Source organism: Pantoea sp. X-Soil-TKNS-1279, from assembly GCF_059730565.1.
In genome coordinates this window covers 1-115,343 of the sequence record NZ_AP035949.1, presented here as the reverse complement: position 1 = coordinate 115,343, position 115,343 = coordinate 1, and the positions used below count along the sequence as shown (strand labels likewise).

Below are 115,343 nucleotides of genomic sequence, written 5' to 3'. Positions count from 1 at the left end.
ATAACATGCAAACGGGAAAACGTCGGTGCGGCTGCCACACGCAAGACACCCGATAAGCCTTTTCCCGCCCCACGGGCCGCCATCTCGGCCTCTTCCGCCTGTTGCAACGTGATACGCGCCCGTTCGTAGTAGCGCTGTCCTGCCTCGGTAGGGGTCAGCCCGTGAGTCGTTCGCAGTAGCAAGCGTACTTCGAGATGCTTCTCCAACTGCGCGATGGTTTTTGAAACCGCCGGTTGACCGATGTTCATAATCCGTGCCGCTGCTGAAAACGATCCTGCATCAACCACCTGAACATACATCTGCATCGCCTGAAATCGATCCACCCTATTCCTCCTGGGAATATCCATTATCGTTTTTTGCTGTCTGCCATTACCGGGTGACATTAGCAGATACTTGTCTGCAACGACAACGGGATGCAGTCACCGCATCCTGACCACGGGAGAAAACCGATGTACGAACTCTATGCCTTCGCCACACCTAACAGCATCAAGCCCGCCATTATGCTGGAAGAGATCCAGCAAGCCTGGCAACTTCGCCCGGTCAATGTGCGTCAAGGGGAGCAAAAACAGCAGGACTTTCTGGCCTTAAACCCGAATGCAAAAGTGCCGGTGCTGGTTGATCACAGCAACGCTATGACTCTGAGCGAATCGGCTGCAATTTTGGTTTATCTCGCCGAGAAACATCAACGCTTATTACCCGCTGCGGGTGCGCCACGCGCTCGTGTGTTCGAACAACTGTTTTTCCATGCTTCAGCCGTCAGTCCGGCTTTTGGTCAGGCGGGCTTCTTTAATCGTCTTGCCAGCGAACCCCAACCCCTGGCGCAGCAGCGTTTCAATACCGAAGCCGCGCGTGTCACTGGCCTGCTGGACAACCTGCTCGCTACGCAGCCGTTCCTCGCCGGTGAAGCGTACAGCATCGCCGATATCGCTCATTACGGTTGGCTCTGGCGACGTGAATTTGCTGGCGTAAGCCTCGACGGATTGCCACATCTGGCCCGCTGGTTCGACACCCTTTCTGCTCGCCCTGCCATTCAGCGGGCGACTGAAAAACTTAATGCTCTTATTTAAGTACGCTAACTGAAAAGGAACTATGCCATGTCTCGCTTTGAAAACTATCGCCATGCCTTTGCCAATGCCCACTTAACCCGTTCTGCCAGCGGTGTGCTGGAAGTTAAGTTTCACACGGACGGCGGCGCGTTACTGTTCAACGGCCACACCCACGAAGAATTTGTCGAGTTGTTCCATCAGATTGGTGCCGACCCGGACAACCGCATCGTGATCCTGACGGGCTCAGGTGAGGCGTTTATGGAGAGCATCAGCCCGGAAGGCTTTGATTTCTTCACGCCACGCGGCTACGACAAAATTTACCGCGAAGGGAAGAAAGTCTTGATGAACTTGCTCGATATTGAAGTCCCGGTGATCGCTGCACTGAACGGCCCGGTTCGCCTGCATTCCGAATATGTATTGCTGGCGGATATGGTCCTGGCAACACCGGATACGGTGTTTCAGGATAAGCCGCACTTCGAATTCGGTATCGTTCCCGGCGATGGCGTTAACCTGTTATGGCCAGAAGTTATCGGTAGCGTACGTGGTCGTTATTTCCTGCTCACACGTCAGGAACTGGACGCGACAACTGCGAAGGAATGGGGTGTGATTAATGAAATCGTACCACGCGACCATTTGTTGACGCGCGCACATGAACTGGCGGAGTCGCTGGCGACATTGCCGCCACTGACCACCCGCTACACGCGTATCGCCCTGACGCAAAAATTACGCCGCCTGATCGATGAAGGCGCGGGCTATGGCCTGGCACTGGAAGGCATCAGTGCAGCGGATGTGGCGTTACAGGCCAGTTCCGGCGTCTGATCATCACGCAGATTTTCCCCCACCAGCACAGGCCAACCTGTGCTGGTTTTTACGTTTGCAGGAGTTAAAAACATGAGCCACAAAAGAACATTTCTGATTACCGGTGCCAGTAAAGGTATTGGCTTTGCACTTTCACAGCGTTTGGCGGCCAGTGGACATCAGGTGATTGGCATTGCGCGCAGTGCGCCAGCCCAACCCTTCCCCGGTCACTTTGTCGCCCTGGACCTGGCAGATAGCGCGGGATTCAAACAAGCCCTGGAGGACATCACTGCCCAATTCCCCCTTGATGGCGTCATCAACAATGTCGGCCTGGTTCGCCCGCAATATCTGGCAGACGTCACCCTCGATGCACTGGATGAAGTATTAAAAGTGAATTTACAGCCAGCGTTGCTGGCAACTCAGGCAGCATTACCCGGTATGCAGTCGCGAGGTTTCGGACGGGTAGTTAACATTTCCAGCCTGACGGTACTTGGCGTGCCGCAGCGCACCTCATATGCCGCGGCCAAAGCGGCGCTGGTCAGCTTTACCCGGAGCTGGGCGCTGGAACTGGCAACCCAAGGGATTACCGTAAACGCCGTGGCACCAGGCCCCACCGAAACAGAACTGTTCCGTGCCAGCAATCCCCCAGGCAGTCTGGGAGAACAGCGTTACCTCAGTAGCGTACCGATGAAGCGCTTCGGGCAGCCGGATGAGATCGCCGCAACCATTGCGTTCCTGTTATCTGAAGAGGCGGGATTTATGACGGGGCAGACGTTATATGTCGATGGGGGAGCATCAATTGGGGTAGCGCAGATTTAAAGCCAGCGACAGCCAGTAACGGCGCGATTTATCGCGCCGTTTTCGTTGTTACGATACCCAGGTAGGGAAATCGGTATAACCGCGTGCATCGCCGCCGAAGAAGGTGTCACGATCCCAGGCAGTGAACGGGTGCCCCTGACGAATACGTTCTGGCAGGTCCGGGTTAGCGGTAAATAAGCGACCGAACGCAATCAGGTCAGCGTCCCCGTTTACCAGCATCGCCTCTGCCGCCTCCGGTTTAAATCCGCCAGCCGCAATGATCATTCCGCTAAAGAACGGGCGCAGTTCACGACTGGCGACCGGTTCCGCATAGCTGCCGTTCTCGCGATCTTCAGGCCCCACAATCCGTGGTTCGATAATGTGTAGATACGCCAGGGAAAAATCGTTCAATTTTTCCACCAGATAACGAAACGTGGTGGCCGGGTCGCTGTCATGCATATCGCCATAAATGCCACTCGGTGAAATACGTACGCTGACACGCCCACTGCCCCAGACATCTGTCAGCACCGCCACCACGTCAAGTAAAAACCGGGCGCGATTTGCCAGACTTCCTCCCCACTTATCGTTACGCTTGTTGCTGCCATCTAACAGGAACTGTTCCGGTAGATAACCGTTGGCGGCATGCAGCTCCACACCATCAAATCCTGCCGCCAGTGCGCGTTGCGCCGCACGCCGAAATTCGTCGATGATGGCAACGATAGCGTTTTCATCAAGTGCCCGTGGCTCAGGGAATAAGCGGCCCTCATAGTTGCCCTGTGCATCTTTGCCGACGCCATAGGTATCGCGGGCAACCAGGGCAGAAGGCGCAACCGGTGGTCTTCCGGCGGAAAGTTCGGGCAGCGACTGGCGGCCAGGATGCCAAAGCTGCAACACAATCTGGCTCCCTTTAGCGTGCACCGCCTCAACCAACCGTTGCCAACCGGCTTGTTGTTCGTCACTGAAGATACCCGGCGCATCGGCGTAGGCATTCGCAAACGGAGAAATGGCAGTGGCTTCTGCAATCAACAATCCCCCTTCGCTGGCACGCTGGCGATAATACTCCACCATCAGTTCACCGGGAACGCCGCCGACTTCCGTGCGCATCCGTGTTGTTGGTGCCATCACCACACGATGTTGTAGACGAAGTTTTCCAGCGCTAATTGGGGTAAATAAAGTTTTCATTTTTGCTGCTCTCTTTGAGTAAAGAGAGCAGCCTAAAGTGCCTGCACTGATTCAGAAACCGGGCAACAGGCATAACCGCTATTCTCAACTGGAATGTGTATTCTCTGTTCAGCCCTGTGGTCAAACTATGCTGAATCAAAACATTGCAGATATAGTTAATGCACTATGCAGCGCATCGTTAACTTCAGGGAAATGACGAAATGAGCTGGTTTACCCCGTGGCCGCAGTTATATCGTGTGTTGATTCTCCTTGCCTGCCTGACCCTGATTTTGTTCGGGCTTCATCTGTCGGCGCACCTTATCAATCAGGTGCTGCTGGCGTTGCTGCTTTCTATCATGCTGGACCCGCTGGTGAGTTGGCTGGAGCATAAACGGATTCCGCGTATCCTCTCTTCGCTGGCGATCATTCTGGTGCTGCTGCTGGTGATTGTTGTCACCATTATCAAGCTCACAGTACTGACGCCGGACCTGATTCTGCTGAGCCGTCAGACGCCCCTGTTGTTAACCACCCGCTTGCAAGAGATCACCCAGGCGCTGGACCAGGTGGGCATTGCGCTGGCACCGGATGAGATGCTGGCTTTTATTGATGTTGGCGCGGTGGTGAAATGGATCACCGCTTTCCTCACCCAGATTCCCGGCGTGCTGTCGTGGTGGGTGATGGTGTTTCTGATGTTGTTGTTTATGTTGTATGAACTGCCACTGCTGAAAAATGCGCTGGATAAACGCGCCCACGGCAAATCGGCGGCGCTCTACCGTGCGTTGGATGATGGCATCCAGAGCGTGATTGTCTATGCGCGGGTCAAAACCCTGACCGGCATCTTTGGCGGCATCATCGTCTGGGGGGGTGCACAACTGCTGGGGTTGAAATTTGCCTTCTTCTGGGGTGTGTTGATGTTTGTGTTCAATTACATCCCGGTGCTGGGTTCATTTATGGCGGCGATTCCGCCGGTGGTGCAGAGCTATATCGCTTTTGATCTGGAAGTGGCGCTGGCGATAGCCGGTTTTTTTGTTCTGTTAAATCTGACGCTCAGTTCGGTGCTGGAACCGCTGATGATTGGTAAACGTCTCGACATGGCGTTGACCAGCCAGTTGCTGGCCTTTCTGTTCTGGCAAGCGTTGCTTGGCATCACCGGTGCTATCCTCGCCATTCCGCTGACTTATCTGATCAAAAAAGTCCTGCTGGCCAGCTATCGGCAACAGCAGGACTCGGTGTTATCAGATCAATGACTGCGTTTTAACGCCACGCCAGGAGCGCGTCAGACGTTTTTCTATTTCCACGATGATGAAGATAGCGATACTGACGATTAACGAGATAAACCAGTAATTAATTGGCAACGGACGGGTACCGAACAGCGTGTTCATCAGCGGTACATAGATGATGATGGCTTGCAGGACGATCAGCACCAGCGTCACCATCCAGATACCTTTGTTTTTGACCAGGCCGCCGTCAAGGGAGAAGCCTTCTGAGTTACGGCAGTTAATCATATAGGCCCATTGCGCTGTCACCAGCATTTGCAGCAACACGGTGCGGATAAATTCCTCACTGTAGCCGCGCGGCTGGAGCCAGGCTTCCAGCACGAAGGCGCTGATGGAGATCAACAAACCAACAAACACGACACGCCAGATGGCGTAACCATCCATCACATGCGCTTTGACATTACGCGGTGGGCGGCGCATCGCATTGGCTTCTGCCGGTTCAAACGCCAGGCCAAATGACAGGGTGGCGGAGGTTGCCATGTTCATCCAGAGAATCTGTACCGGGGTGAGCGGCAGCAGGTTACCCATCAGGATGGCGATGATAATCAACAAGCCTTGCGCCAGGTTGGTCGGCATAATAAACAGGATGGTTTTCTTCAGGTTGTCGTAAACCCGCCGTCCCTCTTTCACCGCCGCCGCAATGGTAGCGAAGTTGTCATCAGCCAGAATCATATCTGCCGACTCTTTCGTCACCTCGGTTCCTTTGATACCCATCGCAATACCGACGTTGGCCTGCTTCAGTGCCGGGGCATCATTCACCCCGTCACCGGTCATCCCGACAATTTCACCGCTGGATTCCAGCGCCTTCACCAACCGCAATTTATGTTCGGGACTGGTGCGCGCAAAGATGTCATAGGTTTTTGCCGCCTGCGCCAGCTCGGCATCATTCATATGCTCCAGCTCGTATCCGGTCACCGCAGAGTTGCTGTTGCCAATACCCAGCATCTGCCCGATCGCCATAGCGGTTTCCTGATGGTCGCCGGTGATCATCTTGACGCGAATCCCTGCCTGCTGGCATTCGTGAATCGCCGAGATGGCTTCCGGACGCGGTGGATCCATCATGCATCCCAGGCCCAACAGCACCATGCCGTTTTTCAGTTCGTCGTGGTCGAGCGTGGTCACTGGCGCTGACGTTGGTTTCCACGCCGCCGCAACGGTACGCAGCCCTTCACTGGCATAGGTGGTGATGGCCGCTTCCCAATACGCCAGATCGAGCGGCTCAACCCCCTGCGGAGTTTGTTGTTGCTGGCACAGTTTCAGCAACACATCCGGTGCGCCGGTCAGCAAAATATACGACTGGCCGTCAGCGACACAGCTCACCGACATGTATTTATACAGGGAATCGAAAGGTAATTTACTGACCACCTCAACCGATTGTTTTTGCGTGATGCCCTTCGCCGCCAGCACTTTCATTGCGCCTTCGGTCGGACCGCCAACAATCACCCAATGACCATTGGCATCCTGCTGCAACTGGCTTTCATTACAGGTATCTACCGCGCGTAAAAATTGCTGGAACAAGGGATCGGTCGCCGAATTTAATCCGCTACCACCTTCCGCAACAATTTCGCCTTTCGGTTCATAGCTGTTGCCGCTCACACGCCATTTGCTTTTTGCCAGCACCACCGCTTTGACCGTCATTTCATTCATGGTCAGGGTGCCGGTTTTGTCAGAGCAAATCACCGACATCGCCCCAAGGGTTTCCACCGTCGGCAATTTACGGATGATGGCCTGTACGCGTGCCATCGACTGCACGCCAAGGGAGAGGATAATCGAGATAATCGCCGGTAAACCCTCCGGCACCGCCGCCACCGCCAGGCTGATAACCGACAGCGCCAGCTCAGGGAACGGAATGTCACGCAGCAACCAGGCAAAAATAAACAGCGCTACCATCATCAAGACAATGATGAAGAAAATGGCTTTACCGAGTTTGTCGATCTGCACCAGCAGCGGCGTTTTGACCTCTTTCACTGAGCTGATCATCTCATTGATATGACCCAACTCCGTATCGCCGCCACTGGCGACCACCACGCCTGATGCGGTGCCTGAACTGACCGTGGTGCCAGAAAATGCAAGGTTGAGACGATCGCCAAGCGATTTTTCTCCCTCCAGCGATGCCACGCTTTTTGACACCACCGTGGATTCGCCAGTAAGAATTGCCTCCTCAACGCGCAGGTTATGCACATCAAATAAGCGCAAATCTGCCGGAATTTTATCGCCAGGACGCAACATCACCACATCCCCCGGCACAATATCCTGGGTGGATATGGTGGTTTGTTTGCCATCGCGCACCAGAATTGCTTCACTGGCTAACATATTCTGAATGCTTTTCAGTGACTTCTCAGCGTTACTTTCCTGAACAAAGCCAATTAAGGCATTGATCACCGCCACACCAATAATGACAAAGGTATCAACCCAATGTGCCATGACGGCGGTAATAAGCGCGGCGGCAAAGAGGATATAAATTAACACGTCTTTAAAATGTGCGATAAATTTCAATAACGCTGACTTCTCCGCTTTTTGCGGCAGCGCATTAGGACCGTATTTCTTTAAACGATCACTGGCGTCAGTTGATGATAAGCCAGCCGGTGAACTTGCTAAGTTCTGGAAAGTTTCCTCTGTGGAGTACTGATACCAGGGTTGTGCACCCTTATCCTGACCTTGAACATTTTCCATATTGACCCCTAGCTACTAAGCTATTGTTAAAATGAGTTTTTATAAAAAAACACACATAATCTGAGGTAATTAGATTTGTAAGACACCTGCTGACATCATTATCCGAGAAAGCGATCTGACTAATGATTTGAATGAGATAAATTAAATCTAATCTATATTATCAGAATGGCAATGTTACTTTGCCTGCACCATCAGCTTCCGGCTGGATGCGTGCCCTTCCAGGATCATTGGATAAAAAAATAAAGGTAAACAGTAATGGAAATACAAACAGTTAAGTTGGTTTGTGGATTCGTTATCATGGCCGTTGTTGCCACCACGCTGGTCGGTTTGCTGACCTATGTTGTGGTATCGCATATTTCATGAAGATCGTTTGTTTAATCCTTGCGAGCTGTTTAATTCATGGCGTGGTATTTACGGGATGAGGGAAAATAATGATAAAATACAAGGCTATACTTTTACTTGCCTGTACATTGCTAATTGCGGGTTGCGATGAAAAAAAAGAACCGCCGCCTCCCCAACCCCGCGTCGTTAAAGCGTTTACCATCACCTCCGGCAGCGCCAGCAATGTGCGCGTCTTCCCGGCGCGTATCCAGGCGGGTGATAACACCGAACTGGCGTTTAAACGCGCAGGCCGTATTGAACAACTCGATTTACGTGACGGGATGGTGGTAAAAGCGAACCAGACCCTCGCCCGATTAAATGACACCGATGCACGTTTACGCGTGAAAGACCGGCAAAATAGTTTCCAACTGGCCGATCGGCAATATCAGCGTTTCCGTACCCTTTCCAATCGCAGCGCGGTGTCGCAAGCGGATATGGATGTACAGAAATCCAATCGCGATGCAGCAGCCACCGCGCTGAAAGTGGCTCAGGAAGAGTTGCAATTCCTCACCCTCAGCGCGCCGTTTGATGGCGTGATTGCCCGCGTCAATGTGCGTAATCATCAGGTGGTTGCCGCCGGACAACCCATCGCCTTGCTGACCCGCGCCGACGTGTTGGATGTGATTTTCACTGTACCGGAGAGTTTATTCACCGCCCTCGATATCCAGAACGCCAGTTATCAACCTGAAGTGCAATTCAATGCCCTACCCGACAGAACGTTCACTGCCAGCTACAAAGAACACAGCACGCAAACCGATGCCGCGACGCTCACCTGGCAGGTGGTGCTGACCATGCCCCGTCCGGCCGATTTACCGAATGTGGCCGGGCTAAGTGGCACCGTGCGTATTCAGTTGCACAACCTGCCGAACGCACCACAGCAATCGCAGGTGGTGGTACCCGCTGCGGCAGTATTCAATCCGGATCGAAGCCCAACCAATCAGCCACATGTCTGGCTGATTGTTGGTGAAGGCGACAATTTACACGTCAAAGATCAACAAGTTGAAGTGGGCAACATCAGTGCCGAAGGCATTGAAATTATCAGCGGCTTGAAAACAGGCGACCGCGTGGTGTCTGCCGGAACAGGCGAGCTGCGTGAGGGTGAAGCGATCCGTATCTGGACCCGTGAGCGGGGGTTATAATGCGGATTATTGACAACTTTATTAATAAACCTGTCCGTATCTGGATGGTGATTTTGCTGCTGGGCGTCGGCGGGATTTACGCCCTGCTAAACATAGGTCGTCTTGAAGACCCGTTGTTCACCATCAAGGCGGCGGTGATCGTCACGCAATATCCAGGTGCGTCGGCGCAGCAGGTGGAAGAAGAGGTCACGCTCCCGTTGGAAAATGCCTTGCAACGCTTGCCTTCACTCGACAACGTTAGCTCGATCTCCAGCAATGGTCTGTCGCAGATCACCGTCTCAATTCACACCAGTTATCTTGCCAACCAACTGCCACAAATCTGGGATGAACTCCGGCGACGGGTGGGTGACGCGGCGCGCCAGTTCCCACCTGGTGTCAATGAACCCTTCGTCAATGACGATTTTGGCGATGTCTATGGCTACTTCTTTGTTATTTATGGCAAAGACTTCAGCAACGACGAACTGCGCAATTATGCCGACCAGTTGCGGCGCGATCTGGTGTTGGTACCCGGGGTCGCGAAAGTTGCCGTCGCCGGGGTGCAACAGGAACAAATTCGCATCGCCCTCTCCAGCACCAAAATGAGCAGCTACGGCATCACGCCCGCGCGCGTGGCCGACTTACTCAGCCGCAGCAATGTGGTGTCTAACGCCGGGAGTATCCGTCTTGAGGGAGAATCGATCCGTTTCAACCCCACCGGGGAGTTTCAGTCTCTGGAGGATTTAGCCAACCTGCCGATATCCCGTCCTGGCACCACGCAAACGCTCCATCTGCATGACATTGCCACCCTGTCACACGATGTCACCGACACGCCGGATAACCTCTACCATGCCGACGGTCATGATGCGCTGGCGATTGGTGTCTCTTTCGCCCCCGGCGTTAACGTGATTAACGTGGGCGATGCGTTGACACAAAAGCTTCAGGATTATCAACAGGACAAACCCGCTGGCATCTCGCTGAAAGTGTTTTATAACCAGGCACATGAAGTGAAGCAGTCGGTGGATGGCTTTATCCTTAACTTCCTGATGGCGCTGGCGATTGTAGTCGGTACGCTGCTGATTTTTATGGGACTGCGCAGCGGTATTGTCATCGCTGCCTCGCTTACCTTTAACGTGTTGGGCACGCTGCTGGTGATGTACCTGTTTGGGCTGGAACTCCAGCGCATCTCGCTGGGGGCGCTGATTATCTCCCTCAGTATGCTGGTGGATAACGCCATTGTGGTGGTGGAAGGCATCAAGATCGACCAACAACGCGGTAAACCGTTACAACAGGCCACCACGCAGATGGTCAAGCGCACGGCACTGCCACTGTTAGGAGCCACGGTGATTGCCATCATTGCGTTTGCACCGATCGGCCTGTCACAAGACTCAACCGGGGAGTACTGTAAATCGCTGTTCCAGGTGCTGCTGATTTCTCTGCTGCTCAGTTGGATCACGGCGCTGACGCTAACGCCGGTGTTTATTAAATGGAGTGAAGCGCGCCGTAAAGAATTGCAGTTACCACCACAGGATGATCAATCTCCCTATCAGGGTGTGGTGTTTCGCATTTATCGCAGCACGCTGGTGAGCTTAATTCGGCTACGCTGGCTGACCATCACCGTGATGGTGGCCTGCCTCGCTGCCTCTCTTTATGGTTTCACCTTTGTAAAACAAAACTTTTTCCCCTCCTCCAACACGCCGATTTTTTTCACCGATCTCTGGTTGCCCTATGGCACGGATATCAATTTTACCGCCGCGACGGCGGCTGAAATCGAGCGTTTTATTAATCAGGAACCAGGCGTCGATGCCACCGTCACCACCATCGGTCAGGGTGCGATGCGCTTTACCCTGACCTATGACGCAACCCGGCAGTACAGCAATTACGCTCAGATTATGGTGCGGGTCAAAGATGGCCGCCAACTGGAGCGGATTGCCTTAGCCACCGAACATTACATTCAGCAGCAATATCCGCAGGTGAATGAGCGTATCAAACGCATTCAGTTCGGCAGCGCCAGTGACAGTGCCATTGCGCTGCGTGTCATCGGTCCCGATCCGGATGTACTGCGTCGTATCGGCAGCCAGATTGATGGCATTTTCCAGGCAGATGGCACCACCTTCCCGGTGCGCAATGACTGGCAGGAGCGTAGCAAGGTGATCCGACCGCAATACTCAGCGTTACGCGGTCAGGAACTGGGTATCGACAAGCGCGACATTGACCAGGCGCTGCGCATGAATTTCAGTGGCGATGCGGTGGGGATTTTCCGGGATGGCTCACGGCTGATTCCGATCATGCTCTTCCCGGCGCCGGAGGAGCGGCAGAATATTGATCATATCGCCAACATCCAGCTCTGGAGCGCCTCGCTGCAACATTTTGTCCCGCTCAGTAACGTGATTTCTGATTTCCGCCTGGAGTGGGAAGACCCGCTGATTATGCGACGCGACCGGATGCGCGTATTGACGGTACAAACCGATCCCGACCCGGCGCAAGGATTAACCGCGGCCCAGGTGGTGGCGCGCGTCCAGCCGCAAATTGAACAACTCCAACTGCCTCCCGGCTATCGGCTGGAATGGGGCGGAGAACTGGAAAGTTCACGCGAAGCCCAAAGCGGCCTGTTAAGCTCGCTGCCAATCGGGTTTCTCGTGATGTTTATCATCACCATTCTGATGTTCAATTCTTTGCGAGATGCGGTGGCGATATGGATCACCGTGCCGCTGGCTTTGATTGGTGTCACCTGCGGCTTTTTACTCACCGGCATTCCGTTTGGTTTTATGGCGTTGATTGGTTTGCTGAGTTTGTCCGGCATGCTGATCCGCAACGGCATCGTGTTACTGGAGGAGACGCGTCAGTTCCGACAGCAAAAAGCGTTGCAGGAGGCGATTCTCGATGCCGCCACATCGCGTTTACGCCCCATTTTGCTGACCGCGTTCACCACCGTGCTGGGTCTGCTGCCGCTGTTGCGCGATGTGTTTTTCCAGAGCATGGCGGTCGTGATCATTTTCGGGCTGGGTTTTGCGACGGTACTGACGCTGCTGGTGTTGCCGGTGCTGTATCGTTGTTTCCATGCCAGGGACGCTGATGATGAATAATATCGGGTTGAATTTGTTGAAAACCCTGGCATGTATGACGGCGGTCTCCTTTTTCACGATGTATCAGAGCTACGACCGCTACAATTATAATTACAGCCTCGCGCTGAATATCCTGAGTTTTATCTCCACCATCGCCACGCCGCTCTACTTTTTGTTGAGCGGCTATCTCGATGCCGGACAGAAGCACAGTCCAAACTGGCAGTTGGAGAAGATCCGGCGCATTTTGCTGATCTTTCTCTTTTGGTTTAGTTTTTTCTGGTTTGCCGGGGTGCAAAATAAAGGCTATCTGATTCAACCGTGGTTTGTGATTTCCCTGATTTTGATTTATGTCTCGCAACCGGTGATTGACCGCCTGCTTCTTTTCCCTGGCAAAATGGCGTCGATTATTTTTGTGCTGCTGTTGGCCGCTTTCCTGTATGACATTTTGGCCGTGCTCTACCCGAATACACGCGCTTTCTCGCTGTTACCGCAATATCGTATCTGGACCTGGGTGTTGTATTACTTATCTGGTCGTCTGATGGCATTGCCAGACGTGGTACAACTGCTGCAATCGATACGGGTGGTACGGCTCAGTTTATTATTACTGCCTGTGGTGTATCTGTTTACCTGGCTTTATGAACGTTATTATTTTATCGCGCGCTTTATCACTACCGGCAATGATTTCGTACTGACCGGCTCCCAGGTCTATTTCCTGGTGATTCTGATGGCGATTAGCGTCAACGGGATAACCGTGCCTGCGCACTGGAAAAAGGTGCCCGCGCTGTTCGCCACCCTCGGTAAAACTATGACCGGGGTTTATATCCTGCATTACCTGGTGTTCAACATCCTCGCATGGTCGATTTCCATCCGTTCGCTGGCCGATAAGATCATGGTGATTTGCCTGACTGTGGTGGTATCAATGATGATTTCGTTGCTGTTGTTACAGATTCCCGGAGTGAAAAAACTGATTAGCTTGTGAGTGAGGTGGCTGGCGGCACGCCGCACAGCCATCAACCCGCTCATTCATCAAGAATGGGTGAGAAACCACCGTAAATCATGCGTTTGCCATCAAATGGCATCGTCTCGCCCATCTCTTTCATGCGCGGATCGGCCATCAGTTTTTCATTAGCGGCATCACGTACCTCTTTGGAAGGATATTCAATCCAGCTAAACACCACCGTTTCTTCCTCTTCAGCTTTGACCGCCATACGGAAGTCGGTGAGTTTGCCGTCTGGTACATCATCCGCCCAGCATTCAACAATACGGGTCGCGCCGAATTCCTTAAACAAAGGCGCGGCCTTAGCCGCCATTGCCAGATAGGCCTCTTTTTTATCCAGCGGGACCGGCACAACAAATCCATCAACATAAGGCATAGGAATTCCTCCGTCGTTAATGACGCGGCCAGTGGTGGCCGCGAAGATTAAGTGTACGAAAAATAGACCAGTGGGGTTTGCGTGACGGGCGGCAAAATGACAGGTTGACAGCATCCAGGCTTGTTACGCTGATTTACGATACACTCGCCTTCATCCTCGTTAGTCAATACGGAATTTTATGCGCATTATCATTGATCAGGCTGACCAGCCCTTTATCCAGAGCTTATTTGGCGAGAAAGTTGAGAGCATCGAAACAGAGTCTCCCCAGTCGAAACAACTGCATCAGGCCCTTCAGGTTGCTCGCCAGCAGGTAAATACCGAGGCAGAACTGGACTGGAAACGCAGCGCCTTATTCCTCGCGCTGTTTGTGTTCCTCTATGCGGGACTGGGTGCGTCGCTGACCTTAGATCTCACAGCCAACAGCTCAAGCCATAAAAGCATTGCTTATGCGCTGGAAGCAGTGCCGGTATTGATTGCCTTTTCCGGGTTTTTCCTTTCTCTGCTGTTCCTGTTTTTTACCCGCAGTAGTGCACGCCGGGTACGTAACTGGGAACGCGGCATTCTGTTGCTGGAAAAGTACACCGCCTGCAACCTGAGCCATCAAATCAATGTGATGGGCGCGCGCACCACGCATTATTCTCAGCCAACGATCACCATCTCACTGGCGTTATTTATCAGCGTGACCTGGGTGGTGATGTATAACTTTTTCACTTTTACCACCAGCGGCGTAATTGGTAGCGTGATCTCCTTGTTTATCAGCACTATGACTTATGTGATCCTCGATCTTCAGTTACTTAAGTCCGGCCAGCAGAGCGAAATTGATGAACCGTTGATCCCCGCTGATGACGAAAAAGAGAAAGATTAAATCTGGTGTAGCGGCGCGATAAATCGCGCCGCTACGATTCCGCCTCCGATAGCACTTCTACCAGTATCAGCGGGCACTTTCTTACCCGACACGCTTGTGAGTATGCCAGCGAGCACACTGAACACAGATCCCGTACGTCTGATTGGTATTCATATTCGGTGAAATAACGAAACTGGCCACGCTCCGGCTCGGTTCGCCAGAAACGTTGTGGCTCGAGAATTTCATCAAGTTGCCTGAAAGTCAGGGCCGACGGGTTATGAAACCCGACTCTTACACGATAAATAGTCATGATTTGATTATTCGTCTCCAACCTGACATCAGCCAGACGTTATTAGTTTTCAATGCGATAGATCTCACTTATCACTCAGGATGACAGGCCGGATGTTCAGGGTTAAAGTGCTTCTTTTGTCTGATTTTACGAGGGAAAATGAAACGTTTATTTGTCTACGGCACGTTGTGTCCGGGTCGTTCCAACGCGCATATTTTAGAAAATATCGGCGGAGAATGGCTGGCCGGGCATGTGACAGGGACTTTTTATGAACGCGGCTGGGGAGCAGCGGCGGATTTTCCCGGCATTGTGCTGGATAAAAACGGCCCTCGCGTAGACGGTTATCTGTTTTTATCCAACAACCTGGAACCTCACTGGCCGATGCTGGATGAGTTTGAAGAGGGTTATGACCGGGTCGAGGTGGATGTGACCACCATCGAAGGTCAACGGATCACGGCATGGATCTACCAATTGCAACCGCGCATTGCCTGATGAGCATCGGCGGTCACGGCGATAATGTCCGTGGCCGCCAGTCAGCAATGCTGATCAAAACAACCAAAACCGTCGTAGTCTGTTTTAAAAGGAAAACTTTCCCTCATGAAATTACCATGAGGGAAACAGGGTATAATATTGAAATTAGTTTCTCCCTATTTTTCAACCCTCCCACTTATATTAACATCGATAAAAATTAAACATTAAATCCCCCACGTTATTTACATAAAAAAATACGCAAATATTTTGATCCATTTTCAACCTACGAAACTAAAGGAAAATCATGCCTGGCATTACCCTCAACGCGTCAGCATCCACTGCTGCACTATCCATTCCTGATAGCGTAAGCGAACCCAAAACCACACTGATCTTTCCCGGTGATAGTCAGATTGTCACAGGCAGATTCAAGGACGATGTATTAATCTATAAAAAACCAGAGCGCCCGGTCGAAATAAGAAAAGCAACCGCCAGTGAGATTGCACAGGGGAAATATCCAACATATATACGCCAGGATGGCTTAAAGAAGCTGGAATCGAACGTTGATCTCACTGCTGAATCTATTATTATAAAAAAACCCGATCTTATTTCTGCTAACGGAAGCGTTGATGAGAAAGGCATTATTACCATCGGCGAACTCACATTCTATAATGAATGGGTAGTAAAAAACATCAATAAAGCCGATGAGTTATATGATTTCAATCCAAATACATTAAGCACCTCCCCTCTCCGTTGTATCTCGAAAGAGAAACATGTAGAAGTGATAGAAATTGACAAGATAGTTTTAGAGTCACTGGGTGCAAAAGTTGGTGATAAAACCGTAGAGATTTCCGTTCCCTCATGGGGCCCTGATGGAAAGCAAAGAATAGTGGAAGGTGGATTACTGGTCCGAATTTGGCTGGGAAATACCGACAAAGGTGAGCCAGTGTATGAATACTATGGCCTCAGCCTGCTGGATCGAGAGGATTATATTCCTGAGTTTATCGTTCCTCCTGATTTTTCGATAGATCGCTAATCTTCGCACGGTTCGTACACCTATTTAGCCGCAGGCGGCAAAGCCTGCGGCTCATCCTCTGACTGCGAGCCACTGCGTGTTACCGATCCTCCATGCCACACTGCCCGACAATGCGCTCCCCAATGTAGTTGCAGGTTTCATGCAACCGCCCCGTCACGCAGGTATAAGTCGTCTCGCCATCCGATCCCGGTGAGATCCGCACTTTTCCACCCCCTGATTTGCAGCAACTTTTAAACTTCGATGCGGTAGCAAAAGTACATTGACGCCCGGAACTTTGACCTCCGGCAGCACTGGTTAACGCCGTCTGTATTGACTGCATCTGCTCAGGATCATCAGAGGTCGCAATCGCCACGTTATTAAGTTGCACACCCGTGGCCTGCATCACATCCTGACCGGTTGATGCGGCGACAGCAATGCCGGTCGCCGCCCCGACCAGTGAAGACACCAATTGCTGATTTTTAGCCTCATTCTCGGCTTCAATCCGTTGGTTATCGATTTGCGCTTGCGCATTGCTGGCGTCCAGCGCGGCCATATATTGTGACTGTGCAACATATCTGCCTGCGATATCCGCTGAGGTCTTACCTAATCCGGTGAAACCTTTTTCGTTCATCACGTCAGCAATCAGCTTATAACGATTGGCCTGAGTATCGTTATAATCACTTTGTCCACCGAAAGGATAAGCCGCCTCCGCTTTACGTTGCGAGGCTTGCAGCAGCGTATATTGTTGTTGTAACTGCTGGTATGATTTTGCGTAGTCTTTGTTATTCGCCATAAAATCCAGCAACGGACGATAATCGTTCGCTTTGGCATCTGGCATGGTATTCAACGAAACCGCATAATCATTAATGGTTTTCGCGCTGGTATCACCGTTCTTCATCATTGCCTGATAGGCGGGAATATCCAGCGTCGCCATATCATTCACAAACAGAAAATTCCCTCGCGAGTCAATAATATTGACATACTCTTTGTAGACATCAACCGGGCGGCTATTTTTCTTCGCCCTACCATCGTAAAGTTTAAAAAGATTACCGTAGGTCGAGACGGCCAGGTTCGATCCCCCGATTGATTTATCGAAAGGAGGAATAGCCGACAGCAGTTGATTAAATTGTTTGATTCCTTTCTCATAATCACCGCTTCTGCTAGCGTTTTCTATGATGATACTTTCCAGTTCAAACGTTGTGACTCCCTGAACGTCTTTGTATTCCTGTATATTACAACTGGCAAGAAAATGACTGTAGGCAGCATCGAACTCACTGGCATTACTCCTTAACGAGGGAGAATGTAATGCTTTCTCCATATCGGAACATTTGGAGTATTGACCTGCTGAGCAACCAGAAAGTATGAAAGTGATGAGTAGAAAAAATATTTTCATATTGACACCTTATTAATTTTATTGGCGTCCTTTTTTCATCGCGAGCAAGGGCGTTTTAATTACCCACGTCACGCGACCGCTGAGTTCCTTTAAGAGGTAGTTTCATCCCGAAACCAAAAGCTAATCTACGGCAACAGCTATAGTGTGTGAAGTGAAGATTAACAAGGGTAAAATTAGCGAGATAATCATTAGTAGATTATTGTTTTTTGAGTTGAGATAGTTCCAGTTATATCCTGCGTTTCTTCTTTTATCTTCGTGGTTGGCGGCGTTCTTTTAACCGGAGGTTGATGAATGACTGATAAAATTGGCCTGAATGCGCTATTGCGCCAGCGCGATGGGCACCATGCCCGCGTCACCTGGGAAGAACTGTTTTTCGATCTGGTTTACGTTTTTGCCGTAACGCAACTCAGTCATACCCTGCTGCATGACCTTAGCGCCAGTGGGATGTTGCAAACGCTGATTCTGTGGTTTGCGGTCTGGCTTGGTTGGCAGTACACCTGCTGGGTAACCAACTGGTTCAGTCCCGATACGCCACAGATCCGGGCGTTGCTATTTGGCGTGATGGCGGCTGCGCTGGTGATGGCCGCCGCGCTACCAGAAGCATTCGGTGAGCGGGTGTGGTTCTTCGTTATCGCTTACATCATCATTCAGGTGGGCCGTACCGCATGGATTGTCTGTATCCTAGGCCCGCAGCATGCCCTGACAGCGAATTACCGCCGGATGCTGGTATGGCTGGTGATCTCAGCGCTGATCTGGTGTGCCGGAGCACTGAGCAGCGGCGGTTTACGCACCGCCCTCTGGGCCTTAGCGGTGCTGTGTGAATATCTCTCGCCAATGACCGGTTTTGCCTTTCCCGGGATGGGACGATCCGCCACACGCGACTGGACTATTGAAGGCGCTCATCTCACCGAGCGTTGCCAGCTGTTCGTCATCGTCGCGTTAGGGGAAACCCTGCTGGCCACCGGTGGCAGCCTTGCGGAGAGCGAGGCATGGACCTTCCCGGTGCTATCAGCCATGTGCGCTACTTTTCTTTCAGCGCTTGCGGTGTGGTGGCTTTACTTTGGCACCTCCGGCGAGCAGGCAACGCAAGCCATCACCCATTCTCCTGATCCCGGTCGCATGGGCGCACGTTTTCACTATATTCACGTCATTTTGGTGGGTGGCATTATCGTGATGGCGGTAGGGAATGACCTCATCCAGGAAGGCCCGGAACATCATGTAACGCTGCTGCATGGCGCGGTGATTAGCGCCGGGTCGGTCATCTTCCTGGTGGGTAGCGCCATCTACAAACGCGTGGTGTACGGCGCCATCCCGATTACCCATATTCTTGGCGCACTGGCGCTGTGTCTGGCCGTGGCGCTGATGCCGGTCCTTACGCTGGAACAGGCCGGTTGGCTGACCACCCTTATCATGCTGATCACCGCCCTGGCGGAATCACGGGTGCATCAGCGCCGCATGATTAAAATGAAAGGTGTATGATAACCATCATCTTCATTTTTAAGTCTTTATCCATGAAACTCAATTTCGACAATGATCTGACGGTACGCAAACTTTTCATTTTCTGCACTTACATGGAAAGCGAAAATCTGGCGCGTACCGCAGAAACCCTCGGTATCAGTACCGTCAGCGTGCACCGCGCGCTGCATACGCTGGAAGAGAGTCTGCGTTGCCCGTTGTTTACCCATAAGGGACGCAATCTGGTGGCGCTGCCCGCCGCATGGACACTGCTGGAGTACAGCCGTGAAGCGTTACAAACCCTGAGTCAGGGGCTGGAGGAGACGCTCCGCACCGCAGGTATTGGGCTGGGGCATCTGCGCATCGGCACTTTGTATTCGCTGTCGCTGGAAACCGTGCCGCGTCTGATTATGAATATGAAGTTGCGCCGACCGGAGCTGGAGTTAAACCTGACGATGGGTTCGAATCAGGTACTGACGGGGATGCTGCAAAATAATCAACTGGACGCCATCATCATCTCGGTGACGGAAACGGAAATCGATCAGAAGGTGTTTGAGCAGGTCGGATTGTTTCAGGACGACATCTATCTGGCGGTGCCTGGCGCTGAACCCCGCGATGCCACAGAAGATGTCGATCTGCGTGAGTACAGTGACAAACCTTTCGTCTCGCTCGATGAAGGATTCGCTACCTTCACTGGCTTTCAGGAAGCGTGCCATGTCGCGGGGTTTGAACCCAATATCGTTACCCGCGTCAATGATATTTTTTCGATGCTCAGTCTGGTGCAGGCCGGTATGGGATATTCACTGGTACCGGGCCGCATGCGTAAACAATACGAACACGATTTGCAGTTCCGCAAGCTGGCCGAACCGTATCAGATGCGTCAGCAGATCGCCATCGTCTTCGCCCGCAATCGCGAACATGACCCCAATCTGCTGGCGTTAGTTGCGGAGGGCCGGATGTACGCGCTGAGTTTACAGGATAAGGCTCAGCCCCGGGCGTAGAGATGTTGCACCAGTTCCACGCTGCTGCGTTCCAGCGCCAGACACTCGCCCTGCGGCTGTGTACTGCGCGTCAGTCCGGTCAGCACCCCACCTGGCGGCATCTCAAGCACCAGCCGCACCTCACGTTCTTCTGCGGCTACCATCGCCTCATGCCAGCGTACCTGGCGCGCCATATTCATCGCCAGATCATCAGCAATGCGCTCCGGTTGCCACAACACCCTGGCGCTGTTACCGCTGAGGTAAGCACAACGTGGCCGTTGCAGCGACAGCTGTTGCATGTGCTGCGCCAGTATCCGCGCCGGTTCATTTAGTAACGCGCAATGGGATGGCACACTGATCGCCAACCGTCGTACACAGTTTGCGCCCTGCGCTCGGGCTTTATCACCGACGGCTTGCATCGCCGCCTCACTTCCCGCAATGACGATCTGCGCTTCTGAGTTAATGTTGGCGATAAAACTGTGCTGGTTATCCACCAGCGGCTCCACCTGTTGCAGCGGCAAGCCGTTGATGGCGGTAAGGCCATAACCGTGCGGATAGGCGCCTTCCATCAGATCACCACGCCGCGCCACCAGCCGTAACGCATCGGCGAAGTCCAGCGCACCGGCAATCACCGCCGCCGGATACGCGCCAATCGACAACCCACACACCATATCCGGTTGTACACCCTGCGCCATCAAGCCACGCGCCGCAGAAACCCCGGCAATCAGGAGCGCCAGTTGTACCGCACGGGTATGCTGTAACGCCTCATGGCTATCCAGCCGCGACAGTTCATCACCTAATACCTGTTGCGCCTGTTGCCAGGTGTCATCACGCGGCAGGTCACTGAGCATCCCCGGTCGCTGAGCGCCCTGGCCGGGAAATGTAAACAAGGTTTTCATGGCGTCTCCTCTGCCCAGGGGTTGTCCGTTAAACGCGGTCCGGTTGCGGTTTTTAGCAGCACGCGCCCACTGCGCAGCCACTCATTTAAGGCAAAACCGCCCTGCGGTGTCTCGATTTGGCTGTCGGCGCGACAGGGTAGCGTCGACAATACCTGTTGCCAGTGGGCCATATCAGCGGGTCGCAACGGGTTGGGCGCGCGGATCAGCAAATCCAGATCGCTGTCCTGATGCAGCACCGGCAGGCCGGTAGCCAGTGCAAATCCGGTGCTGCCGGTCACGCCCCACTCCCACGGCCAGTGATGCTGACGCAGCACCACCAACGCCTGCACCGTTGGATGGTGGTTTAACTGCCTCGGCACCACCAGCATTTCCGGTGACACTACCCGAACCACTTCAGTCGGGGCCACCCATCCTGCCGCCCGTTGATGGCGTGCCTGACCACGCACGCCAACCGGAATCAATCCCTGTTTCATCACATCACGTCGCACCACCACCGGTTGCTGACAATGCCACAGCTCAGCTACCCAGGGGTCTGTCACCCCGAGCAGCGCCGTATCATGGCGCAGCCAGAGCAAGTCATGGGGACGTGCGGTGATGTTCATCATCAGATTCCTGCGGTTAAGGAGATAAACAGCGGCAGCGAGAGAATCGACAGCAGTGAACTTAACAGCAACACCGCTTCCGCATCCGGCGACTGCACGCCAAAACGGTTACCGAATACCACACCAAAGAAACCGGCGGAGAGCGCGATCATCAGAATCGCGGTGATCGCCACGGTGCCATGTAAACCAAACACCAGTACGATACCCCAGGCCAGCGCCGGTTGAATCAATAACTTGGTCACGGTGGAGCTGATCACCATGCTGTTGATTTTCAGTTTGCGTGCCGAGAGGATCACCCCGGTCAGGAACAACGCCGCCGCAGTGGCCGCCAGTCCGAGCGGTTTAATCGATGCCAGCAACAGATCCGGCATCTTCACGCCAAACGCCGACAGCACCACCCCAAGCAACGGTCCCCAGACGATAGGTTTTTTCACCGAACGCCACATCAGCACCGGCAACATTGCCAGGGTGGAGCGTTGAGTTTCACCGGCAGCGCGCGCTTTTTCCCGTTCGAGGATCAGCAGGCAAAACGGCGTCATCAGCACCGAACCACAGGCGATGGACACCGCCACCGAGAGTGATGTCGCCGAACCTTCACCAACCACACTGCCCAGAATCGGCAGCCCCAGCGCGGCATAGTTCGGCAGTGCCACTGTCAGCGTCAGCACCGCGGCATCCTGTGGCGACTTTTTGAATACGCCAGTGGCGATGAAATACAGCGCTGCATAGGCAATCCACATCGCCAGAGTCAACACGGCAATCAGTGGCATCTGCGCCACGATACCGCTCCACGGCGTTTGCACCGTGGCGCTGAACAACGCGGCGGGTAAAGCAAAATCCATAACAAAAATATTCAGTAGCGAGACGTTCTTGTTATCGACCATCCCGGCTTTGCCCGCCCAGAAACCCAGCAGCATGATGACAAAAATGGGCGCGAGGGCATGAAGAATCACGTAAGTCATAAATCACCTGTTATTAGAAGAGTGAATACTGACGCGATGGTGTTTATTTAACAGACGCTACAGTTAGCCGGGTGTACCAACACACCCGGCCCTGTCGCTATCCGGCAGGTTTATTGTTTTTTATTTTTAACTACCAACTGGCGCGCATACGCGCGCGGACATCTGCCGAAGCCTGTCGATTGACAGCGACTTCACCGGAACCACGACGTGGATCCTTGCGGGCATCCTCGATCGCCGCCACTAAGGTATCGCGAACGCGTTGTACATCAGACGCGCCAGGCGCATCGGGGTCGGCGATATTCAGCAGCGAGGACAGCAAACCCAGTGTGGCGTAATTGCTGATGTCATAAGCCATCGGCGGTACGGTGGCCGCCAGTTTTTCCAGCGCTTCCACGGTGCGCAGCGTAATACGTGCGGCGGATTCTTTACCCATGGCATGAACCAATACGCCCGCGTCATTGAAGGCGATCAGGCGATTGGCCTGATAACCGTGCGCCAGAAACGCCCCGGACATCGCCTTACCGACAATCAAGCCGATCACCGGGTGACCTGCCAGACGTGCCTGGGCATACGCCCCTGCCGCACCCGCCAATGCCTGGTGGATACCAAACGCCTCTTCACGACGACCATAGGCCTGGCTCGGCACATCAATCACCGCCACAATCGGACGTTTGATGGCGCTGTTAGCATCGGCCGCGAGGGTTTCCTGTACCACTTTCGCCAGCGTCCATCCTTCCAGTAACCCCACCTCACCTTTGGCAGCGCGCGGATAGCGGTTATGTGCATCCGGGACGACCGCAATGTAACGGACACCGTCGGCGTCAGCGGCCAGTACCGATGGACACAACCCCTGAATCCGCTCTGCACCGCCGGTCAGTTGGTTAAACCACCGTTCACCACGGCTGTTATTTGTGCTCATTTTTTCACCTCCGGGGCAAAGACCTGATGAATCACAGCCGTATTGGCCTGCTGTTGGGTGTCGAAACGCGTCAGGCGATCAAGGTAAAAGGCGTAGTTTTCGCTACGATGCTGCACCGGAACGCCCTGAGCGACGGCGGCATCGACGGCGGTTTGCACCGCATTCACGCCATCGCCAACCAGCGCATCGACCAGCCCGCTTTGATAACGGATTTCGCCGCCGGTCATGCTCCAGATAAAGGGACGATCGCGGGAGTCGTACTCTGTTATCCCGGCTTCCTGTTCAATGACCTGTGGACCATTCAGGCCCAGACGCGCTTCACGGGTGACAATCAGATAGCTACATAACGCCGCCGCAATCGACATCCCGCCAAAGCACCCGACCGTACCGGCGACAATGCCGATGACCGGGGTATAACGGCGCAGATCCACAATCGCCGCGTGAATATCGGCAATCGCCGCCAGACCGAGGTTGGCTTCCTGTAGCCGCACCCCACCGGTTTCCAGACAAAGAATGGCCTGCGTCGGGATACCGTTACGGTTGTCCTCCGCCGCCAGCTCCAGCGCGGCGGCCATTTTGGCCCCGGACACTTCACCCATACTGCCGCCCTGGAAGGTGCCTTCGATTGCCACCACCACCGTCGGTTTGCCGTGGCGGCTGCCTTTCATCACCACCATGCCGTCATCGGCCTGCGGCACGATGCCCTGCTGTGGCAACCAGGGCGACATCACACCGGCGAACGGGTCGAGCAATTCGCGTGCGCTACCGGCATCCAGTAGCGCCAGCGCCCGTTGCCGCGCCCGTAACTCAATAAAGCTGCTGTCGTTACGCATGAGCGACCTCCTCAAACACCTGTTCAATGCGGATACGCGCCACACCCGGTGTCGCACCGAAGTCATGAATAACCAGTTGGCCCGCAGGCAAGTCGGTGAGCTGCGCCAGGCGATTGAACAATGCTTCCCAACGCGCGTGACTGTTATTGACTGACGTGGTGATAGCGATGTTCAGAACGTGGCTATCATCCGCCGTGAACAGCACCTCCATATCCCCCGATCCCACCACGCCCGCCAGCGCCTTGCCGCTGAGCGTACGGCTGGACGGGTATGACAACGTTATGTGTTCCATAGCTACCTCTTAATCATTAAATGTTGCTGCCTGAGCGCCGGTGATGCGGTCAAGAAACAGCGTGGCGGCCAGTAAATCGGCGGCCCCACCCGGCGAGGCATTGAACCTCAACATCGCGTTATCCAATTTTTCCAGCGCCTTGCGCCCTGCCGCCCCGGCATAGCCCCCGGCCGCCAGTACCTGGCGCGCACCCTCCTGCATGGCGCGCAGCGCCGGTAAACCTGCCCGGTGCAGTACGCAGGTGTCGGTTAGCGAGGTCAGGATGGCCATCAGCGCATCAATGCGTGCTGCCGTTTCATCGGCTCCGGCACGGCGACTGGCATGGAGTTGCGGCAGCGCCAGCCGGGTAATATGGGGAAAACCTTGCTGCGCCTCTTCACGCGCACCCGGTACACGAAAACGATGTACCACCCGTAACCCTTTGCTGAAGGTTTTCGGGGACGCGCGATCCGGCAAACGGGCAAGCTGGGCGGCAACCTCACAGACGCGTTGGCTGTCGCCAGTCCCCGCCAGCATCGCGCCAGCGCTGACCAGCAAGCCAAGCGCCCAGATAGCACCGCGATGGGTGTTAACCCCGGCAGTGGCGGCCATCATTTGCCTCTCACCTTCACGTCCCAGTTGTCCGATGGTTTCCCGCAGCGCAATATCCGCCGGTCGTTGCCAGCTTTGTTGTGCCAGTGCATAGAAGGTAGGCGTCAGGCTACGCGCAGAGCGCTCCATCAGCGCCAGCGTGAGGTCGTGATGCGCCCCACTGCCACGGCGATCCACCAGCCCAGGTTTGGGCGTGAGGTTCACTTCTTCGATCAGACACGCGGTCGCCATCTGCGCCAGTTGATGCAGATGATGTTCAACCGGTGTGGGTGAGAGTCGTTTCATTACCAGCTCCGGAATTTAGCGGGCGGGTTGTAGAGGCCGTCTGACCACTCGACCAGGTCAGCGACGCTACCGGCAGCCAGCAGTGAACGGGTGGCATCTGAACGACGAATGCCGATATCTTCCGGGAACACCACTTTGCCGCTGCGACGTAATTCAGCCACGCGTTTAGCATCCACACCCAGACCGATATCGGTGATACCCGCCACCGCAGCCACCATCGCCCGACGTTCTTCCAGGCTGGTCGCCCGGTAGAGGTAGGCAATACCCTCTTCGGTCAGAACGTGGGTCACATCGTCGCCGTAGATCATTACCGGGGCCAACGGCATACCGGCGCTTTTCGCCACTTCAACGGCATCGAGGGTTTCCACAAAGGTCGGTTTGACGCCCGCCTGGAAGGTTTCCACCATCTGTACCACCAGCTTGCGCCCACGTTGCAACGGATCTGGCTCGTTGATCATTGCCAGCCAGGCGGGTGTGGCATGACGGCGTCCGTGTGGGTCATGGCCCATATTTGGCGCGCCACCAAAGCCCGCCAGACGACCACGGGTGACGGTGGAGGAGTTGCCGAGGCCGTCAACCTGCAAGGTCGAACCGATGAACATGTCCACCGCGTATTGACCGGCAAGTTGACACATCGCGCGGTTTGAACGCATTGAACCGTCGGCACCGGTAAAGAAAATATCGGGACGCGCGCGGATGTACTCTTCCATCCCCAGTTCACCACCGAAGCAGTGCACACTCTCCACCCAGCCACTTTCGATGGCCGGGATCAGGGTCGGATGCGGGTTAAGGGTCCAGTGCTTGCAGATTTTGCCTTTCAGGCCGAGTTGCTCACCGTAAGTCGGCAGCAGCAATTCAATCGCCGCGGTGTTAAAACCGATACCGTGGTTAAGTGATTGCACCTGATGTTCGGCGTAGATGCCTTTGATGGCGAGCATCGCCATCAGGATATGTTCCTGTTTAATCAGGCGCGGATCGCGGGTAAACAGCGGTTCAATAAAGAACGGTTTATCCGCCACCACCACAAAATCAATCCAGGAGCCGGGAATATCGACACGCGGCAGATCGCACTCGTCATCCACCAGTTCATTGACCTGGGCGATCACGATGCCATCATGGAAGGCAGCCGCTTCCACCAGCGCCGGGGTGTCTTCGGTACTCGGCCCGGTGTACAGGTTGCCTTTTCGGTCGGCTTTGTAACCAGCGATCAGCGCCACGTTGGGTGCCAGATCGACATACAGGCGCGAATACAACTCGATATAGGTATGGATAGCACCGATTTCGAGGATGTTATCCTCCAGCAGCTGCGAAATACGCAGGCTCTGCGTACCGGCGAAGGAGAAATCGAGTTTACGGGCGATGCCTTTTTCGAAGATATCGAGGTGCTCGCTGCGCCCGACGCTCGGCATGATCATATGCAGATTATTAACTTTGGCGGGATTGACCTGCGCCAACATGCGCGAGAGAAAATCGGCTTGTTTCTGGTTGTTGCCTTCCAGCACCACCCGGTCACCCGAGGAGATCAACCGTTCAAGCATCTCTGCCATTTGATCGCTCGGTAGCACTTTCCCTGCCACCTTCACTTCTGCCAGTCTCCGCTGTTTTTCGATGCGCCGCGTATTCCAGACGCGCGGCGAATGCTGTCCTGATGACATGACTAACCTCCTGAATTCGCGAATCTCAATGATTGCTTCAACTGGATTCAGTCTGGCGTCAGGGGGCGGTTCCATCAATCAAGCAGCGGAGCAGATCATTAGCCTGAGAGTAATGATTGGATATTCAGAAGTTTGATGGGGATCAACGACGTTGGCGTAGCGGCGCGATTTATCGCGCAATTCTGTGCGCGTTGCCGGACAAATCCGCGCGATAAATCGCGCCGCTACGGTTTACTTAACGTTTCTGCCAGAACGACTGTTGCAGCGCAAAGGTTTCCTCATCCAATGCAGCCACCGGGCCGACTAAACGGATAGGTTTCTGCCCGTGAGCAAAAACCGCTGCTGCCGACAGGCTCATGGTTGGGTTTTCCTCATGGCTGCCGGTGCATTCCAGTAAGCGCGTTTCACTCATGCCAAATACCACCCGTCCGATATTGGCCCAGTAAATGGTTCCGGCGCACATGCAGCAGGGTTCAACGGCGGTATAAAGCGTACATTGCCACAAATATTCCGCTGGGAAGTTGCTGGCGGCGATGCGCGCCAGGGTCGATTCCGCATGGTTCACCGTGTCGATATTGCATTGCGTCAGCAAAACGGTTTGATTGTCCGGTGCCACCAGCACTGCGCCAAACGGATGTTTGCCTAATGCGATAGCGCGTCTGCCGACCTCATTTGATAAACGCAGAAAGTGGATATCCTGGTCATTAATCATGTGCGTGCCCCATAACCATTCAGGATGGCGTTCAATACCACGGCGGTGAAACCGCCCAGGAAGATACCGCTGTCAAAAATCAGTTTTAAGGAGGGCGGCAGGACATGGAAAATTGCCGGAAAGGCCATCGGAACAATCCCCACGGCAACCGAGACAGAGATGATCAGGATGTTCTTTTCATTATTGAAATCGGTATTTTTCAGCTCCTGAATACCCGCGCTGATGGTCATACCAAACATCAGAATACCGACGCCACCCAACACCGGGCTGGGAATGGCGGCAATGATCGCGCCTAATTTCGGGAACACGCCTAAGCCCACCAGAATCGCTCCCGCAGCAATCAGCACCAGTCGACTGGTCACTTTCGTCAACATTATCAAACCGGCATTCTGCGAAAATGCATTGTACGGAAAGCTGTTCAGGCAGCCGCCGAGCATGGTGGAGAGTCCATCGGCCCGAATGGCATCCGCCAGGCGGCGGGAGGTGGTGGGCTGGCCGATCAGTTTGTCGATCAACAACACGTTGCCGGTGGTTTCTGTCATCACAATCAGCATGGAGAGACACATCACCACAATGGGTGCGATATGAAACTCCGGCATGCCAAAGGCAAATGGCAGGCTAAAACCCACCCAACCGGCAGTGGTGACCGCAGAGAAATCTGTCATTCCTGCCAGGTATGCCAGTGCCGAACCACAAAACAAGCCAAAAAGAATACTGAAGTTACGCAACACGCCACGGGTCGCGCAGTAGAAAATCAGCGTGATGATTAAGGTTCCGGCCCCCAACAGCAGTTTATCTACGCTGGCAAAATCAGGCGCATCCGGGTTGCCACCACCCAGCCAGATAGCGGCCGCGGGCATCAGCGAGATACCGATTAACGTAATCACACAGCCAATCACCACCGGCGGAAAAAAGCGCACCAGTTGGCTGAAAATCGGGGCCACCAGCAGGGTGAATAACCCGCAGGCAATCGCCGCACCAAACACTGAGGTCAGACCAAACTCATGCCCGACCATTAACATCGGCCCCAGCACCACGAAAGAGCAGCCCTGAATCAACGGCAAACGCGCCCCAAAACGCCCTATTCCCCACGACTGTAAAAGGGTGGCTAATCCCGAGGTCAGTAAACAGGCATTGATCAGCACGATAGTTTCACTGGCTGAGAGTTTCAGCGCTGATGCCAGAATCAGCGGAACCGTTACGGTGCCGGCATACATCACCAACACATGCTGGAATCCCAGCGACAGAATACGTCGGACGGTGAGCGGATTTTCCGCCTGCTCGCTGTTTAACACGCTTTCCATACAGCCCCCTGAAAATGAACCATTGAATGATTGACCGCCCAACTATATGTAATTAAAAATGGCAACCAATAATTAGCTGCTTTCAATAAAACTGAAAGGTAGGGTGTCAGGTGAAGTATTCATTGGATCAACTTATGACCTTTGAGCAGGTTGCCCGCTCAGGATCATTTTCCGCTGCCGCACGGTTGATGAAGCGTTCACAATCCTCGGTGAATATGGCGATGAGCAACCTTGAGGACGAATTTAACCTCAACCTGTTTGTGCGCACCCCACGCCAAATCAGCCTTACCCCGCAAGGCCAGACTCTGCGGGAATATGTCAAAACCATTCTGGAGCAATGCAACGCGCTGGAGCAGCGGGTCAGTGCCTTCAATATCCAAACCGAGGCACACGTTAGCCTGGCGATTGAAGTCCCCTACACCACCGTCGCCGCCGTACTATACGAATTTGCTATGCATTTCCCGGAAGTGGATATCCATGTGCGTGAACCCTTTCAGGGTGACGTGGAGGCAATGGTAAGAAGAAATGAAGTGGATGTCGGTATCTCCATGTCTCGCCCGGTTGACAGCGATGCCATTGAGTTCGCGCAGTTAGGCAAACTGATCATGGTGCATGTGGTCAGCTCACAACACCCGTTAGCACAACGTCTGCCGGTGTCATTTGCCGATCTCCATCGCTGGCGACATATCACCTTCGGTGAGCAGCAGAAAACCATCTCCACCACGGAATATCTCGGCAGCCCGATGACCTGGCGGGTGGAGAGTTACAACGCGATGATTGATGCCGCGCTTGCCGGACTTGGCTGGGCTTCCCTGCCCCGCATTTTTGTGCAGCGAGAGCTGGAACAAGGTGTGCTGACGGAATTGCGCCAGCAGGAATACCCGCATACCGATTGGGTTGTCGGCGTGGACCTGCTATGGTCGCGCAAGAAACAGCCAGGCCGTGCATTAAGCTGGCTGATTGACCGGCTGATTAAAAATAAAATTTTTGAACGAGATGCGGCGGGAAATAGCACGACACTTTGAAAAACGTGGCTCGCCATTTTTTTTATTTTGCTCCCGAGATGTTATTCACGGTGATTATCATCATGAATGTAAATCCATAAACATATATTTACTGCCATCTGATTAATTAATAATACTTTTTTATATCTGGAAAACTTCTGTCTGGCAGAATAATTCACTGGGATTAAAAATCTAATCATCACGGTCAATTTAATTCGCCGATCATTTTCTGTACACCGCCACGCTCGTTGCTATTATAGCAACGCAAAGCACACACACAGCAACGTGCTGCGTACGAGAATTTTCCTGAATTAAATGTGCAGCATTTTAACCCGCTCCGTGCGGGTTTTTCTTTTCAATGGTTCTCCATTACCGTCTTGCAGACGTAAAGAGTGCGTTAAGACAAATAAAAATGACAAAATCTGGCGACAAGCCTATGATAATCAACTTAAAAAAAACGACCTGTCACTGTCGGAATAAACGGCTTACCAGGTTTACATAATTCGTTTTCATTTTAATTTTCGCATCTGAATCAGGGTCAGGGCGGAGGAATAATGTACATAAACGACAGTAGCGAAGATGGCTGCCAGCGTCTCGCGTTGCAGGTACTGCGGGACCCGGATGAAAGCCGGGATGATGTACTGAGAAAATTTACCAGCCTGGTCAGTAAAACCTTGGGTATCCCAAGTAGTTTTATCTCGGTAATGGACGATGACCACCAATATATAAAAGTCGCACACAACTTTTTGGTGGGGAAAACCGCCAGGGTTGATTCGATGTGCCAGTATGTGGTTGACGGTGAGGGTGCCATGATCGTCCATGACACCTGGCAGGATCCCCGTTTCGCAAACAATCCCTTTGTCGTGGGTGAACCTTTTGTTCGTTTCTATGCCGGGGTGCCGCTAACAAACCGGGAAGGTATGGTACTTGGCAGTCTGTGCGTGGTTGACCGCCAATCCCATCCATTCAACCCGGACCAGGTGAATACCCTTAAGTTACTGGCTGAACTGGTGATGTCATTTCTTGAAGCATGGCATGCGGTGGGTTACACCGACCCGGTAACGGGTCTGCCTAACCGCCAACGCCTGATACGCGATCTTCAATCTCTCGCATCTTCCGGTGATAACACGCCGCGACGCCTGGTGTTGATCGATTGTATTGATATGCCCAGAGCCTATGAGCTGGCACGTTCTCTGGGGATGGCTCCGGTTGAGGGGCTGCTTAAAGATGTGGCTACGCTGCTGCCCTTACGCCTGCGCCCCGGTAATGATGCGTTGCTGTATACCATCGCGACGGGACGTTTTGCGGTATTAACCAAACAAGACGGTCGTTTAAGCGCCGCCTGGGTTGCCACAAGGCTTGAGGGTATCAGTGCCGATATGGGAGAAGGTTTGTCGGTCGATCTGACCACCCACACCGGAGAGACGGACTTTATCCCCTCGCGACTTTCCGCACATGAGATTTTGCGACGTGCCGTCAGTGCCCTGCATGAAGCCATCTGTCGTGGTGTCCCCGCTATGAGCTTCAGCCTGGCGTCCGATGAACGCCGGACAGAAGATTTCACCCTGGTCAATGATCTGGCCTCGGCGCTCAAACATGACCGCGAGCTTTACCTGGTTTATCAGCCGAAAATTTGCCTGCAAAGCGGTGAACCGCTCGGTCTTGAAGCGCTGATCCGCTGGGCGCATCCCATCAGGGGAGAATTGGCACCCGCAGAATTCATTCCCCTCGCGGAGCCGACCACGTTAATAGAAGAACTGACGGTATGGGTAGTCACCCATGCGATAGATCGTCTGAAACGCCTCAAGCATAGTGCGATTCAGCTCCCGATTACCGTGAACGTTAGCGTCCGTGACTTCAGCAAAAAGGGCTTTGCCGACTGGCTCGAAAAGCTGATGATTGACGCCCGCTTGCCAACCTCGTTGCTCGGTATTGAATGTCTGGAAACCGAACGAATTATTGAAAGCCCGGCTGCCATTGATGGCCTGGAGATGCTGAAACTTCGGGGATTTGGCATCTCACTGGACGACTTCGGCACCGGTTATAGCAACATCAGCTATCTGCGCCGCATGCCGCTGGATGTCATCAAGCTGGATCGCTCAATCATTAATGGCCTGTCCACCGACACCGCTTCACGTATCATCACCAAAAGCATCATCTCCATGCTGAAGGAATTGGATTATATGGTGCTGGCTGAAGGAGTGGAGAATATGGAAACCCTTGAGGCATTGAAGGAATTTGGCTGTGACCAGGCGCAGGGTTATTTCTACTCCCACCCTTTGCGGGAGGAGGAGTTGGATAACTGGCTGGCCTGGAAACTGCGTAATGTTACTTGTCAGCGTTAGCTGATTATCAGGCACCAAACGCACCGTCAATGGTGTGCATGGCCCCGGTCACAAAACTGGCTTCCGGTCCGGCCAGCCATGCCACCATTCCGGCACCTCTTCCGGCCGACCCTGACGCTTAATCGCCATAACGCCGTGCATCAATTCTTTCAATGGCCCCTCAGCCGGATTCGCATCAGGTTACCGCACAACTACGTCAGATAGTCCAGATCAGGACCAGCTAAATGCTAAGCTCCGACTATCAACCTCCCCGGCGTAGTCTATATATAGACTCTGTATGCAATCACGATTTGAATGGATTCCATTAGTATCTACAATATTAAATCTGCTAATCTAATGATGAGATGTAAAATATTAATCGTCTGACCAGGCGGTGATTGGAGTTAATCATGTTACGTGAAAAGTTGAAAAGTCGCGAAGGTTTCCGATTTATTATCTGTGTTTCAACTATCTTCCTGGTGGCACTGGCAGTTCTTCTGCGTGCGACAATTGGTGGAGTGATAGAGGAATATAATCTGCCTTTGTCACAATGGAGTACTGGCATGTACTTCCTGCAAGGTGCTATGGTGTTACTTTACACCCTCATTATAACTGTCTTCTTCTCGCTACCATTGGCAATATTTTTCTTCGGTAAGAAGGATAATGAATAAAGAATTATCTTATCTATACCGATTCGTATCTCAATGACATCAATCTTCTCTGCTTTTAAGATGTGAACTCTTGTTTATGACAATGCCTGCGTTGCAGGCCATCTCTACCTCTGTCTCACTATTGGTAACACTAAATGTTAAAGGAAAGAAAAATGAAATTGTCCAGAATGAGCGTTTTGGCGCTTGCTCTCTCAGGTTTTATGCTCGCTCAACAGGCGCAGGCACATGCTCATCTAAAAAATTCACAACCCGCCGCGAAAAGTGAGGTCTCCGTATCACCCACTCAGTTAACCCTGAATTTTACGGAAGATCTTGAAGCAAAATTCAGTGGTGTTGAATTAAAAGATAGCAAAGGTAGCGTAATTAAAACTGATAAGGCAACACTCTCTCCTGATAGCAAAGCCGAACTCATCATAAAACTTGATTCACCATTAAAAACAGGAAGTTATGAGGTTGACTGGCATGCACTTTCCGTGGATGGCCATAAAACTCAAGGTTCCTATAATTTCAGCGTAAAATAATAACCACTAATCACAATGACATCCTGTTCTTACAGGATGTCATTTTTGGAATTAACGATTGATTTAAAGCCAGCACAGAAAAGTTAAAATAATGTTAATTGCTGCGGGTTTCTTTACCCAGAAATAAAATGATAGAATTTGATTAACCACTCGCAGCCATTTCCTTACACTATCGCATCTGAATTAACTTAGCTGGATGCACAGACGTGTTTTCTCTCATTCGACTCTCCCGGAAGAAACTGCCAGCAGTTATCGCAATTTTTGCGATTCTGATGCTGTTTGTTGCGCCGGAAGTATCGAAGACGCTGGAACACCGGCGTATGGAGAACCGTGAAGAACACAGGGTTGCTGCAGATCATGCCATGCCTCATTCACAAGCCGGGATGATGGATAACATGGACATGTCCACGTACCATGCCTCGTCAATGCAGAATATGTCAATGATGATGCATGGTGACATGATGGACGATATTGCCTGATGCTGATCCATATTCCATTAATGGTTTGGGTTTTCGCTGCTATTATCTGGCTGACCCTGCGTGTGAGCTGCGCGCCGCCGCCACGCATCACTATTCCGCTCTTTACCCCGTATTTTCCTGGCATTTCCCAACCTCGCGCCCCACCGGTTAAGTCATTCTGATCCACATTAGCCTTAATTGTCGCTAATGGTGTTCTCATTCTTTATTAAATAATGCACTCCGTGCAGGATGACTGACGTCTTTTAAAATCAGAGCAGCGAAGTCAATAAATTTCGACTTTCGGAACTGGCGCGTGAATTTATTCCTCGAATAACGCATGTGATCTGTCTCTGCATTTAATTTCGTCAACTACGCCCGGAGCCGTAATGTCTTCTGCTTTTGCAGCGGACAGGAATTGTGCACGTCAAAAATCAGAGATAAATATGTTTAAGAATAACCTTCCTCTGCGGGCGATTAGCTTATCGGTAGCCGTAGGTATTGTGATGCCAGGAATCGTTTTTGCTGATGAAACGCATGCAGTTCATGAAGAGAAAAAATCGAATAAAACGTCGGATCCGGTGATCACCGTGACGACTCCGGAAGTCTCTCCACTCACGGTTGTCACCAATCTGAAAACACCGCGTCAGCCAGTGCCCGCCAGTGATGGCTCCGATTATCTAAAAACCATTCCGGGTTTTTCGCAGATTCGTAATGGTGGCACCAATGGCGATCCGGTATTTCGCGGCATGTTTGGTTCACGTCTGCGTATTCTCACCAATAACAGTGAGATGCTCGGGGCCTGTCCGGCACGTATGGATGCACCGAGTTCCTACATCTCACCGGAAAGCTATGACACCCTTACTCTGATTAAGGGGCCGGAAACGGTGCTCTGGGGCCCAGGAAACTCGGCCGGAACCTTACGCTTTGATCGCGAACCACCACAGTTTGATAAACCCGGCATTCAAGGGAGCGCCAGTCTGCTGGCGGCCTCTAACCGCCGGTTTGATGAAAATGCCGATCTCAGCCTTGGCAGTGAAGTAGGCTACATCCGCCTGACCGGCAATAAGTCCCGTTCGAACGATTACAAAGATGGCGACGGTAATCGGGTTCCCTCTAAATGGGATAAATGGAATGCGGACGTGGCCATTGGCTGGACACCTGATAAAGATACGCTGCTGGAGTTCACGGCAGGTAAAGGGGACGGGGAGGCGCGCTACGCCGGTCGCAGTATGGACGGTTCGCAGTTCGAGCGTGAAAGTCTGGGGATGCGATTCGAAAAGTCCAACATCGGTGAGGTGTTCGATAAATTTGAAGCCAGCGCGTATTACAACTACGCCAACCATATCATGGATAACTACACGCTGCGCTCCCCCGCCGCATCTTCTATGGGTACGATGGACATGAGTAGCGCGATGGCCATGCAACTCGACCGGCGTACCGTGGGTGGCCGCATGATGGGCACCTGGCTGTGGGAGGATTTCCAGTTACAAAGTGGAGCGGACACGCAACTCAATACGCATCGCAGTCTCGATGATAGCGGCTGGGTAAAAGATGCCCGCTTCCATGATTACGGCATCTTCAGTGAACTGACCTGGTATGCGACGTCGCAAAGCAAAGTTATTGGTGGTGCTCGCCTCGATCGGGCCATCGTGGATAACTTTACCGACACCGGATCAGGGAGCCGCACGGATACGCTGCCTGCCGGATTTTTACGTTTTGAACACACGCTCGACAGCATGCCATTGATGCTGTACGCCGGGCTGGGTTATACCGAACGTTTTCCTGACTACTGGGAACTGTTCTCACCGACCTACGGTCCCGGTGGCAGCGCCAGCGCTTTTGATAATGTAAAAACGGAAAAAACCACTCAGCTGGACATTGGCGCACAATACAGTGGCGATCGCCTGAACGCCTGGGTTTCGGCTTATCTGGGGCGCGTGAACGATTTCATTCTGTCCCGTTACGATCCAGACGACACGTCAGTCAGCGAGGCCGACAACGTCGATGCCAATATCATGGGTGCCGAAACCGGTTTCAGCTATCAGCTAAGCGAAAGCTGGAAAACTGACGCCAGCCTGGCATATTCCTGGGCAGAAAACGCCTCTGACCATACCCCTCTCCCGCAAATCCCTCCTCTGGAAGCGCGTCTTGGTTTGAACTGGGAATCCGGCAACTGGAGCAGTGGCGGTCTGTTACGCCTGGTGAGCAGCCAGCATCGTGTTGCCGTCAATGAAGGCAACGTCGTGGGTAAAGATTTTGGTAGCAGTGCCGGATTTGCCATCTTCTCTGCCAACGTCGCTTATAAAGCCACGAATAACGTCAAGCTCAGCGCGGGTATCGACAACCTGTTCAATACCGACTACAGCGAACACCTTAACCTCGCGGGCAACAGCGCGTTCGGCTACTCCGCCAATACTCCGGTCAATGAGCCGGGCCGTACCTGGTGGGCAAAAGTTAACGTCACGTTCTGATCTTCTTCGCCGTGGAAATAGCGCGCACATCAGCGCGCTATTGTTGCACGCACCCTTATAACACCTGCCAGCAGGGAAAAGAGTTATGCGTAAATGTAGTCGTCTTTGCCAGATTGCTGTCGCCATCAGTAGCGTGCTGTCTGGAGCGACCATTGAGAATCAGGTCAGTACACTGGCGCTGAAACACTGGTTTAATGATGATATCGCCTTAAACGTTACGGGCCGCTATTACGACAGCAAGGTGCGTGATTACGGCAGCTTTATTACTGACGCGCCTGATGCGCTCGACGGGCTGGGCGGCAGCCATGAACTGATGGTGGGCGTGAATTACGATTACACCACCTTCAACTCAGCGGTGTCGGGTACTATCCCGATTGGTGAATTAGATCTGGCTCATCCTGACTACAATCTCGCGTATGGTTCAACGCCGGAAACGCTGGTGACGCAGATTCAGTTGCGCCAGGCTGAACAGAATGTGGATACCACCTCACACCGCGTTACTCACCGTATTGGCCTGAGTTATGACCTGACGGACAACCTCACCGCTTACACCGCCTATTCTACCGGGTTTCGTGGTGCCTTTAATTTTGTCGGTATGGAAACACCCAAACCCGAGACCTCGCGTAATAACGAGGTGGGTTTAAAGCTGGATCAGAAAAACCTGGGGTTGTCCGGCACCCTGGCGCTCTTTCAGCAGACGCGTCGAAACGTGGCCACCGCCGACCCGAATCCCGATCTTGCGCTCTACGGATACACCGTGCAAACCGCGTCACAGTGGACGCATTGCGGCACGTTATCGCATCCTGGATGGCATGGTGAAAGGCCTGGGTTTTGGTGCCGGGATCACCGCTGTCAGCGCGCGAGCTTACCCTACCTAATACCGTCTCTGTTCCCGGCTATGCGATGGTCGATGCGCAAGCCTCCTACGATTTTGACCGCTATACCATCCGCTGTCCGCTGTGAACCTGACCGGTGCCAGGGCATGGGACAGTTACGAGTATCTGGGGCTACCGGTGGTGATCCCGGTTCAGCCACGCTCTGTTTATCTGTCTCTGTCTGCTCACTTTTAAGGAAATTCAACATGATTGATAACGATATGCCCGCTATGCCGGATCATGTGATGCCTGATATGGGTCCTGAAATGAACAGCGTACCCTGGATGGGTAATGAAGAAATTGCGATGCTGGTGTATCCGGGGATGACCGTGATGGATCTTGTCGGCCCGCATTGTATGTTTGGTTCGATGATGGGGCAAAGATTCATATTGTGGCGAAAACGCTTGAACCGGTTACCAGTGATGCCGGTTTGATTGTGGTGCCAACTGCCACTTTTGACACCTGCCCGAAAGACCTTACCGTACTGTTCACGCCTGGTGGAACCGAGGGAACGCTGACTGGGTTTGGCGCTATTCCCACCGACGAAAGGATGATACGCGATCGTAACCGCATCACGGGTGCGGGTGTCACGGCCGGGCTCGATTTTGGTCTGCTGATGGTAGCGGAACTGCGCAATAAAATTTATGCGGAATGTTCGCAACTGATGAGTGAATACGATCCTCATCCACCATTCAATGCCGGATCGATGCACACAGCCCCGGCAGAGGTGAAAAAAGCGATGACTGAACTGGTTGCCGATTTTTCTAAACAGGCAGAGGTATTGTCAGCCCGGTACCATGAGCAGCACTTGAGTTAAGCCGCCGTTTGTAAACCCTACACGAAGAGGCCGTTATGCCTCTTCGTTATCGATGCCGTAATACAGTTTTCCCAGTTGAATCAACGGACGTCCCTGTGATTTACGGTGAAGGTTGGTGTCACGTAAAGAATAGACACAGCCGCAATATTCCTGCTGGTAAAACTGCTCACGTTTGCTGATTTCAATCATCCGAGCTGAACCACCCTGCTTGCGCCAGTTATAATCCCAGTAAGCCATGCCGGGATAGTGGCTTGCCGCCCGATGACCACAGTCATTGATCTGCTGCATATTTTTCCAACGTGAAATGCCCAAAGAACTACTGATCACATTAAAACCATTTTCGGCGGCATGCAGCGCGGTGCGTTCAAAGCGCATATCAAAGCACATGGTGCAGCGCACGCCGCGTTCAGGTTCTTTTTCCATGCCTTTGGCGCGTTCAAACCAGTTGTCGGTGTCATAATCCGCGTCAACAAAAGGCACACCATGCTGCTCAGCGAAGCGAATGTTTTCCTCTTTGCGCAACAAATATTCTTTCTGTGGATGAATATTCGGATTGTAGAAATAAATGGTGTACTCAATGCCTGAAGCCTGAATTGCTTCCATCACTTCCCCTGAACATGGAGCACAGCAGGAGTGCAGGAGAAGTTTATTTTCACCGTTGGGTAGGAGCAATTTCGGGCGCTTAAAATCACTTTGGCTCATTACAGGCTCAACAGTCAGTTCTTAAAGGCGTAGTAAACCTGTTTCTGTCGGTGATGAGGAAATGTGATGACAGGGTGGCATAATTTTTCCACCCCAGAGAGACTTACATCTGAGCACGCAACATAGTACAAAATGGGCAATTACAACCCATGACCGGCACCAGTTTAGTGACACCATTCACCACCGTTTCAGAAGGGATCGCGTGGGCGTCATAGCTACCATTTTCAACGTTAATATGTTGAGCTGATGGCGCTGAAGACTGTGCAACGAAAGCTGCCGCATGGAAAGATGTAGCGAGCAATGATGCACCGACTATTGCAAGAATTTTCATTTGGCTATCCCTCAGGAAAAGTAACCACTACAAGCTAAAACTCAGTGGTCAAAATATCTACTGAACTCACACAAGAAATCCGTATCAATTTGTTTCCTCATCCTGTGCCACTCATTATCTGTGTGATTGCTGGTGATGACGTATGGTTCGCATATCTTTATCCAGCTGAATGCGCAGTGTTCGCATGAACTCTCGGGCATTTTCGGACAGAGGCTTGCCTGGACGGAATATCATCAGCCCGGCAAAATTGATCGCGCTGCTAAAGGGGCGAATCACCAGGTCAGTATCCATAAAGTCATAGGCTACGATCGGGTTAACCAGCCCAACGCCCAGCCCGAGACGAGCCATTTCACAGATGGTCAGGGAATAGGGTGTTTCAACCCGCACCTGTAATGAAAAACCGAGATGTTCCATCAAACGGTTAAGTTGCTGCTGACTGCTGTCTTCAGGGCTTAGCGCCAAAAAGTCCGTTTGCGCCAGGTCCGCCGGGTGAATAATTTCTCTTCCGGCCAGCGGATGATTTTTCGCCATCACCACCACGCCTTCAGCCTGAAGAAAGGGGGAATGTTCCAGGCCGCCAGGGGGGATCTCATCTGCCATCAGACCAAAGTCTACCTGACCAGCCATAACCTGCTGGTACACATCCCGCGAACTCAGGACCTTGAGCGAAATCTGGATATTACGCTGTTCAACATTGAAGCTGGCAATTGCCCGGGGCAAAAACATATTGCCCACTGCCGGGTACGCTGCAATTGCCAGTCTGTCCAACCCCAGTTCACTCAAAGATCGCAGCCGGTGGGCGATCGCCTCCATACCTATAAAATGTTGATCCACATCGACCATCAGAGCCGTGGCTTCCTGCGTGGGGAGTAAACGGCCTCTCATGCGGGCAAACAGCTTTAATCCGGCATTCTCTTCCAGTTTGCGGATGGCCTGACTCACCGCAGGCTGCGAAATATCCAGCTTCTCCGCGGCCCGACTGGTGCTGCCTGTCAACATCACGGCACGAAAAATCTCAATCTCACGATACATGGCAACCTATAACCTGTGCTTATAAGGTAAATAATTGTCTGTATTGCTGTAATCATAACCATCACCGAGAATCAATGTCAGCACCAATACCAGTGGAACCTAAAAAAATGCAATTTATTGACCCTGCTAATCAGAAATTTGCCAGCTTGTCCCCTGCCGTGTGGCGTGCTTCTACGGTGGTTTTTGATACCTTTGAAGAGTTCGCTGCCCGTAAAGCACGCCAGCCTGACGGCTACAGTTATGGCATTACCGGGACACCGACCGCGCGCGAACTGGAACGTCGGGTTGCTGCGCTGGAAAATGCGCAGCACTGTGTGGTTGTGCCTTCCGGCCAGGCGGCCCTGATGGTTTCCGTGATGGCTTTTAAGTCTGTGTTGCTGGAATGCATAGACCTGAAATTTTTTCTTTGCATATCACCGTCTCAGGCGTAGCCTATATATAAAACATATACGTTTCATATAGGCTAAGGTGATGGGAATCGTAAAAATCTCCGATCTGATGCATGAGAACCTGCGCGTGGCGAGCACGGCGTTAAGTCGCTCCATTAACGCGCAGGCAGAACACTGGATGAAAATCGGCATGCTGGCCGAGCTTTACCCGCAGCTTAGTCATCAGGAGTTAACACGCCTGTTGATGCGCGTGGAAATTGATGGCGGCTCCGATCTGGCGCAGCTGCTGAACACCTCTTTACCCACTACGCAGGGAATTGCGCAATGAACAACATCAAACTGCACTCCGCGCAGGAAATCGAACTGGCGCGTGCAGCAGGCCACGACGCTGCCAAAGTGCTGGCGATGATCACGCCTTACGTGAAACCGGGAGTGACCACCGACGAATTGGATCGCATCTGTCACGATTTCATCGTCAATGAACTAAAGGTCATTCCCGCCAATATCGGCTATCACGGCTATACCCGCACCGTCTGCACCTCAATCAACCATGTGGTGTGCCACGGCATTCCCGGCGAGAAAAAACTCAAAGACGGCGACATCGTCAATATCGATGTGGCAATCATTAAAGACGGCTGGTACGGCGATACCAGCCGGATGTATTTCGTCGGCACGCCATCGGTACGAGCCAAACGTCTGGTGGAGATCACTTATCAGTCGATGGTGGCCGGGATTCGCGTAGTTAAACCGGGTGCCACCCTGGGGGATATTGGTGCCGCGATTCAGCAGGTGGCGGAAAAAGCCGGTTTCTCGGTGGTGCGTGAATATTGCGGTCATGGTGTGGGTGAAATCTATCATGGTGAACCGCAAATTCTGCATTACGGTACGCCGGGCACCGGTCTGGCGCTGGAAGCTGGCATGATTTTCACCATTGAACCGATGATCAATGCCGGTAAAGCGGGCACCAGCGTGTTGTCCGATGGCTGGACGGTGGTGACCAAGGATCGTTCTCTGTCAGCCCAGTGGGAACACACGGTGGCGGTGACGGAAACCGGGTTTGATCTGCTGACGCCGTGGCCGGATGGTACGGGCGAATACGAAGCGATTTGATTGTCGCGGCGCGATAAATCAATCGCGCTGCTACGGGTAAACCATTTATCTCAGGATCAGGATGTAAGTGTGAAACAAGAAAGCGCAATTTTTGCCGGTGGCTGCTTCTGGTGTACCGAAGCGATTTTCCAATCCATTGATGGCGTGATTTCGGTAGAAAGTGGCTATATCGGCGGCCATGTCGTCGCGCCCACTTATGACCAGGTGTACAGCGATACCACCGGTCATGCCGAAGCGGTCCGCATCGTTTTCGATGCTGATACCGTCAGCTACGACGACCTGCTGGATATTCACTTCGCCACTCACGATGCCACTCAGCCCAATATCAAAGATGGCGTCGAGCGTTCCCGTTACCGTTCCGCGCTGTTCCCGACCTCGGCAGCACAACGCCTCGCCGCTGAGCGGGGTATCACGCGTGCAGCAGAGGAATTCGGCCTGCCGCTGGTGACGCAGCTGGAACCGCTAAGCGAATGGTATCCGGCAGAAGATTACCATCAGAACTTCTGGGAGAAAGAGGGCCAGGAAAACGCCTTTTGTATGATGAATATCCCGGCCAAACTTCAAAAGCTGCGGAAGAAATTTCCCAAACAAGCCCGCTAGCGCCGCTGCGGCATCATCTCCTCAATCACCGCAGTGATGCGTTGAATCACCTGCTGTGCCGCACGCGACAACTGACGGGAGGGTGCGGTACACAGCGCCAGTGTCAACGGGCGTAGCACGCTATTTTTCAGCGGTACGAAACACAGCTGTTGCTCTTCCACCTCACTCATCACATCCAGCAGACTGAGGACACAGATGCCGGTGCCCTGCGCCACCAGGCTGCGGATCAGACGGATATCATTGCAGGCGATGATATTATCCGGTGCCATACCCTGCTTGCGATACAGCGCCGCGACACGTTCGTGCACCACCAGCGACTCGCCGGGAATGATATGTCGTTCGCCACTTAACTCGCTCAGCGATAACGCGTTGCGGCCACTCAGCGCGTGTTGCGGCGGCAGGACCACCCCCATCTCCAGCTCGGCAAAGGCCAGTACATCCAGACCGCTCTGCCCGGCCGGGTCGAGAATCAAGCCAAAATCAATTTCCGACTGGCGGATCCGCTGGCTGATGGCATGGCTGTTGTCGACCGTCAGCTCCAGCCGCAGCCATTGATGCTGGCGGGCAATATCCGCCAGCGCATCGGCCACCTTGCCTTTGGTCAATGACTGCACCAGCCCGGCACTGACATTGCCGCGTTTCAGGCCCTGGATATCGTCAAAACGCTGGCGGGTAACGCGAAACTCACGTTGCCAGCGCATCACATCGTCATACAACAGTTCTCCAGCCGTCGTCATGCGCAAGCCGTCGGGCAGGCGTTCAAACAATGCCGTGCCGAAGCTCTCCTCAGCCTGCAAAATTTGCCGGTTAATGGCGGATGCCGAGACGTGCAGCTTCTCCGCCGCCTTACGCAAACTGCCGCTACGCGCCACCTCAGCAAAATAAACGGCAAATCGGGAAAATGGACTCATGGCTCACCTGTACAGTTTTTTGCAACACATAATTGAATTAATGCTGATGGATTTGTACAGGCCTGATTATTCACAATGACCAGACAAAAATGAAGAGTTTATTGTGAGCTACTGACAGGACATCGCTATGAATACCCTCACCCCACCCGCCCACTGTACATTTGAACCCGATGACTGGTTGCGCCTGGCTCGCCAGTGGCACCCGGTTGCCCGCTCCTGCGACGTTACCGGTGCCCCCACCAAAGCGGTGCTGTTGGATGAGCAATTGGTGGTCTATCGCATCAAAGGCCAGGCCGTGGTGGCGCGCGATGTGTGTCCACACCGTGGCGTCCCCTTAACCCTCGGTTTTCATGACGAAGAGGGGGTGGTTTGTCCTTATCACGGCCTGCGGTTTGGTGAAGGTGGCAAATGCAACCGTATTCCCTCCAGTCCTGGCCAGCCCATCCCCGCCAAACTGAATCTGATCAACTATCAGGTGGAGGAGCGTTATGGTCTGATTTGGGTATGTATGGCACCGGATGCTGGCAACCCATCACCTTTGCCGGTAATGCCGCACTGGGACGATGCCGGATTCCAGCAAATCAACTGTCCAGGCTTTGATGTGAACGGTTTCGCCGGCCGCCAGGTGGAAGGGTTTCTCGACGTCGCCCATTTCGCCTGGGTCCACACCGAGACTTTCGCCGATGCCACTAATCAGGTCGTACCGCCCTACAATCCGGTTGAAACCGCTTACGGTTTCGCGGTGGATTACTGGAGTTCGGTCAGTAATTTCGCCGCCGACAGCGGCCAGCAGGCACCGGAAGGGTTTGAATGGCTGCGCCATTTTGAGATGCACCTGCCCTTTACCGCCACGCTGACCATTCATTTCCCTGGCGACGCCCGACTGGTGATCATGAACGCGGCATCACCGGTTTCGGCACGTAAAACCCGGATGTTTGCTCCCATCGCCCGCAACTTTGATCTGCATATCCCGGTAGAAGATGTGCATGCCTTTAACCAGCGGGTGTTTGAGGAAGACCGGTTGATGGTGGAAACCCAGATGCCGGAGCGCCTGCCACTCGACCTGGCGCTCGAAGCCCATATCCCGGCTGACCGCAGTTCCATCGCCTATCGTCGTGGCCTGAAACGTATGGGCTTCGGTGAATTTTTCCTGGTGTAACGGAGGCAACGATGAGCACAACATTACAGGTGGTGGTGGACGGGATGTTCCGCCAGGGCCGGCACAACCTCGCCGTTAACCTGGTCGCGGAAAATGGTCAGCCGTTACCGTGCTGGCAACCCGGCGCGCATATCGATGTTCATCTGCGCGAGGGATTGGTGCGGCAATATTCCCTTACCGGACAGAGTGACAACACCCGTCATTATCAGATTTGTATTGCGCGCGATCAGCAGTCACGCGGTGGATCGCGTTATGTCCATGAGATGCTGCGCCCCGGTCAGGTCCTCCGCATCTCGCCGCCGCGCAATCTGTTTCCCATGCAACCCGCCGGAAAAGTGATCCTGATGGCAGCCGGTATTGGCATTACGCCGTTGTATGCGATGGCAGAAGCGCTGGAAGGCGCGGGGGTGCCCTTCGTGCTGCATTATTATGTGAAACAACGTGGCGACGAGGCGTTTCTGCCCGAGCTATCCAAACCCTTCCAACATGGTTTTTGTGAAATCTGGCACAGCAGCGAAGGCCGCAGCCCACGCAGCCATGCGCCGGCAGAGTTGCTGGATCCGGCAGAAGATACCCATCTTTATCTGTGCGGCCCGGCGGGTTTTATGAGCCATATCCGCGCCACCGCAATCCGTCACGGTTGGCAAGAGCAGCATATTCACACTGAAGCCTTTAAGCCGCTGACGGCTGTCGCTGCACAGGGTGAAGCAGGTTTCACCGTCACCCTCGCCTCTACCGGGCAGCAATGGCCGGTCGCACCCGGACAGACCATCGCCACGGTGCTACTGGAAAACGGCGTCGATGTACCGCTTTCCTGCGAGATGGGCATGTGCGGAGCTTGTCTGACCCGTGTCACTGAAGGCGAGATCGATCATCGCGATACCGTGCAATCCGCGGCAGAAAAAACTGCGCCGGAACAATATATCGCATTGTGCTGCTCACGCAGTTTGTCGCGCAATCTGGTGATCGAACTTTAAAACAGTTCGCGCAGGTTATACCCCGCCCCCACCAGCACCATCAGCAGCAGCAGCAGCAGCAGCAGGTATTGGGAAACCATTGCCAATTGATGCTGCTGAATGCCATTGACCCAGCGCCGCACCGCGAGGATATAACAGGCCATGACGCAGAAATCGAAGGCTATCCACAGCAGCGAGAACAGCAGCAGGCTGGTGCTGAGGTGTGGCGTAACGGCAATGAACTGGGGAAACAAGGCAGCAATGCGCAAGCTCAGCTGACTGATGGTGAAACCCAACCAGCATCAAGACTGCCAGCGCAATCAACACCAGCGACGCACCGTGGGTGCCTGGCACCGTGTTAAACGCGCGTCGGCTACCGTGACGGGCGGCGACGGTGCTGCACGTCACTCCGGGCGCTATCAGTCGACATATCCGCACGCTGGAAACGTTGTTTGGCTGCGAACTGTTTATTCGTCGGGGACCTAAAGTGGAGGTCAGCGCCGCAGGCCGCGTGCTGGCGACACAACTACAATCAGGATTCGACAGCCTCGAACGCGCCTGTGGCGCCTTTAGCCAACAAAGTAAAAATCTGCGCCTGAAAGCCCCCTCGACCTTGACCATGCGCTGGTTGCTGGATGTGTTACAGGCATTTCGTGAGAAAAACTCAACACCTGAAGTGGCAATCTCCAGCGTCTGGATGGCAACAGACAGTGTCGATTTCAGTCGTGAACCTTTTGACTGCGCGATTTTGTTGGGTAACGGCGATTTTGGCCCCGGCACCGAGAGTCACCTGTTATTTAAAGAGTGGCTGATTCCTGTCTGTTCCCCCGCTCTGAAACCGCAGGCACAGCAGGATCTCGCAAGCTGCGAACTGATTCACCCCACCGCTGACCGGCGGGACTGGCAGCGCTGGTTAAGGGGCGTCGGGCAGACACCGGGCGCGAACCTTTGGCAGGGCAAAGTCTTCGACACGCTGGAGCAAGGCAATATGGCCGCAATCAGTGGTCACGGTATTTCGGTTGAGGATCTGTTGCTGAGTCTGAATGCGCTGCGCGACGGACTGCTGAGGCTACCTTTTCCCCAGGCGGTGGCAACCGGTGACGGTTATTATTTTGTCTGGCCGGCCAACGCCCCGTTTAGTGCCGCACGCGACACGCTACTGAGCTGGTTGCGTGATCATCTTCCCGCCCTGCCAACAACCGGAATCGATGGGTTAATACTGATGAAATAACCGACTCCTGGATGGGATATAACAGCACATGCCCTATTTTTCACAATGAAAATAGATAGCAACCTAACGAATATAAATAATCCTGAGTCGTCGCATTAATTATTTATTTCTTACAAGAACAAAACAGCAAAAATGCCAACTTAGGATTATTCTTAGTTTGCCTTAATTAAAATCACCGCTACAGTTATTCTTGCTTCCTGATGTGAGATGAAGCGCGTTCTGTTAATCGGCAAATACATCGAAGAGGAATAAATAATGACGCAACGTCGTGGTGGTTCAGGTAACTTTGCAGAAGATAAGCAACGCGCGGCTGAAGCGGGTCGCAAAGGTGGTCAGATGAGTGGTGGGAATTTCCGTAATGACCCGGAGCGTGCCATCGAAGCCGGTCGAAAAGGAGGAAAAATCAGTCGCCGCAAGTAAAGCAAACGCCCAGATATTCCATATTCAATCTCTTTTTGCGGAAACGCATATCCTGACCATCGCCTGTTCGACGTCGGGAGGTGTTTTATGACCCGCAAACACCAGGCTATTTCCCCACCATCTTATACAATCAGTCGATTTAATTTGTACAGGGTTATATTTCTTGTACAAATTAAATCTGCGCTATATATATTTATTCCGGCATTCTGGAATATCCGCTGAATACCCTAACTTAATAATAAATCATGATTTATTGCATCTTTGATGCTACTTTATGTTGCAAGCCCCAGGTGTCTGCGCCCTGGTGATTGCAGAAGATCTATACAATGCGCGATAAATCGCCCCGCCTCATAAAAGGAGCAGCACGATGGCAGCACGGGAACATCATTATCAGGTGACGGTTCGCTGGACCGGCAATCGCGGTGACGGCACCGCCAGCTATACCGCTTATGATCGCAATGGCGAATTGCTGGCAAACGGCAAACCCACCTTTCCCCTCAGCGCCGATCCCGCGTTTCGTGGTGATGCCAGCCGCTGGAACCCGGAAGAGTTGCTGCTCGCCGCCACGTCTGCGTGTCATAAGTTGTGGTATCTGCATCTGTGCGCCGATGCCGGGATTAACGTGGAAAGTTACGAAGATGCCGCTGAAGGCACTATGGTGGAAGGTGTGCGCGGTCGGTTTACGCAAATCACCCTGAAACCGCGCATCACCTTGCGCAACCCGGCAGATGCCGAGCGCGCAAGAGAACTGCATCATCAGGCGCATGAGGCCTGTTATATCGCTAACTCACTTAACTTTCCGGTAAGCTGCGAACCCCGCTTCGCATAAACGTCAGGCCGCGCCGGCCAGTTCGGGTTGCCACAACCGCACTCCGTTACGTCCGGCGCGTTTCACTTCATACAGAGCTTCATCAGCATGACGCAGCCAGTAGCCAAGTGACTCCGCACCGGCTGCTGCTGCGATGCCAATACTCACCGAACAACTGAAATCCGGCGAGGCCGGCAAACGCAGTTGCGCAATTTTCTCTTTCAACCGTTCCGCCAGCAGCACCACGGATTCATCACAGGAATGATGCACAATCACCCCCAACTCATCGCCGCCAAAGCGGGCGGGGATATCCTGGATGCCGACATAGTTGCGCAATAACGCGGAGATCTCCGCCAGCAAAAAATCGCCCGCTTCATGGCCCCAGGTGTCGTTAACCGCTTTGAAATTATCGACATCAATCAGCAACAGATATGCGCTGCTGTCACCACGACGGGTGCTGAGAAATTCACTCTCCAGCCGCCGTTCAAACAGACGCCGGTTGGGGATTTCCAGCCCAGGATCCATCAGCGCGATACGTTCCAGTTCGCGATTGCGTTTGCGCAACTGCCAGGTGAGGTTGTACGACGCAACGCTGAGCGCCAGCATATAAATCGTTGCCAGCGGCAGCGTCAGCCAGACAGTTTGCGTGCTGAAGGTGGGCCGGAAGCCAGTGCCATCCACCAGCCAGACCATCATAAAGGTACAAAAGAAGGCCTGAAGCGCGGCAATCAGTTGCGCACTGCCTCCCGCCGCATAACGATCCGAGGCCAGCACCGCCATAATAATAAACGAGGGCATGGGGCTGAGCCCCATCAGCGCGACCCAGGCCCCGCCAAAGGCCGCGTCCAGTGTCAAATTACGCCGCTCGGTGGCGGTGGAATCTACAGCGTGCAACGCCAGACGATACGCGATCCACGGCCAGATAAATGCGTTGGTAAACAGCAGACCGCACAGCTCAAGGCTACGGTTCATTTCCATCAACACGGAAAGAATAGGGAAGAAACACAAGATCGTGCCGAGCTGGCGCATCAAAAACATGCGGCGAACGAAGCGCACCGAACGACGCTTCAGGTGATTATCATCAGGTGAGTAGTAATTCATTCACGGGCAATATCAGACCGACAAGACATGCAGTTTATCGGAAAAGCGTTAAACCGCGTGTACTTTTTCAGATTTTTTCCCTTGAATAGACACGACAGCACAATTTTTTTCCATTATGGGGAAAATAAGCACTGACCCCATTGGTCGCAACGCGATTTATCGTGCGGTTTTCCCAAAAAAAACAGCGCGATAAATCGCGCTGTTCCTGAATGGTGCTCCGGTGCTTGTTAGCTTGCTGTACCTTGCAGACGGAATTGTGCCACCAGACGTTCCAGCATCAGTGCCTGTTCTTCCAGTGAATTTGCGGAGACAGACGAGGCGCTGACCAGCGAGGCGTTCTGCTGAGTGGTGGTGTCCAGTTCACCCACGGCACGGGCAATTTGTTCAATACCACGGCTCTGTTCATCCGACGCTGCCGAAATTTCTTCCATGATCTCATTCACGCGCGCAATGCTGCCGAGAATTTGATCCATAGTTTCACCGGCACGCGCCACCTGCTGATGACCGTTGCTGATACGGCTGACCGATTCGCTGATCAGCTGTTCAATATCTTTTGCTGCCTGCGAGCTGCGCTGTGACAGGTTACGCACTTCACTTGCCACCACGGCGAAACCACGCCCCTGCTCACCCGCACGCGCAGCTTCCACGGCGGCGTTCAGGGCAAGGATATTGGTCTGGAAAGCGATGCTGTTGATCACCGCGGTAATATCAGCAATTTTCTTCGAGCTATCAGAAATTTCACCCATAGTGCTGACCACATCGCGTACCGCGACACCGCCCTGATTAGCATTGCGTGTGGCTTCTGCGGCGATTTGGCTGGCCTGACGCGCATTCTCGGCATTATTTTTCACCGTAGCGGTCAACTGCTCCATGCTGGCGGCAGTCTCAACCACCGCCGCCGCCTGCTGTTCCGTGCGTGAGGACAGGTCGAGGTTACCCTGATTGATCGCGCTGGCTGCCTGCGACACGCTGTTGACGCTACTTAACACGTCGCCAATCATGCTGCGCAGCCGTTCATTCATTCTGCCCATCGCTGAGGTCAGCTTGCCTAACTCATCACGACGATCGGTGGCAAACTGCGAACTGAGATCACCGCTGGCAATGCGCTCCGCCAGTTCGAGGTTATGGAATACCGGCTGGGTAATTTGACGGATGATGTACCAGGCCACCAGCACGCCCAACAGGATCGCCAGCCCGCCAATCAACAGCGACAGGGTGGAAGAACCGTTAGCCAGTTCATCGTTGCGTGTTTTAACAATGGTGATGACTGTCTTGATGGCCGCGCTGCTTTTATCACCCGCCACTTTCACGCCGTCTTCCGCGCTGCGCAGTTGCGCATAAGCCTGAGCCGCTTGCAGGCTCAGGTCTTTAAAGCGTTCGGTATCCTGCCATAGCGCGGTAAAGCCCCCCTGCTGTTCTGGCGGCAGTTGCGCCAGTAACGCTTTCATCCCCTGATCGGCGCTACGGAAGTGGGCTTCCAGCGCGTTACGCAACGGTTCGCTGACGTTGAAGCGCAGCGCCAGCGCCTCTTCCCGCACATTGCTGATAGCAAACAGTTGATCGTAAATCTGGTTGGTCAATTCCGGCGTGGCTACCGGGGTGCGGATCAGTTGGGTATAACGGGAGGTAGTGTCCTGCTGGCTGATGTTATCGAGTTGGGCACGCAGGCTATTCAGTTGCTGGGTGGCCTGCGTCATCGCGCCGATACGTTGCTGGAAATCGGTGAGATGGCTGCCGATCTCGTCGATAATTGGTGCGGCATCGTCTGACCAGTTGAGTTTTTTGGCCTCCCCGGTCAGTTGCTGCGCATGGGTGACATATTTCGCCATCACCGCGCCAGACTGATCATCGCCATAAAGGTACTTCAGGCGGTTAATTTTTGCCTGGAACACTTCAATATTGATGTCATAAATCAGATTCGTTTTTTGATAGATATTATGAATTTCGTTGAAACGCTGTACGCTCAGCCCGGTAGCAAGCGCTACCAGCAACAGCACAATACCGAATCCTGCCGACAGTTTTCGGGTTATGCGCACGTTTCGCAATCGCGATACCAATCCCATGTTTCCCACTCCTGCGTTTATCATTTTTGTAAGGGTTACTGAGAGGGTTATCGGAGGGATTAGGGAATTGTTTATTGTCGGAAGCATAAAAAAAGCGCGATAAATCGCGCCGCAACGCTTGAATGGGATCCGTAGCGGCGCATTTATCGCGCAAGGGGTATTACTGCGGGGCCAACTGACTGATAAACAGCCCCGCCGCGCTGACCGCATCAACGGCGATACCGCCCAATTGCGCGCGGATACTATCGCCCAACGCGATGGTCGAGAAGCCGGTGCAGGAGAAGGCAATCACCTCAATCCCTTCGCGATACAAACCCTCGGCACAGGCCAAAGCACTGGCGCGGCCTTCCGTCGTCAGCAGATCGGTGGTGTTGCGAATCCCTTCTGGCCGCGCATAACGCACTGGCTCACCCAGTAACTGGCGGAACGGTGCCGGTGCGGTGGCACCTATCCCCATCACCGCCACCGGTCTTTTTAACATGCGGGCGATACTGGCCGCTGCACTGCCCGCGCTAATTACCGGTACCGTCACCGCCGCACGTAACTCAGACAGCCCCGGGTCGGCGGCACAGCTCAGAAACAGCGCATTGCAGCCCTCCGCTTCCAGTTGCTGGCCCAACGTCACAATTTTGGGCACTGCCAGCGCCTCGCTGGCATCGTCAAAAATACCTTTAGGTTGATCGGGAATCGCCCGGCTCACCGATGCAATGCCATACTCCTGGTGAATTAACCGCCCGTGTTCTTCAACAAAGTGCTGATCCGGGTGGGTCAAAACACGAATAATCCCCAGCATGTCCAAACTCCTGCATAATGTTGTCGTTATTTTGCTGACGCCGCTACGCCTGCCAGCGGCGGAAAATCAGGCTAGCATTGACGCCGCCAAAACCAAAACCATTCGACAACACATATTCCATCGGCATCGGGCGCGCGGTTAACGCCACCAAATCCAACCCCTCCGCCGCCACATCGGGTTGATGCAGGTTCAGCGTCGGTGGTGCCAACTGGTCACGCAATGCCAGAATGCTGAAGATGGCTTCAACACCCCCCGCCGCACCTAACAAATGGCCGGTGGCCGATTTGGTTGAGGTGATCGCCACCGGGCTGTCGGCAAACAGCGCGCGGATCGCCGCCAGCTCCCCTTTATCGCCCACCTGGGTTGAGGTGGCGTGTGCATTGATATGTTGAATTTGCGTCGGAGTAATCCCGGCCTGGCGTATGGCGGTTTGCATGGCCCGACGCGCACCGCTGCCATCTTCCGGCCCGGCGGTGAGATGGTAAGCATCGGCGCTGGTGCCGTATCCCACCACTTCCGCCAACGGGCTCGCGCCGCGCGCCTGGGCATGCTCCAGCGATTCAATCACCAGCAACCCCGCTCCCTCGCCCATGACAAAACCGTCGCGCTGTTGATCGAAAGGTCGCGAAGCGCTGGCAGGCTGGTGGTTAAATCCGCTGGACAGCGCTTTCGCCGCGGCAAATCCGCCGAGGCTGACACGATGAATCGCCGCTTCGCTACCGCCGCACAAGGCGATATCCGCCTCTCCACTTCGGATCAGGCGTACCGCATCGCCAATCGCCTGCGCACCGGCAGCACAGGCTGTCACCGGCGCACCAATCGGCCCACGAAAGCCGTGCGCAATCGAGACGTGACCCGCCGCCAGATTGGCAAGAAAGGAAGGTACGGTAAAAGGTGACAGGCGACGTGGACCACGGTTATGGGTGGTTTCTACCGCCGCCGCGATTTCATTAAAGCCGCCGATGCCGGTGGCAATGATGGTCGCGGTTCGCTCGCGCAACGCTTCTAACTGAGGAAACCAGTTCGCCTGGGTGAGCGCCTCATGAGCAGCAACCAGCGCAAACTCAATAAAGCGGTCCATTTTTTTGCGCTCCTTGGCCGGGATAACCGCCAGCGGATCAAAGCCATGCTGCGGGTCCTGTTCTACCGAGGGCACCTGACCGGCGATTTTGCAGGGGATATCCTGCACGATGGCTTCGGGCAACGGGCTGATCCCGGATTGCCCCTGCACCAGGGCGCGCCAGACATGTTCCACGCCGCACCCCAGTGGGCTGACGATCCCCATGCCGGTAACGACGATGCGTTTTAATGAGATATCCATATGATCTCCAGTTGTGATGATTAGGTTTTTGGCACTTTCATAAACGGCACCAGCAATGCGGCGATGAAGAATCCGATCATGATCAGCCAGAACGCGTCGGCAAAAGCCTGAGTTTTGGCTTCACGCAGCGTCAGTGCCGCAAGGTTTTTCAGCGCGGCAGTCTGTGCAGCATCGGGGCTGAAACCCTGCTGGATCAGCGCAGCGGTGGAAGTGTGCATAAATTCGCCCAGCGTCAGGCTGGCACTGTTGAGATGGTCTGCGAGACGGCTGTAATGCAGATTGGTGCGATCGTTAAGTATAGTGCCGCACAGGGCGATGCCGATGGCCCCACCCAGATTACGCATCAGGTTAAACAGCCCGGATGCCAGTTTGAGGCGCGGCGGTGGCAGGCTACCCAGCGTCAGTGTCACTGTCGGTGCGACGGCAAATTGCTGCGCCATACCACGAAACGCCTGTGGCAGCAGCAGCTGATCTGCACCCCAGTCGTGAGTAATCGGCACAAAACTGTACATCGATACGCCAAAAGCAATCAGCCCGGCCGCCAGCAGCCAGCGCAGATCGACCCGATTAGCCAGCCACGAGTACAGTGGAATCGACAGCACCTGGAACAGGCCGGTAGAGAAGATCGCCAGACCAATTTCCAGCGCGCTGTAACCCCGCACCGTGCCGAGAAAAAGAGGCGTGAGATAGATAGTGGCAAAAATGCCAACCCCCGCCATAAACGAAAAATAGCAACCGAGGGTAAAGGTACGATCTTTTAGCGCGCGTAAATCCATCACCGGTTGCGCGTGGCGCAGCGTACGGATGATAAACATCACGCCACATACCAGCGCCAGCCAGCCGGTGATGGTCAGGGTGCTGTCGTCAAACCATCCCCAGCGCGGCCCCTCTTCCAGCGTATATTCAAGACAGCCCAGCGATACGGCCAGCAAGACGATACTGAGATAATCAGCGCCGCGTAACAACGAGGTATCCGGCGTATCGATTTTTACCAGCGCAGGCACCGCCAGCGTGATGTATATGCCCGGCACGATATTGATGAAGAACAACCAGTGCCAGTTGAAATTCTCTGTGATCCACCCGCCGACAGTGGGGCCAAGTGTCGGGGCCAGCGATGCCAGCCCACCAATCGTGGCGGCGGCAATCACCCGTTGCTTACCCTGGAAAAAGGCAAAGGCGGTGGTAAACACCAGCGGGATCATCGAACCCCCAGCCAGCCCCTGCAAAGCGCGAAACGCAATCATGCTCTGGATATTCCACGCCCAACCACACAACACGCTCATCAGGGTGAAACCGGCCGCCGAGGCGGCGAACAACCAACGCGTTGACATGACCCGCGCCAACCAACCGGAAAGCGGGATAATGATGATTTCGGCAATCAGATAGCTGGTCTGCACCCAGACGGTTTCGTCATCCCCCGCCGACAGACCACCACCGATGTCACGCAATGAGGCCGAAACAATCTGGATATCCAGCAGCGCAATAAACATGCCGAGACACATAGTGGCAAAGGCAATGACTTTTTTGCTGACCGGCATCTCTAATGCCGGTGCAGCAGGCAAGGCCGTCTGGCTGCTCATGGCGCAGGTTTCTCATCAACCGTTACCGTAACCGACAGCCCCGGACGCAACAGCCCCAGCTTTGCCGCTTCGCCATCCAGCGCAATACGTACCGGGACACGTTGCACGATTTTGGTGAAGTTACCGGTGGCATTCTCCGCTGGCAGGATGCTAAAGCGTGAACCGGTGGCAGGCGACAGACTGACGACATGGCCAGTAAAGGTACGGCCCGGCAACACATCAGCGACAATCTGCGCCTGTTGTCCGGCCTGTAAATGCGCCAGTTGGTTCTCTTTAAAATTGGCATCTACCCACAACCCCTGTGCAGGCACCAGCGACAGCAATTGCGTACCGCTGCTGACGTAAGCCCCGGACCAGGCGCGGCGATTACCGATCACCCCATCAAAAGGGGCACGAATTTCGGTATAGCCAAGATTGAGTTTTGCCATTTCCAGACCCGCCTGCGCCTGTACCAGCGCCGCTTGCGTCTGTTTCTCACGCGCATCCAACACCTGTAACTGGCGCTCCGCAACGCTTTTATCGGCGCGGGCTTTGCTCTCCTGCGCCACCGCCTGACGGTAATCCGCCTGCGCGTAGTCACGGGTTTGCGCAGAGACCGTCTGCACCAACGCCCCATAACGTCGGTTGTCGCCTGCGGTTTTTTCCGTCATCGCCTGTGCGGCATTCACTGCCGCTACTGAACCGGCGATGGTGGCGAGTTGTAACTCACGCGTGGCGGCGATATCCGCCAGCGCAGCCTGCTGAGCCTCGACTTCTCCACTGGCTTTCATCAGTGCTGCCTGATAATCACGCGCATCAAGCCGCACCAACAGATCACCTTTTTTCACCCGCATGTTGTCCTGCACGGCGATTTCCTGCACGTAGCCCGCCACTTTGGCGGAGATGGTGCTGATATCGCCGCCGACATACGCATCATCGGTCGATTCAACAAAACGGCCGGACTGCCACCACCACAGGCCATAACCCGCAGCCAGTACCACGGCGGCAACCGCCACTAACGGGAGCACTTTGCGCCTCTTCATGGCTTATCCACCTGTTTCGCCGGTGGGACAAATTTCAGCGCTGGCTCACCCGCACGTTTTTTCTGGATGTATTCGTGACGATAGCGAATCACCGGCGCGGCTACCGGACCGGGCACGATCGAATACTTATCCGCGGTCAGCGGCTCACGCGTTTCGCTATCCACCATAATCGCCTGCACCGGACGTTGGGTGGCGGTTTCCACCAATTGCACCTGACGACCTTCCGGCGAGAAGTGGCGGCTACCCCACTCCACCAACGCCAGAATAACAGGACGAAAATCACGTCCGATCTCGGTGAGGTGATATTCGTAGCGCGGCGGGGTGCTGCTGTAGCACACCTTCTCCAGCAGCCCATCCTCCACCAGCTCCTTCAGGCGTCGGGAAAGGATGTTCGGGGCGATGTCGGCATTCTTTTGAAATTCATCAAAGCGGGTAAAACCTGCCAAGGCATCACGCAGAATAATCATGCTCCAGCTATCACCAATGCGTCCGAGGCTGCGGGCAATGGGACAAGGGGCGTGGCAAAGCGGTTCGTTTTTCATCTTGCTGGCTCGGGTTGGTTCGCAATGCGCTCAGATTTCCACAGTCACTATCAAAATGCAAGTCACTCTGATTGACAGGAACCGTCGCGGCGCGATTTATCGCGCGGTTTCGTGCACGCTGAAGGAAAAATCTGCGCGATAAATCGCGCCGCGACGGGTGAACAGGTGTGTGTTGTGTGAATGCATCCAGTCCGACCTTTCAGGAGAGACAGAACACAACTTCAGGATACAAAAATGTTTTGAACCGCTGTGTGCGCTGAGAATTTTACAGTCGGTTAAGAGCGATGAGTGGGAGTTCAAGTGAATTGATTATTATAATTGTTCAAATGATGCTTAAAATATCTTTCATATTCTTCTGCTGAGCTAATTAAAATCGTAACTTCAATGGACTCTTCACCCATTTCCGCTGAATTATCCACGATAGTTATGAATTCAGTGAGAATATGAAGATTTCCATCACGCTTAAAAAGCGCATATTCAGTCTTTGATTCAAGTTTTTGATAAAAAACAGTGGGTTTAAATGCACCATAAACGAATCCCATCGGAGGATCTCCAAATTCTAATTCAGTGACACCAATTAGCTTGTTTCCTTTTCTAACCTCAAATGTCATTTATGATCTCCTTTACGTGTCATTATATGTGAACTCTTCGCTTAACAAGCCAAAAATCCAGTCATCCTGCCAACGACCATGCAGGAAATAGTTTTGCCTGAGCGTGCCTTCCTGATGAAATCCAGCTTTAAACAAGGTCCTGCGCGAAGCTTCATTTCCCGAAGTCACCGTGGCGGTTAATTTGCGATACCCCAGGGTATTAAATGCGAAACGGACAATATCTTTTAGCGATTCGCTGCCAAAACCCTGACCATGAAATTCGGCGGCGAGGATAAACCCCACTTCCGCAATGCCTTCATCACGTTCGATAAAGCCGGTGACGCCTATCGGTGTATCTGTATTCTTTTGACGCATAACAAGGCATAACCAATGCTCACTGCCTTTATGCCAGGGTTGCAAACGTTTCTCGAAAGACTGGAGTCTGATTTCTTCATCCGTGCGTGAATCGCTAATAAAATGCATGACGTGACGGTCCTGATTTAACGCCTTGAAAAATGGCCAGTCAGCAGGTTCGAGGCAGCGATAATCCAGCCTGACAGAAGAGATTTCCTTGTAATGTTTAACCATATGGCCCCGGCCCGATAGATTCGCGCATGACCAGGCGCGCGGTGAAATTTTTGTTCTGCGCCATATTGCCGCCATCCAGCATCGACACCAGTTGTTCAATGGTCTGCTGGACCATTTCGGTCACCGGAATTTTCATACTCGACAGTGAAGGAATGGTAAACGGGGCCAGCGGGATATCATCAAAACCCACCACCGACACCTGTTCAGGCACGGCAATCTTCGCGGCAGCGAGTTGTTTCATAGCGCCAATCGCCATCTCATCGTTGCTGGCAACAATGGCACTGAAGTGACACCCGCGCGCCAGCAAGGACTCCACCGCCGCCATGCCACTTTGCGCATGCCACTTACCTTCAACAATCAACGCATCCTGCACCGCGATCTGATGCCCGGCCAGCGCCGCTTTATAGCCGGAAAGACGTTCCAGCCCGGTAGGAGAATCCAGCGATCCGGTAATAAAGGCGATATCACGATGGCCCAGCGCAATCAGTTGGTTGACCGCCAGCGCGCTGTTGGCGTGTTGATCGGAATAGATACAGAAACTCTGATGCTGCCGCAGACGGCGGTTAATCACCAGAATCGGTTGTTTATGTTGGGAGATAATGTCGTCCATCTCATCGATGGAGAGAAAACGGGGGTAAATGATGATGCCGTCGCAACGCAAATCCAGCAGAAACTGAATCGCCGCACGCTCTTCGGCTGCGCTGTGTTTGCCATCGGCGAGGATCAGCTGTCGCCCCTGTTGCTCCATCAGGCGCGCCGAGTGAGCCATCAGCTCGCTGAAGTAACTGCCGCTGTAGAGCGTGTTGGTAATCACCAGCCCAATGGTTTGTGTCGATTTCACCGCCAGATTACGTGCCAGCAAGTTGGGGCGGTAATCCGTCTCGGCGATCGCCCGCAGTACCCGTTCGCGTTTTTCCTCGCCCACATAGCCATTCCCCGATAACACGCGGGATACCGTTGCTTTTGACACACCGGCTTTTTTCGCCACTTCGAGAATGGTTGTCATCGTTTTCTCATCGCAATCAAGACGAATCGCAGTTTACCTAACATGCTCATAGATTAGGAAATTTTTCTCCTGACTGCCGCCCTGCCGTCACAGCCATTAAGTGATGAACGTCACAATGTTTTAAATCAAATTTCAAATGTCTTGTCAGGTTAAAAATACAACTTCATTATTTTGTGAAACCGGTTTCTCATGATGAGAAACTGAACATCTGGTTGCCTCTGCCCTACAGCTGATGCACGAACGGCCAGATACGCGACCTATTTTGATAAGAGACGAAAAATCCATGTCGAAGAATTATGCCGAGATCTCCCGCGCCATCGTCCAGGCGCTGGGTGGTGCCGAAAACATTGAAGCCGTCACGCATTGCATGACCCGGCTGAGATTTGTCGTCAAGGACACGGGCCTGGTGGATAACGCCGTGCTGAAAGCAATCCCCGGCGTAATGGGTGTGGTGCACGCCGATACCCAGTGCCAGGTGATTATCGGCAACAACGTTGGACTGGCGTTTCAGGAAGTGCTGAAGCTGGCAACACCGGGTTCAGCACCTGCCGCACAACCTGTACGGCGCAAAATCACCCTGAAACGCATCGGTGCCGGGATTCTTGATGCGCTGGTCGGCACCATGTCACCCCTGATCCCCGCCATTATTGGTGGTTCGATGGTGAAACTACTCGCCATGATCCTCAATATGACCGGCGTGTTCGCAGAAGGCTCCTCAACGCTGGTGATCCTCAACGTCATCGGCGATGGCGCATTTTTCTTCCTGCCGATCATGGTCGCGGCTTCTGCGGCGCTGAAATTTAAAACCAATATGTCGCTGGCGATTGCGATCGCTGGCGTGCTGGTGCATCCCAATTTTATCGACCTGATGGCTAAAGCCGCACAGGGCCAGGCGGTGGAGTTTGCTTATATTCCGGTGACGGCAGTCAAATATACCTACACCGTGATTCCGGCTCTGGTGATGACATGGATCCTGTCGCACATTGAACGCATCATCGATCGTATCACCCCGGCAGTGACCAAAAACTTCCTGAAACCGATGTTGATTGTGTTGGTTGCCGCACCAATCGCCATCGTACTGATTGGCCCGCTGGGTATCTGGATTGGTAGCGGGATTTCCTCGCTGGTGTACACCATCCACGGTTATCTTGGCTGGCTGTCAGTGGCCATTATGGGGGCGCTCTGGCCCCTGCTGGTGATGACCGGTATGCACCGTGTGTTCACCCCCACCATCATCCAGACTATCGCGGAAACCGGCAAAGAAGGCATGGTGATGCCCTCAGAAATTGGAGCCAACCTGTCGCTCGGTGGCTCCTCCCTTGCGGTCGCGTTCAAGACCAAAAACCCGGAACTGCGTCAGACGGCTTTGGCGGCAGCGGCTTCAGCGATTGTTGCCGGGATTTCAGAACCGGCATTGTATGGCGTGGCAGTGCGGCTAAAACGCCCACTGATCGCCAGCCTGATCAGTGGCTTTATCTGCGGCGCGGTGGCCGGTATTGGCGGTCTTGCCAGCCATTCGATGGCCTCGCCAGGCCTGTTCACCAGCGTGCAGTTTTTCGATCCCAATAACCCGATGAGCATCGTCTGGGTCGGTGCAGTGATGGCGCTGTCGGTGGTGCTCTCGTTTGTTTTGACCCTGGTGCTGGGCTTTGAGGATATCCCGGTTGCGGAATCCAGCCCGAAAACACCAGACGCGGTGGTTGACGCCGCAAAACCTGTAAACGCCAATTAATTGAGGTTTTTCATGTCTGAACTGACATTTCCTGCGGGATTCTTATGGGGCGGCGCCCTGGCCGCCAACCAATCGGAAGGGGGGTATCTGGCAGGCGGCAAGGGACTGACAACCGTGGATATGATCCCACATGGCCCACATCGTATGCCTGTCAAGCTGGGGCTGGAGCAGCGTTTCACCCTGCGTGAAGACGAATATTATCCCAGCCATCAGGCCATCGATTTCTACCATCGTTACAAAGAAGATATCGCGTTGATGGCAGAGATGGGCTTTAGCGTATTCCGCACCTCGATTGCCTGGAGTCGTCTCTATCCCAATGGCGATGAGCTGCAACCCAACGCGGAAGGTATCGCTTTTTATCGCGATGTGTTCCGCGAATGTAAAAAGCACGGTATCGAACCGCTGGTGACGCTGTGCCACTTCGATGTGCCAATGCATCTGGTGACGGAATACGGTTCGTGGCGCAATCGTAAAATGATTGAGTTTTTCGCCCGCTATGCCCGCACCTGCTTTGAGGCTTTTGATGGCCTGGTGAAGTATTGGCTGACGTTTAATGAAATCAATATCCTGCTGCACAGCCCGTTCTCTGGCGCAGGTCTGGTGTTTGAAGCTGACGAAAACCCTGAGCAAGTTAAGTATCAGGCGGCACACCATGAGCTGGTTGCCAGCGCGCTGGTGACGCGCATCGCCCATGAGGTCAACCCGCAAAACCAGGTCGGTTGCATGCTGGCGGGCGGTAACTTCTACCCGTGGTCGAGCAAACCAGAAGATGTCTGGGCCGCCCTCGAAAAAGATCGCGAAAACCTGTTTTTTATCGATGTGCAGGCGCGTGGCGCTTATCCCTCATACTCGGCCCGGGTGTTCCGCGAGAAGGGAGTGAAGATTGAGATGGCACCTGAAGATACCGAGATCCTGAAAAACACCGTGGATTTTGTCTCCTTCAGCTACTACGCCTCGCGTTGTGCTTCCGCCGAGATGAACGAACAAAACAGCAGCGCTGCCAACGTGGTGAAATCGCTCACCAATCCGCACATTAAACGCAGCGAGTGGGGCTGGGGCATTGATCCGCTCGGTCTGCGCATCACCATGAACATGATGTATGACCGTTACCAGAAACCGTTGTTCCTGGTGGAGAATGGCCTTGGCGCACGCGATGAGATTAACGCCGACGGTGAAATCCATGATGATTACCGCATCAGCTACCTGCGGGAACACATTCACGCGATGGCGCAAGCGATTGATGATGGCATCCCGGTGATCGGTTACACCACCTGGGGCTGCATTGACCTGGTTGCGGCCTCGACCGGTGAGATGAGTAAGCGCTACGGTTTTGTCTATGTGGATCGCGACGACCACGGACAGGGTTCGCTGAACCGTATGCGTAAAAAATCGTTCTGGTGGTACAAGAAAGTCATTGCCAGTAATGGGCGGGATTTGGCGTAAAGGCTGTCCGGTAACGGCGCGATTTATCACGCCGTTACCGCTTTACCAGCGCGTAGCCTGCATATCAATCACGAAGCGATACTTCACATCGCCGCGCAACATGCGCGCAAACGCGGTTTCGATCTCCTCTCCAGCAATCAGTTCAATATCCGCCGTGATAGCGTGTTGACCACAGAAATCCAGCATGTCCTGGGTTTCTTTGATGCTGCCGATGGACGATCCACTGATGCTGAGACGGCGGTTCACTATCGGGCTGACGTTGGGAGACGGATGCGGCTGCTCGGGAATCCCCACCAGCACCAGTTTGCCGTTGGTTTTTAACGTTGCAAGGTAGGGGTCGAGATCGTGCGGGGCAGAGACACAGTCGAGAATCAGGTCCAGAGAAGCCTGGCAGGCCGCCATCTGCGCGGCATCACGCGAGATGACCACTCGCTTCGCACCTAAGCGCAGCGCATCTTCGCCCTTTTGCGGCGAGGTGGTAAACAAGGTCACTTCGGCACCCAGAGCACTCGCCAGTTTTACGGCCATATGCCCTAAACCACCGAGTCCTACCACGCCGACGCGGTCCCCGGCTTTCACGTTACCATAACGCAGTGGCGACCATACCGTGACGCCCGCACACAACAGCGGCGCGACACCCGCCAGCGGCAGGTTGGTCGGAATCGCCACGACAAAGTGTTGGTCCGCCACCACATGCTGCGCATAACCGCCCCAGGTGCTGCCGCCAGTATATTTATCCGTGCCGTTATAGGTCGCGGTCCATCCGGCTTCACAATATTGTTCTTCCTGCTGCTGGCAAAAATGACACTCGCGGCAGGAATCGACCATGACGCCGACACCCACTAAATCCCCGGCCTGAAAGCGTGAAACGCTTTTGCCCGTTTCCACAACACGTCCAACAATTTCATGTCCCGGCACCAGCGGATAGTTGCTGACGCCCCATTCATTGCGCGCCATATGCAGATCCGAATGGCAAACGCCACAATAAAGGATCTCAATTTTGACATCCTGAGCCTGCACGCTGCGCAGCGCGATCTGACCAGAAGAGAGGGGTTGTGTGGCATGGGGTGCGACTAACGCGTTGATTTTCATTGCGCCTCCGAAAGCTTGTGGCAATGGCTGTGTGAAGGCGGCAGACTATAAAGAACAAGGTTCAGAATTGATAGTAGTCACCATTTGGTGACCATCCGAGGAGATAAGCACATGCCCGCCTGGGTTGACGGTAAATTGATGTTCTTCGCGGATTCCCCCCCGCGTCGCCTGATGGATCTTTTTTCCCTGAAGTGGAGCAGCATGGTGCTGCATGCGTTGTATCACTGGCCGGATCATCGCGCCCGTACTGGCGAACTTCAACGCAGTTTGCAGGGGATTTCGAAGAAGATGCTGTTTCAAACCCTTAAAGAACTGGAACAGCGCGGCCTGATCGCGCGCCACGTTTATGAGGTGATACCGCCAAAGGTAGATTACCGCCTGACGCCACTCGGTATGACCCTTGCCGTACCGATTGAACAGATGTATCAATGGGGACTGGAGAATCAGGCCGCGCTGGACCAGATGGCCGCCAACTACCACGCGGCTACGGACGCGCCATCAAACGCAGCATGCACAGCTGATCCTGCTCCCGACGCGGATTAAATACCACCAGGCTCAGACCGGGTTTTCCCTCGACGGCAAAGGTGCTGTACTCCAGCTCCAGCACCCCTTCGTCCGGTAGCCAGAGTTGTTTAATGCCTTCCCCGTGCTGGCTGACTTCCTGCGATTGCCACAGGTGACGGAAGGTTTCACTCATGGCGCATAACTCCGCCACCAGCGCACGCACATGTTCGCTGGCCCCGGTGCGCGCCACATCGGCGCGGAAGTTCGCCACCAGATCGCGCGTGACCTTCTCCCACTCGGGTAAGCGCTTTTTCATCTGTTCATCACGAAACATCATTAGCAAGATATTGCGCTGCTCAGGTGGCAGTTGCGCATAATCGACAAAAACTTTGGTGGCCGCCCGATTCCACGCCACCACCTGCCATTCGGCGGTTTTCACCAGCGCCGGAGTGCCCGGCATGCTGTCCAGCACCCGTTGCAATGAAGGAGATACGCTCACTCCGCCCTGCCAACTGACGCCAGGCAGACGATTCTGCGCCAGTAAAAACAGGTGATCGCGCTCGGCGGCACTCAACTCCAGTGCCTTCGCTAACCTTTCCAGCACCACTTCAGACGGCGCACCGCCTCTGCCCTGTTCCAGCCAGGTATACCAGGTGGTGCTGACGCAGGCGCGTACCGCCACTTCTTCCCGGCGCAGACCCGGGGTACGACGGCGCTGCATCGGAAAGCCGAGTCGGGCTGCATCCAGCCGCTGGCGGCGTTCACGCAGATAATTGCCCAGCAGATTGTCGTCTTGCATCGTCATGGTGTTTATCCTGTTAGTCCCGATACCCGTATAAGCTCACGACTGTTCACCCGATCGCTGGCTTTTATCATAGTGCCTGTTAACAGCCAGTGAGGAGCACGAATATGCGAATTTTTGTGACCGGGGCGAGCGGCTTTGTTGGCTCAGCCATTGTGAAAAAACTGCACGCGCGTGGTTACGCGGTGCTGGGGCTGGCGCGCAGTGAGGCGTCAGCTGAGAAATTACACCTGCAAGGTGTGACGGTGTTACGCGGTGATCTGGAAGATATAGCCAGCCTTCGCGCCGCCGTGCGCCAGAGCGACGGCGTGATACATGCCGGTTATATTCACGACTTCAGCCGCATGGATCACGCTGCCGCGGTTGATCAGCGGGCGATTCTGGCGATGGGCGAGGAACTGGCCGGTTCCGATCGACCATTGATTGTGACCTCCGGCACCGCCCTGGTGGCACCGGGACGGTTGGCGACTGAGCAGGATCAACCGGTGGCAGGCGCGCATCCGCGTTCTGCTTCCAACGTAGCGGCACTGGCGCTGGCGGAAAAAGGGGTGCGCGTGGCGCTGGTCCGCTTACCGCCCACGGTGCATGGTGCTGGCGATCACGGTTTTGTGCCGATGCTGATTAACCTGGCAAAGGAAAAAGGCGCGGCGTTTTACGTGGAAAGTGGCGAGAACCGCTGGCCTGCGGTCAATCGCTTTGACGCTGCCGAGCTGTTTTGCCTGGCGGCAGAGCAGGCGCAAGCGGGAGCGATTTTGCATGCGGTGCAGGAAGAAGGCATCCCCTTCCGCCAGATTGCGGAAACCATTGCCGCCGGATTAACGCTACCGGTAAAAAGCCTGACGTTGCAGGAGGCACAGGAAGCGCTGGGCTGGATGGCGCGCTTCGCCGCAACCGACAATCCGACCTCCAGCAGTTGGACGCGCCAGGCCTTTAACTGGCAACCAAACGGTCCGGGTTTGTTGCAGGACATGCGCGAGACGGATTATTTTCTCTAGCTATGCTGCATCGTAGCGGCGCGATTTATCGCGTGTTTTTTTAACACCAAAGGTAAAAATCGCGCCGCTACGGTTAGCTGTTATGCGAACGGAAATTCACGCGCCAGCAGACGCGCAATCACATTCAGCGCGCCCTCATCATTGTTGCTTTCGGTTTTATAACGCGACACCGCGCTGACTGGCGTGGCGGCATTCGCCATAGCAAAGCTGTAGCATGCCTGGCGCAGCATTTCGAGGTCGTTGGCACTGTCGCCAATCGCCAGCACCTCACAATCATCAATACCCCATTTCTCCTGCAACAGCGCGATACCATGCGCCTTATGGCAGCCGGGGATAATCAAATCGACAAAGCCAAAGCCACTGGAAACCGGGTGCATGATGTTTTCAATCGCATTCAGTTGCGTGTGCAGACGTTCCAGCAACGCCTCGACGCCTTCATGCGCCAGATTGAGCGAAAACTTGAAGATGGTGTCGTCGATATCATAAAGATTGTCGCGTTTTTCCAGACGATGGTAATGGTTGGCGAGCATCGCCATCACCTCATCCGGCATCGAGGTATGTACATAGGCGCCATTACGTCCACACACCACGGTACTGATCTCCGGCTCTTTTGCCAGAATATCGAGGATCTGATGCACCGCTGCCGGTGCCAGCTCTCCGCAGAATATCTCTTCGTTGCTGTCCGTTACCCAGGCACCGTTTTCAGCCACAAAGGCAATTTCGTTTTTAATTTCAGGAAAATAGCGCAGCAGCTGATAATATTGATTGCCGCTGGCGACCACGAAACGGATGCCCTTCTCTTTCAGCAACGCGTACTGACGCAAAAAGCGTTGTTTGTTGTACTGCTTGTTGTCATCCAGAAATGTGCCATCCATATCCACCGCAATCATTTTCACTGCCATAGTGCTCTCCTGTAACTGTGTGCCGTCAAATCCATCCGGCTTCAAAGGTTTTATTCAGCTTACTCGCGGTGTGGATTAATGAGAATGTGAATTATCAGATTGTTCACCGCTTTCAGAGATTTCCAGACCAATTATTACTGTAATTGGCCGCCTTTTTCCCTGATCCAGCTACAGATTCCGGCGAGGGCGTTGGTATCACACCCTCGCCTGACATCAGGCCGCAGCGCTCTCGCCCCTCAATCCTGCCAGCAGCGTCTGCGAGCCAGCTACCGCACCAAAGATGCCGCCCTGCATATGGATCATGCTTAAAGCAGCCTCATGACGTTTACGTTCCGTTGCGGCAAAACCGGGCACTGGAGTGCGATGCGAAGATCATTCCTTCACCTCTGACTCATAGAAGAAGTTACACAACAACTGCCAGAGATAGCTGGCTGCCGGGGTGAAACGATGATCGACGCTGCGCAGTAAATGACACTGGCTTTCGCGCGCGATACGGTGATCGATGGGTATCGCGCGTAATCCCTGCTCCAGCAAGGCGCGCGGTACCGCCTGTTGGGTCATAAATGCGATCCCTAACCCGGCCTGACACAGCGACAGCGCACTGGAAAACAGGTTGCAGCAGTATGCCGGTGCCAGCACCTGTCCTTCACTTTTGAAGATGGCGCTGAGATAACGTTGCAGACCAAAGGTGTCGCTCATGGTGATCAGCCGGTGCTGCGTCAACTCCGCCACGCTGATTGACGAGTAACGGGCAATCGGGTGGTCCGGCGTCACAATGGCGCAGATTGGCCCGCGCGTAAAACTATGACTTTTTAGCCCTGGCGGCCCGGCAGTACCAAAACCGACCGCCATATCCACCTCACCGCGCATAATCAGGTCAACGGTGGTTTGCATATCCCCCGAACTGATATCGATAAATACGCCCGGCCAGGCAACGGAGAACTCCTGCAAAACATGGTTAACCACCTCTTCCACCATGCCCTGGCCTATGCGCAACGTGACCGATCCACCGCGCATATGCCGCATATCCCGCAGTTGCCGCTCCAGCAGTTTGCGGCGCTGCGTGGTTTGCGCATAATCCTCGGCCAGCAACTTACCGGCCTCCGTGAGCACCACGTTGCGCCCGCGCCGCTCCAGCAGCGGCAATTGCAGGCTCCTTTCGAGCAGCGATAGCTGGCGGCTGACTACCGATGGGTTGATCCCGAGCGCATCTGCGGCACGACGGATACCGCCCTGCATCCCTACTTCATATAAATAACTTATCGCTTTCTCGGGATAAGCGGCATTTGTCATAAGATAAGCCTATCTGTTGCTTTCAGGTCAACAATTCTAGCATTCCCAGTTCATTTTTAACCGCTGACTTTTCTGCGCATACTGCCGTCTGGACTAAGGCAGGAAAACATAAATGAACCATATAAAAAATTACTTACAGCAACACGCCGACGAGATTCTGGGTGATATCAAGCGACTGGTACAGGCGGAATCACCTTCACTCGACAAAGCCGCCGTTGACCGTTGTGGCGAAGTGCTACAGGGTATTTTTCAGCAGCGCCTGGGGATCAGTGCTGAAGTCGAGCATCAACCGAGCTACGGCAACCATCTGCGTTTTGCGCTGGGTGAACATGGCCCGCAAACCACCGTGATCGGCCATTTTGACACCGTCTGGGATCATGGCGAGTTAGCGCTGCGCGAAGAGGATGGCAAATTCTATGGCCCTGGCGTGCTGGATATGAAAGCCGGGCTGGTACAGGCCATTTGGGCGGTGCGCGCGCTGGTGCAACTCAATCTATTGACCGATCAACGCATTGTGTTCCTGTGCAACAGCGATGAAGAAGTGGGTAGCCCCAGCTCCAGCGACTGGATTGGTCGCCACGCGATGGGTTCAGAGCAGGTGCTGGTGGTGGAACCGGCGGAAGTCGGCAGCGGCGCGCTGAAGGTTGCGCGCAAAGGCACCGGACGTTATGACGTGGTGATCACCGGTCTGGCTGCCCATGCGGGCAACAACCCGGAAGAGGGCGTCAGCGCCGTACAGGAGATGGCACATCAAATCCACGCCCTGCACGCCCTGAATGACCCGGCGCGCGGCACCACGGTGAATGTCGGCATCGCCAATGGCGGCAGCCGCATTAACGTGGTGGCTGACCATGCCGAATTGGGTATTGATACGCGTGTCACCAGTGAAGAAGAAGCGCAACGCATTCATGCCGCCATCAGCAACCTGCAAGCGGTGATGCCAGGGATTACCCTGAAAGTGACCGGTGAGCAGGGACGACCGCCAATGCGCCAAACCCCGGCTTCTGGCTTGCTGCTGGAACGGGCACAACGCGTCGCCCTGCAACTCGGATTTGCCGTTGAAGGCAAATCCGTCGGCGGCGGCAGCGATGGCAACTTCACCGCTGCATTGGGGCTGCCGACGCTGGATGGCCTCGGCGCGACTGGCCGGGGTATCCACGCGCGTCATGAACATATCAATATTGCCGATATCGTACCGCGTGCCGCTCTGGTTGCCGGTATTATCCTCAGCGACAGCACAGCAGGTGACGCAGCATGAGTCAGGTAAACATTGCGCCATCCGCCAGCGTGTCGGCAGCCCGTCCTGCGGGACAAAGCCCGTATCTGCTGCTGTTTATTATGCTGGTGGTGGCGGCTGTCGCCACCTGGCTGATCCCGGCTGGCGCATTCGATTACGAAACCCGCGAGGGGATTAAATTTGCGGTGAAAGGCAGCCTGCATGCTGTGCCGCAGTCCGGTGTGTATCCGCTGGAGATCTTCACTGCGATTGCCGATGGCATGGTGAAAGCCGCACCGATTATCTTTTTGATTTTGTTCACCGGTGGTGTGCTGGCGGTGGTGGAGTCAACCGGGGCGATTAAAACCGCACTGAACTCCCTCGCCCGCAGTACCCGCCTGAGCGATACCCGCATCATCCTGATCTTCGGTGTGATTTTCGCCATTCTCGGCACTACGGGTGCGGTGATCAATGCGGTGGTGGCTTTCGTTCCCATCGGTTTGCTGGTGGCGCGTTCGCTGGGATTGTCGCCGATCCTTGGCGCATCGCTGGTGTATCTCTCCTGCGCCGCCGGGTTTAACGTCTCGGTATTAGGTCCGGCCACCACCGGGCTGACGCAGCATCTGGCACAACTGCCGATTTTTTCCGGTATGCTGCTGCGCGGGCTGACTTTTTTGCTGTTTGCGTTTAGCGCGATGGGGTATTTGATCTGGTCAGTACGCAAGGCACGTAAGGCCGGTGAGCTACGTCCCAAACAGACGGAGACGCAGGATGCCACACTGGTGGTGACACCGCGACATAAGTTGATTCTGGTGACCTGTGCGCTGGCGCTGATTATTTTTATCAGCGGTGCCGTCAAACTGCATTGGGGCACCAATGAAATGTCGGCCATGTTTGTCTTGCTGGCGATTGTCGTCGGATTGATTGGTCGTATGTCCGGCACCGATATCGCCAACACCTTCCTTTCCGGCTGCTCTGGTCTGGTTAAGGGTGGGTTTATCGTCGGTCTGGCGGGCGCGGTTTCACTGGTGCTGCAACAGGGCCATGTACTCGATCCTATCGTGGGGTTCCTGACCGATTTGCTGGCCCCGGTGCCGCAAAAGGTCGCGGCCATTGGCATGTTTATCAGCGCAGCATTGATTCACTTTGGTATCTCATCCGGTTCCGGCGAATCGGCGGTGCTGATCCCGATCTTCTCACCGCTGGGCGATAACCTCGGCCTGACCCGCCAGGTCACAGTGCAAACGGTGTTGCTGGGCGAAGGCATCGTGAATTGCATCAGTCCGACGTCGGGCGTGTTGATGGCGGTGCTGGCGACCGCCGGTATCCCGTTCGGCAAGTGGCTACGTTTTATTGCGCCGCTGATTGCGGTGTGGTTTGCCATTTGCGTGGTGATGCTGCTGATCGGTGTCTCAATCAAGTGGGGACCGTTCTGATTTTATAATCCGCAACAAGCGTAACGGCGTGATTTATCACGCCGTTTTTTTTTTGCCCGCGTTGGTGAAAGACGGCGCGATAAATCGCGCCGCTGCGGACTACCCACCTTCTGGCTACCCTCAGATCAACTCACACAACATTTCACTGTTGCGGTTTTGTTATTTTCGCTGCATATTACGAATGAAAGTTAAAAATAATTCATTCGAAACCTCGTACCCGGATCAGGAGTTGCTATGAACATGCCTTTTACAGCGGTAACCCTCCCAGAAGATCACAAGGCGAAAATCCGCCTGATGAAACAACAACTCAGAAAACAAATTGGCGATGTCGAAGGTTTATTCCTTCAAGTGAAAGCCAAAATCAACCAGGCCATTGCGCAGGCGAAGGAAGATGAAGCACAACGCGGCACGGCCTGGCCGGTGGTGAACTGGCGGGATATCGCAGAGAAGAATGTCTCTCAGGAACAAATCGACTTTATCAAACGTCGTGGCTGCGTGGTGGTGGAACAAAACTTTGCCCGCGAGGAAGCACTGGCGTGGGATAAAGCGATGCTCGATTATCTTGAGCTGAACGATTTTGATCGTCAGTATCGTGGTCCGGGTGACAGTTTCTTTGGCAGCCTCGAGGCTTCCAGGCCGGAAATTTATCCCATCTACTGGTCCAAATCGCAGATGGAAGCTCGCCAAAGTGAAGGGATCTCGCTGACACAATCGTTCCTGAACCGGCTGTGGAAATTTCAGTCTGGCGACGTGACCTGGTTTGACCCGGATGTCAGCATCATTTATCCCGACCGCATCCGCCGTCGTCTGCCCGGCACCACCTCCAAAGGGCTAGGTGCCCACACCGATTCCGGTGCGCTGGAGCGTTGGCTGCTGCCTGCTTATCAGCAGGTATTCAGCAAAATCTTCAATAACCAGTTTGCAGACTACGATCCCTGGGATGCCGCCCATCGTACCGACGTCAATGAATATGATGTGGCGAATACCACCAAATGTTCCGCCTTCCGTACGTTCCAGGGCTGGACGGCGCTTTCGGATATGGAAGCCGGTCAGGGATTGCTGCATGTGGTGCCGGTGCCGGAAGCAATGGCGTATGTGCTATTGCGTCCGTTGCTCAGTGATGTACCGGAAGATGAACTGTGCGGCGTGGCACCCGGTAAGGTGTTGCCGATCTCTGAGCGTTGGCATCCCGATTTGATTGAGGGCTTGTGCTCCATTCCGCCGTTGCAGGCAGGTGACTCGGTCTGGTGGCATTGCGATGTGATCCACGCCGTGGCCCCGGTTGAAGACCAACAGGGCTGGGGAAATGTGATGTATATTCCCGCCGCGCCGTTGTGCGATAAGAATCTGCGCTATGCCGAAAAAGTCGCGAATGCGCTGGACTTCGGTATCTCGCCCCCCGATTTCCCGCGCGAAGACTATGAACGCGACTGGCAGCAACGTTTCACCACCGCAGACCTGAACGCCATCGGCAGACGTAGCCTGGGGTTAGCCTGACCGCCATCCGCCCGGTGCTACCGGGCGGGTTTCTGTTACACTGCCGACATTATCCTAACCGTGCCAAAGCCTGATGCGATGAATAGCCGACACCAACAGATTATCCAACTGGTAAATGAAAGGGGCAGCGTCACAGTTAACGAACTTTCGCAGTTAACCGGCGTTTCCGAAGTGACCATCCGCCAGGACCTTAACGCGCTGGAGCGCGAGAATTTCCTGCGCCGCGTTCACGGCTCCGCCGTCGCGCCCGACAGCGATGATGTGGGCGCGCGCATGCGCACCCGTTACAAAATCAAACAGGCGATCGCCGAGCGCGCTGCCTCGCTCGTCAATGAAGGGGAAGCCATTTTCATTGAAGGCGGCAGCACCAACGCCCTGCTGGCGCGCTGCCTGGCTAACCGCAAAGATTTAACCATCATTACCGTTAGCCACTATATCGCCCAGGTGCTACGCGACTCGCAATGCGAGGTGATTATCCTCGGCGGCCAATACCAAAAAAGCAGCGAATCGGTGGTTGGCTCACTGACGCGCTTCTGTATCCAGCACATCAATTTCCATAAAGCTTTTCTTGGCGTCGATGGCTGGCATGCGGAAACCGGTTTTACCGGCCGGGATATGATGCGCTGTGATGTGATCAATGCGGTGATGGCAAAGCAGACCTACACCATCGCCATAACCGACTCCTCTAAATTTGGCGTGATCCATCCCTACCCCAGCTCTCCGGAACACCCGTTTGACGCGGTGATAACCGATGACGGCATTCCTACCGCCGCGCGGGAAAATCTGTCTGAAGCCGGGGTGCGGTTAGAACTGGTGACACAACCTGAGTAATCTGGCAACGCACAAATTGATCGTTGCCCGGCCCTGGGATAAGCGCATCATGTCCTCCTTTGACCTAAAACCAGGATCAACACATGAGCAAATTGTTTAGTCCCATCAAACTGGGTTCACTTGAACTGGATAACCGCATTGTGATTGCCCCAATGTGCCAGTACTCGGCACAAGAAGGCTGTGCCACCGCATGGCATCGTATCCATCTGGGACAACTGGCGTTTTCTGGTGCCGGGTTATTGATCGTCGAAGCCACCGCCGTAGAAGCACAAGGACGCATTTCACCGCAGGACCTCGGTTTGTGGGATGACACAACGGAACAGGCCTTGCAGACGGTAGTGAACGATGTTCGTCAGTACGCCGATATTCGCCTTGGGATTCAGCTCAGTCATGCGGGACGCAAAGCGTCAACCTCCGCGCCCTGGCAGGGCGGTACGCAAATTCCGCTGGAGCAACAAGGCTGGCAAACCGTCGCACCTTCCGCCATCCCGATGCATGAAGGTGAGCACCCACCGACTCCCCTGACCCATTCTGACCTTGCTCGCATTAAACAATCCTTCGTTGCCAGTGCCCTGCGCGCGGTACGCATTGGTTTTGAGCTGATTGAACTTCATGCCGCCCACGGTTATCTGCTGCACCAGTTCCTGTCGCCGCTTGCAAACCAGCGAGAAGATGAATACGGCGGTAGCCTGGAAAATCGTATGCGCTTCCCGCTGGAAGTGCTGGAAGCGGTGCGTGCGGCCGTGCCTGATCATGTGGCCGTCGGCGTCAGGATCTCCGCTACCGACTGGGTCGACGGTGGCTGGGATGTGAAGCAATCCGCTGAGTTCTGTCAGAAAATTGAAGCGCTTGGCTCAGCGTATGTGCATGTTTCCAGCGGAGGTTTGTCAGCACAGCAGAAAATTACCGTATCGGCGGGTTATCAGGTACCGTTTGCCCGTGAGTTGCGCAAAATCACCCGTATGCCGGTGATCGCCGTCGGACTGATCACCGAACCACGCATGGCGGAAGATCTGTTACAGGACGGCGACGCCGACCTGGTGGCCCTGGCGCGTGGCATTCTTTATGATCCGCGCTGGCCGTGGCATGCCGCAGCCGAGTTAGGTGCCAGCGTGCATGTGCCGCCCCAATATCTGCGTTCAGAACCACATGGGGTTAAAGGCAGCATCAAAGCCCGTTAAGCCTCCCCTCTGTCGTCGCGGCGCGATTTATCGCGCGGATTTTTCACGCATCGCGCACGAAATTGCGCGATAAATCGCGCCGCGACGACTGTATTACGTCCTTAAGTACACGATAAATCCGCTCATCGCCGCACTGCGAGACATTAAAGCGTAAAAATCGGTCACAGCTCCCCGACTGGCTAAAGGTGTTGCCGGGCGCGAGTACCACGCCCTGCCTCAGGCAAGCGCGTGAAAACTCGGCGGCATCCAACCCTTCCGGCAGTTCACACCATAAAAACAGCCCGCTTTGTGGCACCAGCCACGGGCGAATACCGACTTCTCCAAGCCGCTGCATTACCTGTCGTCGGCTATCTGCCAGACGTAACTTGATCGCTTCCAAATGGCGTCGATAGCCACTATCTTTGAGCACATTCAGCAACAGATCGGCGGCCAGCCTGCCACTGCTGAAGCCGGTGGCAATTTTCATATCGATAAGTTTTTCCACCCAGGCCGGTTTGGCAGCGATATAACCGCAACGCACCGAGGCTGAAACCGTTTTCGAGAAGCTGCCAATCACCATCACCCGTGCAAAACCATCCAGCGCCGCCAGACGTGGCGCGGTGTGCGTCTCAAGATCGGCAAAAATATCATCTTCGACAATCACCAGATCCGAGTTTTCGGCGATTTTCAGCAGACGATGGGCTGTGGTCGGGGATAGCGTGCCACCCGTTGGGTTATGAATGCCCGAGTTGGTGATATACAGCCGTGGCGCATGCTGCGTTAATGCCTGCTGAAACGCCGCCAAATCCGGCCCCTGAAGTGTCCAGGGAATGCCAACCACCTTCACGCGCTGCGCCCTGAGCAGGGCGTGGAAGTTAAAATAGCAGGGATCATCCACCAGCACGGTATCGCCTGGCTCCAGCAGAAAACGACAGATCAGATCAATGGAGTGTGTACCGGAGTCGGTCAGCAACAGTTGGTCGGGCGTGGCGGAAAGTCCATAGGCTGCCAGACGCCGGGTCAACAGTTGGCGCAGTTCAGCACTACCTGCCGGAACGGCATAGTCAGTCAACAGTGCGCTTTCGCTGCGTGCCGCCTTGCGTAGCGCTCGCCGGATACCCTCTTCATACATCCACTCTGGCGGCATCCAGCCACATCCTGGTTTTGGCCTATCCGGTGCGGCGTCCAACGCCTGACGCGTAATCCACAGCGGATCAACATCGCGCTCTACGGTCGGTGCCAACTGTGCCAAATCGAGCGGCGCAATCGGCCCGGAAACGAAGAAACCTGCACCGGGACGCGAAACAATCACGCTTTCGGCTTCCAGCCGGTCATAAGCCTCCACCACCGTCGAAACGGATATCCCGGCAGATTGGGCACGCGCTCGCACTGAAGGCAGGCGGCTGCCTGGGGTCAAGGCCCTTGAGGCGATCTGCTGACGGATATCGTCCATCAATTGTTCGATACGGGTTTTGTTGCGCAATGTCATCACCCCTCAGCTGTACTGCCCAGTTAACCAGTACAGTTTCTTTAAATTGTACTGGATTGTATCTTTTATCGTCCCGGAAATCAGTGGTTAACTGCGCAATATTAACGAAGGAGGGATCATGAAAATTGCATTAAACGGTTGGCTGAGTGGTTTTATTGGGGTGATGATTTTTGCCGGTTCGCTGCCTGCCACACGCGCCGCCATCGGCGGATTTGAGCCGTTATTTCTTACCTGCGCACGCGCCACTATTGCGGCGTTGTTGGGTGGCGCGTTGTTGATGGTGCTGCGCCAGAAACGTCCTGCTCTGACGGATATCCCAGCTCTGGCGATAATCGCGCTGGGCGTGGTGGTCGGTTTTCCGCTGCTGACCGCATTGGCCGTACAGCATATCTCCTCTGCTCGTTCGATGGTGTTTCTCGGGCTTTTGCCGATGTCGACCGCCATTTTTGCCGTGCTGCGCGGCGGCGAACGGCCACGTCCGGTATTCTGGCTGTTTTCCCTGGCGGGAAGCGCCATTATTGCGGGCTATGCGCTGGGCGGAACGGCGGGAAACATGATGGCCGGTGATGTGCTAATGATTGCCGCCATCATTCTCTGTGGCTTGGGTTATGCCGAAGGGGCAAAACTATCACGACGGCTTGGCGGCTGGCAGGTGATCAGTTGGGCATTGCTGGTGGCCGTTCCAGTGATGTTACCCGCCGCGATTTACACCGCGCCTGCCACCTTTAGCGGCATTGCCATGCCCGCGTGGTTAGGGCTTGCCTGGGTATCGGTATTTAGCATGCTGATAGATTTTATCTTCTGGTATCACGGCCTGGCGAAAGGCGGTATTGCGGCGGTGGGACAACTGCAACTGATACAACCCTTTATGGGTTTTGCGCTGGCGGCTTTGCTGCTACACGAATCGATCAGCTGGGCCATGCTGGCGGTGGCGGGTGCCACCATTATGTGTGTGTTTGGCGCTAAGCGGTATGCGTCATAGCGTAGCGGCGCGATTTATCGTGCGCGGAAACGGGCGATAAATCGTGCCGCTACCTGTCCGTTATTGGTTCTGCGGATAACTCAGGGTTATCGCATCATCCGGCAGTTTGGTGAAGTCTCTGATAAGGGTGTGGAAATCAGCTACCGGATGGAGATCGCTAAACTGTTGCGGATAGAGGTCTTTCGCCAGAATTTCCATGCCAATGATGTTGTAAGGATGGTTATAGAAATGGTGATACACCCCATACACCCGGCCCTGCTTCACTGGCTCGATCTGCGCCAGCCCGGTACGACCCAGCAGTTTTTGGAAGGTCACACCCACATCTTTCGGATCGACACCGTAGCCAAACGGCAGCACGTTAGCGTTCGGGCGTTTGGAACCGGTCATGATGTAGACGTCGGGTTTCATGGCGATAATTTTTTCCAGCGCCACAAAGCCTGAATTGCCCGGCAGCAGCGCAGAGCCGATATTTTTGCCACCGACCGCTTCAACCAAGCCACCCCAACCGTTGTGTCCGTGGGTAAAACAGCAGTTGTCGCTGTTACCGGCGATCGGCTCAATAAACACCTTAGGTTTATTTTTAACGTTATCAATGACTTGTGTCATCTTCTGCATATGCTGCTGGTAGAAATCGGTATAGGCTTTCGCCTCTTTTTCACGGTTCAGAATTTTACCCAGCAACGTCACGCTTGGCGCGGTGTTCTGTGCCGGATGCAGTTCATAATCGACAAAAACGACCGGGATATGCAGGTTATTGAGGGTATCCAGCACACCTGATTGCTTCAACGCCGGTTTTGCACGTAGCTGGGCGATCATCAGATCCGGTTTTTGCGCCAGCACGCTCTCCAGATTGACCTGTCCCTGATCGTTAAAACCCATATCAACGATTTTTGTCGCTTCCGGCCAGCGGCCTTTCAGCATGTCCCAGGTCTGAGTGTCCTGTTTTTTCGGCAGGTTGTTCCAGGCAACCACGCGTTTAAACGGGTCATCACGATCCAGCAACGCCAGCGTCAGGACGTCGCGTCCATCCTGCAAAATAATGTGTTGCGGTTCATGGTTGATGGTCTGGGTGTGACCATCCATATCGGTGACACTCAGCGGATAGGTGGTGGCGCAGGCCGCCGTTGAAGCCAACAACCCGATAGCCAGTAACAGGCGCGTTTTCATCGCAAACTCCGTGATAAAAAGAATAGTTATTATTATCAATAACCTTAACACAACCTTAAGTTGCAAAAATAAACTGCACATCAATAGGTTGTGCCGGAGTACGAGGAAAATGCACCAGACTCAGGTGAAATCCGATAACTTTTGCCCGGAAACGATCAATTCTTTCAACAGCATCTGACGCCGTTCTTCTGGCGTATCGCGACTCACCATAAAGCAGATCGCCGCCACCGCCTGCCCGCTACGCGAACGAATCGGCGCGGCCATACAGCAGGTAAAACTCTCGGATAACCCTTCGGTCAGGCAATAGCCCAACTGTCCGGCACGATGGATATCTTCGAGGAAGGCCTGTTTGTCGAGGATTTGCCCGTTCGCCAGACGGTAGTCCTCTTCCGGGATGAGATTGAGAATGGCGCTATCCGACCAGTTACTGAGCAGCAAACGGCCGGTAGCGGTCCAGGTGATCGGTACCCGCACCCCGATATCAGACGTGATTTTAAATGGGTGGGCGTTGCTTTCCGACAACACCACGGTGTACTTATTCCCCTCCAGCATACAGAGCTGCACCGTTTCACCATGACGGGCGACGATCTCAACCATGAGCTGATGAGCACGACGGATAAGATCGTTATGCGCCATGTAGTCTGCACCGTAATAGTGCATTTCGCGGCCAAAGAACACGGCACCGTCGGCATCCAGCTCCACCAACCCGGCTTCACTCAGCAGGCTGACTAATTCATAGACGCTGGAACGCGGCGCACCGGTGGCGTCGATCAAATCACGCATCGCCATAGGCTGACGGGCGATATGCAACTGGCGAAAAATGTCGATAACCCGGTCAACGCCGCGCGCACGCGATGGCTTTTCGTCCGGCATAAGCAAATTCTCCTGATGCAGTCGGGCGGTCGCGCCAGACAGTAAAAAAGAAAAGCATCATACACCCAGCGCCGACGTTAACCCATCCCCGTTAATTAAAATTTTAATCTCTGACTTTATATTTCTTTGTTCTATTTTGGTGCCTCATTTTAGCGCATGGCAGTCAGATCTTTTTTTTAAATCACGAGAGTGGTCACATTTCCATTTGGAAATCTCCCTCCTCTCTTTTTTATTTTGCGATCGCGACGACATCACAAAAAATTAAATCCCTGGCGACATATTGCAAAAGTAAAAATCCTGTGCAAATCTTGCCCTATCCGATATTGCAGATAGCAGTCCGATATACCAGACAGTTGTCATGCAGTGCAAATTAGCATTCTCAGAACAAAAAGGAGCAGCGTTGCATGACGATCACACGTTATGGCATTGAAGGCGGCACGGGTACCGGTGGGCAAAAACTGCCGTTCGCACGGGCAGTTGAGGCCGATGGCTGGCTGTATATCTCGGGCCAGACACCGATGCGTGAGGGCGAAGTGGTGGAAGGTGGCATCATCGAACAAACTCGTCTGGCCTTTGATAACTGCCTGTCTATTATGCGCGAGGCGGGTTATGCGGTGGAGGATGTGGTACACGTCACGGCGGTGTTAACCGACGCACGTTACTTCAGTTCATTTAATAAAGTTTTCAGCGAGATATTTACCGGAAATCCTCCGGCGCGTATTTGTAGCGTGCAGGATTTAGTCGTCGACTGCAAAGTGGAAGTTGATATGAAATGCTTCCGCGCCGATCGAAAATAATATTATTCACCTGATTATAAACTGCGTTTTTATTTACCCGCCCACACCAGGGCAGTTCGTTAATAACTGATGCTTTTCATGTCGTCTCCATTAAATAAGCGAGCAAAACAATGAATGCAACTTCGTTAAAAATCATCGGCGGAGCGCTGGTCATGCTGGCCGTTGCCGGTTGTACCCCCACGGAAGAGAAAAAAGAGGCGGGAGCAGCACCGCAATCGGCGCTGCAAACCGTATTGCAACGCGGCACGTTGCGCGTGGGTGATTGCCTGAGTTTCGCCCCCTTCGGCTTTTACGATAAAGACGGCAATCCTGATGGTTATGACGTCGATTTGGCGAAAGCCCTGGCAAAAGAGATGGGGGTGAAGCTGGAGATGGTAAACACCACCAGCGCCAACCGCATCCCTAACCTGCAAACCAACAAAGTGGACGTGGTGTTCTGTAACTTCACCCGCAACCTGGAGCGTGCCAAAGAGATCGGCTTCACCAATCCGTATGTGGTGGCGAGCGAAGCGATGCTGGTACGTAAAGAGAGCGGCATCAAGTCGGCGCATGACATGGCCGGTAAAACCATCGCGACGGTGAAAGGATCAACCAACGGTGACGAAGTGCGCAGCATGGGCATTGACGTGAAAATTCAGGAGTACGACTCCTCACAGGCCGCCATTCTGGCGGTGAAGCAGGGTCAGGCCGATGCGATGATCGAGGATAACAACTTCCTCGCTTACCAGGCCAAGCTCGATCCGACGCTGACCGTCACCAACGAAGCGCTGGTGCCGCTGGAGTACAACGCTTTTGGCGTGAAACAGGGTGATCAGGTGTGGTTGAACTACCTCAACGAGTTCCTGTTTGAGATCAACGCCTCCGGTGAGAATGCCACGCTGTACCAAAAATGGTTTGGCGATAAGCCGCGTTACCCACTGAACCCGCAATTCTGATTGCCTGCGGCGCAGCAGCACGGGCTGCGCCGTAAGAAGGAGCCCATCCATGAGTTATCAATGGCTAACCCTGTGGAATTATGGCGAGACTTTTCTGGCCGCCGCCTGGCTGACACTACAGGTCACCCTTCTCGCTTTTATGCTGGCGGTCACACTTGGGTTGCTGGCCGCTCTGGCAAAAGCCACCGCGTTAGCCCCGCTACGCTGGCTGAGTCACTGCTATGTCGAATTCATCCGCAATACGCCAGTGTTGCTGCAAATCTTCATCATCTTTTTCGGTCTGCCTTCACTCGGTATCACTATGAGCGCCTTTACCGCTGGAGTGCTGGCACTGGGGATTAACGTCGGGGCCTATCTGTCGGAAACATTTCGCGCCGGGATACAGTCGGTGCCCAAAGGGCAACTGGAAGCCGCATGGATTTTGGGTATTCCACGCCATCAGGTGTTTTTAAGCGTGGTTTTGCCGCAGGCGGCGCGCGCCGTGTGGCCTGCCATTATCAACAATCTGATTCAGCTATTGCTCGGTACGTCGCTGTTGTCGGCGATTGCGCTGCCGGAGCTAACCGGTACCGCCACGGTGATTAACGCCCGTACCTTGCTGTACATCCAGACCTTCAGTGTGGTGGCGCTGGTGTATCTGCTGTTAAGTAATCTGTTTTCCTGGCTTGGTAACCTGGCGGGACGGCGCATGTTTCATCCGCCGCTGGTGACAAAGGTAAAAAAGTCCGCCTGGTGGTGGGCAAAAAAATGGCTGACTAATCCACTGAAACGGGAGAATGCGCTATGAGCGACTTGATCATCAGCTCGTTGCCGCTGTTGCTGAAGGGGCTGGGTATTACCCTGCTGCTTTCTGTCGCCGCCATTATTGGCAGCACCCTGCTCGGCCTGCTCGCCGCCGTGTTGCGAACCAGTCGTGTGCCGGTCGCCCGACAAATTGCCGTGTTGTACACCGAGCTGTTCCGCGGTACGCCGGTGTTGATCACCCTGATGTTTATCTACTTTGGCGTGGCTTATTTTGGCTATGAAATCAATCTGTTTGCTGCGGGTATTCTCGGTCTGAGTATTTACCAGGGTGCCTATATCGCCGAAGTGTTTCGTGCCGGGATTGAAGCGGTACCCAGGGGGCAATGGGAAGTGTCGTGGATTCTCGGCCTGTCAAAACGCCAGACCTTTCTTAGCGTGATTCTGCCGCAGACACGCGGCATCGTCTTGCCGCCGCTGGTGGGCCAGTATCTGTCCCTGATTAAGGACACCTCGATCGTTAGCATGATCGGCATGTCGGAACTGATGCACCAGGGCCAGGCCATTGTCGATCGTATCGGCCAGCCGGTGGTGATTTATGGTCTGGTGGCCGTGTTGTATTTCGTTGTCTGCTTTCCCCTTTCTCGTTGGGTTCAACATCATCAAACCAGGAGCCAGTTATCATGAGCAAATCCGCCATTACGCTGAGCCGTATCACTAAATCGTTTGGCAGCACGCAGGTGCTGAAAGAGATCAGCCTGGATGTCTCGCCCGGCGAAGTGCTGGTGCTGATTGGCGCGTCCGGTTCGGGCAAAAGCACCGTGTTACGCATCATGAGTGGGCTGGAAACCGCTGACGGCGGTGAAATCTGGGTTAACGATGTGCCGCTGCACGACACTAAACGCAGTCGGGAAATTTGTGGTCATGTTGGCATGGTGTTCCAGCAGTTCAACCTGTTTCCCCACAAAACCGCACTTGGTAACGTGACGCTGGCGCTGATTAAAGCGCAAAAATTGTCCGAAGCCGAAGCCAATAAACGTGGCATGGCGGCCCTGACGCGTGTCGGACTGGCGGAGCGCGCCCATCATTATCCGGCGCAGCTCTCCGGTGGACAGCAGCAACGTGTGGCGATTGCCCGTGCGCTGGCGGTAGAGCCAAAAATTATGTTTTTTGATGAGGCCACTTCGGCGCTCGACCCCGAGTTAGTCGGTGAAGTGATGGAGGTGATGCGCAGTCTGGCGCGTGAAGGCATGACCATGGTGGTGGTCACTCACGAGATGGGCTTTGCGCGCAAAACCGCTGACCGCGTCGTGTTTATGGATCAGGGCGTGATCGCTGAACAGGGATCGCCCGAGCAGATTTTTGTTCATCCGCAAAATCCCCGTACCCAGCAGTTTTTATCACGCGTGCTTGAGCATTGATCGGAGGCGTTATGTCGATTCATTTTCCGTTGGTGGCGGATGGCCTGCTGGATGCGCAACAACCCGCGCCACGCTTTAAATCCGTGGCTGGTCGTGGTGATACGCCGTTGCCGGCTGGCACCCCGGTGTTTGCCAGCGATCAGGTGTTTTCCCCGCTGATGCTGATGAAGCAGTCAGCGCTGGATAATAATTTGCGGCAACTGGCAGATTTTTGTCGCGAGCAGGGCGTGATGCTGGCGGCACACGGCAAAACCTCGATGTCTCCGGCCATCCTGCGCCGAGCGATTACGGAAGGCGGGGCCTGGGGATTAAGCGCCGCAACCCCGGCGCAGGTGCGCGCACTGCGTCAGTTCGGCATTCGTAACGTCTTTCTTGCCAATCAACTGGTCGACCCCGCGGGTATCCGCTGGATTGGCGAGTGGCAAAAGCAACATCCAGACCACGGCTTTCTTTGCTATGTCGATTCAATGCAAGGGGTGCGTTTACTGGAGCAACATCTTGGCGACAGTCGCATCGCCGTGCTGCTGGAGATGTCGGTGAGCGGCGGGCGCACCGGTTGCCGCTCAACATCTGCGGCACTGGAAATCGCCACCGCGATTGCCGCCAGCCCTGCCCTGCAACTGGTGGGTGTCGCGGGCTATGAAGGTGCGCTGGGCGCCGGACGCGATACCGTCGGTATCGCCAGAGTGCACGATTATTGTCAGATGCTGATCGCCACGGCGGCGCTGCTGGCAGAGAAGCAGCTGTTCAGCAGCAACACCATGATTCTCAGCGCCGGTGGTGGTGCCTGGTTTGATGTGGTCAGCACCTGTTTTACCGAAGCCCGGTTGCCGCTACCGGTCACGCCGCTGATTCGCTCGGGTGCCTATATGGCGCACGATAACGGGTTGTATGCCCGCATCACCCCGTTTGCCCAATCGGGCAGCCAGCATCATTTTGCCGCCGCGCTGGAAGTCTGGGGGCGGGTGTTATCGCGTCCTGAGCCTGGCCTGGCATTTGTTGATTTCGGCCGCCGTGATGTGCCATTCGACCAGGACTTGCCGAATCCGCTGTGGGTGCGAGATGTCGATGGCAGCGCGCCTCGCGTGGCTGCTGGCATGCGTATCAGCGAGGTAAATGATCAACATGCTTATTTGTTGTTGCCAGAAGAGGATGCGCTCAAGCCCGGTGACTGGGTGGGCTGTGGCATTTCACATCCCTGCACCGCGTTTGATAAATGGCGGTACTTACCGCTGGTCGATGACGATTATTGCGTCACAGATTCACTGGAAACAGCATTCTGAGTGATTTTTCGCCAACCGCCAGAGCAGATTCTGGCGGTACAGCTCACTTACGATTGATCAGCCCCAGCACGTCAGGAAATGAGATCTGCCACGATACCGCCAACCACTAATCCGATACTGGTCGAAAGACCACCCGCCGCCGCATATAATGAAATCGCGTGTGCACGCGCGTGACACCACCAGCCATTCCGCCGTGGGTGCAAGCCCAATACACAATGAGGAGAGCGTGAAAAGCGCTAACCCTGCCACCAGCAGATGACGACGACCTAAGATGTCACCAGCGCGGGCACACAACAGTAATAATCCGCCAAAGGTCAACGCATAAGCGCTGGATACCCAGGACAACCCGGCTGATGTAAAAGCCAACTGGGTTTTGATTTTGGGTAACCCGGTGATCACCACCGAGTTATCAATGACAATCATGGTATAGCTGACCAGGATAAGATTCGCATAAGAAACTGACGCGGTCGTTGACGGCGAAGCACTATCGCTCATGGTAAATGCTCATTTGTTAGCGAGTTAACGGTGGAGTATTAGCAGAGGTGTGATGTAGAAGAGGGGGAGTAACCGGGCAAACCACTGCCCGGTCAAGCATGGTCAGTTTAATGTGGACATATCGATCACAAATCGATATTTAACATCACCTTTTTCCAGACGTTCAAAAGCTTCATTCACCTGATCGGCCGTAATCATTTCAATGTCGGCGGTGATGTTGTGTTCGGCGCAGAACGCCAGCATTTCCTGGGTTTCATCAATCCCGCCGATATTTGAACCGGCAAAACTTCTGCGTCCTTTAACAACGTTAAATGCGCCGATCTCAACGGGTTCTGGCGGTAAACCGACCAACACCACGGTGCCATCAATCGCTAACTGTTGCAGATACGCATTGATATCGTGTTTGCCTGATACGGTATCGATGATCAGATCGACTTTACCGGCAAATTTTTTCATTTGGTCAGCATCTGACGTCAACACCGCCTCATGTGCCCCTAAGCGTTTAGCATCCGCCACTTTCGCCTGCGATGTGGTATACACCACAACCTGTGCGCCCATCGCACGGGCAATTTTAATTGCCACATGTCCTAATCCACCAATACCCAGCACGCCGACCACTTTTCCCGGACCCGCCTGCCAATGTTTTAAGGGGGAATAGACGGTGATGCCCGCACACAACAAGGGGGCTGCCGCAGCCATATCGTCAAAATGCGGCATTTTTAGGGTGTAACGCTCTTTACACACATAGGTTTGGGCAAAGCCACCCAACGTCATCCCCCCAAGATGTTTATCCGGTGTGTTAAAGGAAAGCGTGGTGCCATGTGCGCAGAATTGTTGCAGATCGCGTTCGCAGGCAGGGCAGGTTCCGCATGAATCGACAATGCAGCCCACGGCAGCAAAATCACCCACGTTGAATTTTTTAACTTCTGAACCTACGGCAGTCACCCGACCCACAATTTCATGTCCGGGCACCATCGGGTAGTGGCTGGCACCGAAATCATTTTTCACCTGATGAAGGTCAGAATGGCAAATTCCGCAGTAGAGGATTTCCATCTCAACATCATCGGGCAACAAGCCGCGACGCTGAATGCTAAACACCTGTAAGGGATGGGTGGATGAATCCGTGCCAATCGCTTTAATGGATTTGATCATGATTTCCCCGATGACAACTTGAGTGATAAGGGATCATACTGGCTGACGCCAGCATGATTAAGCCAGCCAGAGATATTGAGGATATGAATCACATTCATGAAATTCCCCCCTCTCATCCCGGCGTTTGCAGTTTCCCGGCTCGCATCGCCGCAATCACGCCACCATCAATCAACAGATCGCTTCCGGTGACAAACCCGGCATCCGGCCCCAGCAGGAAAGAGGCGGCAATCGCAATTTCCTCCGGAGGTGCCATGCGTTTTACCGCGGAGGCATCCACCATGGCACGATAAATATCACCAATTTCCGAGTTGAGTTCATGCAATGCCAGCGGTGTCACCACCACACCCGGACTGATGGCGTTCACGCGGGCGCCCTTCTCACCCCAACTGACGGCAGATGCCTGAACGCGCAGATGGTTGGCACGCTTCGCCAACATGTAGGCCACAAGCGTGTTCGGGACAGCGTCCTGTTGCAGGAAGGGTAGCGCCAGCAATTCTTCGGTTGGCGTATAGGCTAATGCTTGGTCCTGTTCTGCGGATAGCGCAGGCATCATATGACCGGCCATGCTGGAGATAATCAACCCGGCACCGCCCGCTGCAATGACCGTTTCGAAAACCTCAAACACCAGCGCTGCGCCATAGAGATCCACTTCCAGCACTTTTTCTACCGGTGCCATATTGGGCGACAAGCCTGCCGTATTGATGACCTGCATCACCTTGCCGAGCGAGGAAGCACGGGCCGCCAACTTTTCCACCGACTCACGCGAGGTCACGTCAACATCCTGCGTCTCGACGCTATAACCTGACACATTAAGTTGTTCTGCTGCCTGTTGCAGAGTTTGTGGATTGAAATCAGCCAGCAGCAAGGTTTTGCCAAAACCCTGACGGCGGGCAATCGCCTGACCAATGCCACCAGCGCCAATAATTACCACGATATCTTTCGTCATGTTGACCTCACAATCATTTGAATGGGGTGATCGCCCGACCAGGCGGTTCAATCAATGAGCGAAAGTCTATACGCGGCGGATTCAGGTGATAAGATGCTTAATAGTTAATGAACTTAGATCTGAGATTTATAAATGCTGCGAGATGAGCTGGGTGACCTGGCTGCTTTTTTAGTAGTGGCTGAAGAAATGAGTTTCACGCGTGCCGCCGCGAGGCTCTCAACCTCACAGCCTGCGTTGAGCCAAACTGTCCGACGTCTGGAAGAGAGGTTAGGCGTACGGCTGTTGATTCGTAACACCCGCAATATGGCTGTCACCGAAGCCGGTGAACAGCTGTTGAATACCTTGCGCCCGGCGTTTAGCGATATCGACAATCGTTTGCAATCACTGAGCCAGTTTCGCGATAAACCTGCTGGCACCGTACGCATCACCGCTGGTCAACACGCCGCAGATACCCTGATTTGGCCCGCCATTAATGAGGTGTTGCACACCTACCCCGATATTAAAATCGAGCTATCGCTGGATTCCGCGTTGACGGATATCGTCAGTGAACGCTTTGATGCCGGAATTCGTCTGGGTGAACGGGTAGAACAGGATATGATTGCCGCTCGTATCGGCCCCGAGTTACGTATGGCCGTGGTGGGCACACCTGACTATTTCGCCCGCCATCCAGCCCCTATGTCGCCACACGATTTACCTCAGCATGCCTGCATCAATATCCGCCTCCCCAGTTCCGGTGGCATCTACGCCTGGGAATTCACTCAGGGAGAACGCGAGCTTAACGTTCGCGTCAATGGGCCGTTTATTGTCAACAACCTCAGCGCGGCGCTGAAGGCTGCACAAGCCGGAGTGGGCCTGGCGATGGTGATGGAAGACATGGTGGAAACCCAGTTGGCAGAAGGTCAGTTAGTGCGGGTGTTGGCAGAATGGTGCGCACCTTTCGCCGGTTATCATATTTATTACCCCAGCCGTCGTCTGCTCTCTCCGGCGTTTCAGGTGTTATTACAGACGTTACGTCGGAGAAATGCAGCTGAAGAAAAACCACGCAGGCCGGTTATCGACGGTAATAATCAATAATCCGTTCTCTGTGGCGACGCGCAATATTTAAGCCCTGGGTAAAAATCCCCAGGGCAAGTAACATCATGCCTGCTGGCATGATAAACAGGTATATGAACGCATCGTCCTGAGTCTCTTTGGGCAAAGAGAAGCGAATCAACAAGATTTCAAGACCGATGAGCGAAATGAGCGTAATAATCTTGAATATTCCATGAAGTATCTGTAGCCAATTATTGTCATCATCTGCGGGGGAGTTGATACGTTCTCCAGACATCATCGCCACGTTAATTTGCTGTTTTTCGCCCTGTTGCGTTGCGAGTAATTGCCCCCGTTGCCCATGACGTATCGCCTGCGCCGCCCACTCCAGCATCAGCCACCGATAACCCGGCGTCCAGGTTGCAGCAACCGGTAAACGGTGCCAGTTATGCTCTGGTATGCCACTCAGTGTTTCGTTGAAGGCATCCTTGAGCAAATGCAAACCTTCACCCTGCAAATTCCCGGTCCATACGTGGCGTAAATTGGCTGGCACCACCTGCTTTGCGGCGAATAAGATATCCAGGTATTTCTCGACCTGATGCTGATGGCAGTTGAGGCTGCGAAAACACCACACCGGCATCCGGGTGTCAGGTGATGGGCAGTGATGAGCAAATAACAGCGCCGTGGCGTATTCACAGAATGCGTCGTCATTAGCCCCCTGTAACTCCATGATAATCAGCAAACGGGAATCACAAAAATAGGTCATGATCCATTCTTCCAGCATCGAACATTGTGGCAGCGCCTGGAGCAAATGGAGGGTCGGTTTTTGCAGTAATGTGTGGTTATGTATGATGGCGCTGGCATCCTGCTGGGTTGGTTGATCGGCGTTGCGGATGTATAGCCAGACTTCCGGCCTGTTAAGCGTTGCAATATCGAGTTGGTCTAACAAATGGGTTAAAATCTGTTGCGTGCGACTCAACCCCATGTCTTCATCAACGCCGACACTGAGTTTACGCGGAATATCTTTTAGCGGCGGCATTTCCCCTTCCAGGCGAAGCATTTTAAGAGCCGCATCTTCCACCGGAAAAAGCGAGCTATGTTCAGCCAGTCGGATACCGGCTGAGGCGTGGTTAATCCACCAATTACGCTGCTCAATATAACTTTTTTCCATCATGTCGGCCCAAAACTGACTGACACTGTGAAAAAGCAAGATAAGGGTGTAAATGAAAGCGCCTACAAGGACAGGGATCACCAGTATCCATATGATCTTCAGCTTTGTGGATGCCTCCGGTTCTAACACCAGTGCGCTGATAATCGCAATAATAATTCCCGGCAAAAGAGAGAAGAGCAGGCTGATCAGGCCAGGGGAGCGCAGATCGTCTGGCCAATAAGGTTCAGGGAGGGGTTTCCAGATATTCATGATTCAACAGCCCCTGCGACAGGTAATGAAGAAACGAACGAACAGCCGCATTTAGCCTGGTACGCCTCTGTCACCACATTCCGGCCATTCATGGTCCATCCAGGATGGCCCTCGTTAGCCTTGGTTTTACCATGAATGGTGCAACGGGCGCTGTCGTCCAATAACATGACGGGTTTGCCATCAAACATTTCACCGGTCGCATCAGTCACGCTTCCACCGTGCGATAATTTGTCTCCGAGACGGATAACGCCTTTTATCATGTACTTAATCCTTTAATATCCATTATTTATTGTGCACCGGGTAAATAATCAGAGCCCGGCATTCAGGTCGCATTTCATATGCGTCCAGCCTTGATAGTTTTTAACTTCGGGTATGCGGTCGGGCAGGTTCTGGAAGTTGGTGTAATACTGTTTTACTGAGCGATGTAAAATGCGCGGGTCGATATAGTCCCGGCCCCATAATGATGTATCCAGACCTTCAGCCGGACGTATGGCATAGATATGGTGTGCTATTTTCCTTCCTCTGAACTCCACAACATAATCCACACCTGTTCCGCCAGGTTGCAGACGCGGATCGTCAAAAGGCAGCGACGACATATAAATGCGTCCCTGTTTGGTGAGGAGAAAACCCTGATCGTTAACAACCGTGGCGGAAACAATGTCATCATAAGTAGGTGCATTAGAACCATTATCCTCTTCACCTTTAATTGATGCATTTTGCCAGGTTTTTCCGTAGTCTTTCGAAACCACAAACCCTGCTTCACCCCAGCTAGGAACCGCTATATATCTTTCAGAGGCATTAATATAGGGTTTGGTAAAAATGCGGTAAAACTGAGACCATATTTCGCTCCGAATGCCCCGTTGCTGATCCACAAACCAAAGTTCTCCCTCACAGTTATAACCTTTCAGTTCCAGCCAGCGGTGGTCATCAAACCGGTACACCACCTGTACCGGTTTCTGGCGTGGTTTTAAGAAGTTGTGCTGACACCCGCTAATCATGAACAAAGCAACAACCCATATCGTTGATGTATATCCCTTTAATTTCAGCATCATTAAAACACCATTTTGTGGCCGGTGGCGGGAATATCATAATGACTTGCCGGTTCTGGCATATCCCACTGATGTAATGGAATCTCTTTATGGTGAAATTCTCCAGGCCGAGCCGGATCAATTTTGGTTGCGGGGTGGTATTCATTAACGACGCCAAATTCACCTTGGGGTAAAACATCATTGGGCTTATTCATGAAACGCTTAGTGTTCTTTTGGGACAATCCGCCGGATTTGTAATAAGTTTTGGCATCCTCATTCGGATTATATTTATGCCGCCAGTCGGCCAACTTTCTTAGCCGCAGCCAGAATTCCGGATCCTCAAATGCTATACAGTTACCAATGGCGAGGTCATACGCCACCGCTTTTTCCTGCACGTTCGGATCCATCACAATGGCCGAGTGCTGACTGAATTTTACCGGGTCACCATATTTCGCCATCTCTTCAATTTCCTGGTCGGTTTTGCTCCGCAACAACCGATATTCCATACGCTGCTGAGAACCAATAACCCGGCCGCCGGTAAACTGCGTTTTGTAATAATAATTCACCGCACTCAATTCATTTTCAGTGAGTACATGCCCCGGTTGCATAAAATAGGCGTGTAGCTCCAGCACCGGCCGGGTTTCTTTTACCTGCCATACGCCCTCGTGGGCACGGGCGGAATAATCGATATAGCGATCCTCTCCCGCAATACCGGTTTTAAACTTCATCTCCCCTTCATTGCTGCTGCCCATCATGGTCAGTTCAAACACCTGTGGCAGCGCTTCGGCATTGATGGTTACACCGCTGTGGTGCGGATAAGTCGCGTTGGTGGCCCAACCGTCATAGCGGAAATCCCCTTCTTGCCAGGCAGGTTTCTCAAACGGCTGACCCGTCGGGTTGCCTCCGCTGGTATAGCGCTGGCAAAACGCCCGCTGGTAAAGGTTCTCCATCCCGGCGGCTAACTGGTCAGGGATCCCGCGCCAGCCAAAACCCTGCACGCTCTGGAGCGACACGATGCCATCGTCCGGGCAGAAGTAGTTGTACACCCGACCATAATTGTTACGGCTGTAGCGCGGGTCGCTGTGCCACTGATGTTTGCGCGCCAGCGTACCGTCGTTCATCATCGCCTGCACAAAGTCCGGGTGATAGCGCCCGGCAGGATCATATTTGGGGTTAGTCGCCATCAGCCGGCAAAAGTTACGCAGGGTTTCCTGACGGGCTTTCGCGGTCTGCTGGCGGCCTGGGAGCTGGTTTTCCAGAAAACGCGGTGCCAGCGAATAAGGGGAATGGCAGAGGATGGTGCAGTCAGCAACGTTATAGTCAGGTGCCTTTTGCTTGAGGATCATATTCGCCAGCATGGTGATAAGGGTGCCCTGGCTGTGTGCCACGATATTGATGGTATCGTAGCGGGTACTTTGGTTATCTCTGATTTCCCAGATAAGGTCCGCCAGCCGCTGCGCCGCAAAGAACTGATAAATGCGGTGCGGATTGCCGTAAATCGGGTGCGTATAATCCCCCCCGTTCAGCTTGCGGCTGTAAACGCCCGCCATCCAGATTGCGCCGCCGTTGGCACCCGGTCCGAGCATATCCGGGATGCAGGTGGTGGCATTGGCAAAAGTACCACCCCCTTTGGCGACGGCCAGATCCAGCACATTACCGTAGTTATCGTTGCAGAATGCGCGCATTTCCGGGTTAAGTTTTTTCAGGCGTTTCGGATCATTCTCCTGGAAGGCGTCATAAGGCAGCAACGATTCCAGCCCGAGTTTTTTGACCTCGTCACGATAACGCTGCTGGTCGTTGTCATACGTTTCCCGATCTACCGGGCGATATCCCCAGTAAAACGGGATCACTGGCGAGCGACCGCTTTGGGTGACGCGCCGCGCGGCACCTCTCAGGTCGGTTACGCCGCTCATCTCCCCCCATTCATGCGGATGCATATCCGTGCGTGCCAGCCGGGTATTCAGCCCGGCGACAATCCCCTGCTCCTGTGTCTCGTAGGCGTCACCGATATCGTTGACGCCATGTACCAGAATAACGATGCAGGGTAACGGGCTGCCGACCGCAAAATCCTGGGTGGTCATCGCTCCCCCAGTCTCACGATCCACACCAATAACAGTCCCGAGTACTGGGTTGTTGAACGCAGCGTTCGCGCGCTTTTCCTTGCTCATGGTTTTGCCTCCCTGACTAACGTAATTTCCAGCTGTTCTGTTTCCGCCAAATCCAGTAACGGTGAACAACCATTGGCATCCGTGGTTCCCTCAATCACGCCGCCATCTGAAGTGGTTACCCGAAAGCTTTGATGCAGCAGCGGATGCTTGCGGTCGCCATCACGGTACAGCCTGACCCTGCGCACCAGCTGGGTATCCGCAAATACCGGATCCACAATCTTAGCCATCTCACCTTGTTGGTAACTGAGCGTCGGTGATTTCTGTTCAATGTATTTTGGCGAAAAAATTTCAACGCCCCCGCCGGGATGGATACGGATCCCACCGCCGCCGCAGTGGAGAAATAACCCCTTTTTCGCGCTGATTTGCACTTCGCCGTTCACGCTGGTCAGTTGCATATCCTGATCCGCCAGCGCGCTTAATTTGCCTCGTTGGGCCTGTAAGCTAATGTGGCCGGACGCGGCAATCAGTTTGATCCCCACACGACGTACAAATGCAGAGATCCCCTGACCGGCCGCCAGAGATAGGGTTTTAAAGATATTCACGCTGCCGTTATTGCTGGCGGTAATCACGGCATCCTGCCCGGCGGAAAGTTGCAGGCTTTCCGGCGTGGCCTGCACCAGACCGGCATCGGCCCAGGCAACAATCCCCGCTTTATTCAACCCGACCAGTGACTGGTTGAGTTGTTGCTGTGGCGCGGTATCCACTGCATCAGCTCCGGCCTGACCTGCACTCCCTTGCAGGCTATAAGCCAGGCTCAGCGCCTGCTCCAGATGGCGGATGGTTGCGGCCATCTCAAGCTGGCTGCCATTAACATTCGGCTGAGCAGCAGTGGTCAGGAGAATCCCCTCCCCTGCTCTGACGGATGCATGGTGCTGAGTACGGAGTTCAGCACCCGCACCGCGAGCTTGACGCTTGCTGTCTACCAGATGGCCGATATTGAGCTGCGTTTTACCAAATTCGCTTGCCAGCTTGATATGCTCACGCCCTTTCTCATCCTCCATCCGCAGTTTGTTTTTTCCAAAGGTACGGATGACGTTGCGTGTGCTATTGAGATCATTGACCAGGTCAGGATTGATAACATCATGCAGGACATGCGCAATGTAGGGACGTTCCGGATCACCACCTTCAAAGGCAATCGCGACTTCGGTGTTATCCAGTAGCGGGAAATGCACGCCAAAACGGTCCCCCGCGTAGATTCGCGCCAGACGCACCGGCATACTCTCCTGCCCTTTAACCCATTCATCCAGGTCGAAGCTGAATTTAACCCGGTAGCGCCCCTGGCGATCGGGGCGCGCCAGAGTGTCATTAAGATGAAGCCCGGAGATTCGCGCCGGTACCGTGCCCGCAATAACGGGACGCGCGATCCGTTCGGGTCGCCACGCCACGCGTGCGCTGAAGGGAATGCCGCTTAACTCAGCCAGGAAAGGCGTATTACGACCTCCACGACAGTTCAGGCTCACCACCAGCATGCCATCTGCAAAAGAGCTGGGATGTTCCCCGATAATTCCCACCACCCTACCGGGTAACAGCGCGGGATCATCAACCTGTGCGGCGAGCCGGATGCGCTGACATAAATGGCGCTCATGACGAATACGGGCGAAAAACCAGGCCGTTTCGGCTTCGCCACCCTGCATACTTGCCCAGCGATCGCCTTCGCCGTGATGAATATCGCCGTAATGGTAATCACGGCCGCGAGTGAAAGGCGCTTCATTCCCCATATCCGCAGAGGATTCCAGGGCGGTGAGGCGTTGGATGCGGTAGTCATAGTCACGGGTGTGAACCGCCGCAGGCACCACCGACGCAGAGCTGGTCATATTGCGGATGGTCAGGTGCTGCCCCGACATACCAGCCTGGGGTAATGCGATGATTTTATGACCCAAAATGTACCGTGACGGCATATCGCCAAAAACCATGACCGTCAAATGGCTGGTCGTTTCATGTGGCTCAAAGCGAAACCAAATCCCCACTTCAGACAACAGACGCAGGATGAAATGCAAGTCGGTTTCCCCCCACTGGACAATCATTTCACGCTCGGGGTAAGTCCAGCACAGGCCATCCATATCGATTTCATAGCCATGCATACCGTGCGACTTGAGCACACGGCAAATCAGTTCAGGCACGGCGAGATTCTGAAAAATGGCAAAACGACGGGTATGAGCGAGCAAAGAGAGGGGATGTTCAAGCGTGATTTCGTATAGCGCTTCATCTCGGCTGGCAGCGACACGCGACATACCGGTTATCACACCATTGATTTCGCGTTGTTCTTGCCATTGAGTCTCGGGGGGATTGCCATCTGTGGGAGCGCGGATCCTGAACGAGGCCTTTTTCATCACCAGACTATCAGGCGGGATATCACGATTTTCAGAGCAAAAACGGATAGCATAACGCCACGGTTGGCTGAGTGCCTCCTCCCCCGTAAACGATTCAACATCGGCATAAACATCTTTATTTTCAAAGCATAACAGGTAACGATTGTGCGAACCCTTCCGATCATCCTCACGGAAATTTGTGTTAGTTAACATGCTTTCTCTCCCTGAAAGTCAGTTCACAACATTTAATTTCGGGAGAGAATAGTCAACACAGGTGATTTAGTGAACAAATACCTGTCAGTTTTGCGGCATAACACCAATTTTGGCGGGCGACTTTGCTACGACAACGCGACCTTCACCGCATCCTGAGCATGAATCAGTGTGGTATCGAACAGCGGCACGCTGGCATCCTCCGGCTTCACCAGCAAGGTGATCTCCGTGCAGCCGAGAATAATGGCTTCCGCCCCATCAGCCACCAGCTGCGCAATAATCTCGCGATACCGCGCGCGTGACTCATCACGAATGATCCCCAGACACAGCTCCTGATAAATGATGTCATGCACCACCTTGCGCTGCGCGGCGGCGGGCACCCGCACCTCAATACCGTACTCCTGTTGCAGGCGTCCTTTGTAGAACGCCTGTTCCATAGTAAAGGCCGTCGCCAGTAATCCGACGCGTTTCACGCCTGACTGACGGATACGCTCTGCCGTAGCATCAGCAATATGCAGCAGCGGAATATTTACCGCCGCCGTTATTTGCCCGGCAACCTTATGCATGGTGTTGGTACAGAGCACGATAAAATCCGCTCCACCCCGCTCAAGGCTGACTGCCGCTGCCGCCAGAATCTCTCCGGCCTTTTGCCACTCACCGGCAACCTGTAATTGCTCGATTTCGTGAAAATCAACGCTGTACATCAGGCTGCGTGCCGAGTGCAAGCCACCCAACTGCTGCTTTACCTGTTCATTGATGATGCGATAATAGAGCGCCGTCGATTCCCAGCTCATTCCGCCAATCAGGCCGATCAGTTTCATTCTGTGTCCTTTATCCTTTCCGGCCAGCGTGCCGTCGGAAACAACGATAACCGAATATTGAACAAATGGAACAGTGGAGCAAATAACGCACGTTCCTGCATGGCACCCGCTTCCAGGCCGAGTAATAAATGATTCAGCTCCATCAGCAAGGCTGGCTGCGGCTGCGTCTGCAATGATTTCAGGCGCAGCTTAAGGAACTGGCTTAACTCATGGAACATTGCGTTGCTATCGATGTGATGCGTCGCCAGTAGCGCCTGATGACGTACGTAAAAGTCATAGCAATTGGCTCCCAGCCAGGCTTCAGCAATCAGGTTGCCACCGGACACCAGATCCGGCACCGGATCAACCCGCTTACGTGGCAGGATCACGTTGACCTTATCCAGCGTACGCGCCACGAACTGCTGTCGCATCGACATCGTCACGCCATCCAGCCGCATCGCGGTGATAAATTGCAGCAGCTCACGAATGCCCTTACGTACCGCGCGCTTCGCCGTCCAGGAGGGACGTTTATTACGGATTAAGGCGGTGATCACCACGCCAATCACAATCCCTACCATCGTCGACAGCACCGCATTCACTACAAGCAGTAAGTCAGGTTTGAAGTGGTGACTCATCCCGATAAAACCCGGTATTTGGGTCGCCACAATCAGGCCAATCAGGTTGGTGGAGGGATTGGCAATCACCAGCCCCAACGCCAGTAAACCTGGAGCCAGACAAATCACCAAGGCTTCAAAAGTCACCGCCTGTGGAATGAGAAAGACGATATACATCAGGCTGATCGCCACCGCGATGATCACCCCCTTAAGGAACAGCTTCATCGGAGCAATCGGGCTATCCATGCCGGCAAAGAATGAGCAAAGTACCGCCGCCATCATCGGCGCAGTCGAACCATCGACCCAGCCGCTGCCAATCCAAAACAGGCAGGTGGCGAAGGTGGCGATAAAGGCGGTGAAAGAGGAGAGTAACAATAAGCCTTTGTCGATATGGCGGTGGCTGCGCACCACGGTTTTCCCCGGTTTCACCGTTGGTGTCCACTCACTGACACGCTCACTGACGCTGTGGTAGGCATTAGCAATACGGACAAAATTCAGCAAGCGCTCCAGCAATCCCAGCAGCAAAATGCTTTCTTCGCTGTTAAGCCGGCCCTCCTCCCACGCCAGTTTGAGTTGTTCCTGCGCCGCCAGCAGATGGTCATGCACCGGTTGGTCTTCTGCACCGTTCAGCCAGACGAGAAATTGCTGAAACGCCTGCGCCACATACTCGGGGAAAAGAATTTGCTGCTGTGCCAGCAAGTTAAGCCGTGACTCAATCGCCGTTAGCGTCGGGATCAGATATGAAAGATGTTGATACTGCACGCTTACCAGACGCACCAGACGGCGCGCCGCATCGCCTTCATAAACACAGTGAGTAATCAGCGTCTCCACATTGAGGGGATAGTTAGCCATCTGAATCAGGATGCCTTCCCGCTCAAGCGCCTTATCATTAGGTGTCGATGTCACCAGTTCGCTGCATAGCTTGCGCGCATTTTGATACCACTGGCTGACACTCTGCTCCAGCAGATGACGCATTGATACCGGCATGATCAGACGATGCACCAGGCTACTGCACACAATTGCGACGGTGATTTCCTCGATACGTGAAATCACGGTGTAGGTGATCGATGCCGGTGAAGTGACATCGGGGAATCCCATAATGGCGGCGCTGTAGCCCGCCAGCATAAAGACATAACTTTTTGGCGTCCGGTCATGCAGCGAGAGATAGAGACACACCGCCACCCACAGCGAGATGCACAGGCTGAACAGCATCGGTTCCTGTACCGTCATTGGATAGATCAACAGTGTGAATAACCCGCCCAGCACCGTTCCCATAAAGCGGAAGATGGATTTGGACACCGTCGAAGCAGAATAGAGCTGCGAGGCGACATACACGGTGGTCAACGACCAGGCCGGTTTATCGAGATTGAGTTCCAGAGCAATGTAAAAAGCCAGAAAGGCGGCAAGACAAGTTTTGGCAGAAAACAGCACTGCACTTTGAGAAAGCCACTTCATAAAGCAAAAAAGACCTTGAGCAGGCACGGATAAGCGTATCCTGGCAGAAGCCTGGGAGGAAGGCATTTTGATTTGTTATACAAATTATTACCGTGCTAATTATATGGGCATCTATGGAAATTTCAGCCGCCATTTTCACCCGACAACTGATTACAGTGAATGCCGCAAAACTCGAAATAAAGTTATAAGCGATCGAAAATCGTTATTTATTGGTTATATATGCGCTTTGCTATGGTGGTAAAAAAACCACGCGAGAACAATGATGAAACGTAAAACGCATTTATTAAGCACGCTGGCGTTAAGCCTTGGTCTGCTTTCCGCGCACAGCTTTGCTGCCAACCCGGAAACCGTCAACATCGGTTATCAGAAAGCCAATATCTTTGCGTTGCTGAAATATCGCGGCACGCTGGATGAAACCCTGAAAAAGGAAGGCATTAACGTTCGCTGGATTGAGTTTCCTGCCGGGCCGCAAATGCTGGAAGGTCTGAATGTCGGTAGCATCGACCTGGCGGCGACCGGAGACGCCCCTCCCGCTTTTGCTCAGGCGGCAAAGGCCGATCTGATCTACCTCGCCCACTCCCCTGCTAACCCGAAAACCGAAGCCATCGTGGTGCCGCAAGATTCCCCGATTCACAACGTTGCCGATCTCAAAGGAAAGCGAGTAGGTCTGAATAAGGGTTCGGACGTCAATTATCTGCTGGTTAAAGCGCTGGAAGATGCCGGGCTGAACTATAAAGACATCACTCCGGTGTACCTGCCACCGGCTGATGCTCGCGCAGCCTTCCAGAAGGGTGCCATTGACGCCTGGGTTATCTGGGACCCGTTCCTCGCCGAAGTTGAAGCACACACCGGCGCACGCCAGGTACGCAATGCCGAAGGTTTAGTGCCGCATTACACCTTCTACCTTGCCAGCCGTCGTTTTGCTGAGGAACATCCGCAAACCGCAAAACAGGTAGTGGATGAGTTAAGTAAACTGAGTGACTGGGCTAACCACCATCAGGACGATGCCGCCGCCATTCTGTCAAAATCGACCGGACTGGATAAGGCCATCTGGCAAACCACGCTGGCGCGTCTGCCGTATGGTGCACAACGCATGACGCCGCAGGTGTTTGATGAACAACAGGCGCTGGCGGATACCTTTACGCGCGTTGGGTTGTTGCCGGTGAAGGTGGATGTACGCAGCGCCACCTGGTCGCTGGATAAGCAATAAAGATCTACATCGTAGCGGCGCTATTTATCACGCATTTTGTCAGCCAAAAGGTCAAAAGAGCGCGATAAATCGTGCCGCTACGGGCAAAAGGGGCGCTTCACGCCCCCCATTTATTCTCCCCTGCCGATCTGCCAGATGGCGGTTGGCGATGTACCATTTACCTGCCAGTCACCGATATCACGCGCTTTGTAGATCACCGGATTATGTGATGCCACGGTGCGTGCATTACGCCAGTGGCGATCCAATGCTTTGCTTAAGCGGGTATCAGAAGCGCCTAACGCATTAAACAACTCAGTCGCGGCACGCGGCACCAGTTCGCTGGCGATCACCTGCGCCTGCCCGGCTTCCGCTTCTGCCAGGTCATTCACCTGTTTGAGATAAACCTCGTCACCGCTGATATGGGCCTCATATGCTGATTGCAGTGAATGTGCGGCACGGATCACCGTCGCCTCCACGGCAAAGGCGAGGCTGGTCACTTCGCCCACCACCTGCAACACCTGCACATCCTGGCGTGAGGCACTGCCGTTGCTGTGACTGTAGATACGCTGGCGTGCCTTTACCCCCTGTGCCGCATCACGCGCGGCAGCTCGCGCAATCCCGGCCAGCGTCGCCAGCAGCACATGCTGGTAGAACGCGGTCTGGTAACGGAAACGCTCGGCAAAATCGAACACATGATCCTGCTCAACGTGGGCATTAGCGAAACGGGTGGTGCCGCTACCGGTCAGACGCTGGCCGAAGCCATCCCAGTCATCTTCAAGGCTGACGCCGGGTTGATGCGTGTTGACCAGCGCTATCACATCCCCCTGATTGTCATTGCGCCGCGCATAGACATCAATCCAGTCGGCAAACAGGGTGCCGGTGCTATAAAATTTCTCGCCGTTCAGCGTCCAGCCCTTTTCACCTGGCGTGACGCGGGTGATGACATCCCCCAGTTTCACCGTACCAATCTCAGTCCAACCACTCCCCACCAGCTCACCATCAATAAAACGCCGGAACCAGCCATCGCGCGCCGGGCTGTCCGGCTGATTGAGACGATCTTCAACGAAAGCAAAATGCGCGCGCAGCGCCTGCGGCAGATTCGAATCAGCTTCTGCCAGTTCAGTCAACAATTGGAACAGCTGCGGCAGCGAAGCGCCCCAACCGCCTTTTTCCTGCGGAATCCGCACCGTGCCAAAGCCCGCTTCTTTCAGCCAGGTCAGCGGTTCATCCGGCAACGTACGATGACGTTCACGGTCGGCTGCACCTGTGGCGATGCGTTCAAATACCGGGCGGAAATGCGCGGCCAGCCGCGCATAGTCAGTACCTGTAGCTAATAAGGTCATGGTTCACTCCTGATGGGAAAGATCATCGATATCGTGGCGGGTTGGCTCGTGACGCACCGCCAGCAGGAAGAAAATCGGGATGATGGCGCTGAGCGAAACCACCCAGAACATGTTGGTGCCAAGTGAGGCCTGAAGAATCGGCAGAATAAACAGCGCTAACGCACTACCGATACCCGACAGTGCACGGCTAAATCCGACGCCGGTAGCGCGAATCGACGTGGGATATGACAGCGCCGGATAGACCATCAGCTGCGCGCCGGGTCCGAATCCTTCCGCAAACAGCCACAGACCGAGCATCAACACCGCAAACACAATGCCTGCCAGCGCTTCGGGATGACCAATCAAAGCCAGTGCGATCAGTGCGACAAACTGCAAGGCAAATCCGGCAATCGCCACATGGCGCGACGGATATTTCCACGCCAGGCGCATCCCCAGCAAGCCGCCGGTAAAGGCAAACAACGCATTCAGGCCCAGCGAGGCAGAAATGGTTTCAAACACCCCAGCCCCGAGGAACTGGGCCAGAATGGATGGCAGGAAGAAGGCGATGGCGGTGTATTCAAACGAGATGCAGATATTCATTACCCCGGCGACGATGGTGCGTTCACGCCACGGCTTCTGGAACAGCACGCGGAAACTGACTTTCGGTGCCGCCGAGGCCGGGGGCGTTTCGGGTTCCGCTTCATGGGCATGGATGCCGTAGGAATCACGCAGGATGCGCACTGCCGATTTCAGATCCCCCTGATTAGCCGCCCATAACGGGGATTCATTCATAAACTTGCTACGCACCGCGATAATCAGCAGTGCAGGCACCGCGCCAAACAGCAACGAAGCTCGCCACAGCCAGTCGAGGTGTTCTTTCGGGAGCAGAAAGTAGAGAGCAAAGATCAGCAGGAAGCAGAGCGTCGAGGCGGCATACCACATGGGGCACCACGCAGCGAGCCGCGCGGCTTTGTTGCCTTTCCCGGCAAATTTGGAGAATTCGGCCAGGTAGGACATCGCGACCGGCAGATCAATCCCCACGCCAATCCCCATCAGGAAACGGGCACCAATCAGTACCCAGACGTTGGGCGCTAACCCGGCGGCGATCGCCGACACCACGAAAAACAGCATGTCGGCCATAAATACCGAGTAGCGGCCATATTTGTCGGTAAGCCAGCCACCGATCAGGTTGCCAACGATAGTGCCAACCATGATCGATGACGTGACCAGCCCGGTAATAAACGGCGAGATCTGGAATTCACGAACCACATCATCAATGCCGTAGGAAAGCGTGGTGAGATCGTAGGCGTCAAGAAATACGCCACCAAGCGCAAGAAACACAATCATGCGGGCATAGTTGTTTTTCTCACTGCGGGTATTGATCAGGCGCGCAACGTCGCTGACCGAACGGACCGGTTGCGAAACCGGCAGGGTGTTTTCTAAAGGGAGTGTGCTCATACCGCCTCACGGTGTTATTGGTTATGCAGGTGAGGTTGTTATAAGCGTTAACCGGACAGGACCAAAACAACAAATAGTGATATTTATTTGTTTTAAATCAATAAGATAAACAGGAATAACACAAAAACCCAGGCACGCAGAACATGCCCGGGTGTATCAGCCATCGGCAGAGAATTAGTCGGCAGAAACCGGCACCAGAACCCCTTTTACCAGCGGATCATCCGTGGTCTTCAACCATTGTTGCAGGCGCGGATCGGAGAAGGCTTGTTTCAGCTTTGCGATATTTTCCTGTGACAGATAAGGCGTACCGATCACCAGTTGCGATGCAAAGGTGCGCGGCGCAGGCGGGAACAGAATGCCTTTGTCACGCGGCACTTTTCCGGCATCAAACTGCGACACGTAGCCAATGGCAGCATCCACCGAGTTCAACGCACGCGGCATTGTCAGCAAATCCAGCTCCTTAAATACAAAGCCATGTGGATTACCGGTGATGTTTTTTAGTTTTGCCGTGCGTGGTTCCACGTTGGGATCGAGGGTGATTAATCCCTGACGCGCCAGCAGCCACAGCGCCTGGCCCTGGTTTGCGCCATCATCCGGCACCACAATGGTGGCCCCCTGCGGCAGCGCATCCACTGAACGGTAGCGGTCGGAGTAGATACCAAAGGCCCACTGGAACAGCGGTAACGTTGGCGTTAGCGCAAAATTATTCGCGTCCACCACCTGTTTCAGCCACCACTGATGCTGATACACCGTTGCCGCGTATTGTCCCTCTGCCACGGCGCGGTCAGCCTGCACCGGGTCTTGCACCCCGACCGCTTCCAGTTTCAGACCGTAATCCGCTGCGATATGGTCATTCACATACTCAATCAGCTTCTGCTCACCCGCCATCGCCGGTTCATAGTGAATTTTTAAGGTGGTGCCAAATACGACCGCCTGCGGTTGCTGGCTACGCCAGAACCAGGCCGCAGCGGCGGCGGCAACGACCACTATAATCAGCAGCAGCCACGGCCAGCGTCGGGTTTTACGTAACTCAAATTCTTGTGTTGTCATAGCGATGTCCCCTGAGGATGACGTAAAGCGGTAACCAAACGATCACCGAGAAATTGAATGGTTTGAATTAAGGCGACCAGTACCACGATGGTGGCGATCATGATGTGATTGTCGAAACGTTGATAGCCATACACCACGGCCAGATAGCCAATGCCACCGGCACCGATGGTGCCGGCAATCGCCGAGTATTCGATCATGGAGATCAGATTGAGGGTGATGGCGGCGACAATCGCTGGCAGTGCTTCGCTGAGTTGTGCCTGGCGGATGATTTGCCAGCGCGATCCCCCACAGACCAGCCCCACAGCGGTGACCTCCCCTGGTAACTCACGCAGGGCGTTATCCACCAACCGTCCGAAGAACGGGATACCGGCGGCAATCATGGGCACCACCGCAGCCGGAATGCCGATAGTGGTACCGGTTAACCAGAAGGTGAACGGGATAATCGCAGCCATCAACACCAGGAACGGTAGCGAGCGTCCCATGTTCACAATCCAGCTCAACATCCGGTTCACGCCCCGATGAGGAAACAACCCGCGCGCGGAGGTGTTAAACAACACCACGCCCACCACCCCACCGCAGGTCACGACAAACAACATCACGATACCGACCATCAACACCGTTTCACCCAAAGCGGGTAGCATCAACGTGGGTATTTCCTTCCAGGGTGTATCCTGACTCATGACAGAGACGCTCATACCGCCTCCTTCAGCAACGGCGCACCCGCAGTGACGCGGCCAATCAACCCCAGTTGTTCCAGCTGCATCAGCAACTGCGACAAAGGAACTCGTTCACGCTGGAAGTGAATGCCAACCTGCAAGCGTCCCAGTTGCAGGCCATTCACCTGCTCGATATGCGCTCCCAGAAGATCAATACGCAGCGCAAATTGCTGACTCAGGCGAGTCAGCCAGTCACTGGCGACCGGCACATCGGTGCGGTAGCTCAGTTGAAGTACCAGCTCTGACGAGGCCGGTTGTGGCGCCAGCGACAGAAGTTGTTGTGCCAGGCGGGAATCAGGCTGCGCCAACAACTGCTTCACCACGCCGTAATGCACAATTTGCCCGTCACGAATTTCCGCCACCGCATCTGCCGCACGGCGTACCGCGTCCATTTCATGGGTAATTAACACAATCGCCAGTCGGTACTCGTCACGTAATTTACGCAGCAGGTCGAGGATGGTGACGGTGGCCTCGGGGTCAAGCCCGGATGTCGCTTCATCAGCCAGCAATACTGATGGCCGCAGCGCCAGCGCGCGGGCAATGCCAATGCGCTGACGTTGTCCACCAGAAAGCTGTGCCGGGAACGCCGAGGCTTTATGGCTCAGCCCGACGTGCTCCAGCAACTCCCCTACCCTCGCGGAGATGTCGCGTTCCACCACACCAAGATAACGCAGCGGCAAGGCGATATTTTCCCAGGCGGATTTGCGCTGCAACAACGCCGACGATTGAAACACGGTGCCGATCGCGCGTCGCTCGCGGCGCAGCACTTCACCACTCAGCCGGGAAAGGTCGTGACCGTTGACGCGGATGCTTCCGGCACTCGGTTGTTCCAGCAGGCTAATGCATTTTGCCAGCGTCGACTTCCCTGCCCCGCTCGGTCCCACCACCGCCGTGATGTTGCCAGGCTGTACCTCAAGGTTGATAGACTTCAACACGTCGGTCACGCGTCCGTCAGGTGCGCGATAGTGCTTACTCAATGCCTCGATCTCGATCATATGACCTCCTGCGGCACCGTCTGCACGCGATAACACGCGCCAGGATGGGGTGCCTGCAACTGTGGCCCGGCCCGGAATAACTTCTCGCGCAGCGTGCCGCTGGCGTACTCTTTCTTAAATACGCCCCGCTTCTGCAATTCCGGAATCAGCAACTCGACCACATCTTCAAAGGTTTCATGCGTCAGCGCGTAGGCAAGGTTAAAACCATCGACATCGGTTTCTTCAACCCAGCTTTGTAACTCATCCGCTACCGTTGCGGCGCTTCCCACCAGTAGCGGGCCAAAGCCACCGATACCTACCCAATCAGCCAGCGCAGCCACGGTCCATTGACGGTCAGGATCGGCGGTGGAGAAGGTTTCCACTGCTGACTGGATGGCGTTGGTGTGCAGATACTTCAGCACCTGATCCGGCTGATACTGGCCGAAGTCGATGCCGGTCCAACCCGATACCAGTGCCAGCGCACCTTCGTAGCTCACCCAGTTTTTGTATTCCTGCCACTTCGCCTGCGCTGCTTTATCCGTTTCTCCGACGATGACCGTTTGCAGATTGAAAATCAGAATGCTGCGTGGATCGCGTCCCGCTTCTGCCGCGCGGCGGCGGATATCTGCCACGGTTTTCTTCAGCAGCACTTTGGACGGTGCCGCAACAAATACGCATTCGGCATGTTCGGCAGCGAACTGCTTACCGCGGCTGGATGCCCCCGCCTGATACAACACCGGCGTACGCTGCGGTGACGGTTCGCACAGATGAATCCCCGGTACGCTGAAGAAAGTACCCTGATGATTGATCGGATGGATTTTGCTGGGATCGCTGAAGATACGGCGCTCACGGTCACGTAACACCGCATCTGCTTCCCAACTGCCTTCCAGCAGCTTGTACACCACCTGGAGGTACTCATCGGCATAGTCGTAACGGCTGTCGTGATCGGTTTGCGCTTTGTGCCCGATATTGCGCGCGCCACTCTCCAGATACGAGGTGACAATGTTCCAGCCAATACGCCCTTTCGTCAGGTGATCAAGCGTCGACAGACGTCGGGCAAATGGATAAGGATGTTCAAACGACAGCGAGGCGGTCAGTCCAAACCCCAGATGCTCGGTCACCAGCGCCATCGGCGTGATCAACGCCAGCGGATCGTTCACTGGAACCTGCGTGGCCTGACGAATGGCGGCATCACCGTTACCGTTAAGCACATCGTAGATGCCTAATACATCGGCGATAAATATCCCATCAAATTTGCCGCGTTCCAGCAAACGTGCCAAATCGACCCAATATTCCAGGTCCTTGTACTGCCACGAGCGGTCGCGCGGATGCGCCCACAACCCCGGTGACTGGTGTCCGACACAGTTCATATCAAAAGCATTCAGGCGTATTTCACGTTGCGATGGCATAGCAATCTCCATAGCGAGGCCGTGATCGCTGTGCGACCCGGCGTTCGTCAGTTAATTTTTAGGGGAATGTTGGGAAATCAGGGTGCTAAAGGGGGACATCGCTCCGCATGTTTGATATGCAGCGACAGGAGAATTTGGCGTGCCACCTCAGCGGCATGATCGGCAACCTGCGGTAATCCCATCAGTTCGCCAAAACGCGCCCTGGCGGCTGGGCCAACCACAAATACATTTTGGCTCGGCTGACCGGATCGCGTCAGCGTGTGGGAATGGCGATCGACGTCAATACCAAAACCTAACGCATCGGCGCGGATGAAGCCTTGTTGACTGAGCGACAGCAGTAACGGTTGGCTGGCGGTTAGCGCTTCATGGCCGGGCCCCGTGGTGACGATAAGATGGTCGAGCAGGTGGTGTTCTGCCGCCCCATCACGGGTATGCAACGTAATATCAAGCTGGTCACCACGGGATGCGATGGCCGTGAGACGGGCCGCCAGCACGCGCAGCGTTCCCGCCTGTTGCCGTTGCGTGATCTCTGCCGCCACCTGTGGCGCAATGCGATAACGATGCACATCCCACCACGACCGCAAATGACGGACAAAACGCTGTTGTTCACGCAATGACAGCGACTGCCAGATGCTTTGCCCCTGCGCGCGTACTTCATCCAGCACACGCTGCCACGGCAATTGCTGTTCTGCGGCGCGCGCGACCTCCGCCCGAATATGATGCAACCACAGACGCGTGCTGGGTTGGGGTTGCGCTGCCAGCGTCCACTCGGGCCATTCACCGCTCAGGTTGGCGCGTGACAGCTGCCCACGCCGGGAGAAGGCTAATAACGGGCCACGATGCTGTCGTGTTGCCAGTGAGGCCACCACATCGGCCATACTCAGACCGGTGCCGATAATCGCCACCGAGGCGTGGCTGTCGATGTTATCAAGCACGCCTGGTTGCCACGGATTGGCAATCAGGGCCGGGTGTGCGGAGAAAGGCAGGAGCGCCCTCGGCAGTGAAGGCGGCGGATGGCTGATTGCCAGTGCCAACACATTGCCTTCGAGCGTTTCACCGTTGCTCAGCAGCAACTGTTGCCCTTCCCAGGCGAGAGCGCTGGCCTGGATATGGCGTAAGGTCACCAGCGGGTGCTGTAGTGCAGCCAGGGCAAACTGTTCGGCGAGGTAACGGCCAAACATGGCACGCTGTGGATACACCGCGCCATCGGCACAATGGGCTACTGAATCCAGTGAACATTCCGGCTGCTGCCGATACCAGCGATCAAATGCCCCCTGCTCATCCCCGCTAAGTTGCATACGTGACGCCGGGACATTGATGCGATGCGCAGGTTCTTGCGTTGAATAGGCTACCCCTGCCCCCAGCGTCTGACGAGGTTCCACCACCGTAACGCGTAATGGCGCGGTCGCGTTACGGGCAAGATGAATCGCCAGCGCTGTGCCGCTGAATCCACCACCCACAATCATCACATGGGGTATCTGCATCGCCCGATCCTCACTGCGTGTCTTCAGCATCAGCTGGCGCTCGCCTGTTTGGTTGGCCGTTTGTCACCACCAATGGTTTCACCAAACGGGCCGGTATTAACGCTGCGGGCGCGTTGTTGCTGCCCGTGCGCCAGCGGCAGCAACGGTAAGAGTAACTCTGCCACACGATGCGCTTCTTCGAGATGCGGATAGCCTGAAAGGATGAAGTTGGTCACGCCCAACGCCTGATATTCGCGAATGCGGGCAGCGACCTGCTCCGGACTGCCGACCAAAGCCGTCCCTGCCCCGCCACGAACCAGCCCGACTCCCGCCCACAGATTAGGAGCAATGTAGAGATTGTCACGCGAACCTTTATGCAATGCGCTCATCCGCGCTTGCCCGGCTGAATCCATACGGGCAAAAATTTTCTGCGCTTGCGCGATCGTCTCTTCATCAAGGTGCGCAATCAGTTTATCTGCGGCCGCTTTGGCCTCTTCTTCCGTCTCACGCACGATGACATGCAGACGAATACCGTATTCCAGCTTACGTCCGTGTGCTTCTGCCCGCGCGCGTACCACCGCCAGCTTCTCTGCAACCTGCGCCGGGGGTTCACCCCAGGTGAGATAGGTATCAATTTGCTGTGCCGCAACATCAATGGCAGCATCGGATGAACCGCCAAAGTACAGCGGTGGACCATTTTCCTGTACCGGTGGGAACAATACCTCAGCACCTTCAACGTGAATATGCTGCCCCTTATAGTCAACCTTTTCGCCACGCAGCAGACGGCTGTAGACGTCCAGAAACTCTTTAGTCACCTCATAACGTTCACTGTGGCTGAGGAAAATGCCATCCCCTTTGTTTTCTACCGGGTCACCGCCCGTCACCACATTAATCAGCAGGCGACCGTCGGAGAGGCGGTCCAGCGTGCTGGCCATACGTGCGGCCAGGGTCGGTGGCTGCAATCCCGGACGCACCGCAACCAGATAGCGTAACCGCTTCGTTAACGGTGCCAGCGCCGAAGCAACCAGCCAGGAGTCCTCACAGCTTTTTCCCGTGGGGATCAGCACGCCATAAAACCCGAGGTTATCCGCCGCCAGTGCGACTTGCTGTAAGTAACCTAAATCAACCGGTCGCCCACCCTCCGTCGTGCCAAGGTATCGCCCATCACCATGTGTAGGAAGGAACCAGAAGACATTGATGTTCTCATTTGAGGAATCGGCCATTATGCATTTCCTATATAACTTTATTAAAAAATGATCATTTCACTTAATTTATTTAGTTATATAGCCGTTAGCGAAATGCGTGCCAATTTCTCATCTTCACTAAACGCCGATATATCAGTAGGTTGATGGTGTTTAGCGTTCGTTATCTGTTGCATTCGCAACTTTGCTTCAACAGCATTTGCTGCATTTGCAACTTCTTATGCTTTTTTCCTGCTGTTCATAGTGAATGTGCTTGTATAGCGTGAGGATACGCTTGCACAAGGATATTCATCATGTTGACACCCTATGCTGATTTTGCGGATTCTCCCCGTTTAGTCGATCCAGCCTCTCGCGCATTTCAATCTTTACTCGACAAGTTTGCCCCAACGGATGCCACCGTGCTGATTGCGGGTGAGACCGGAACCGGTAAAGAAGTGGTAGCCCGCTATCTGCATCATCATAGTACTCGCCGACATGGCCCTTTCCTGGCGGTGAACTGCGGCGCATTAACGGAGAGTCTGGCAGAAGCCGAGTTGTTTGGGCATGAGAAAGGGGCGTTCACCGGTGCCACTCAGGCACATCCAGGCTGGTTTGAGTCAGCCCAGGGCGGCACGTTGTTACTGGATGAGATTGGAGAACTCAGTCTGCCATTGCAGGTAAAACTGCTGCGCGTATTGCAGGAACGCGAAATTACCCGTGTCGGTTCGCGCAAACCCATAAAAGTTGATGTCCGAGTGATTGCTGCAACTCACGTCGATCTGGCTCAGGCCATCCGGGAACGTCGGTTCCGTGAAGATCTGTTTTATCGTCTCAACATCGCTGTCGTCCCCTTACCTCCTTTACGGCAACGACGTGAAGACATACCCGTACTGGCACAACATTTTCTGGCGCTGTATTCCCGCCGTCTGGGACGCCCGGCACGGCGTCTGTCTCCTGATGCGCTCGAAGCCCTGATGCAGTACAACTGGCCCGGCAACATCCGAGAACTGGAGAACACGCTGCATAATGCGGTCCTGCTCAGTCGTGAGGAGACCTTAACCCCTGCGCAATTACGTCTTGCTGGTTACAGTGAACATCGGCTGAGTGATGTTCAGGACTCCACCCTTGATAGTTTTCTACGTCAGTATTTGACGACTGAATCTAATCAACTGTTCGATCGCATGGTGCAAAGCCTGATTAATAACGCGCTGGAGCTTGCCGATAATAACCAAACCCAGGCAGCAACATTATTAGGTATTAGCCGCCATACTTTACGCACTCATCTGGCTAATCAGGGTGTCATTAAAGGACGTCGTAAAACCGTATCAGTCACCCCAGGCCAGGCTGTCTCAGCAGCGCAAGGAGAACGCGAGCTCCGCATCGGATATCAAAAGTTTGGCAATCTTGGCGTATTAAAAGCACGCCAGACCCTGGAACAATGCTTTGCACAGCAAGGCGTGAGTGTGCTCTGGAGTGAGTTTCCTGCTGGCCCACAACTGCTTTATGCTCTGCAAAACAACGAAATTGATTTTGGCACCACCGGTGAAGTACCGCCAATTTTTGCTCAGGCGAGCGGCAATGCGGTGACCTATATCGCCTGGGAACCGCCTGCACCAAGCAGCGTCGGCATCGTCGTCCCGCTTGAAAGTGATATCACGACATTGGCCGATCTAAGAGGAAAACGGATTTCAGTCAATAAAGGTTCAAACGTGCACTGGCTGTTGTTGCAGTTGCTGGATGAAGCAGGCATTGGTCTTGATGAGATAAAAGTGGTGTATGCACCGCCCAAATATCCGTTGACGGTCAGTGATTATCTCTCCGTTGACGCCTGGATGATGTGGGACCCGCTACTCAGCGCAGCAGAGAATAATCCGGCATTGCGCGTCATCGCTAATGGCGAAGGGCGTGTCAGCAATCATCAATTCTATCTGGCCCGTCGTGATTACGTTCAGCAGCATGATGATATCGTGCATCAGTTAGTGGAAGCGTTGCAACAGACCGGACAGTTTATCGATAGCCGCAGGCATCAGGCAGCGATGCTACTGGCGCAGGAACTGGGTCTGGAAACCGATGCCGTCGAGCGCGCCTTATCACGCCGCAGCCATCAAACCCGATCAATGGCATTCGAGGTGATTAAACAGCAGCAGGCTATCGCCGACCGCTTTTATGCTCTGGGCTTAATCAATAAACCCGTTCGTGTCAGAGAGGCTGTCTGGCAGTTTTCTTCGGGGTTACGTTTACTGGCGTAATATCATCTGGCGAGCTGAGCGAGCAGGGCGCCAGGCAAAGTTATCCACCTTTTCTGTGGATAAACTATTGAATATCATCTGGCTAATGAAGGCATTGTCTGACGACGACAGGTTGATGTGAGCTGCAACCCTGGCGATTTCAGGCTGAAATCGTTTTAAAAAAACTATGATATTCATAGAGATAATGATGAAATCGCTGTGGCGAAGCCCTATGATTTCATCTTTCCCATCGTGGCTATACGCCAAATCCAACCTTTTTCTGCTTTATGTTGCCATCGGTTAATCCTGCACCAGGCCAGCTGAATTCTATGGCGAAAAGACATTGCTGCGAGGCTGAAATTATGGCGATTTCAGCCTGAAATTTACCACGGCATTATCGGAATTTCATGAGGTTAGCGATGAAATCAGGCTGGCGAGGAGCAAAAAAAACCGCCCGAAGGCGGCGTAGCTTACTGATTGAGGTATTTGTTGAGGGTTTCGTTTATCACCCGATCAAGTTCGTCCTGTAACTCTTTTGACTGGCGATTAAATTCATAGCTGAACATGCGACCTCGTGTTTTTTTACGCGCGAAACGGTCTTTGTCGGCAAAGGTCCAGAGCGCGGTAGCAACCACTTTATCTTTTGCGGGTGACTGTACCAGCGTCTGGCTTCCATTACGCACCAACCGTAAAATACCGTTCTTCACTTCATCTTCCGCCAGCCCATCACGCGCACAGACAGTATCGACATCCATACCTATCGCATCAATCAGAGCCTCAACCGTCTGCCCGGTTTCCTGGAGCTTCTCATAAGCCTGCAACAGGGATTTATAGTCGGGATAGGTCAGTTCGGAATGATTGGGAAACAGCGTGATTAAATCTGCCGGAACACTCGCCGCCTGCAACGCACGGGTCACTTTAGCCTGCGACAATCCTTCACTCTGCGCGATTTCTTTTTGTGACAGGCCGCCGTCCTTCAGCGCCATCAGACGCATACCCACTTCACGCAGATTATGCTCGCGTGCAGTTTGAATATCCTGCGCCAGGCGACGGGCTTCTTCAGCACTGATAGCCGCATCAGTCACCAGGACGTCAAGGCCCGTTTTACAATGCAATGCCGCAGCACGACGCCGTGACCCATCAAGAATCTCGATACGGTCATCACGCTGCACGCCAATTGCAGGAAAGAACTGCTGGAGTTTGATAGTACGGATAATGTCACGCAGCGATTCGGGGGTGAGTCCCGCCTGGTCGCGACCATTAGTTTCCATCACCACATAGGTTCTTTCTTCAATCTCTTTCGCTGCGATACGTTCCAGGGTGAACTGGGCGCGCTTGCCTGTCGACAGGATAAAAGTTTGAGAGTGGCCTTCTGATGTTTCTTCTGTTTGCAACGGTGTCTGGCTGAATGTTCTGCCAATCGTAATGCGTTTTGCGCTCATAGTAACCTCAGTTCAGGCGAATAAATTCAATACGGTCAAACACGGCTTTGGCGAAATCTTCCGCCGCTGAACGCGCATTCTTTAAGGCTTCGCTGCTGCCAACATAGGTAGAAGGATTGGCCGAAATAACGGTGTCAAAGGACTCACCACAGCGCTCAAAACCATCCAGTCGCGGCAGTGCCGCATCCAGCATGTCACCGCCAAAGATTTCTTTCGCGAGACTGTGGCATAACTTATGGTCGGCCTTATTGGACAACTTCGACATGAAGCCAATATTGCCTTGTAAGCGGCAGCTGGCCCCGGAATCTTCAATGATGCCAATCAGCTCCGGCAGGCGGGTCAAATACTTCAACGTAGAGTGAAAATCGACCTGGGCTGGTGGTACGGGTGTCATCAGCAAATCAGACGCCGCAATGGCGTTCTTCAGGAAAGCATCGAGATGCGGGCCACTATCAATAAAGATGAAGTCATAATCCTTCTTCAGCTTAACGATGACGTTCTCGTATAACACCGAATGTACATTGTGCTGAGGCAAATGCTCGGCGCAGAGTTCATCCCAGCGTGAAGCAATAAAGGCATCATCAATTGAAGCGGGCAGCACATCTACACCCGGGATGATGGAGGGCACAACAAACTCGTTCAACAGTTCTTCACGGCTGACATTCTGCAACATCGCCTGCGCGGCTGTAGCCTCCACCAGACCAACAGATCGTTCATGATTGAGAAACATGGTCGCGGAGGATTGTGGATCGAGGTCAATAACCAGAATGCGTAAATCTTCAAACAGCAAATGCGGATGGGCGCGTAATGCGTGTGCCAAAGAAACGGTTGAGACGGTTTTCGATACACCACCTTTCAGGTTGCCCACAAATAACGTGAAAGCATCTGCGTGGCGGTCACGGTACTTGGGTACACCCCGATGGTGGTAAATATCGATGATGTTCTGAATTGACATGGCATATTTGGTTGAACTGCCCGCCGCGCGCTTATCAAAGGGATAGCCGTTTTCTTCCATCTCATTGACAGCATAATCAACACTGGCTCGCGTCAGCTTAGGCAGTTTTGCCAGCGCTGCTTTCGCGTAAACCTGGTAAAAGGTGTTTTCCTGCAATTCTTCTTTCTGTGCCTGGATCTGTTCCGTCAGACTCATCAGCATTCTCTCAGAACGCTGAGCAACCTTCAGAACTTGCTTTTCATCGTTAGCCATAGTTGCTCCACACATGTAGGATTTATGACTTTATACCGAAATCCTGCACATCAGGCAAATATATCTCATCTAATCAGAAAGAATTGATACTGATGAAGCTCCTTGAGGAAGAAGGGTGTTTGAAGGGATGTTCACTGTAATCAGTGCCGCAAAATTAGCCTCATCGGTCTGTTGTGTAAATCATGAGCTGAACACTTTTCGAGCCATCTCGCAAACATTCACTGTAATCAGTGAAAAGAAGGGAAGATGGATTGAGTCTGATCTGGAACGATAAAAATCTCAGGAGCGGAGCAGGGCATTAACGTTCACTGTAGTCAGTTAGAGTTGTCGATATCGCCTGCAAAGATTCACTGCAATCAGCATTACATTCACTGTAATCAGTAAATGGAGGCAGAACATTCACTGCAATCAGTACTCATCCTCTGACCAAACTGGATTGTGGTAGTACCAAGGGGAAGTGGCAGGCATAACATTCACTGTAATCAGCAAAAAGCACTACTGATTTACGTTACACGGATAAATGTTCACTGTAATCAGTAACATCAGGCAAAGAAACACCAGGGTGTTCACTATAGTCAGTAGAACAATCGAACTACAGATGAAGACATTCACTGTAATCAGAAAATATTGCGCATCCCTTATTCAATATTCACTGTAATCAGCAGAACGCCAGTTCGCTCACCTGGAAAACGTTCACTGTAGTCAGTGAGTCACTTCAAATGCTGAATCGACGACCGGTTTGAAATAGAGAGCATAGTGCCTGCCAGTTAAATGCCACAGAATCCAGCGTGTTGACATCAATTCGTTGCGGCGCGATTCACCGCGCGAACGGGAAGGGAGCGCGATAAATCGCGCCGCGATGGAATGTGCCTTGAGTTAATCGTGTTATGAAACAGGAAACAGAGGGAGCAGGGAGCAGGGAGCAGGGAGCAGGTGAATAATAACATTCACTGTAATCAGTAAAATCGCGCGGGTGATTTGCCGGGCGAGAACAGCATCGTTACCTGATACCTCATACAAAGATTCACTGTAATCAGTAGATGGGGAGTGGGTAAAAGTCATCACAGATGTTCACTGTAATCAGTATCCAATGGCGAGCCAGCCACAACAGAACGTTCACTATATTCAGTAACGCAACCCCGGCTTAAGAGACTAACGTTCACTGTAATCAGAAAGAGGGAGCAACAAAGACCAGGTTGGATCATTCACTGTAATCAGTAAGAGGTAGCCAGATAGAACGTGAGCAAGGTTCACTGTACTCAGTAAAACGCTCAGAATAAGTGCGGGTTGTTCAAAAGGGGAGCGAATCCGGAACGAATTTAAGCCAGAATTCACTGTAATCGGTGACAGCGTGACGTTGGGCTTTAATGCAACATTTCAGGCGTAACCTCTTCCTCAAATCGTCCACTGTAGTCAGTAAAATGGGGCAATCATTCACTGTAATCAGCAGACGTGACCAACCCTGTCACTTTTTATCCTCTACAAAGTAGCAAACTACCGATTACAGTGAACTCTTCATTAAATCTCAGATAAAATAATTTAAAATCAGTTAGATAAATATAAACATTCACTGCAATCAGTACATGAGATAAGCAGCTTACATTCACTATAACGAGTAATGTCTGCCTTACTTCAAACGTTCACTGTAATCAGTATCCCCCTATAAAAAGGGCGTATCTGAGACGCTTAAAAATAAAATGTAAGTGCTCACTATCAATAAAATCCTTGTAATAGGCTTGTCGAAAACGAGAACTATCAAAACTGTGTAGCAAAACGAAGCGTGATTGCTGATTACAGTGAACGTGACTGATTACAGTGAACAACAGCGCTGGCTACTGATTGCAGTGAATGATACGGGAGAGAGTCAGTGTCACTTTTACGCTAAAAGTGACACTGCAACATGCGAATGGCTGACTACAGTGAACGTTGAAATTCAGTCTTCAAAATCCAAATCTTCCAGAGAGTCGATACTCTCCAGATTACTGATTCCGTCCAGTTTTGGGGTTCGACTGTGGATAATGAAAAACACTGAGCGCCCACGCTTCACTTCGGAATAGTCGAGATAACCAATCTCCTTCAACTGCTCCATCGCACGACGAACCACATGGTTTTGCGTCGTGGTTTTAGAACCCAGGTTTAAACGCATACGCAGACGCGCCAGCGAAATAGGGGCAGGGTTAGTTGGCAGACTCTCCAGATAGGTATACAGCGCCTGAGCAGATTCCTTACGCTTAAGCCGCGAGATAGCACGCAGTTGCAGCAGAACCTTATGATCGAAGTTATACAGTTCGAATAACTTAGGATCCGCCTGAATACGCACCACATCCTTCTCACGATCGTAATAGGCCGATTGCACCAGATGGGTGTGATAAGCCTTACCATTACCTTCAAAGGAAAGGGTATTGGTGGCGATACGACGTAATGAGGCGTCAAGACGCTTACGCAGGGCCGCTGAGGAGTTCGCCGAAGGAATGCCACACATTTTAACGAAATCAATAAACGGCAACGTCACCGTGTCGCCTTTTGACGGATAGCGTGAGAATGACTGGATGATCCCGGCCCAGGTTTTGAAATCGTTATCCATATCCAGCCTGGCACCGGTGATGGTAATCTTTTCATAACCTTCAGCTTTCACCAACGAGAGGTTCTTCAGCTCTTTGGTCGCATCGGTGGAGGCCATTGCGCCTGATTTACCGCGTGCAGTTGACTTCAATGTCGGAACGAACAGTCCAAGGCGCATTAACGCCACCGGTTGTACGGTGTTATTTTTGTTAGGGTGGAGCTGAATAACTTCACCGCTGTTTTTTGTCACCGACAGAAAAGGTTCAAGTAACGCCTTGTTTTCACTCTCTTTATCTGCCATAGCCTGAGATCTTCATTCTGTGGATGAAAAGGATCGGTTTCTG

At 53.8% G+C, this 115,343-nt stretch carries 107 protein-coding genes and 3 pseudogenes (1 of these 110 running past the window's edge); 49 read left to right on the top strand and 61 right to left on the bottom strand.

Translation table 11 applies throughout. The annotated features are described in order from the left end of the window. A protein-coding gene (locus AC6I8N_RS20760) for a LysR family transcriptional regulator (protein WP_497831002.1) crosses the window boundary here: on the bottom strand, positions 1–323 show its 5' end (the start). 556 nt of this gene lie to the left of the window's left edge; only the first 323 of its 879 coding nucleotides appear in the window; the start codon lies at positions 321–323; its stop codon lies off the left edge, out of view. Positions 324–449: 126 nt separating this feature from the next. On the opposite strand from AC6I8N_RS20760, the gene AC6I8N_RS20755 reads away from it, so the two are divergent. The 3 genes from AC6I8N_RS20755 (at position 450) to AC6I8N_RS20745 (ending at position 2,663) form a co-directional block, all read left to right on the top strand. Next, entirely contained in the window at positions 450–1,067 is a 618-nt protein-coding gene (locus AC6I8N_RS20755) for a glutathione S-transferase family protein (protein ID WP_497831001.1), read from the top strand. Positions 1,068–1,094: 27 nt separating this feature from the next. After that, positions 1,095–1,865 (top strand): enoyl-CoA hydratase/isomerase family protein, encoded by a 771-nt coding sequence (locus AC6I8N_RS20750; RefSeq protein ID WP_208725914.1) that lies wholly within the window; start codon positions 1,095–1,097, stop codon positions 1,863–1,865. Positions 1,866–1,937: 72 nt separating this feature from the next. Next, entirely contained in the window at positions 1,938–2,663 is a 726-nt protein-coding gene (locus AC6I8N_RS20745) for an SDR family oxidoreductase (RefSeq protein ID WP_497831000.1), read from the top strand. A gap of 48 nt (positions 2,664–2,711) precedes the next feature. Here the strand turns inward: AC6I8N_RS20745 and AC6I8N_RS20740 are convergent, their stop codons facing one another. Next, positions 2,712–3,824 carry an alkene reductase gene (locus AC6I8N_RS20740; RefSeq protein ID WP_497830999.1) on the bottom strand — a complete coding sequence of 371 codons (1,113 nt, stop codon included), beginning with the start codon at positions 3,822–3,824 and terminating at the stop codon, positions 2,712–2,714. 200 nt (positions 3,825–4,024) lie between these two features. Between AC6I8N_RS20740 and AC6I8N_RS20735 the strand changes: the two genes are divergently transcribed. Further along, positions 4,025–5,050 carry an AI-2E family transporter gene (locus AC6I8N_RS20735; protein ID WP_497830998.1) on the top strand — a complete coding sequence of 342 codons (1,026 nt, stop codon included), beginning with the start codon at positions 4,025–4,027 and terminating at the stop codon, positions 5,048–5,050. Here the strand turns inward: AC6I8N_RS20735 and AC6I8N_RS20730 are convergent. Next, positions 5,039–7,753: a cation-transporting P-type ATPase gene (locus AC6I8N_RS20730; protein WP_208725918.1), complete on the bottom strand. Its 2,715-nt coding sequence runs from the start codon at positions 7,751–7,753 to the stop codon at positions 5,039–5,041. The two genes, AC6I8N_RS20735 and AC6I8N_RS20730, sit on opposite strands and share 12 nt — an antisense overlap. Positions 7,754–8,184: 431 nt before the next feature. On the opposite strand from AC6I8N_RS20730, the gene AC6I8N_RS20725 reads away from it, so the two are divergent. The 3 genes from AC6I8N_RS20725 to AC6I8N_RS20715 are packed head-to-tail and all read left to right on the top strand — an operon-like array spanning position 8,185 to position 13,293. Beyond that, a complete protein-coding gene (locus tag AC6I8N_RS20725; protein WP_497830997.1) occupies positions 8,185–9,273 on the top strand; it encodes an efflux RND transporter periplasmic adaptor subunit in 1,089 nt (362 codons plus the stop codon). Further along, positions 9,273–12,335, top strand: a complete 3,063-nt coding sequence (locus tag AC6I8N_RS20720; protein WP_497830996.1) for an efflux RND transporter permease subunit — start codon at positions 9,273–9,275, stop codon at positions 12,333–12,335. The genes AC6I8N_RS20725 and AC6I8N_RS20720 overlap by 1 nt, the downstream gene beginning before the upstream one ends. Then, positions 12,325–13,293, top strand: coding sequence for an acyltransferase family protein (locus AC6I8N_RS20715; RefSeq protein ID WP_497830995.1), 969 nt, complete (start codon positions 12,325–12,327; stop codon positions 13,291–13,293). Before AC6I8N_RS20720 ends, AC6I8N_RS20715 begins: the two co-directional genes overlap by 11 nt. Positions 13,294–13,333: 40 nt before the next feature. On the opposite strand, the gene AC6I8N_RS20710 is transcribed toward AC6I8N_RS20715, so the two are convergent. Next, on the bottom strand, positions 13,334–13,687 hold the full coding sequence (locus AC6I8N_RS20710; protein WP_208725922.1) for a DUF1428 domain-containing protein: 354 nt from the start codon (positions 13,685–13,687) through the stop codon (positions 13,334–13,336). Between the two features lie 178 nt (positions 13,688–13,865). Between AC6I8N_RS20710 and AC6I8N_RS20705 the strand changes: the two genes are divergently transcribed. Further along, positions 13,866–14,552, top strand: a complete 687-nt coding sequence (locus AC6I8N_RS20705; RefSeq protein WP_497830994.1) for a RipA family octameric membrane protein — start codon at positions 13,866–13,868, stop codon at positions 14,550–14,552. A 31-nt stretch (positions 14,553–14,583) separates the two neighbouring features. Here the strand turns inward: AC6I8N_RS20705 and AC6I8N_RS20700 are convergent, their stop codons facing one another. Further along, positions 14,584–14,841, bottom strand: coding sequence for a hypothetical protein (locus AC6I8N_RS20700; protein ID WP_244634061.1), 258 nt, complete (start codon positions 14,839–14,841; stop codon positions 14,584–14,586). Between the two features lie 138 nt (positions 14,842–14,979). Here AC6I8N_RS20700 and AC6I8N_RS20695 point away from each other — a divergent pair, with 138 nt between their 5' ends. The 3 genes from AC6I8N_RS20695 to AC6I8N_RS20685 all read left to right on the top strand — a co-directional run bounded on the left by AC6I8N_RS20695 (position 14,980) and on the right by AC6I8N_RS20685 (position 16,324). Beyond that, positions 14,980–15,312: a gamma-glutamylcyclotransferase family protein gene (locus AC6I8N_RS20695; protein WP_497830993.1), complete on the top strand. Its 333-nt coding sequence runs from the start codon at positions 14,980–14,982 to the stop codon at positions 15,310–15,312. After that, positions 15,279–15,512 carry a hypothetical protein gene (locus AC6I8N_RS20690; protein ID WP_497830992.1) on the top strand — a complete coding sequence of 78 codons (234 nt, stop codon included), beginning with the start codon at positions 15,279–15,281 and terminating at the stop codon, positions 15,510–15,512. Before AC6I8N_RS20695 ends, AC6I8N_RS20690 begins: the two co-directional genes overlap by 34 nt. A gap of 83 nt (positions 15,513–15,595) precedes the next feature. Continuing rightward, positions 15,596–16,324 (top strand): hypothetical protein, encoded by a 729-nt coding sequence (locus AC6I8N_RS20685; RefSeq protein ID WP_497830991.1) that lies wholly within the window; start codon positions 15,596–15,598, stop codon positions 16,322–16,324. Positions 16,325–16,403: 79 nt separating this feature from the next. Here the strand turns inward: AC6I8N_RS20685 and AC6I8N_RS20680 are convergent, their stop codons facing one another. Further along, on the bottom strand, positions 16,404–17,696 hold the full coding sequence (locus AC6I8N_RS20680) for a hypothetical protein (protein WP_497830990.1): 1,293 nt from the start codon (positions 17,694–17,696) through the stop codon (positions 16,404–16,406). A 291-nt stretch (positions 17,697–17,987) separates the two neighbouring features. Between AC6I8N_RS20680 and AC6I8N_RS20675 the strand changes: the two genes are divergently transcribed. Together AC6I8N_RS20675 and AC6I8N_RS20670 are read left to right on the top strand one after the other, a co-directional pair. Continuing rightward, positions 17,988–19,175: a low temperature requirement protein A gene (locus AC6I8N_RS20675; protein ID WP_415173505.1), complete on the top strand. Its 1,188-nt coding sequence runs from the start codon at positions 17,988–17,990 to the stop codon at positions 19,173–19,175. Positions 19,176–19,207: 32 nt separating this feature from the next. Further along, positions 19,208–20,152 (top strand): LysR family transcriptional regulator, encoded by a 945-nt coding sequence (locus AC6I8N_RS20670; protein WP_497831156.1) that lies wholly within the window; start codon positions 19,208–19,210, stop codon positions 20,150–20,152. Here AC6I8N_RS20670 and mdcH read toward each other — a convergent pair. From mdcH to AC6I8N_RS20620, 10 genes are all read right to left on the bottom strand, one after another. Next, the gene (gene mdcH, locus AC6I8N_RS20665; protein ID WP_497830989.1) at positions 20,137–21,030 is read right to left on the bottom strand and encodes a malonate decarboxylase subunit epsilon; all 894 of its coding nucleotides are present in this window, start codon (positions 21,028–21,030) and stop codon (positions 20,137–20,139) included. The two genes, AC6I8N_RS20670 and mdcH, sit on opposite strands and share 16 nt — an antisense overlap. Continuing rightward, positions 21,027–21,632 carry a malonate decarboxylase holo-ACP synthase gene (locus AC6I8N_RS20660; RefSeq protein ID WP_497831155.1) on the bottom strand — a complete coding sequence of 202 codons (606 nt, stop codon included), beginning with the start codon at positions 21,630–21,632 and terminating at the stop codon, positions 21,027–21,029. Before AC6I8N_RS20660 ends, mdcH begins: the two co-directional genes overlap by 4 nt. A gap of 2 nt (positions 21,633–21,634) precedes the next feature. Further along, entirely contained in the window at positions 21,635–22,594 is a 960-nt protein-coding gene (locus AC6I8N_RS20655; RefSeq protein ID WP_208725929.1) for an AEC family transporter, read from the bottom strand. 130 nt (positions 22,595–22,724) lie between these two features. Further along, positions 22,725–23,513 carry a biotin-independent malonate decarboxylase subunit gamma gene (gene mdcE, locus AC6I8N_RS20650; RefSeq protein ID WP_497830988.1) on the bottom strand — a complete coding sequence of 263 codons (789 nt, stop codon included), beginning with the start codon at positions 23,511–23,513 and terminating at the stop codon, positions 22,725–22,727. Beyond that, on the bottom strand, positions 23,510–24,346 hold the full coding sequence (locus tag AC6I8N_RS20645; protein ID WP_497830987.1) for a biotin-independent malonate decarboxylase subunit beta: 837 nt from the start codon (positions 24,344–24,346) through the stop codon (positions 23,510–23,512). Before AC6I8N_RS20645 ends, mdcE begins: the two co-directional genes overlap by 4 nt. Next, the gene (gene mdcC / locus AC6I8N_RS20640; RefSeq protein ID WP_415173509.1) at positions 24,339–24,638 is read right to left on the bottom strand and encodes a malonate decarboxylase acyl carrier protein; all 300 of its coding nucleotides are present in this window, start codon (positions 24,636–24,638) and stop codon (positions 24,339–24,341) included. The genes AC6I8N_RS20645 and mdcC overlap by 8 nt, the downstream gene beginning before the upstream one ends. Before the next feature lie 9 nt (positions 24,639–24,647). After that, entirely contained in the window at positions 24,648–25,514 is an 867-nt protein-coding gene (locus AC6I8N_RS20635) for a triphosphoribosyl-dephospho-CoA synthase (RefSeq protein WP_497830986.1), read from the bottom strand. Continuing rightward, positions 25,514–27,169: a malonate decarboxylase subunit alpha gene (gene mdcA, locus AC6I8N_RS20630; RefSeq protein WP_208725934.1), complete on the bottom strand. Its 1,656-nt coding sequence runs from the start codon at positions 27,167–27,169 to the stop codon at positions 25,514–25,516. Before mdcA ends, AC6I8N_RS20635 begins: the two co-directional genes overlap by 1 nt. Positions 27,170–27,404: 235 nt before the next feature. After that, a complete protein-coding gene (locus AC6I8N_RS20625) occupies positions 27,405–27,881 on the bottom strand; it encodes a nucleoside deaminase (RefSeq protein WP_497830985.1) in 477 nt (158 codons plus the stop codon). Next, positions 27,878–29,185: a nucleobase:cation symporter-2 family protein gene (locus AC6I8N_RS20620; protein ID WP_497830984.1), complete on the bottom strand. Its 1,308-nt coding sequence runs from the start codon at positions 29,183–29,185 to the stop codon at positions 27,878–27,880. The genes AC6I8N_RS20625 and AC6I8N_RS20620 overlap by 4 nt, the downstream gene beginning before the upstream one ends. Before the next feature lie 122 nt (positions 29,186–29,307). Between AC6I8N_RS20620 and AC6I8N_RS20615 the strand changes: the two genes are divergently transcribed. Together AC6I8N_RS20615 and AC6I8N_RS20610 are read left to right on the top strand one after the other, a co-directional pair. After that, complete coding sequence (locus AC6I8N_RS20615) at positions 29,308–30,210, top strand: LysR family transcriptional regulator (protein ID WP_244634062.1); 903 nt, start codon at positions 29,308–29,310, stop codon at positions 30,208–30,210. Between the two features lie 533 nt (positions 30,211–30,743). Beyond that, positions 30,744–32,534 carry a sensor domain-containing phosphodiesterase gene (locus AC6I8N_RS20610; RefSeq protein ID WP_497830983.1) on the top strand — a complete coding sequence of 597 codons (1,791 nt, stop codon included), beginning with the start codon at positions 30,744–30,746 and terminating at the stop codon, positions 32,532–32,534. A gap of 7 nt (positions 32,535–32,541) precedes the next feature. Here the strand turns inward: AC6I8N_RS20610 and AC6I8N_RS20605 are convergent. Beyond that, positions 32,542–32,711: pseudogene (locus AC6I8N_RS20605) on the bottom strand (SDR family oxidoreductase); the annotation flags it as partial. A 212-nt stretch (positions 32,712–32,923) separates the two neighbouring features. Between AC6I8N_RS20605 and AC6I8N_RS20600 the strand changes: the two are divergent. The 6 genes from AC6I8N_RS20600 (at position 32,924) to AC6I8N_RS20575 (ending at position 38,326) form a co-directional block, all read left to right on the top strand. Beyond that, on the top strand, positions 32,924–33,184 hold the full coding sequence (locus tag AC6I8N_RS20600; RefSeq protein WP_497830982.1) for a DUF2534 family protein: 261 nt from the start codon (positions 32,924–32,926) through the stop codon (positions 33,182–33,184). 152 nt (positions 33,185–33,336) lie between these two features. Next, positions 33,337–33,705, top strand: coding sequence for a copper homeostasis periplasmic binding protein CopC (gene copC, locus AC6I8N_RS20595; RefSeq protein WP_497830981.1), 369 nt, complete (start codon positions 33,337–33,339; stop codon positions 33,703–33,705). A gap of 206 nt (positions 33,706–33,911) precedes the next feature. Then, positions 33,912–34,184: a hypothetical protein gene (locus AC6I8N_RS20590; protein WP_497830980.1), complete on the top strand. Its 273-nt coding sequence runs from the start codon at positions 33,912–33,914 to the stop codon at positions 34,182–34,184. A 422-nt stretch (positions 34,185–34,606) separates the two neighbouring features. Further along, on the top strand, positions 34,607–36,634 hold the full coding sequence (locus AC6I8N_RS20585; RefSeq protein ID WP_497830979.1) for a TonB-dependent copper receptor: 2,028 nt from the start codon (positions 34,607–34,609) through the stop codon (positions 36,632–36,634). 85 nt (positions 36,635–36,719) lie between these two features. After that, positions 36,720–37,943, top strand: a complete 1,224-nt coding sequence (locus AC6I8N_RS20580) for a TonB-dependent receptor domain-containing protein (protein ID WP_497830978.1) — start codon at positions 36,720–36,722, stop codon at positions 37,941–37,943. After that, entirely contained in the window at positions 37,901–38,326 is a 426-nt protein-coding gene (locus AC6I8N_RS20575) for a type 1 glutamine amidotransferase family protein (RefSeq protein ID WP_497830977.1), read from the top strand. The genes AC6I8N_RS20580 and AC6I8N_RS20575 overlap by 43 nt, the downstream gene beginning before the upstream one ends. A 33-nt stretch (positions 38,327–38,359) precedes the next feature. Here the strand turns inward: AC6I8N_RS20575 and AC6I8N_RS20570 are convergent, their stop codons facing one another. The 3 genes from AC6I8N_RS20570 to AC6I8N_RS20560 form a co-directional block, all read right to left on the bottom strand. Further along, positions 38,360–39,028 (bottom strand): epoxyqueuosine reductase QueH, encoded by a 669-nt coding sequence (locus AC6I8N_RS20570; protein ID WP_497830976.1) that lies wholly within the window; start codon positions 39,026–39,028, stop codon positions 38,360–38,362. A 103-nt stretch (positions 39,029–39,131) separates the two neighbouring features. Further along, on the bottom strand, positions 39,132–39,359 hold the full coding sequence (locus tag AC6I8N_RS20565) for a hypothetical protein (protein WP_497830975.1): 228 nt from the start codon (positions 39,357–39,359) through the stop codon (positions 39,132–39,134). A 114-nt stretch (positions 39,360–39,473) separates the two neighbouring features. Beyond that, positions 39,474–40,391: a LysR substrate-binding domain-containing protein gene (locus tag AC6I8N_RS20560; RefSeq protein WP_497830974.1), complete on the bottom strand. Its 918-nt coding sequence runs from the start codon at positions 40,389–40,391 to the stop codon at positions 39,474–39,476. Positions 40,392–40,498: 107 nt separating this feature from the next. Between AC6I8N_RS20560 and AC6I8N_RS20555 the strand changes: the two genes are divergently transcribed. From AC6I8N_RS20555 to msrA, 4 genes are all read left to right on the top strand, one after another. Continuing rightward, positions 40,499–40,822, top strand: a complete 324-nt coding sequence (locus AC6I8N_RS20555) for a PLP-dependent transferase (protein WP_497830973.1) — start codon at positions 40,499–40,501, stop codon at positions 40,820–40,822. A gap of 40 nt (positions 40,823–40,862) precedes the next feature. Then, entirely contained in the window at positions 40,863–41,108 is a 246-nt protein-coding gene (locus tag AC6I8N_RS20550) for a ParD-like family protein (protein ID WP_208725940.1), read from the top strand. Continuing rightward, positions 41,105–41,890, top strand: a complete 786-nt coding sequence (gene map, locus AC6I8N_RS20545; RefSeq protein WP_415173516.1) for a type I methionyl aminopeptidase — start codon at positions 41,105–41,107, stop codon at positions 41,888–41,890. Before AC6I8N_RS20550 ends, map begins: the two co-directional genes overlap by 4 nt. A gap of 69 nt (positions 41,891–41,959) precedes the next feature. Further along, positions 41,960–42,490: a peptide-methionine (S)-S-oxide reductase MsrA gene (gene msrA / locus AC6I8N_RS20540; protein WP_497830972.1), complete on the top strand. Its 531-nt coding sequence runs from the start codon at positions 41,960–41,962 to the stop codon at positions 42,488–42,490. Here msrA and AC6I8N_RS20535 read toward each other — a convergent pair. After that, positions 42,487–43,401 (bottom strand): LysR family transcriptional regulator, encoded by a 915-nt coding sequence (locus AC6I8N_RS20535; RefSeq protein ID WP_497830971.1) that lies wholly within the window; start codon positions 43,399–43,401, stop codon positions 42,487–42,489. The two genes, msrA and AC6I8N_RS20535, sit on opposite strands and share 4 nt — an antisense overlap. A gap of 127 nt (positions 43,402–43,528) precedes the next feature. Here AC6I8N_RS20535 and hpxD point away from each other — a divergent pair, with 127 nt between their 5' ends. Both hpxD and AC6I8N_RS20525 read left to right on the top strand, forming a co-directional pair. Then, complete coding sequence (gene hpxD, locus AC6I8N_RS20530; protein WP_497830970.1) at positions 43,529–44,560, top strand: molybdenum cofactor-independent xanthine hydroxylase subunit HpxD; 1,032 nt, start codon at positions 43,529–43,531, stop codon at positions 44,558–44,560. An 11-nt stretch (positions 44,561–44,571) separates the two neighbouring features. Then, positions 44,572–45,537 carry a PDR/VanB family oxidoreductase gene (locus tag AC6I8N_RS20525; RefSeq protein ID WP_497830969.1) on the top strand — a complete coding sequence of 322 codons (966 nt, stop codon included), beginning with the start codon at positions 44,572–44,574 and terminating at the stop codon, positions 45,535–45,537. Here the strand turns inward: AC6I8N_RS20525 and AC6I8N_RS20520 are convergent. Beyond that, positions 45,534–45,812 (bottom strand): hypothetical protein, encoded by a 279-nt coding sequence (locus AC6I8N_RS20520; protein WP_497830968.1) that lies wholly within the window; start codon positions 45,810–45,812, stop codon positions 45,534–45,536. The two genes, AC6I8N_RS20525 and AC6I8N_RS20520, sit on opposite strands and share 4 nt — an antisense overlap. Before the next feature lie 86 nt (positions 45,813–45,898). Here AC6I8N_RS20520 and AC6I8N_RS20515 point away from each other — a divergent pair. The 3 genes and pseudogenes from AC6I8N_RS20515 to AC6I8N_RS20505 form a co-directional block, all read left to right on the top strand. Continuing rightward, positions 45,899–46,747 (top strand): annotated as a pseudogene (locus AC6I8N_RS20515) (LysR substrate-binding domain-containing protein); the annotation flags it as partial. 255 nt (positions 46,748–47,002) lie between these two features. Beyond that, positions 47,003–47,167 carry a con-10 family general stress protein gene (locus tag AC6I8N_RS20510; protein WP_013511857.1) on the top strand — a complete coding sequence of 55 codons (165 nt, stop codon included), beginning with the start codon at positions 47,003–47,005 and terminating at the stop codon, positions 47,165–47,167. Between the two features lie 367 nt (positions 47,168–47,534). Further along, a complete protein-coding gene (locus tag AC6I8N_RS20505) occupies positions 47,535–47,996 on the top strand; it encodes an OsmC family protein (protein ID WP_497830967.1) in 462 nt (153 codons plus the stop codon). A gap of 3 nt (positions 47,997–47,999) precedes the next feature. Here the strand turns inward: AC6I8N_RS20505 and AC6I8N_RS20500 are convergent, their stop codons facing one another. The 10 genes from AC6I8N_RS20500 to AC6I8N_RS20455 all read right to left on the bottom strand — a co-directional run bounded on the left by AC6I8N_RS20500 (position 48,000) and on the right by AC6I8N_RS20455 (position 58,581). After that, on the bottom strand, positions 48,000–49,076 hold the full coding sequence (locus tag AC6I8N_RS20500; RefSeq protein ID WP_497830966.1) for a diguanylate cyclase: 1,077 nt from the start codon (positions 49,074–49,076) through the stop codon (positions 48,000–48,002). Positions 49,077–49,303: 227 nt separating this feature from the next. Continuing rightward, positions 49,304–51,139: a methyl-accepting chemotaxis protein gene (locus AC6I8N_RS20495; RefSeq protein ID WP_497830965.1), complete on the bottom strand. Its 1,836-nt coding sequence runs from the start codon at positions 51,137–51,139 to the stop codon at positions 49,304–49,306. Positions 51,140–51,299: 160 nt separating this feature from the next. Next, entirely contained in the window at positions 51,300–51,932 is a 633-nt protein-coding gene (locus AC6I8N_RS20490; protein WP_497830964.1) for an aspartate/glutamate racemase family protein, read from the bottom strand. 43 nt (positions 51,933–51,975) lie between these two features. After that, positions 51,976–53,253, bottom strand: a complete 1,278-nt coding sequence (gene fabF / locus AC6I8N_RS20485) for a beta-ketoacyl-ACP synthase II (RefSeq protein WP_497830963.1) — start codon at positions 53,251–53,253, stop codon at positions 51,976–51,978. A 20-nt stretch (positions 53,254–53,273) separates the two neighbouring features. Then, a complete protein-coding gene (locus AC6I8N_RS20480; protein WP_497830962.1) occupies positions 53,274–54,833 on the bottom strand; it encodes a DHA2 family efflux MFS transporter permease subunit in 1,560 nt (519 codons plus the stop codon). Further along, positions 54,830–55,855: an HlyD family secretion protein gene (locus AC6I8N_RS20475; protein ID WP_497830961.1), complete on the bottom strand. Its 1,026-nt coding sequence runs from the start codon at positions 55,853–55,855 to the stop codon at positions 54,830–54,832. Before AC6I8N_RS20475 ends, AC6I8N_RS20480 begins: the two co-directional genes overlap by 4 nt. Then, positions 55,852–56,397, bottom strand: a complete 546-nt coding sequence (locus AC6I8N_RS20470; protein WP_208725955.1) for a winged helix-turn-helix transcriptional regulator — start codon at positions 56,395–56,397, stop codon at positions 55,852–55,854. Before AC6I8N_RS20470 ends, AC6I8N_RS20475 begins: the two co-directional genes overlap by 4 nt. Positions 56,398–56,693: 296 nt before the next feature. After that, on the bottom strand, positions 56,694–57,008 hold the full coding sequence (locus tag AC6I8N_RS20465) for a hypothetical protein (RefSeq protein ID WP_497830960.1): 315 nt from the start codon (positions 57,006–57,008) through the stop codon (positions 56,694–56,696). A 12-nt stretch (positions 57,009–57,020) separates the two neighbouring features. After that, positions 57,021–57,575 carry a GNAT family N-acetyltransferase gene (locus tag AC6I8N_RS20460; protein WP_497830959.1) on the bottom strand — a complete coding sequence of 185 codons (555 nt, stop codon included), beginning with the start codon at positions 57,573–57,575 and terminating at the stop codon, positions 57,021–57,023. After that, positions 57,568–58,581, bottom strand: a complete 1,014-nt coding sequence (locus AC6I8N_RS20455) for a LacI family DNA-binding transcriptional regulator (RefSeq protein ID WP_497830958.1) — start codon at positions 58,579–58,581, stop codon at positions 57,568–57,570. The genes AC6I8N_RS20460 and AC6I8N_RS20455 overlap by 8 nt, the downstream gene beginning before the upstream one ends. Positions 58,582–58,864: 283 nt before the next feature. Here AC6I8N_RS20455 and ascF point away from each other — a divergent pair, with 283 nt between their 5' ends. Together ascF and AC6I8N_RS20445 are read left to right on the top strand one after the other, a co-directional pair. After that, complete coding sequence (gene ascF, locus AC6I8N_RS20450) at positions 58,865–60,313, top strand: PTS cellobiose/arbutin/salicin transporter subunit IIBC (protein WP_497830957.1); 1,449 nt, start codon at positions 58,865–58,867, stop codon at positions 60,311–60,313. A gap of 12 nt (positions 60,314–60,325) precedes the next feature. Beyond that, complete coding sequence (locus tag AC6I8N_RS20445; RefSeq protein ID WP_208725958.1) at positions 60,326–61,756, top strand: 6-phospho-beta-glucosidase; 1,431 nt, start codon at positions 60,326–60,328, stop codon at positions 61,754–61,756. Between the two features lie 42 nt (positions 61,757–61,798). Here the strand turns inward: AC6I8N_RS20445 and AC6I8N_RS20440 are convergent, their stop codons facing one another. Next, positions 61,799–62,848 (bottom strand): NAD(P)-dependent alcohol dehydrogenase, encoded by a 1,050-nt coding sequence (locus tag AC6I8N_RS20440; protein ID WP_497830956.1) that lies wholly within the window; start codon positions 62,846–62,848, stop codon positions 61,799–61,801. A 111-nt stretch (positions 62,849–62,959) separates the two neighbouring features. On the opposite strand from AC6I8N_RS20440, the gene AC6I8N_RS20435 reads away from it, so the two are divergent. Next, positions 62,960–63,391: a winged helix-turn-helix transcriptional regulator gene (locus AC6I8N_RS20435; protein ID WP_497830955.1), complete on the top strand. Its 432-nt coding sequence runs from the start codon at positions 62,960–62,962 to the stop codon at positions 63,389–63,391. Here AC6I8N_RS20435 and AC6I8N_RS20430 read toward each other — a convergent pair. Beyond that, positions 63,333–64,157: a helix-turn-helix transcriptional regulator gene (locus AC6I8N_RS20430; RefSeq protein ID WP_415173536.1), complete on the bottom strand. Its 825-nt coding sequence runs from the start codon at positions 64,155–64,157 to the stop codon at positions 63,333–63,335. The genes AC6I8N_RS20435 and AC6I8N_RS20430 overlap by 59 nt on opposite strands. A 104-nt stretch (positions 64,158–64,261) precedes the next feature. On the opposite strand from AC6I8N_RS20430, the gene AC6I8N_RS20425 reads away from it, so the two are divergent. Continuing rightward, positions 64,262–65,149, top strand: a complete 888-nt coding sequence (locus tag AC6I8N_RS20425) for an SDR family oxidoreductase (protein ID WP_497830954.1) — start codon at positions 64,262–64,264, stop codon at positions 65,147–65,149. Between the two features lie 80 nt (positions 65,150–65,229). On the opposite strand, the gene AC6I8N_RS20420 is transcribed toward AC6I8N_RS20425, so the two are convergent. The 3 genes and pseudogenes from AC6I8N_RS20420 to AC6I8N_RS20410 form a co-directional block, all read right to left on the bottom strand. Then, entirely contained in the window at positions 65,230–66,051 is an 822-nt protein-coding gene (locus AC6I8N_RS20420) for a Cof-type HAD-IIB family hydrolase (protein WP_497830953.1), read from the bottom strand. Positions 66,052–66,264: 213 nt separating this feature from the next. Next, a pseudogene (locus AC6I8N_RS20415) lies at positions 66,265–66,393 on the bottom strand (cysteine hydrolase); the annotation flags it as partial. A 30-nt stretch (positions 66,394–66,423) separates the two neighbouring features. Continuing rightward, positions 66,424–67,344, bottom strand: coding sequence for a LysR family transcriptional regulator (locus AC6I8N_RS20410; RefSeq protein ID WP_497830952.1), 921 nt, complete (start codon positions 67,342–67,344; stop codon positions 66,424–66,426). 112 nt (positions 67,345–67,456) lie between these two features. On the opposite strand from AC6I8N_RS20410, the gene AC6I8N_RS20405 reads away from it, so the two are divergent. The 5 genes from AC6I8N_RS20405 to AC6I8N_RS20385 all read left to right on the top strand — a co-directional run bounded on the left by AC6I8N_RS20405 (position 67,457) and on the right by AC6I8N_RS20385 (position 73,505). Continuing rightward, on the top strand, positions 67,457–68,602 hold the full coding sequence (locus tag AC6I8N_RS20405) for a M20 family metallopeptidase (RefSeq protein WP_497830951.1): 1,146 nt from the start codon (positions 67,457–67,459) through the stop codon (positions 68,600–68,602). After that, complete coding sequence (locus tag AC6I8N_RS20400) at positions 68,599–69,996, top strand: YfcC family protein (RefSeq protein WP_497830950.1); 1,398 nt, start codon at positions 68,599–68,601, stop codon at positions 69,994–69,996. Before AC6I8N_RS20405 ends, AC6I8N_RS20400 begins: the two co-directional genes overlap by 4 nt. 234 nt (positions 69,997–70,230) lie before the next feature. Next, a complete protein-coding gene (locus tag AC6I8N_RS20395; RefSeq protein ID WP_497830949.1) occupies positions 70,231–71,493 on the top strand; it encodes a DUF1479 domain-containing protein in 1,263 nt (420 codons plus the stop codon). Positions 71,494–71,571: 78 nt separating this feature from the next. Continuing rightward, the gene (locus AC6I8N_RS20390; protein ID WP_497830948.1) at positions 71,572–72,324 is read left to right on the top strand and encodes a DeoR family transcriptional regulator; all 753 of its coding nucleotides are present in this window, start codon (positions 71,572–71,574) and stop codon (positions 72,322–72,324) included. A gap of 83 nt (positions 72,325–72,407) precedes the next feature. After that, positions 72,408–73,505: an NADH:flavin oxidoreductase/NADH oxidase gene (locus AC6I8N_RS20385; protein ID WP_497830947.1), complete on the top strand. Its 1,098-nt coding sequence runs from the start codon at positions 72,408–72,410 to the stop codon at positions 73,503–73,505. A gap of 43 nt (positions 73,506–73,548) precedes the next feature. Here the strand turns inward: AC6I8N_RS20385 and AC6I8N_RS20380 are convergent, their stop codons facing one another. Continuing rightward, positions 73,549–74,973, bottom strand: a complete 1,425-nt coding sequence (locus AC6I8N_RS20380) for an aminotransferase-like domain-containing protein (protein ID WP_497830946.1) — start codon at positions 74,971–74,973, stop codon at positions 73,549–73,551. Between the two features lie 118 nt (positions 74,974–75,091). Between AC6I8N_RS20380 and AC6I8N_RS20375 the strand changes: the two genes are divergently transcribed. Then, positions 75,092–75,955, top strand: coding sequence for a DMT family transporter (locus AC6I8N_RS20375; RefSeq protein WP_497830945.1), 864 nt, complete (start codon positions 75,092–75,094; stop codon positions 75,953–75,955). A gap of 60 nt (positions 75,956–76,015) precedes the next feature. Here AC6I8N_RS20375 and AC6I8N_RS20370 read toward each other — a convergent pair whose 3' ends face one another. Continuing rightward, positions 76,016–77,122 carry an ABC transporter substrate-binding protein gene (locus tag AC6I8N_RS20370; protein WP_497830944.1) on the bottom strand — a complete coding sequence of 369 codons (1,107 nt, stop codon included), beginning with the start codon at positions 77,120–77,122 and terminating at the stop codon, positions 76,016–76,018. A gap of 120 nt (positions 77,123–77,242) precedes the next feature. Beyond that, on the bottom strand, positions 77,243–77,995 hold the full coding sequence (locus AC6I8N_RS20365; RefSeq protein ID WP_497830943.1) for an IclR family transcriptional regulator: 753 nt from the start codon (positions 77,993–77,995) through the stop codon (positions 77,243–77,245). A gap of 404 nt (positions 77,996–78,399) precedes the next feature. Here AC6I8N_RS20365 and AC6I8N_RS20360 point away from each other — a divergent pair, with 404 nt between their 5' ends. The 6 genes from AC6I8N_RS20360 (at position 78,400) to AC6I8N_RS20335 (ending at position 83,172) form a co-directional block, all read left to right on the top strand. Beyond that, complete coding sequence (locus AC6I8N_RS20360) at positions 78,400–78,792, top strand: RidA family protein (RefSeq protein WP_208725978.1); 393 nt, start codon at positions 78,400–78,402, stop codon at positions 78,790–78,792. A gap of 110 nt (positions 78,793–78,902) precedes the next feature. After that, complete coding sequence (locus AC6I8N_RS20355; RefSeq protein ID WP_415173250.1) at positions 78,903–79,727, top strand: ABC transporter substrate-binding protein; 825 nt, start codon at positions 78,903–78,905, stop codon at positions 79,725–79,727. A gap of 49 nt (positions 79,728–79,776) precedes the next feature. Beyond that, the gene (locus AC6I8N_RS20350; RefSeq protein WP_497830942.1) at positions 79,777–80,514 is read left to right on the top strand and encodes an amino acid ABC transporter permease; all 738 of its coding nucleotides are present in this window, start codon (positions 79,777–79,779) and stop codon (positions 80,512–80,514) included. Next, on the top strand, positions 80,511–81,155 hold the full coding sequence (locus AC6I8N_RS20345) for an amino acid ABC transporter permease (RefSeq protein WP_208725981.1): 645 nt from the start codon (positions 80,511–80,513) through the stop codon (positions 81,153–81,155). Before AC6I8N_RS20350 ends, AC6I8N_RS20345 begins: the two co-directional genes overlap by 4 nt. Beyond that, positions 81,152–81,889, top strand: coding sequence for an amino acid ABC transporter ATP-binding protein (locus AC6I8N_RS20340; RefSeq protein WP_208725982.1), 738 nt, complete (start codon positions 81,152–81,154; stop codon positions 81,887–81,889). The genes AC6I8N_RS20345 and AC6I8N_RS20340 overlap by 4 nt, the downstream gene beginning before the upstream one ends. Positions 81,890–81,900: 11 nt before the next feature. Continuing rightward, positions 81,901–83,172 (top strand): alanine racemase, encoded by a 1,272-nt coding sequence (locus AC6I8N_RS20335; RefSeq protein WP_497830941.1) that lies wholly within the window; start codon positions 81,901–81,903, stop codon positions 83,170–83,172. A gap of 57 nt (positions 83,173–83,229) precedes the next feature. Here AC6I8N_RS20335 and AC6I8N_RS20330 read toward each other — a convergent pair whose 3' ends face one another. The 3 genes from AC6I8N_RS20330 to AC6I8N_RS20320 all read right to left on the bottom strand — a co-directional run bounded on the left by AC6I8N_RS20330 (position 83,230) and on the right by AC6I8N_RS20320 (position 85,765). Next, the gene (locus AC6I8N_RS20330; RefSeq protein WP_497830940.1) at positions 83,230–83,667 is read right to left on the bottom strand and encodes an MFS transporter; all 438 of its coding nucleotides are present in this window, start codon (positions 83,665–83,667) and stop codon (positions 83,230–83,232) included. Between the two features lie 102 nt (positions 83,668–83,769). Continuing rightward, positions 83,770–84,822 (bottom strand): NAD(P)-dependent alcohol dehydrogenase, encoded by a 1,053-nt coding sequence (locus tag AC6I8N_RS20325; protein ID WP_497831154.1) that lies wholly within the window; start codon positions 84,820–84,822, stop codon positions 83,770–83,772. 109 nt (positions 84,823–84,931) lie between these two features. Beyond that, positions 84,932–85,765 (bottom strand): SDR family oxidoreductase, encoded by an 834-nt coding sequence (locus tag AC6I8N_RS20320; protein WP_497830939.1) that lies wholly within the window; start codon positions 85,763–85,765, stop codon positions 84,932–84,934. A 132-nt stretch (positions 85,766–85,897) separates the two neighbouring features. Between AC6I8N_RS20320 and AC6I8N_RS20315 the strand changes: the two genes are divergently transcribed. Next, positions 85,898–86,839 carry a LysR family transcriptional regulator gene (locus AC6I8N_RS20315; RefSeq protein ID WP_497830938.1) on the top strand — a complete coding sequence of 314 codons (942 nt, stop codon included), beginning with the start codon at positions 85,898–85,900 and terminating at the stop codon, positions 86,837–86,839. On the opposite strand, the gene AC6I8N_RS20310 is transcribed toward AC6I8N_RS20315, so the two are convergent. From AC6I8N_RS20310 to AC6I8N_RS20280, 7 genes are all read right to left on the bottom strand, one after another. Next, the gene (locus AC6I8N_RS20310) at positions 86,817–88,214 is read right to left on the bottom strand and encodes a hypothetical protein (protein WP_497830937.1); all 1,398 of its coding nucleotides are present in this window, start codon (positions 88,212–88,214) and stop codon (positions 86,817–86,819) included. The genes AC6I8N_RS20315 and AC6I8N_RS20310 overlap by 23 nt on opposite strands. After that, positions 88,211–88,474, bottom strand: coding sequence for a PAAR domain-containing protein (locus AC6I8N_RS20305; RefSeq protein WP_497830936.1), 264 nt, complete (start codon positions 88,472–88,474; stop codon positions 88,211–88,213). Before AC6I8N_RS20305 ends, AC6I8N_RS20310 begins: the two co-directional genes overlap by 4 nt. A gap of 48 nt (positions 88,475–88,522) precedes the next feature. Beyond that, positions 88,523–89,266 (bottom strand): T6SS immunity protein Tli3 family protein, encoded by a 744-nt coding sequence (locus AC6I8N_RS20300; RefSeq protein ID WP_497830935.1) that lies wholly within the window; start codon positions 89,264–89,266, stop codon positions 88,523–88,525. Next, the gene (locus AC6I8N_RS20295; protein WP_497830934.1) at positions 89,266–91,410 is read right to left on the bottom strand and encodes a T6SS effector phospholipase Tle3 domain-containing protein; all 2,145 of its coding nucleotides are present in this window, start codon (positions 91,408–91,410) and stop codon (positions 89,266–89,268) included. Before AC6I8N_RS20295 ends, AC6I8N_RS20300 begins: the two co-directional genes overlap by 1 nt. After that, positions 91,407–93,932 (bottom strand): type VI secretion system Vgr family protein, encoded by a 2,526-nt coding sequence (locus AC6I8N_RS20290; protein ID WP_497830933.1) that lies wholly within the window; start codon positions 93,930–93,932, stop codon positions 91,407–91,409. Before AC6I8N_RS20290 ends, AC6I8N_RS20295 begins: the two co-directional genes overlap by 4 nt. 125 nt (positions 93,933–94,057) lie before the next feature. Then, on the bottom strand, positions 94,058–94,750 hold the full coding sequence (locus AC6I8N_RS20285; protein ID WP_415173263.1) for an aspartate/glutamate racemase family protein: 693 nt from the start codon (positions 94,748–94,750) through the stop codon (positions 94,058–94,060). Continuing rightward, positions 94,747–96,798, bottom strand: a complete 2,052-nt coding sequence (locus AC6I8N_RS20280) for an FUSC family protein (protein ID WP_497830932.1) — start codon at positions 96,796–96,798, stop codon at positions 94,747–94,749. The genes AC6I8N_RS20285 and AC6I8N_RS20280 overlap by 4 nt, the downstream gene beginning before the upstream one ends. A 262-nt stretch (positions 96,799–97,060) precedes the next feature. Here AC6I8N_RS20280 and AC6I8N_RS20275 point away from each other — a divergent pair, with 262 nt between their 5' ends. Beyond that, entirely contained in the window at positions 97,061–98,008 is a 948-nt protein-coding gene (locus AC6I8N_RS20275; RefSeq protein WP_208726565.1) for a sulfonate ABC transporter substrate-binding protein, read from the top strand. A 110-nt stretch (positions 98,009–98,118) separates the two neighbouring features. Here the strand turns inward: AC6I8N_RS20275 and AC6I8N_RS20270 are convergent, their stop codons facing one another. The 8 genes from AC6I8N_RS20270 to ssuD form a co-directional block, all read right to left on the bottom strand. Then, positions 98,119–99,330: an acyl-CoA dehydrogenase family protein gene (locus tag AC6I8N_RS20270; protein WP_497830931.1), complete on the bottom strand. Its 1,212-nt coding sequence runs from the start codon at positions 99,328–99,330 to the stop codon at positions 98,119–98,121. Positions 99,331–99,333: 3 nt separating this feature from the next. Next, positions 99,334–100,767: an MFS transporter gene (locus AC6I8N_RS20265; protein WP_208726097.1), complete on the bottom strand. Its 1,434-nt coding sequence runs from the start codon at positions 100,765–100,767 to the stop codon at positions 99,334–99,336. Between the two features lie 174 nt (positions 100,768–100,941). Beyond that, a complete protein-coding gene (locus tag AC6I8N_RS20260) occupies positions 100,942–101,817 on the bottom strand; it encodes a MetQ/NlpA family ABC transporter substrate-binding protein (RefSeq protein ID WP_497830930.1) in 876 nt (291 codons plus the stop codon). Further along, entirely contained in the window at positions 101,814–102,512 is a 699-nt protein-coding gene (locus tag AC6I8N_RS20255; RefSeq protein ID WP_497830929.1) for a methionine ABC transporter permease, read from the bottom strand. Before AC6I8N_RS20255 ends, AC6I8N_RS20260 begins: the two co-directional genes overlap by 4 nt. Further along, complete coding sequence (locus AC6I8N_RS20250; RefSeq protein ID WP_497830928.1) at positions 102,509–103,528, bottom strand: methionine ABC transporter ATP-binding protein; 1,020 nt, start codon at positions 103,526–103,528, stop codon at positions 102,509–102,511. Before AC6I8N_RS20250 ends, AC6I8N_RS20255 begins: the two co-directional genes overlap by 4 nt. Next, the gene (locus AC6I8N_RS20245; RefSeq protein ID WP_497830927.1) at positions 103,525–104,916 is read right to left on the bottom strand and encodes an LLM class flavin-dependent oxidoreductase; all 1,392 of its coding nucleotides are present in this window, start codon (positions 104,914–104,916) and stop codon (positions 103,525–103,527) included. The genes AC6I8N_RS20250 and AC6I8N_RS20245 overlap by 4 nt, the downstream gene beginning before the upstream one ends. 77 nt (positions 104,917–104,993) lie before the next feature. Next, positions 104,994–106,430: an FAD/NAD(P)-binding protein gene (locus AC6I8N_RS20240; RefSeq protein WP_497830926.1), complete on the bottom strand. Its 1,437-nt coding sequence runs from the start codon at positions 106,428–106,430 to the stop codon at positions 104,994–104,996. Beyond that, positions 106,430–107,602, bottom strand: coding sequence for an FMNH2-dependent alkanesulfonate monooxygenase (gene ssuD, locus AC6I8N_RS20235; RefSeq protein ID WP_208726087.1), 1,173 nt, complete (start codon positions 107,600–107,602; stop codon positions 106,430–106,432). Before ssuD ends, AC6I8N_RS20240 begins: the two co-directional genes overlap by 1 nt. A 272-nt stretch (positions 107,603–107,874) precedes the next feature. On the opposite strand from ssuD, the gene AC6I8N_RS20230 reads away from it, so the two are divergent. Beyond that, positions 107,875–109,809 (top strand): sigma-54-dependent Fis family transcriptional regulator, encoded by a 1,935-nt coding sequence (locus tag AC6I8N_RS20230; protein ID WP_497830925.1) that lies wholly within the window; start codon positions 107,875–107,877, stop codon positions 109,807–109,809. Between the two features lie 449 nt (positions 109,810–110,258). On the opposite strand, the gene AC6I8N_RS20225 is transcribed toward AC6I8N_RS20230, so the two are convergent. The 3 genes from AC6I8N_RS20225 to AC6I8N_RS20215 all read right to left on the bottom strand — a co-directional run bounded on the left by AC6I8N_RS20225 (position 110,259) and on the right by AC6I8N_RS20215 (position 115,300). After that, on the bottom strand, positions 110,259–111,230 hold the full coding sequence (locus AC6I8N_RS20225) for a ParB family protein (RefSeq protein ID WP_415173273.1): 972 nt from the start codon (positions 111,228–111,230) through the stop codon (positions 110,259–110,261). 7 nt (positions 111,231–111,237) lie between these two features. Then, a complete protein-coding gene (locus AC6I8N_RS20220) occupies positions 111,238–112,437 on the bottom strand; it encodes an AAA family ATPase (protein WP_208726074.1) in 1,200 nt (399 codons plus the stop codon). A gap of 1,933 nt (positions 112,438–114,370) precedes the next feature. Continuing rightward, positions 114,371–115,300 carry a RepB family plasmid replication initiator protein gene (locus tag AC6I8N_RS20215; RefSeq protein ID WP_208726072.1) on the bottom strand — a complete coding sequence of 310 codons (930 nt, stop codon included), beginning with the start codon at positions 115,298–115,300 and terminating at the stop codon, positions 114,371–114,373. Between the last annotated feature and the right edge of the window lie 43 nt (positions 115,301–115,343).

Coding starts and splice junctions, on each gene's coding strand:
- AC6I8N_RS20460 (WP_497830959.1), bottom strand. CDS start 57,575: ATGGTTAAACATTACAAGGAAATCTCTTCTGTCAGGCTGGATTATCGC.
- AC6I8N_RS20600 (WP_497830982.1), top strand. CDS start 32,924: ATGTTACGTGAAAAGTTGAAAAGTCGCGAAGGTTTCCGATTTATTATC.
- AC6I8N_RS20525 (WP_497830969.1), top strand. CDS start 44,572: ATGAGCACAACATTACAGGTGGTGGTGGACGGGATGTTCCGCCAGGGC.
- AC6I8N_RS20225 (WP_415173273.1), bottom strand. CDS start 111,230: ATGAGCGCAAAACGCATTACGATTGGCAGAACATTCAGCCAGACACCG.
- AC6I8N_RS20380 (WP_497830946.1), bottom strand. CDS start 74,973: ATGACATTGCGCAACAAAACCCGTATCGAACAATTGATGGACGATATC.
- AC6I8N_RS20250 (WP_497830928.1), bottom strand. CDS start 103,528: ATGATCGAGATCGAGGCATTGAGTAAGCACTATCGCGCACCTGACGGA.
- AC6I8N_RS20495 (WP_497830965.1), bottom strand. CDS start 51,139: ATGGGATTGGTATCGCGATTGCGAAACGTGCGCATAACCCGAAAACTG.
- AC6I8N_RS20725 (WP_497830997.1), top strand. CDS start 8,185: ATGATAAAATACAAGGCTATACTTTTACTTGCCTGTACATTGCTAATT.
- AC6I8N_RS20550 (WP_208725940.1), top strand. CDS start 40,863: ATGGGAATCGTAAAAATCTCCGATCTGATGCATGAGAACCTGCGCGTG.
- AC6I8N_RS20410 (WP_497830952.1), bottom strand. CDS start 67,344: ATGACAAATGCCGCTTATCCCGAGAAAGCGATAAGTTATTTATATGAA.
- AC6I8N_RS20425 (WP_497830954.1), top strand. CDS start 64,262: ATGCGAATTTTTGTGACCGGGGCGAGCGGCTTTGTTGGCTCAGCCATT.
- AC6I8N_RS20340 (WP_208725982.1), top strand. CDS start 81,152: ATGAGCAAATCCGCCATTACGCTGAGCCGTATCACTAAATCGTTTGGC.
- AC6I8N_RS20635 (WP_497830986.1), bottom strand. CDS start 25,514: ATGAAACGACTCTCACCCACACCGGTTGAACATCATCTGCATCAACTG.
- AC6I8N_RS20445 (WP_208725958.1), top strand. CDS start 60,326: ATGTCTGAACTGACATTTCCTGCGGGATTCTTATGGGGCGGCGCCCTG.
- AC6I8N_RS20375 (WP_497830945.1), top strand. CDS start 75,092: ATGAAAATTGCATTAAACGGTTGGCTGAGTGGTTTTATTGGGGTGATG.
- AC6I8N_RS20305 (WP_497830936.1), bottom strand. CDS start 88,474: ATGATAAAAGGCGTTATCCGTCTCGGAGACAAATTATCGCACGGTGGA.
- AC6I8N_RS20735 (WP_497830998.1), top strand. CDS start 4,025: ATGAGCTGGTTTACCCCGTGGCCGCAGTTATATCGTGTGTTGATTCTC.
- AC6I8N_RS20715 (WP_497830995.1), top strand. CDS start 12,325: ATGATGAATAATATCGGGTTGAATTTGTTGAAAACCCTGGCATGTATG.
- AC6I8N_RS20620 (WP_497830984.1), bottom strand. CDS start 29,185: ATGGAAAGCGTGTTAAACAGCGAGCAGGCGGAAAATCCGCTCACCGTC.
- AC6I8N_RS20610 (WP_497830983.1), top strand. CDS start 30,744: ATGTACATAAACGACAGTAGCGAAGATGGCTGCCAGCGTCTCGCGTTG.
- AC6I8N_RS20455 (WP_497830958.1), bottom strand. CDS start 58,581: ATGACAACCATTCTCGAAGTGGCGAAAAAAGCCGGTGTGTCAAAAGCA.
- AC6I8N_RS20700 (WP_244634061.1), bottom strand. CDS start 14,841: ATGACTATTTATCGTGTAAGAGTCGGGTTTCATAACCCGTCGGCCCTG.
- AC6I8N_RS20625 (WP_497830985.1), bottom strand. CDS start 27,881: ATGATTAATGACCAGGATATCCACTTTCTGCGTTTATCAAATGAGGTC.
- AC6I8N_RS20755 (WP_497831001.1), top strand. CDS start 450: ATGTACGAACTCTATGCCTTCGCCACACCTAACAGCATCAAGCCCGCC.
- AC6I8N_RS20280 (WP_497830932.1), bottom strand. CDS start 96,798: ATGAAGTGGCTTTCTCAAAGTGCAGTGCTGTTTTCTGCCAAAACTTGT.
- AC6I8N_RS20385 (WP_497830947.1), top strand. CDS start 72,408: ATGAGCAAATTGTTTAGTCCCATCAAACTGGGTTCACTTGAACTGGAT.
- AC6I8N_RS20680 (WP_497830990.1), bottom strand. CDS start 17,696: ATGAAAATATTTTTTCTACTCATCACTTTCATACTTTCTGGTTGCTCA.
- AC6I8N_RS20695 (WP_497830993.1), top strand. CDS start 14,980: ATGAAACGTTTATTTGTCTACGGCACGTTGTGTCCGGGTCGTTCCAAC.
- AC6I8N_RS20215 (WP_208726072.1), bottom strand. CDS start 115,300: ATGGCAGATAAAGAGAGTGAAAACAAGGCGTTACTTGAACCTTTTCTG.
- AC6I8N_RS20400 (WP_497830950.1), top strand. CDS start 68,599: ATGAGTCAGGTAAACATTGCGCCATCCGCCAGCGTGTCGGCAGCCCGT.
- AC6I8N_RS20285 (WP_415173263.1), bottom strand. CDS start 94,750: ATGAAACTGATCGGCCTGATTGGCGGAATGAGCTGGGAATCGACGGCG.
- AC6I8N_RS20435 (WP_497830955.1), top strand. CDS start 62,960: ATGCCCGCCTGGGTTGACGGTAAATTGATGTTCTTCGCGGATTCCCCC.
- AC6I8N_RS20690 (WP_497830992.1), top strand. CDS start 15,279: ATGGATCTACCAATTGCAACCGCGCATTGCCTGATGAGCATCGGCGGT.
- AC6I8N_RS20740 (WP_497830999.1), bottom strand. CDS start 3,824: ATGAAAACTTTATTTACCCCAATTAGCGCTGGAAAACTTCGTCTACAA.
- copC (WP_497830981.1), top strand. CDS start 33,337: ATGAAATTGTCCAGAATGAGCGTTTTGGCGCTTGCTCTCTCAGGTTTT.
- AC6I8N_RS20265 (WP_208726097.1), bottom strand. CDS start 100,767: ATGAGCACACTCCCTTTAGAAAACACCCTGCCGGTTTCGCAACCGGTC.
- AC6I8N_RS20705 (WP_497830994.1), top strand. CDS start 13,866: ATGCGCATTATCATTGATCAGGCTGACCAGCCCTTTATCCAGAGCTTA.
- AC6I8N_RS20290 (WP_497830933.1), bottom strand. CDS start 93,932: ATGTTAACTAACACAAATTTCCGTGAGGATGATCGGAAGGGTTCGCAC.
- AC6I8N_RS20660 (WP_497831155.1), bottom strand. CDS start 21,632: ATGAACATCACCGCACGTCCCCATGACTTGCTCTGGCTGCGCCATGAT.
- AC6I8N_RS20745 (WP_497831000.1), top strand. CDS start 1,938: ATGAGCCACAAAAGAACATTTCTGATTACCGGTGCCAGTAAAGGTATT.
- ssuD (WP_208726087.1), bottom strand. CDS start 107,602: ATGGCCGATTCCTCAAATGAGAACATCAATGTCTTCTGGTTCCTTCCT.
- AC6I8N_RS20270 (WP_497830931.1), bottom strand. CDS start 99,330: ATGACCTTATTAGCTACAGGTACTGACTATGCGCGGCTGGCCGCGCAT.
- AC6I8N_RS20395 (WP_497830949.1), top strand. CDS start 70,231: ATGAACATGCCTTTTACAGCGGTAACCCTCCCAGAAGATCACAAGGCG.
- ascF (WP_497830957.1), top strand. CDS start 58,865: ATGTCGAAGAATTATGCCGAGATCTCCCGCGCCATCGTCCAGGCGCTG.
- AC6I8N_RS20675 (WP_415173505.1), top strand. CDS start 17,988: ATGACTGATAAAATTGGCCTGAATGCGCTATTGCGCCAGCGCGATGGG.
- hpxD (WP_497830970.1), top strand. CDS start 43,529: ATGAATACCCTCACCCCACCCGCCCACTGTACATTTGAACCCGATGAC.
- AC6I8N_RS20655 (WP_208725929.1), bottom strand. CDS start 22,594: ATGACTTACGTGATTCTTCATGCCCTCGCGCCCATTTTTGTCATCATG.
- AC6I8N_RS20535 (WP_497830971.1), bottom strand. CDS start 43,401: ATGAGTCCATTTTCCCGATTTGCCGTTTATTTTGCTGAGGTGGCGCGT.
- AC6I8N_RS20555 (WP_497830973.1), top strand. CDS start 40,499: ATGCAATTTATTGACCCTGCTAATCAGAAATTTGCCAGCTTGTCCCCT.
- AC6I8N_RS20480 (WP_497830962.1), bottom strand. CDS start 54,833: ATGAGCAGCCAGACGGCCTTGCCTGCTGCACCGGCATTAGAGATGCCG.
- AC6I8N_RS20750 (WP_208725914.1), top strand. CDS start 1,095: ATGTCTCGCTTTGAAAACTATCGCCATGCCTTTGCCAATGCCCACTTA.
- AC6I8N_RS20430 (WP_415173536.1), bottom strand. CDS start 64,157: ATGACGATGCAAGACGACAATCTGCTGGGCAATTATCTGCGTGAACGC.
- AC6I8N_RS20470 (WP_208725955.1), bottom strand. CDS start 56,397: ATGAAAAACGAACCGCTTTGCCACGCCCCTTGTCCCATTGCCCGCAGC.
- AC6I8N_RS20370 (WP_497830944.1), bottom strand. CDS start 77,122: ATGAAAACGCGCCTGTTACTGGCTATCGGGTTGTTGGCTTCAACGGCG.
- AC6I8N_RS20220 (WP_208726074.1), bottom strand. CDS start 112,437: ATGGCTAACGATGAAAAGCAAGTTCTGAAGGTTGCTCAGCGTTCTGAG.
- AC6I8N_RS20585 (WP_497830979.1), top strand. CDS start 34,607: ATGTTTAAGAATAACCTTCCTCTGCGGGCGATTAGCTTATCGGTAGCC.
- AC6I8N_RS20355 (WP_415173250.1), top strand. CDS start 78,903: ATGAATGCAACTTCGTTAAAAATCATCGGCGGAGCGCTGGTCATGCTG.
- mdcH (WP_497830989.1), bottom strand. CDS start 21,030: ATGAAAACCTTGTTTACATTTCCCGGCCAGGGCGCTCAGCGACCGGGG.
- AC6I8N_RS20360 (WP_208725978.1), top strand. CDS start 78,400: ATGACGATCACACGTTATGGCATTGAAGGCGGCACGGGTACCGGTGGG.
- AC6I8N_RS20295 (WP_497830934.1), bottom strand. CDS start 91,410: ATGAGCAAGGAAAAGCGCGCGAACGCTGCGTTCAACAACCCAGTACTC.
- AC6I8N_RS20300 (WP_497830935.1), bottom strand. CDS start 89,266: ATGATGCTGAAATTAAAGGGATATACATCAACGATATGGGTTGTTGCT.
- AC6I8N_RS20490 (WP_497830964.1), bottom strand. CDS start 51,932: ATGCTGGGGATTATTCGTGTTTTGACCCACCCGGATCAGCACTTTGTT.
- AC6I8N_RS20565 (WP_497830975.1), bottom strand. CDS start 39,359: ATGAAAATTCTTGCAATAGTCGGTGCATCATTGCTCGCTACATCTTTC.
- AC6I8N_RS20390 (WP_497830948.1), top strand. CDS start 71,572: ATGAATAGCCGACACCAACAGATTATCCAACTGGTAAATGAAAGGGGC.
- AC6I8N_RS20230 (WP_497830925.1), top strand. CDS start 107,875: ATGTTGACACCCTATGCTGATTTTGCGGATTCTCCCCGTTTAGTCGAT.
- AC6I8N_RS20580 (WP_497830978.1), top strand. CDS start 36,720: ATGCGTAAATGTAGTCGTCTTTGCCAGATTGCTGTCGCCATCAGTAGC.
- AC6I8N_RS20335 (WP_497830941.1), top strand. CDS start 81,901: ATGTCGATTCATTTTCCGTTGGTGGCGGATGGCCTGCTGGATGCGCAA.
- AC6I8N_RS20710 (WP_208725922.1), bottom strand. CDS start 13,687: ATGCCTTATGTTGATGGATTTGTTGTGCCGGTCCCGCTGGATAAAAAA.
- mdcE (WP_497830988.1), bottom strand. CDS start 23,513: ATGAGCACAAATAACAGCCGTGGTGAACGGTGGTTTAACCAACTGACC.
- AC6I8N_RS20730 (WP_208725918.1), bottom strand. CDS start 7,753: ATGGAAAATGTTCAAGGTCAGGATAAGGGTGCACAACCCTGGTATCAG.
- AC6I8N_RS20570 (WP_497830976.1), bottom strand. CDS start 39,028: ATGAGCCAAAGTGATTTTAAGCGCCCGAAATTGCTCCTACCCAACGGT.
- AC6I8N_RS20405 (WP_497830951.1), top strand. CDS start 67,457: ATGAACCATATAAAAAATTACTTACAGCAACACGCCGACGAGATTCTG.
- AC6I8N_RS20365 (WP_497830943.1), bottom strand. CDS start 77,995: ATGCCGGACGAAAAGCCATCGCGTGCGCGCGGCGTTGACCGGGTTATC.
- AC6I8N_RS20345 (WP_208725981.1), top strand. CDS start 80,511: ATGAGCGACTTGATCATCAGCTCGTTGCCGCTGTTGCTGAAGGGGCTG.
- AC6I8N_RS20260 (WP_497830930.1), bottom strand. CDS start 101,817: ATGACAACACAAGAATTTGAGTTACGTAAAACCCGACGCTGGCCGTGG.
- fabF (WP_497830963.1), bottom strand. CDS start 53,253: ATGGATATCTCATTAAAACGCATCGTCGTTACCGGCATGGGGATCGTC.
- AC6I8N_RS20440 (WP_497830956.1), bottom strand. CDS start 62,848: ATGAAAATCAACGCGTTAGTCGCACCCCATGCCACACAACCCCTCTCT.
- AC6I8N_RS20670 (WP_497831156.1), top strand. CDS start 19,208: ATGAAACTCAATTTCGACAATGATCTGACGGTACGCAAACTTTTCATT.
- AC6I8N_RS20350 (WP_497830942.1), top strand. CDS start 79,777: ATGAGTTATCAATGGCTAACCCTGTGGAATTATGGCGAGACTTTTCTG.
- map (WP_415173516.1), top strand. CDS start 41,105: ATGAACAACATCAAACTGCACTCCGCGCAGGAAATCGAACTGGCGCGT.
- AC6I8N_RS20330 (WP_497830940.1), bottom strand. CDS start 83,667: ATGAGCGATAGTGCTTCGCCGTCAACGACCGCGTCAGTTTCTTATGCG.
- AC6I8N_RS20645 (WP_497830987.1), bottom strand. CDS start 24,346: ATGCGTAACGACAGCAGCTTTATTGAGTTACGGGCGCGGCAACGGGCG.
- AC6I8N_RS20275 (WP_208726565.1), top strand. CDS start 97,061: ATGAAACGTAAAACGCATTTATTAAGCACGCTGGCGTTAAGCCTTGGT.
- AC6I8N_RS20465 (WP_497830960.1), bottom strand. CDS start 57,008: ATGACATTTGAGGTTAGAAAAGGAAACAAGCTAATTGGTGTCACTGAA.
- AC6I8N_RS20510 (WP_013511857.1), top strand. CDS start 47,003: ATGACGCAACGTCGTGGTGGTTCAGGTAACTTTGCAGAAGATAAGCAA.
- AC6I8N_RS20500 (WP_497830966.1), bottom strand. CDS start 49,076: ATGAATTACTACTCACCTGATGATAATCACCTGAAGCGTCGTTCGGTG.
- mdcA (WP_208725934.1), bottom strand. CDS start 27,169: ATGTCATCAGGACAGCATTCGCCGCGCGTCTGGAATACGCGGCGCATC.
- mdcC (WP_415173509.1), bottom strand. CDS start 24,638: ATGGAACACATAACGTTGTCATACCCGTCCAGCCGTACGCTCAGCGGC.
- AC6I8N_RS20255 (WP_497830929.1), bottom strand. CDS start 102,512: ATGAGCGTCTCTGTCATGAGTCAGGATACACCCTGGAAGGAAATACCC.
- AC6I8N_RS20320 (WP_497830939.1), bottom strand. CDS start 85,765: ATGACGAAAGATATCGTGGTAATTATTGGCGCTGGTGGCATTGGTCAG.
- AC6I8N_RS20310 (WP_497830937.1), bottom strand. CDS start 88,214: ATGAATATCTGGAAACCCCTCCCTGAACCTTATTGGCCAGACGATCTG.
- AC6I8N_RS20420 (WP_497830953.1), bottom strand. CDS start 66,051: ATGGCAGTGAAAATGATTGCGGTGGATATGGATGGCACATTTCTGGAT.
- AC6I8N_RS20720 (WP_497830996.1), top strand. CDS start 9,273: ATGCGGATTATTGACAACTTTATTAATAAACCTGTCCGTATCTGGATG.
- AC6I8N_RS20315 (WP_497830938.1), top strand. CDS start 85,898: ATGCTGCGAGATGAGCTGGGTGACCTGGCTGCTTTTTTAGTAGTGGCT.
- AC6I8N_RS20505 (WP_497830967.1), top strand. CDS start 47,535: ATGGCAGCACGGGAACATCATTATCAGGTGACGGTTCGCTGGACCGGC.
- AC6I8N_RS20560 (WP_497830974.1), bottom strand. CDS start 40,391: ATGTATCGTGAGATTGAGATTTTTCGTGCCGTGATGTTGACAGGCAGC.
- AC6I8N_RS20240 (WP_497830926.1), bottom strand. CDS start 106,430: ATGCTGAAGACACGCAGTGAGGATCGGGCGATGCAGATACCCCATGTG.
- AC6I8N_RS20475 (WP_497830961.1), bottom strand. CDS start 55,855: ATGAAGAGGCGCAAAGTGCTCCCGTTAGTGGCGGTTGCCGCCGTGGTA.
- AC6I8N_RS20685 (WP_497830991.1), top strand. CDS start 15,596: ATGCCTGGCATTACCCTCAACGCGTCAGCATCCACTGCTGCACTATCC.
- AC6I8N_RS20245 (WP_497830927.1), bottom strand. CDS start 104,916: ATGCCATCGCAACGTGAAATACGCCTGAATGCTTTTGATATGAACTGT.